Consider the following 108,741-nt stretch of genomic DNA (forward strand, 5'->3'; position numbering starts at 1 on the left):
AGACAATGGTGATCAGAATATCGATCGGCCATTCCAGTTCGGCGTATTCCTTGGAGCTGGTATAACCCAGCGGCAAGGTAATGGCTGCCAGCAAAATCACCAATTGCCAACCCCAGAACGTGAACGCCGCCAGTCGCGGCGCGAACAGTGTGGTCTGGCAGGTGCGTTGCACCGAGTAGTAAGAGCTGGCGAACAGCGCACAGCCGCCGAACGCGAAAATCACCGCATTGGTATGCAGTGGGCGCAGACGACCAAACGTGGTCCAGGGTAAGTTGAAGTTGAGTTCAGGCCAAACCAATTGCGCGGCAATGAAAACGCCGAGCCCCATGCCGACGATGCCCCATACCACCGTCATAATGGTGAATTGGCGGACCACCTTATAGTTGTAGGCGGTACTGTTAGTTGTAGTCATTTAGGTGTGTTCCCATCTTGCATGGTCCGGATCAGAGGTCCGAGTCATAGCACCGAGTTATAGGCAGACTGAGCAAAAGCGAGGCAAGCATGAGAGAAGGGCACAGTACCGGTATTGACGGGGATCAATGTGAACTACTGGCGCGAACTAATGGCTGGTTATGGGGTCTGGCTGATCAGAAGGTTTATGACACGTCGCCAACCCTGATCCTGGCCCATGGTGCAGGTGCACCCATGGACAGCGAATTCATGACCGATATGGCCGCACGCCTTGCCGTGCGGGGCATCAACGTCATGCGCTTCGAATTCCCCTACATGGCCCAACGACGCCTCGATGGCCGTAAACGTCCCCCCAATCCGCAAGCGCAATTGCTCGACTGTTGGCGGCAGGTCTATGCCCAGGTGCGACCACACGTCGCTGGGTGCCTGGCTGTCGGCGGAAAATCCATGGGCGGGCGGATGGCCAGTCTGGTGGCTGATGAACTGGGCGCGGATGCGCTGGTGTGCCTTGGGTACCCGTTTTATGCCGTGGGTAAACCGGAGAAGCCTCGGGTGGCGCACTTGGCAGCGTTGAAGACGCCGACGTTGATTGTGCAAGGGGAGAGGGATGCACTGGGGAATCGGGAGGTGGTAGAGGGGTATGAATTGTCCGATGCGATAACCCTTCATTGGCTGGCAACGGGTAATCATGACTTGAAGCCGTTGAAGTCGTCGGGTATTAGCGATGACGCCGCGTTGGATGGGGCCGCTAGTACGACGGTGGATTTTTTGATGAGGTAATCGTTTCTGCCATCGCGTTTAAAGTGTCAGGCCTGTCTCTACTCGAGACAGGCCTGACGTTTGAAACTTAGTTGTTAGATCAGCTTTTCATGCCGAAGCCATTGGCTGCATCCCCACCAAAGCCGACATCTTTGAGTGCCTCCTTTCGGCCATCTTCAGGATAGATCGCCCAACGTTTCGCGACGCCAGCGCCGTCCGTTGCCCAGGCGCGATGGTATCGACCCCCGCCTGTATAGGTTAACCCTGGATCACCACCGTAATTAGCGCGCAAAGCACCCCAATCGCCCAAAGAAGGAACATGGGCCCCACCATTGCTGATGGCTTTGGTGCTTTCCGTGTAGGTATTAAATGAGAACAACACGAAAGTCAGTACATTGGACGTCTTCACGCCATAGCTGACGCTTTGACCCCCGTCGTCAGTAACGGTGATCGTCGCATCGCCATTCCCGACTGAAACCACTCGGCCCGTTGCGTCGACCTCAGCAATCTTCGGCGCGCTGGATTCATAGCGGTAAGGCGCTACGCCTCCAGTCGCCGACCGCTGTGCAAATGCCCCGGCAGGAGGATGAGCCGGAGTGGCCGAGGTGCGCAGGTGTCGAGCGTTCAGCACAAGGTCCGAGGTGTCGACAATCAACGCTGGAAGCAATGCCTGCACGTTGAAGGTCGTGGCTGCGGAAACCACTGGGGCGGCGCCATTACGCGTTACCTCATACGTGACGCTGGCCGAACTCCCCGCGCTGCCTACAGCGACGGACGTGGGCACCGTAAAGTTGATCTCCCCCACAACACCCACGACCTGAGGTGCCGTTATGTGGGACGGGCCACCTGACCACTTTACGACAATGCTGTCTTTAACCGCCATGCCGGTATAACTCGGCACGGTGACCACGACCCCGGTTTCGGGGACGGTTTCGGGGGCGAGAGCATCATTGATCACCCCGAGCACTTTAGGTTTTTCGAGGTTGGACAGGCCAGCTGTAATGAGGAGTTCGAGTAGACCTGAGGGCTGATCTACTCCGCTCGCCCGCGTAACAATATAAGAGACTTGTACCGTACGGCCGACATTGACTGCGACCAACGCTCCGGAAAAAATTACAGACAACTCTTTGCCTGCTTGACTGGCGGAAATAGTTTTTTCTTTAAAATCACTGTTGACCGGACCTTGCCATGTAACCGAAACCACGTCGCCACGCTTCAGATTCGCGGTGGCGTCCACGATTACCGTTGCACCAACCGTGGTGTCAGCCGGGTCGAGCGTGCCATCTTCTTTGGCTTCCTTGACCTTTGGATTAGGGAGCGGAGTGACCACTGATAGCAATAGCTTGACCATCACGGGTTCGGAGTTCTTTGATTTATTACCAGCGCGATCTGTCACGGTGTAATAAACCCCAGCCTCGATATCGCCAAAGTTCTGCAAAAAATCACGAGTGAATAGGATTGTCACTTTTTTGAGGCCCATGTCGTCTTTGTCGACGGTAGCGGGTGGACCTTCAGTAGTTCCCCAATAGGTGCGGATGACATCACCCTCCTTCATGTCGCTGTAGCTTGCGATAGCAGCTTCCAACACATCTCCTAGCTCTTCCAGCTCAGTTGAAGTCAGTCCGTCCTGCGTGCTGGCAGGGAAAATCATGGCGGCGATGAGCGGGTTGCCGGGGGCGGTAAGGTCAATTTCAATGGGGATTTCTGGAGAGTTATTTGCTACTTGGCTGAGGGGGTTAAATACTCTATAGGCTAATTTATAATGGCCTTCAAAGAGTAACTCTGTAGGGAGTTCAAGTGTTAGTGTGTCGCCAGGGTTTTCGGAGTCAAGGATTTCTTTTTCGATACCAATAGGTACGCTATTCCATAGTAATTGATAAGTATACCGTGGGCGGGCGCCTGCCCATACCTCCAAGTTGACAATTACCGGAGAGGTAAGGACGTGAATTGGCAGAAGGCCGCCCGTCAGTGCGACGGGGATATATGGCGTTTTAAGAGCAGTGGTTTGTTTATTTTTTTCTTCTGAGAAGTTAGACATTTTTATACCTTTAATTAGGCTAGTTATTATTAGCAAGGCAAGCGGGAGTGCAGCTGATCTCCCGATCACCTTACTGTGATAATGGTCTGTTAGGTAATGCGGTTAGGCTACGGGAGTAGTCCCGCTTGATTGCCTAGATGGAGCAAGTGATCTCAATCGAATCAAGCATATTGATCGGTACTCTGGTGGGCCTGGAGTTTGCCGGACTTTGATTGCTACCAACGGCGGGTTCAACCCTGAAATAAGCTTCCCCAAATCCTGAGCACACAGTGCGTAAGACTCTATGTGGAATGGTGAACATATAGCCATTTGCGACGTCATAATCATCGAGTTCACGAGCACTGCTATAATCGGCCGCCGAAATGGGGTTGTTATTGTCGTCAAAACCTTTGAAGGTGAAAAAAAGTTTTTGATCGTTGTCTATGTTTACGTAAGGCGCAATGGTAACGTCGGCACCGTTCGGATTTTCATTAGGGCCTACCACGCCGACGGAATTAGTTTTAAACGTAGGACCGCTCAACCCATCGATCCCGCCCGGAAGCTCTTCTTTCGAGCGGACGATTACTATTTGTACCGGCGCTTTTGCCGGGTTAGGGTTGCTATTTCGAGTGACAGTGAAATACACGGGGATTTCCGCACCAGTACCTTGATCCTTCATTATTTCATTGGGGATGGGGAGGGTAAGGCTTTTGGCGGCAGTAATGTCTCCAGCTCTGATTTGATACCATTGCAATTTTTTTTGCTCACCCCAATACAGATTCAGATCGTCACTGATATTAAAGTTTGACGTCCAGGCGACGACAGCGCGACTATTTAGCTCATAGTCGGCCTCGTCGATAAAGTTATCCGTGACATTCGGGCTTTCAACGCTGGTGCCTTGAATCACCAGCGCATCTAGAGGTTCAGGAATCGGCAGGGTTAGAAAAACGTCGATGATATCAATGAGAGAGGTCCCGATCAGTTTACCTTGTCGGAATACTTCGTATTTGATATTCACTGTCCCAACGGGAATGACGTTGATCGTTTCATAAGGAACGAGAAGCGATAGCACAATAGTTTCGTTCTCGTCTCCCGGTGGCAGTGTTACCACCAGCATCGGATTGTTATCCCCCCAATACAGCTTGATATTATCGAGCCCGCTTGCCCCGGGAAAATGGGGGATATCAACCTTGATACCCACTTGTGCTTCGGCATTGTCAACCAGATCACCTACTGCAGGATCTATGATAGGCGCTGGAAAGTCTGTCGGCAGTTCCTCCAGTTGGAGGGTGATCAAAGTAATATCCGAGTCAATTGAGACGTTACCCGCACGGTCAGTCACAGTGTATTTGACAGCTTCCTCGTCGCTGCCAATTTGCTCCAAAAAATCACGGGTGAACGTAACTACTATTCTATTCAACCCCATGTCGTCCGCGTCTACAATTGCGCTCGGCCCCTGAAGACTACCCCAGAAGGTCTTGACTTCATCATGCTTCGCCATGCCAGTATAGCCAGCGATTTGAGCGTCCAGTTTGTCGCCCAATTGGGTGAGTTCAGCCGAGGTCAGACCATTTTGAACTTCGATCGGGAACTCCATAGTTGCTAGCTGCGGTGCCCCCGGCGCAGTTCGATCGATAACTACTTTGAAAACTTCAGAAAAATTATCAACTTGGCTGACTGGATTAAACGTCCTATAAGCTAAGTCATGGTTGCCATCTGTGAGTGCATTAACTGGGACTTCAAGCGTCAGTGTGTCACCTACTTGGTCTGTATCTGAAATTTCATTTTCAGATCCAAGAAGTTCACGATCCCAAGTTAACTGATACTTGTAACCCGGTCGAGCACCCGCCCAGACCTTAAAGTCTACAGTAACTGGACTGCTCAGGGTGCTAATGGGTAACAATCCTGGATTATCTACGTCATGGAATGCAACTGCTACATTGGGTGCGTCCAACTCAAGAAGGTTGTTGCTCGCCCGGTTACGACGAATAACGCCTGGTTGTTGAGGCTGCTTTTTCATGATGAATCTCCTTCGTATATAGGGTTGCGCCAATCTGTATGGGCGCAAATTAGTATTATTAAGTACGGAGGTGCTCTGCGTACTATTTAATAAGTTATGTCTGATGGTGCTTGACATGTTGGCATAAGATTCCCTATGTCCGGCTTCGACGTAATCGGTTTTTTTGAAAGATGTCAATACGAGGTGGTAAATAATTATTTTCGCCGGGCTCTCATTTGCATTGACCTTGTTTAGGCAACAATCAGTTAAATAAAAGTGCCGAAATAACACCTATTTTAATTGGGCAGTGATTCGGCTGTAAGTCGTTTACAGGGTCAATTTAGGAGATTTCCTACGCGTGGGAGAGACTTTGGCGGTGGAGGATAGATCTTAATGGCAGAGAATTACCGCTCTGATAGTTTTGGAGTGCAATATGTTAGATAGCAAAAAAAATCGAAACGCCGTATGTCATGTCTGCCTGAAAATTATTGTCGTATCGATGGGCGCTTTATCGGGGTTTCAGGTGCTTGCCGCGCAGGCAGGAACTGCCGAAATAATGCTCGATGAAAAAGCTATCGAAAAGGGACTGATTGATGGTGGGCAGGTAACAATTGACGGCTCTATTCCACCAGATTCATATACGGTGCAAAACCGAGGAACCCTTAACCTCGTCGATAACGCCGTGGCCAATGTCATCAGGGCTTTTGGTTCCACTGTCAATGTCAATTCCAGCACGGTGACTGCTGGTATCGACGTATCAGACAGTATCGTGAAAATCAACCAGTCGGTGGTTCGTAATGATAGCGGCGCTGGTTTGTTTCTTGTTGCTCGTCACGACGCTATAAATCCTGGCTCTTCAGCATTTGTCAGCGGCAGCGAAATTACAGGAGCCGGCAGAGGAGCGTCATTAGGGGCTTACAGCTCGCTGGTTATCGATGATGTTCGCGTGACAGGCTATAAGTCTGACGAGGATGGGGGGTTTGGTATTCGTGCGGGAAGCAGTAAGCTGACTGTTCAGGGTAACAGTCAAGTTCGTGGCGAACTGAATGGGCTTCGTATTATCGATGGTTCCGAAGGAGTAACTGGCACCGGATTTGATCAAGAAACTAAAGCGGTCGTCGATCATTCAATTATTGAAGGGTTGGCCGGTGCCGCAATCAGTGTAGGAACAATAACCGATATAAGTGCACTTGCCAGTATTACGATCCAAAACCATTCAACCCTCTTATCCGGTAACGGCAATCTGTTGGAAGTCGACGGAGGCAGCACCGTAAAATTCACCGTCGACAACAGCACCCTGACCGGCAATCTTGTTGCCGATGACACCAGCACGCTGAATGTCATCCTGCAAAACAATGCACACCTCACCGGTGATGTGATCAACGGCAATAATTTGTCGATCAATTCCGGTGCGCAGTGGCAGATGGTGGGTGATAACGCAGTCAAAACATTGAGCCTCAACGGCGGCGGGGTGAGCTTTGGTGCGGACGGGTTTCATACGTTGTCGCTGGGGCAGTTGTCCGGTAGCGGTGCATTTGCCATGAGCATCGATCTGGATGCTAGTGTCGGTGACTTATTGGAGGTCAATGGGCAGGCCAATGGCGACTTCACACTCAAGGTGAAAAACACAGGCGTTGAACCCGTGTCGCCCGATATTCAGCCATTGCAGGTGGTCCACACCGAAGGCGGTGATGCGCAATTCAACTTGCTGGGCAATCGGGTGGATTTGGGCGCCTATTCCTACGAACTGGAAAAACAGGGTAACGACTGGTTTATCGTCGGTGCGGGCAAAACCATCAGCCCCTCGACGCAGAGTGCGCTGGCGTTATTCAACGCTGCACCAAATATCTGGATGAGTGAATTGACCACCTTGCGTAGCCGCATGGGTGAAGTGCGTACCAGCGGCGAGGGTGGCGGCTGGATTCGGGCGTATGGCAATCGCTTCAACGCCACGACAGGTGCAGGTGTCGACTATGAGCAGAAGCAGAGCGGGATGTCGTTCGGTGCGGATGCGCCGGTTCCGGTGAGTAACGGTCAGTTGCTGATCGGTTTGCTCGGTGGCTACAGCAAGTCTGACCTGGACTTGAGTCGTGGTACGTCAGGCAATGTCGACAGCTACTACGTCGGCGCTTACGGTACCTGGCTGTTGGAGGAGGACTATTACGTTGATGGTGTGCTCAAGCTCAACAAATTCCACAACGAGTCTGAGGTGGCGATGAGCGACCAGACCAAAGCCAAGGGCGATTACACAAATACGGGTATCGGTGGGTCGGTGGAAGTCGGCAAGCACATCAAGCTGGCTGATGACTTTTTCTTTGAACCCTTTGCGCAGATGGCGGCCGTGGTGATTCATGGCGACCATTACACCCTGGACAATGGCCTGGAGGCGAAGAACAGCCGCACTCAGTCAGTTTTGGGCAAGGTTGGTACCTCGGTCGGTCGTAACATTGCGCTCAAGGACGGTGGTGTACTTCAGCCCTATGTGCGTGTCGCTGTTGCTCACGAGTTTGCGCGCAGCAACGAGGTGACGGTCAACGACACCCGTTTCAACAATGACCTGTTCGGGTCGCGTGCCGAGTTGGGTGCTGGGGTGGCGGTATCGCTGTCGAAGCGCCTGCAAGTGCATGCCGACTTCGACTACATGAAGGGCAATAATGTTGAGCAGCCGTGGGGGGCGAATGTGGGTGTGCGGTTTGCTTTTTGACGGGGTGAATCCAATCGCTTCGTGGTTCTGAAGCCCTATGTGTAAAAAAAACCGGTGATCGCTCACCGGTTTTTTTCTTCACACCACTATTACTGTGGCGGCGGCCGCCTCCGCTGTCTGCGTTTGACGGACCGTCCTCGGTTGCGTTGTTTTTCGCCGGATCTGTAACAGCTGTGTAGATTCACATGGAGAATTGCGGAGGTGCCAATCCGTTGTCCATCGCGATTGACGTCGTAACATACGTCGACTTTGCCCTGTGGGATAGCATCATAGACACTGTACGACACCCACCGCATACCCATGATTGGATCGTTGATGGTTTCTTCATTCAGCGTCTGGTTGGGGTAGATTTTGCTGCCCCAAAGCAGGTTGAATTCATCACCGGGTTTCAAGTGGGGACAACCCGGTATCAGTACCGTGATGCCGGCCCTCATCTGTGCCTCTGAGATCGACTGAGGATTGAACCCCTCTTCCAGAAAGGGTGGCCCCAGGTCGGCGGAAATCAGGACCGCAAGCACATCCGCTGGGCTATCTTCAGCCCGAAGTGCGTGGACGTAGTTAAAGGCCATTTCCCCGGTTGATGGGGGCTCCTGAGCGCCGCCCGAATGTTCAGCGGTCGGTTGAGAGCCCTGAGGCGCACCGGGCTTGCTGGGGCTGTCTCGCCGAGCCGGACGATGACCCTTCGTCTTGGGCTTTTTAGGGTTGAAGGGAGGAGAGCCAGGTGGCTTCTGATCATCCATATTCAATGCTCCTTAGAGTGCGGACGTAAACGTTGATAGTTCTGCAGCACTAGATTTATAAGCTGCAATGGTGATTTATTCCTGAAAAATTACATTGCTTTGTGTGACGAGGCTGCGGCGTGGCTAGAAGGTAGCACGGTTGTCACTGAGTTTTCTGCCATTGATTTCATAGTGTGAAAAATTGATGCGGCGTGTGAGTCGCTAGTTTTAATTTTATGCGTGTCGACGTAATAGAGTGTGCGTTAATTTGTCAAGAGGATGGTCCGTTCGGATAGTCAGTAAATCAATAGTGTGTAGGAGCTTGCCTACAAATTTTGGTTAATTCCTACGAGCATAAAGGAAGTTACTTGCTTCTGGAAAAAAGAAACCCTGATAGAACATCTATCAGGGTTTTTTGGGCTGAGCGACTAGGCGTTATTTTAGGGTTGCAACGTTAAGGTTACAGTTTTCGAGGTGATGGAAATATTGCCTGCGCGATCAGTGACAAAGTAACCAATTGTTACTTGATTGCTGTCCAGCCCTTGCAGAAATGGACGATAGAGTTGCATTTTTACAGGGGCAATCGTCAGGTTTTCTACCTGGACCGTGTGGGACGGTCCCTCAGTGCCATTGCACACTGTCTGGATGACATCGCCAGCTTGCATGCCAGCGTAACCAGGGACCGTACCGGTAAGGGTTTCGTCCAAGGTGACGTCCGGGAAGATCATGGGGGCGAGCAGGGTTGCGCCGGGTGGGGTGCGGTCGACTTGGATGTATGAGAGAGCAGAGTCGCCAGCTGTTTCGCCTGGAAAACCGATTGTTCTGTAGCCAACAGTGTATATCCCATCTTCCTTGAGATGCTTGTCTACGTGGATGAGTAAGTTGAGTTCAGTACCGACTTCCGGGGGCGGACTCGGAAAGCTTTCCATGCTGCCGACGAGTTCACCATTCAGTAATAGTTGATAGCTATCGCGCTGTTCTGCTCCCTGCCAAACATGGAAGCGAACGACGACATCACTTTCAAGATCCACAGTTTTAATAAGGCCGTCGATATCTGCGACGGGCACGACAGGCGCACTTAGTCCGTATTTACGTTCGTTGTTCATTTTTATAAACTCCTTGCGGCATGAGCGGGTATTACCCGCTACGCCGCTATTGATTGATTGTGTTGGGCAGAGACAGGAAATCCCACTGCGGGTGGTAATTAACTATTGGGTTCTCTACCTTCAAATCAACTAATAGAACTCCGTAAGAGCTGTCAACCCTCTTCGTAAGAAAACCTTGAAAAGGTTTGCGGAAAATAAATGAACTTGCTACGTTATTTCAGAAACATCCTACAGCGTGTTAAACCCCACCCAATAAAAAACCCCAACAAACAAAGCCTGTTGGGGTTCCTTATAACGCCATCAATTATTACCGATTAAATCGTTCCACCAGCGAGTACTGGGAGTGCGCGGTGCTGGTCAGCTCTTCACTCAGCACTGCCGAGCGGCGGGCTTCGTCGGAGGTTTTATCGGCCAGTTGGGCGATGGTGGCGATCTTGCGGCTGATTTCCTCGGCGACGGCGGTTTGCTCTTCGGTGGCGGCGGCGATTTGGGTGGTCATGTCCGTAATGTTGGCCACAGCGTCGCTGATACCGATCAGTGCTTTGTCGGCTTCCAGAACCCGAGCAACGCCTTCTTCGGCCTGACGGTGCCCGGCGTCCATGGTTTGCACGGCGTTGTTGGCGGTCTTTTGCAGTTTGGCGATCAGGCTGTGAATCTGCCCGGTGGATTCGGTGGTGCGTTGCGCCAGTTGACGAACTTCATCGGCGACCACTGCGAAACCTCGGCCCATTTCTCCGGCGCGTGCCGCTTCAATCGCGGCGTTTAGGGCCAGCAGATTGGTCTGGTCGGCGATGCCTTTAATGACATCGACCACGCTGCCGATTTCGTTGCTGTCTTTGGCCAGTTGCGTCACGGTCAGGCCGGTTTCGCCGACGGCGGTGGACAGGCGCTGAATCGCTTCGCGGGTTTCGCCTGCGATATCACGGCCGCGACGAGTCAGTTCGTTGGCTTGCTGGGTGGCATCGGCCGTGCGCTGCACGTGGTTGGCGACTTCTTGGGTGGTGGCGGCCATCTGGTTGACGGCGGTGGCCACTTGCTCGGTCTCGACGCGCTGACGCTCAAGCCCATCGGAGCTGGCGTGGGCGAGGGTGTCGGATTGTCGGGCCTGCTCGTTCAGGTGTTCGGCGGTGGCCTGCAAGCGGGTCAGGCAGGTTTTCAGGCGGGCTTGCTGGCTGAGGATCGACATTTCCAGACGCGCCTGCGGCCCACGGCTGTCGGTGTACATCTGGGCGATCAGTGGGTCGGAGGTGGTTTGTTCGGCCAATTGCAACAATCGCTTGGTACCACGCTGCTGCCAGCTCAAACCGAGTAGCCCTAGGGGGACTGACAACCCAGCGGCGAGGGCGAAGCCCCAATTGGAGTTGAGCCAGGCGCCAATCATGAAGCTTAATTGGCTCACCAGGATGAAGGGCACCCAGTCCTGCAGTACAGGTAACCATTTGTCCCGACGAGGAACCGCCGATTTTCCGTTATTGATACGTTTGTATAACGCTTCCGCACGACGGATCTGTTCGGCGGTAGGTTTGACCCGCACCGACTCATAACCCACGATCTGATTATTTTCATACATCGGCGTGACATAAGCGTTGACCCAGTAGTGGTCGCCGCTTTTGCAGCGGTTTTTGACGATCCCCATCCACGGCTGACCCTGCTTGAGGGTGGCCCACATGTGGCCGAAAACCGCGGAGGGCACGTCGGGGTGTCGGACGATATTGTGCGGTGCTCGAACCAGCTCCTCTGCGGAATAACCACTGATCTCAACGAAGGCCTCGTTGCAATAGGTGATCACGCCCTTGGCGTCGGTGGTGGAGATCAACCGCTGTTGCGCGGGAAACGTCCGTTCGCGTTGGGTGATGGGCTGGTTATTACGCATGAGCTTCGAGTCCGCTGGGCTTTAGCGAGTTATCGACCAAAGCGCTGATAAATTAAGCAGGTTTCTAAAATGACCGACGAGTCGTAGGGCCCTGACAGGCGCAGGCATTTGATCATGATAGTAATGTGCAATCAAATATCGGGTAGGTCTCTCACAGAAACACACAGGTTTCTGTGAGAGAGGGTTGAACGACGGACAGGCCTGATCCGCTAAGAAGCAATCAACTGCCGCAGCACGTAATGCAAAATCCCTCCTGCCTTGAAGTACTCAACCTCATTCAACGTATCGATCCGGCATAGCACCTCAAGGGTCTCGTGGCTGCCGTCGTTACGGGTGATGTTCAGCTTCAAACTCATCCCAGGCTGCAGTTCAGCGTTGGTCAGGCCGGTGATGTCGATTTTTTCGTTACCGGTCAGTTTCAGCGTTTTGCGGTTCTGACCACCCTTGAACTGCAGCGGCAATACGCCCATGCCCACCAGATTGGAGCGGTGAATTCGCTCGAAGCTTTCGGCTATCACGGCTTTGACCCCCAGCAGGTTGGTGCCCTTGGCCGCCCAGTCACGGCTTGAACCCGTGCCATATTCTTGCCCGGCGATCACCACCAGTGGCGTGCCGTCGGCTTGATAGCGCATGGCAGCATCGTAAATCGGCAGTTTTTCGCCGGTCGGCACATAGAGGGTGTTACCCCCTTCTTCGCCCCCGAGCATTTCGTTGCGGATGCGGATGTTGGCGAAGGTGCCGCGCATCATGACTTCATGGTTGCCGCGACGAGAACCGTAGGAGTTGTAGTCCCGTGGCTCTACGCCTTTTTCGCTCAGGTAGTGGCCTGCGGGGCTGTCGGCTTTGATATTGCCTGCGGGGGAGATGTGGTCGGTGGTCACCGAGTCGCCGAGTAGCGCCAGGATGCGTGCTCCCGATACATTTTCGACCACCGGCGGTGGGCCATCGATGCCGTCAAAAAAGGGCGGATGCTTGATGTAGGTAGAGTCATCCTGCCAGACATACGTCGCCGCCTGCGGTACTTCAATGGCTTGCCATTGCGCGTCACCGGCGAATACCCCGGCGTACTCCTTATGGAACATGGCGGTGTTGACGTTTTCCACCGCTGCGGCGATTTCCTTCTGGCTTGGCCAGATATCGCGCAAGTAAACCGGCTTGCCGTCCGAGCCTACGCCCAGTGGATCGCGGCTGATATCGATGCGTACACTGCCGGCCAAGGCGTAAGCCACGACCAGCGGCGGGGAGGCCAGCCAGTTGGTTTTTACCAGTGGATGGACGCGGCCTTCAAAGTTGCGGTTGCCAGACAGGACCGAAGCGACGGTCAGGTCAGACGTTTGAATGGCTTTTTCAATCGGTTCTTGCAGCGGCCCGGAGTTACCGATACAGGTGGTGCAGCCGTAACCGACCAGGTCAAAGCCAAGTTTATCGAGGTATTGGTTCAGGCCTGAGGCCTTGTAGTAATCGGTGACCACTTTCGAGCCGGGTGCCAGTGAGGTCTTGACCCACGGTTTGCAGGTCAGCCCCTTTTCTACCGCCTTTTTTGCCAACAGCCCGGCAGCCATCATCACGCTGGGGTTGGAGGTATTGGTGCAGGAGGTGATCGCGGCGATCACCACGGCGCCATTTTTTAACCGGTAGGTCTGGCCGTCGTGCTCGTAGTCTGCTTCGCCGATCAGGTCCGCGTTGCCCACGGCAACACCGCCGCCGCCCTCGCTTTCCAGGCGGCTTACCTCCTTGCCGGTGGGTTTGACCTGCAGGCCGAGAAAGTCGGTGAATGCTTGCGCGACATTCGGCAGCGCGACCCGGTCCTGTGGGCGTTTCGGCCCGGCGAGACTGGCTTCGACGCTGGCCATGTCCAACGCCAGGCTGTCGGTGAATATAGGTTCCTGACCAGGCAGGCGCCACAAGCCTTGTACTTTGCTGTAGGCCTCCACCAGTTTCACGGTCTCCGCCGGGCGCCCGGACAGGCGCAGGTAATCCAGCGTTACATCGTCTACGGGAAAGAAGCCACAGGTGGCGCCGTACTCCGGGGCCATGTTGGCAATGGTGGCGCGGTCAGCCAATGGCAGGTCAGCCAGGCCGTCGCCATAAAACTCGACGAATTTGCCGACCACGCCTTTTTTACGCAGCATTTGCGTGACGGTCAGCACCAAGTCAGTGGCGGTGATGCCTTCTTTGAGTTTGCCGATCAGTTTGAAGCCGATCACTTCAGGAATCAGCATCGACACCGGTTGGCCGAGCATCGCTGCCTCCGCCTCAATCCCACCGACGCCCCAGCCCAGTATGCCCAGACCGTTGATCATGGTGGTGTGGGAATCGGTTCCGACCAAGGTGTCCGGGAAGGCATACGTGCGGCCATCTTCGTCTTTGGTCCAAACCGTGCGCCCGAGGTATTCCAGGTTGACCTGGTGGCAGATCCCGGTGCCCGGCGGCACCACACTGAAGTTGTCGAATGCGTTCTGGCCCCAGCGTAGAAAGGCATAACGCTCGCCGTTGCGCTGCATTTCGATGTCGACGTTTTGGCCGAAAGCGCTGGCATCGCCGAATTTGTCGACCATGACCGAGTGGTCAATCACCAGGTCCACCGGGGACAGCGGGTTGATGCGCTGGGGATCGCCACCCGCCTTGGCGACGGCCGCGCGCATCGCGGCCAGATCGACGACTGCGGGCACACCGGTAAAGTCTTGCATCAGTACCCGGGCCGGGCGGTATTGAATCTCGCGATCCGAGCGTCGTTCGGTGAGCCAGGCGGCCACAGCCTTGAGGTCGGCGCCGGTGACGGTTTTGTTGTCTTCCCAGCGCAGCAGGTTTTCCAGCAATACCTTGAGCGACATCGGCAGTTTGCCCAGATCGCCGAGGGATTTAGCGGCTTCCGGCAGGCTGAAATAGTGATAGGTCTTAGTGTCGATTTCTAATGTTTTGAGGCTTTTCAGGCTATCGAGGGAGGGCATGAAATAACTCCTTGACGGGTCCGCACGGGACGGACCTTGGAATCGAACAGAGCCTTAAATTAACTCTGATGGGTAGTTCTGGCTAATGACATGCGTATTACTGGACCGTAGAGCGGAGCCAGTGGTTCCTGATTCCGTTATCATGCGCCGGTTTTAAGCGTTGGGGGCTGACCCCGAGCGCCGCGCAGTGGCTAAATGTTTTGCCGCTGCCCAGGAGAATTGAATGAACACCCTGTTTATGCACTGCCGGCCAGGCTTCGAAGGTGAAGTCTGTTCTGAGATCGCCGAGCACGCGGCCCGTTTGAATGTGGCGGGTTACGCCAAAGCCAAAACCAATGCTGCCTGTGCCGAGTTCGTCTGCACTGAAGAAGATGGCGCAGAGCGCTTGATGAAAGGGCAGCGCTTTGCTCAGTTGATCTTCCCTCGGCAATGGGCGCGTGGTGTTTTCCTCGACTTACCTGAGACCGACCGCATCAGCGTGATTCTGGCCCAGCTCGCGAGCTTCCCGACGTGCGGCAGTCTGTGGCTGGAAGTGGTCGATACCAACGATGGCAAAGAGTTGTCGAACTTCTGTCGCAAATTCGAAGCACCCTTGCGCAAGGCATTGGCCCAAGCCGGCAAGCTGGTGGAAGACGCGAACAAACCCCGTCTGCTGTTGACCTTTAAAAGCGGACGCGAAGTGTTTCTCGGCATGGCCGACGCGGATAACTCGGCGATGTGGCCCATGGGTATTCCACGCCTGAAGTTCCCCCGCGAGTCGCCTAGCCGTTCGACCTTGAAACTGGAAGAAGCCTGGCACCATTTCATCCCTCGCGATCAGTGGGATGAGCGCTTGTCGGGCGAGATGACCGCCGTCGATCTGGGCGCCGCACCGGGTGGCTGGACCTATCAATTGGTCAGGCGTGGCATGCTGGTGACGGCTATCGACAACGGTCCTATGGCCGAAAGTTTGATGGACACCGGGTTGGTTCAGCATTTGATGGCGGACGGATTTACCTTCAAACCGCGTCATCCGGTGGACTGGATGGTCTGCGATATCGTCGAAAAGCCTGCGCGCAATGCTGCGTTGCTGGAAACCTGGCTGGGCGAAGGCTTGTGTCGAGAGGCGGTGGTCAACTTGAAGCTGCCGATGAAGCAGCGTTATGCCGAAGTGCGTCGCTTGTTGCTGCGTATTGAAGAAGGCTTCGAGGCACGGGGCATCAGGGTCGAAATCGGCTGCAAGCAGCTGTACCACGACCGTGAAGAAGTGACGTGTCATCTGCGGCGTCTGGATGGCAAGCGGCGTTGAGCCAGTAGAACGGTGCTGACTTCTTCGCAGGCAAGCCTGCTCCCACAGGAATTTCACTGGACCTATGGGAGCAGGCTTCAACTTACCCACCGCTTTGAGCGACAATGCTCGCCTGTTTTTGGAGTGTCTTATGTCTGAATCCATCGATACCTTACCGGTCGACGCCATCCTCGATGCCAGCGGCCTTAATTGCCCGGAACCGGTGATGATGCTGCACCAGAAGGTTAGGGACCTGCAGGCGGGCGGTTTGCTTAAAGTCATCGCCACCGACCCCTCGACCCGTCGCGATATCCCCAAGTTCTGTGTGTTCCTCGGACATGAACTGGTCGAGCAGCAGGCGGACGGCGGTACTTACCTGTACTGGATTCGCAAAAAGCTGGATTGATGTGCAACCGCCTACAATCCCAATGTAGGAGCGGGCTTGCCCGCGATCCACTTGATTCGGTGTGCTAGACATACAGCTATCGCAGGCAAGCAAGCCTCTTATCAAACTGCTTTTTAATATTTTAAAAACAATGTGTTGGCGCTGTTTTTGATGTGTATATCCGGCATTTGGATGTGCTGGAACTACGGTTTCGCTCTTACAGCGAGGAACCTTTTTCAAACGTCGGGACGCCGAACCGCAAAAAGGTCCCGCCAAAACGCTTTGCCCCTCCATGCGGATCCTCGCTCCGGCGTTGCTCCGGGGTCGCCGCAAGGGGCCGTCCCTGGCCCCGTGCGGCTTACTCGGCATCCTTGCCTCGTTACCCCCTGCGCAACGCCTGCGCTCGGCCTCCTGGAAAAGGGGCGTTGCCGTAATTCGGCAGTCAATTCACTCAAAAACTAAAGGCAAATCAAGATCCCGGTGGGAGCGAATTTATTCGCGAAGGCGGCTTATCTGACACGCCATCAATCACGACACACAAATCGCAACCCAGTTTGCTGCGCGACAGCGCGGCGTCGAAGACGGGGCGGGGCCTCCTACAAAATCCGGTCGATTTTTAAGCTTTTGAACTGACCCGAATCCGCTTGCGTGCGCTGCCGGTCAGGCGGATCGAGAGCATCAGTGCTGCGCAGGTCAGCCCGACGATCAGCCCTTGCCACAGGCCGGCAGGGCCGCTGGCGGCACCGAGCAGGTCGGTCAGGCCCAAGGCATACCCCACCGGCAAGCCAATCCCCCAGTACGCGAACAAGGTCAGGATCATCGTTACGCGCGTGTCTTGATAACCGCGCAGGGCGCCGGCGGCGGTCACCTGGATCGCATCCGAAAACTGGAACAATGCAGCAAACACGATCAGCGACGCGGCCATCTTGATCACCACCGGGTCAGCGGTATAGATCGTCGCGATGTGCTCACGCAGTAGCATCATCACTGTGGCCGAAAAGCAGGCATAGACCAAGGCTGTTGCCATCCCGACTCCCGCTGTGAAGCGCGCCTCCCGGGGCTGGTTGCGCCCCAGTGCCTGGCCGACGCGCACGGTCACGGCCATGCCCAGCGAGAAGGGGATCATGAACACCAGCGAGCTGAAGTTCAGGGCGATTTGATGCCCGGCCACCACGTTGGAGCCGAGGCTGCCGATCAGCAGCGCAATCACCGCAAAGATGCTCGACTCAGCAAACACAGCGATGCCGATGGGCAGGCCGATATCGATCAGACGCTTGATTGCTGCCCATTGCGGCCACTCGAAACGGCTGAATACTTCGCAGGCTTTATAAGCCGCCGCGCGCCGCACCCAGCCCGTCATGCCCAGCAAAATGGCCCACATCACGATGGCCGTGGCCCAACCGCAACCGACACCGCCCAGGGCTGGCATACCGAAATGGCCGTAGATGAAGATGTAATTCAGCGGAATATTCAGCGCCAGACCGCACAAGCCGAGCACCATGCTTGGCCGGGTACGGCCCAGGCCGTCGCTGAGGCAGCGCAGCACGTAGAACAGTGCCGTGGCGGGCAGACCGCTGGCAATCCCGCGCAGGTATTGCATGCAGGGCTCGATCAATACCGGGTCGACTTTCATCAGGTGCAGCACAGGTTCGGCGTTCAACAAGATCGTTGACGCGACCAGACCGACCGCCAACGCCAGCCACAATGCCTGACGCACCAGTGCGCCGACTTCCGTGGTCTGGCCCGCGCCATGACGTTGTGCGACCTTGGGCGTGGTCGCCAGCAGGATCCCGGTCATTAACAGGTAAATCGGTACCCAGATCGAGTTGCCCAAGGCCACGGCCGCCAGATCCCGGGGACCGACACTGCCTGCCATCACGGCATCGACAAAGCCCATGGCGGTGTAGGCCAATTGTCCGATCATGATTGGTAGCGCCAATGCCAGCAGCGTGCGCAATTCCAGGCGTACTCTCGCCGGACGGGTCAAGGGGGGTGAAAGTGTTGTTGCAGAGTTCACAATAAATCCAAAAGCTGACGCAGAAAGCCGGCCATTCTACACTCTTGACACAAGAGTCAGGAATTGAAGTTGTGCAAGACGATGACTGGCCTAGTAAGGGGCCTAGCGCCTACACTGCCGCCGACTCCAGGAGCCTTATCATGCGAATTGTTGCCGACGAAAATATACCGCTGCTCGATGCCTTTTTTGCCCCGTACGGTGACATCCGTCGTGTGCCAGGACGCTCTCTCGACCGTGCCGCCGTGGCGGATGCCGATGTATTGCTGGTGCGCTCGGTGACCCAGGTTGATCGGGCGCTGCTTGAGGGCAGCCCGGTACGTTTCGTCGGGACGTGTACTATCGGTACCGATCACCTGGATCTGGATTACTTTCAGGAGGCCGGAATTCAATGGTCCAGCGCCCCCGGTTGCAACGCGCGCGGGGTAGTCGACTATGTGCTGGGCAGTTTGCTGACCTTGGCGGAGATCGAAGGCGTCGACCTGACTCGGCGGACCTATGGCGTGGTCGGTGCCGGTGAGGTAGGCGGGCGACTGGTCAAGGTGTTGCGCGGGCTGGGCTGGAATGTGCTGGTCTGCGATCCACCCCGTCAAGCGGCGGAGGGCGGCGACTTTGTCAGCCTTGAGCAGGTGCTTGAGCGCTGTGATGTCATCAGCCTGCACACGCCGCTGAGCAAGGCCGGTGATCAACCGACCTGGCATCTGTTCGATCACTCGCGTTTGCAGCAGCTCAAGCCCGGCAGTTGGTTGATCAACGCCAGTCGGGGTGCGGTCGTCGATAACGCTGCCTTACGTAAGGTGTTGCTTGAGCGCGAAGACCTGCAAGCGGTGCTTGATGTCTGGGAAGGCGAGCCGCAGGTGGATGTAGCGCTGGCTGATTTGTGTGTCCTGGCCACGCCGCACATCGCCGGTTATAGCCTTGATGGCAGGCAGCGCGGAACGGCGCAGATCTATCAGGCATTTTGCGCATACCTGGGGCAAACACCTCGGATCAACCTGGACGACCTGTTGCCAAAACCCTGGCTGGCGCAGGTCAGCCTGAATGCCAACAGCGATCCGGCCTGGGCGCTGGCCATGCTGTGCCGTGGGGTCTATGACCCGCGCCGCGACGACGCAGACTTTCGCCGCAGCCTGGTCGGCGATATGAACAGTCGGCGGCTGGCCTTTGATGCGTTACGCAAACACTACCCGGCTCGCCGCGAAATTGCAGGACTGGCCGTGAGTATCCTAGGTGAGTCGCTGCCATTGCAGCGGATCGTGACGGCGTTGGGTGCGGTGTTGGTGTAAACCACACTCCCTGTGGAAACACTTATCTTGTAGACAGAAAAAGCCCGGCATCAAGGCCGGGTTTAAAAATGCGGTGCAGCATCAATCTTGTTTTTCGGGTTTGACCCACTGTTTGTCGCATTCTTGACACGCGACCTGAACCATCTCTTCGGTGATCAGGATCTCGCGTCCATCTTTGTCAAGAATGGCGCCCCCGACAGGCAGGGTCGGGGTGGCTCGAACGACCGGTACGTGATTGGTGCTGTTTTGCAAGCTCATGGCCTGTCTCCTCATCAGGTTGTGTGCTTAAACGTAAACCCGCTTGATGACCGCGCTGTGACATTCCCTCAGCGCATTCAGGCGGCAGCCAACTCCACCAGAAAAACTCGAAAACTGCCAGTAGGGCGTTAGACTAAAACTGTCTAACACTTATCGAGAGACGTCATATCAGCACCGATCCAGGTGCATCGCAGGGGGTTCATTTCGCCCGAGGCAGCGTTATCCGGGGTTTCGTCTGGGCGAGAGGTGTAGGCTCTCTGGTTCAGGTCTTTTCGACAGGCGGATCACTTTCATGGTTTCAGTGTTTTCCAGTCGGCAACGCGATGCCATTCGTCTGGCCCTGCGTTTTATCGCGCCGTATCGCTGGCAGTCGTTGGGTGCTTTGCTGGCCTTGATCGTGACCGCAGGCATCACCTTGTCCATGGGCCAAGGCATTCGCCTGATGGTGGATCAAGGCTTCATGACCCAGTCGCCGCAGTTGCTCAACCGCTCGATCGAGTTTTTTCTGCTGCTGGTGGTAGGGCTCGCTATTGGCACCTTTGCCCGGTTTTACCTGGTGTCATGGATTGGTGAGCGAGTGGTGGCCGATATCCGCAAGCAGGTATTCAACCACCTGATCAACCTGCATCCGGGCTTTTACGAAAACAACCGTAGCTCGGAAATTCAGTCGCGGCTGACGGCCGACACCACGCTATTGCAGTCGGTGATCGGTTCGTCGTTATCGTTGTTCTTGCGCAACCTGCTGATGGTCATCGGCGGCATTGTCTTGTTGTTTTTTACCAACCCCAAGCTGACCAGCATCGTGGTCGTGGCCTTGCCGCTGGTGGTGGCGCCGATTCTGATTTTCGGCCGTCGTGTACGCAGCCTGTCGCGCTTGAGCCAAGACCGGATTGCCGATGTCGGCAGTTATGTCGCCGAGGCGTTGGGCCAGATCAAAACCGTGCAGGCCTACAACCATCAGCAGCAGGACAAACAACGCTTCGCGGTGACTGCCGAAGAGGCGTTCGACACCGCCCGCAAACGTATTTTGCAGCGTTCATGGCTGATTACCCTGGTCATCATTCTGGTATTAGGCGCCGTGGGGGTGATGCTGTGGGTGGGCGGCATGGACGTGATCGCAGGGCGTATTTCGGGTGGAGAACTGGCGGCGTTCGTCTTTTATAGCCTGATCGTCGGCAGCGCCTTTGGTACCCTGAGCGAAGTGATTGGCGAGTTACAGCGCGCGGCGGGCGCGGCTGAGCGGATTGCCGAACTGCTGCAGGCGCCCAGTGAAATTGAGCCCCCAGTCAGTGACCTGCTGCATCTGCCTGAGCGGGTCAGCGGGCGTCTGACCCTGGAAGACGTGAGTTTTGCGTACCCGTCACGCCTCGAGCGTAACGCCATTGATGGTTTTAGCTTGAGTATCGAGGCCGGCGAAACCCTGGCACTGGTCGGACCTTCCGGTGCGGGCAAGTCGACATTGTTCGATCTGTTGCTGCGTTTTTATGACCCGCAAAAGGGGCGCATTCTGGTCGAAGGGTTGCCCATTACCCAACTTGATCCGCTGGACCTGCGACGCTGTTTTGCCATGGTTTCGCAAACGCCCGCGCTATTTTTTGGCAGTGTTGAAGAGAACATCCGCTACGGCAATCCCGACGCAACCGTCGAGCAAGTGCAGGCAGCAGCACGGATTGCCCATGCCCATGAGTTCATTTTGCAGATGCCCGACGGTTATCAGACCCATCTGGGCGATGGCGGGCTTGGGCTGTCTGGCGGCCAGCGTCAACGTCTGGCCATTGCCCGAGCGTTATTGGTCGATGCACCGATTCTGCTGCTGGACGAGGCCACCAGTGCGCTGGACGCACAGAGCGAACACCTTATCCAACAGGCCCTGCCAAGCCTGATGAAAGGCCGCACGACGCTGGTTATTGCCCATCGTCTGGCCACGGTACAAAACGCCGACCGCATTGCGGTAATTGATCAGGGACGTTTGATTGCAGTGGGCACCCACCACCAACTGATCGCCAGCAACCCGCTGTATGCACGGCTGGCGGCGTTGCAGTTCAATACGAATCAGGAGGCGGTGGTTTGAAAGGTGGCGCGTAGCGTCACACGATTACCGCTGACTCAGCGGTACTCACACAGATAAGCGCTGTCTTCAATGACGTCCAGATGGAATTTGCTGTTGGCCGGCACGTTGAACTGGCTGCCGGACGTGAAGGTTTCCCAAACGTCGCTGTCTGGCAGTTTGACTTTCAAGGCGCCGGAGATGACGTGCATGATTTCGCGCTTGCTGGTACCGAACTCGTATTTACCCGCCGCCATGACGCCGATCGTGGCATCGCCTTCCGCTTGACGGAACGCAATCGATTTGACGGTGCCGTCGAAGTATTCGTTGACTTTAAACATGGGCGATTCCTCGAAAAAAATAAGGGCTACAAAAGGTCGCTCAGTATGCCGAACGTATAAAAGGCCGTCATCCGCTTTAAAAATTGCGTCACTCCGGAAGGCAATCAGTCAGGTTGGAAGAATCAGTGGCAGCAGTCGCGCAGTATTGCGCGCATCCACCAGCGCCCGGTGCTGCTGCCCGTTGAATTGCATGCCAGCCAGTTGCAACGCACTGTTCAAGCCCAGAGGGCGTTGCAGTTTTCGGGCCTCAATAAAACGTTGTTTGAGGTTGACGTGGGGCAGGGTGCTCAAGGCGCTGGTCAGTTGCTGCTGCTGCCATTCCTGTTCCAGTTGCCGGCGATCATATTCTCCCCAACTGGCCCACCCCCCCACGCGTGGGAGGTGGTGGCTGAGCCAGCGTTCGAACTGCGGCCAGACCGTGGTCAAGGGGGCTGCGTTGTCGATATTGACCTGACTGATGTGTGTCAGCTCCCGGCAAAAAGTGGTCAGCAGCGGCCGGCGCAAAGGCCGCACGAAACGCTCGAAGTGATCCAGCTCCCGGCCGTCTTGATTGACCAGGGTCACTCCAATCTCAATGATCTCCATCTCGGCCAACGGCCAGCCGCCGTCCTCTGTTGTGGCTTCCAGATCAATCACCAGCCAGTGCGGCATATCAAACTCCGATGAGACAGCGCTAAGGTGACTTGAGCGTAGACACAATCAGCCCGATACGTCCAATGGTACGAAACACCTGGCGGTATCTGAGCTGATTGCTCTGCGCTGCCCAGCGGTGATCAGCAGCTTGAGCCGCTACAAAACGAACGCCAGGTTTTTGCAGCGCAGGTTTGGATTTATTGCCGTGTGCGCCACCCAAGCGCTTGCTTGGTGCGTCGCACAAGCATAAATTGCGCGCGCTATATGCCCATTTCCAAGAGGAGTCTCACCGTGGACGAGCAAAAAGCCCTGAGGGTGATGCGCGACTTGGTGGACGGTGGCCAGATGACTGATCCCGAGAGTGCCCGCGGCAAACTGTTGCAGGTGGCTGCTCACCTGTTTCGCAACAAAGGCTACGAACGCACCACCGTGCGGGACTTGGCCAGCGCGGTGGGCATTCAGTCCGGAAGCATTTTTCATCACTTCAAAAGCAAGGACGAAATCCTGCGCTCAGTGATGGAAGAGACCCTCAGCTATAACACCGCGTTGATGGACGCGGCGCTCGCCGAAGCCGGCAGTGCGCGCGAGCGGGTGTTGGCACTTATTCGTTGTGAGCTGCAATCGATTATGGGGGGCCGCGGCGAGGCCATGGCGGTGCTGGTTTATGAGTGGCGGTCGCTGTCGGCAGAAGGGCAGGCTAAAGTGCTGGCCTTGCGCGACCTCTACGAGCAGCTCTGGTTGCGGGTGTTGGGAGAGGCGAAAGAGGCCGGCTATATCAAGGGCGATGTGTTCATCACGCGGCGCTTTCTGATGGGTGCCTTGTCGTGGACCACCACCTGGTTTAGCGCTCAGGGCAGCATGACGCTCGATCAGTTGGCAGATGAAGCGCTGATGATGGTGCTAAAAGAAGTTTGAAACCTGTCAATTAATGCGGGTTGGTATCACTTTGACATTGTCTAACAATCCGAAAGCGCATAGCTTGTCGGGAGTCAGTTACTTGAGGTGCGCTGTCTTGATGCTTTTGCTTTTGCGGGCGGCTTCCCGAATAGTGCTGTTGGCCGTCTGCACGTTGTGGGCCTGGCAGGCTAGCGCCGCGCAGTTGGTTCGTGTGGGCGCCGCGCACTTCCCGCCCTACACCATCCGCCCGGAAAACGGCGATGCCACCGGCTTGTTGCCGCAGTTGGTCATCGCCTTGAATGCGGCGCAAAGCGACTTTCAGTTTCTACTGGTGCCGACGTCCATACCGCGTCGCTTTCGTGATTTCCAGCAGGGCCGGATCGACATGGCCATCTTCGAAAACCCGGACTGGGGCTGGAAGGACATTGCGCATGTCAACGTTGATATGGGCCTGGAAGACGCTGAAATTTTCGTCGCCAAGCGCGTCGAAGGTCGCACTGAAACCTATTTCAACGACTTGCACGGCAAGCGCCTGGCGCTGTTCAGTGGTTATCACTACGCGTTTGCCCAATTCAATGCCGAGCCCAGGTTTCTGGCCGAACGCTACAACGCCACGCTGACCTATTCCCATGACGCCAACCTGCTGATGGTACTGCGTGGGCGAGTCGACATTGCGCTGGTGACGCGCTCGTACCTGAGCGATTTCATGGCACGTAATCCTGATGAGGCTCGTCAGTTGTTGGTGTCCGAGCGGGTCGATCAGGTTTATCGGCATTACGCCTTGCTGAGTCCACGGGCGGCCATCACGGGCAAGCAGTTCAGCCAGTTGTTGCAGCAGCTTCGCAATAACGGGCAGATGTTCACTATCTTCCAGCCGTTTCGAATTGCGGTCACGCCGCTGCAGACTCACCGCGCGGTGGCGGCAGATGGGGGGCGTTAGCCCAGGTGCCAGAGGGGCCAAAAGACTCTCTTCGCAGGCAAGCCAGCTCCGCCCTTCGGGCAGAATCGCAGCCCAGTTTGCTGTGCGACAGCGCAGCGTCGAAGACGCGGCGAGGCCTCCCGCAGGATGTGTGGCCAGCGCACATTTTGCGCTGACTGTTGATCGGGGAGCGCAGGTTCGTACACTGCGAAAAAAGTAGCTCGGATCAACGATTCTTCGCGTCTTTGGCATCCATCTCGGCGTTGCGTTCATGGACGCGCTTGAGCTGCTCATCGGTCAAATCAACCTTTGTAGCGGTGCTGCGCAGCATAAACAAACCGCCGACGATCGAGCCAATGGCAACGACCAGAATTAACCAGGCATACCAGGGCATAGGGCTCTCCTTGAAGTGATGTCACTTTGAGCAATCTAGATTGCCAGTGGTTCAATTCTAGGCGGCCTTAGCCCAGTTTGTTAGCGACGTGCTGATTATTAACAACTTATAACCCGATCAACATCGGATCTGCCGGTTGAAGGTTGCAGCTGCAATGCCAGCGGTGTCGGGGCAGGACGCTCGGGTGGGTGCGCGATCGGGATCAATTATCGATCACCGGGTCCCGAAAAGGGGTCGGTTCGGCTACAATATGCGCCGATTTCGACTTGCCCGAGAGCCTACTCATGTCCGCCTGCCAGACTCCTATCATCGTCGCCCTGGATTTCCCCACCCGTGACGCCGCATTGAAACTGGCCGATCAGTTGGACCCGAAGCTGTGCCGGGTCAAAGTCGGTAAAGAACTGTTTACCAGCTGTGCCTCGGACATCGTTGAAACCCTGCGTAACAAGGGCTTCGAGGTGTTTCTCGACCTTAAATTCCACGACATCCCCAACACCACGGCGATGGCGGTGAAGGCCGCGGCAGAAATGGGCGTGTGGATGGTCAACGTCCATTGCTCCGGTGGCTTGCGCATGATGGCGGCCTGCCGTGAAGTGCTCGACCAGCGCAGCGGGCCAAAACCGTTGCTGATTGGTGTCACCGTGCTGACCAGCATGGAGCGTGAGGACCTGGCGGCGATCGGCCTGGATGTTGAACCATTGGTGCAGGTGCTGCGTCTGGCCGCTTTAGCGGAAAAAGCGGGTATGGACGGTCTGGTGTGCTCGGCACTCGAAGCCCATGCCTTGAAAACCGCCCATCCGTCCCTGCAACTGGTCACGCCCGGCATTCGTCCGGCAGGCAGCGCCCAGGATGACCAACGTCGCATCCTGACCCCGCGTCAGGCGCTGGACGCCGGCTCTGACTACCTGGTCATCGGCCGTCCCATCAGCCAGGCCGCCGACCCGGCAAAAGCGCTGGCAGCGGTCGTGGCTGAGTTGGCATAATCCCGCAGGATTGTGAGGACTCTGTGGGAGCGAATTCATTCGCGAAGGCTTAGGTTCAGGCACCGACGATCTTGAATCACACCTTCAATACCAATTTCCCGAAGTTCTCACCCTTGAACAGTTTCATCAGGGTTTCGGGGAAGGTTTCCAGACCCTCGACGATGTCTTCCTTGCTTTTGAGTTGGCCTGAAGCCAGCCAGCCGGCCATCTCCTTACCGGCTGCAGCGAAGTGTGGGGCGTAGTCCATGACCACGAACCCTTCCATGCGTGCACGGTTTACCAGTAGCGACAGGTAGTTGCTCGGGCCTTTCACCGCCTCCTTGTTGTTGTACTGGCTGATGGCGCCGCAGATGATCACCCGGGCTTTGGGCGCCAGGCGGGAAAGAACCGCGTCGAGGATATCGCCACCGACGTTGTCGAAATACACATCGACGCCTTTTGGGCATTCACGTTTGAGGCCGGCGTGGACGTCCTCATTCTTGTAGTCGATGGCGCCATCGAAGCCCAGTTCATCGATCAGCGACTGGCATTTTTCTTTGCCTCCGGCGATGCCAATCACGCGGCAGCCTTTGATTTTGGCGATCTGCCCTGCAACGCTGCCCACCGCACCCGCCGCCCCGGAAATCACTACGGTTTCACCTGCTTTGGGCGCGCCGACGTTCAGCAGGGCGAAATAAGCGGTCATGCCGGTCATGCCCAGTGCTGACAAATAACGTGGCAGCGGTGCCAGTTTTGGATCGACTGTGTAGAAACCCTTGGGCTCACCCAGAAAATAGTCCTGCACACCCAGCGCACCCTGCACGTAATCGCCGACGGAAAATTTCGGGTCCTGTGACGCAACCACTTTGCCCACGCCCAACGCACGCATCACCTCGCCCAGATTCACGGGCGCAATGTAGGACTTGCCTTCGTTCATCCAGCCGCGCATCGCCGGGTCCAGTGACAGGTATTCATTCTTGACCAAGACCTGACCGGCCGCCACTACGCCGACAGGCACGTGCTGAAAGATGAAGTCGTCGCGACTCGCTGCGCCAGAAGGGCGTTTGGCGAGCAGGAATTGGCGGTTGGTCAGGACAGTCATGGCAGGCACTCTTTTAGACAGGAAGGAGAGAGAACACGCCTACGTGATAGTCGTTGGCCGTCGTTCCGGCAAGAGGTGTCCGTCTGGCGAATGCAGGCCGATCCAGCCGAGTGATGACTTACTGGCTGTTTAATCACTCTGATGCATAAGTCCATAACCGGGCTTCTTATAGTGCTGACGCGCCCCGGCAGGCTCTGGCTAGACTGCTTCACTACTCAACCGTCTGAGGACAACGACATGAGCATGACTTTTTCCGGCCAAGTGGCTTTGGTCACGGGCGCTGCTGCAGGTATTGGTCGCGCAACCGCATTGGCCTTCGCTGGGGAGGGCCTGAAAGTGGTGGTGGCGGATCTGGACAGCGACGGGGGTGAAGGCACTGTCGAATTGATTCGGGCTGCGGGCGGCGATGCTGTATTTGTGCGCTGCAACGTCACCCAGGAAACTGAAGTGCGCCAGTTGATGGAGCAGGCAGTGAGTACCTATGGTCGCGTCGACTACGCCTTCAACAATGCCGGCATCGAGATCGAAAAGGGCCGTTTGGCCGAGGGCAGTGAAGCCGAGTTCGATGCGATCATGGGCGTCAACGTCAAAGGCGTCTGGTTGTGCATGAAGTATCAATTGCCGCTGATGCTTGCCCAGGGCGGCGGTGCCATCGTCAACACGGCATCAGTGGCGGGCCTTGGCGCTGCTCCGAAGATGAGTATTTACAGCGCATCGAAGCATGCCGTGATCGGCTTGACCAAATCCGCGGCGATCGAATATGCAAAAAAGAAAATTCGCGTCAACGCCGTCTGCCCGGCAGTGATCGACACCGACATGTATCGCCGCGCCTATGAAGCCGATCCGAAGAAGGCCGAATTCGTTGCCGTCATGCACCCGGTCGGCCGTGTCGGCACCGTCGAAGAAATCGCCAGTGCCGTGCTTTATCTGTGCAGCGATGGCGCCAGCTTCACTACCGGCCACGCGCTGGCGGTGGACGGCGGGGTGACCGCGATTTAAGGCCCGCCAGCGCCCGCAGCACGTGCTTACCCTGCACACACCGATCGGCTAAGCTCGCCTCCTGTAGCGGCGATGTGTCAGGAGTGTGTCGATGGAGTTCATGTGGTTTGCCTATCCACTGGTCAGTGCCTTGGTGTTGATTGTTATCGACCTGACCCTTTGGCAGTGGGTTGATCCTCGGCATGTGCGCTGGAAGATGGTGGTGCGACTCGGCCTGTTTTTGTTGTTCAGCATGGCGTTGCTGGATGCCGGGCTGAGTCCTCTGTTCCCGGTGCCGGACGCGGTACTGCCGCCGCGCCACACGTTGGCGACCATGCTGGCTATTGCCTGGTGGTTGTACGGCGCCCGAACTTTGACCGTATTGGCAGTGGTGGTGCTGGAGCCGCGGATCGGTGGCAAGGGGCATTTGCTGCAAGACCTGATGGGCGCGGTCATCTTTCTGGTTGCGGTCGTCGCGGCTGCCGCCTACATCCTTGATCTTCCGGTCAAAGGCTTGCTGGCGACGTCGGGCGCGGTGGCGATCATCCTCGGTCTGGCAGTGCAGAGCACCCTGGGCGACGTATTTTCAGGGATCGTGCTCAACGCGACCAAACCCTTTCGCGTCGATGACTGGATTCGCGTCGACGACATAGAAGGCAAGGTGATCGAGATTGATTGGCGCTCAACCCATTTGCTGACGTCCGAAGGCAGCATGGCGGTGATTCCCAACGCGATGGCGGCCAAGACCCGGATCGTCAATTTCAGCCGCCCCGATCATTTTCATTCCGTGACCCTGACCGTCGAGTTGCCGGTGCGCTTGCGCCCCAGCCTGGTGCTGGATTCGTTGGAAAAAGCCTTGCAGGGCTGCCGTGAGCTGCTGGTAAAACCCAAAGCCGGGGCCGTGGTCAAGGCGTCCGGTTTGCGCTCCGTGGAGTATGAAATCACCGGTTACGTCAAATCCAGGGATCGTCGCAGCGCGGTGAGTAACCAGCTCTATGATTTGATCTATCGCCAGTTGGCGGCGTCCGAAACCTTGCGACAGGACCAGGTCAAGCCTGCGACGCGGCAGTCGGCAGTGCTCAATACCGTGGGTGCGTTGCGCATGCTCGGCGATGAGGACCGTGCCGAACTCGAGCGCCATATGCACGTGGGGTCGTTCCCTGTCGGTGCGGTGATTCTTGCTCAGGGCGTCGTTCCCGATGCGCTGCTGATCATTGAGTCGGGGGTGGTGACGGCTGCCGTTGAACGGCCCGATGGCTGGTTCGAGGTCGGGCGTATGGGGCCGGGTGAACTGATAGGCGAAACCGGCATTGTCGATCAGTCGGTCAGCCTGGCGCGGTTCAGCGCGATGACCGACTGCATGGTCTATCGCATCGAAACCAAAGACCTCGAGCCCTGGCTTAACGAGCATGGCGAGTTGCGCGGCGCACTGGCAGGGTTGGCGCGCTTCCGTGCGCAGGCCCGGGCGACAATGATTCAGCTCAAACCGGTGGATGTCGGCCAGAACGGTTTCCTGCAATGGTTTCGCAAAAGTGTGACTCGATTCCAGCCCGGTAACAAGCGCGGGCCGACTGACAAACTCAGTTGAGTCGCCACAGCACAAACGTTTTCACGATGGGTGGGGACGACACCGAGTGCCTGGTGTCGCCTGCACCCTTGATTGGTCTTTAGCTGACCGCGGCCGAGGCTGTATCGCGAGAGACATACCGTTCCAGTTCGGAGATCCCGGTTGGCAGGTCCAGAGAAGCGCCGGCATGGCGCATGCTCGATCCCAGGGCGTGCAAGGTCCTGAACAGGTTGTGTACGCGACTTTGCTCACCCATCTGACCGATACGCACAATATTGAGGCCGAACGAACCGGAGATTTCGACACGGTGTACGGCTGTCATATGGCTTCTGACCAGGTCAGCGGAAACGCCCTTGGGAACATTGATGCCGATCACCGAGTTGAGGCGCACTTCTTCCGGGACCAGGAGTTCCAGGCCCATGGCTTCCATCCCTCTTTGCAGCGCTTTGGAACACAGCTCATGTCGGTGGAATCGACGCGGCAGGGTTTCTTCGCACACCAGGTGCAACGCTTCATGCAGCGCGAGAATGCCAGAGACCGGTGCGGTGTAGTGATAAGAACGCTGGTTCCAGAACTTGTCGGCCAACAGTGCGTCCAGGCACCAGTGGGCGATAGGCTGTTTACGCGCCTCGATTCGCGCCCATGCGTAATCGGAAAAAGCTAGAAGCGAAACACCTGGGATTGACGACAAGCCTTTTTGTCCGCCAGTGATGACCGCGTCGACTTGCCACTCATCCATGTCGAACGGCATGGTGCTCAAGGTGCAAACCGCATCGACAATCACTGCGCAGTCGTAGGAATGCGCCAGCCGCGAAATCGTTTCCAGATGGCGGTTATAAACGGTATTCGACGTCTCGCCCTGAACAATGGTCAGCGTCCGGAAATCGCCTTGCTTCAAATACTGCTCAACCACATCAGGGTCGGCCGCCTGATTGTCCGGGACCTCCATGATGGTGACTGCACCCCCGACACGCGACGCCATCTCGGCCATACGACGACTGAAGTAACCGTTGCAGATCGACAGGACCTTGCTGTCTGGGGTCACCAGGTTACAGATCGCCATTTCCATCGCCGCTGAACCGGGTCCGGCGACACCCAATACGTGCTTGGACGCCGTCTGAAAGACATAGGCGCCCATCTCCTTGACCTGGTCGATAACCTGATTCATCACATCGCCCAGGTGATTGATGACGATGGAGTTCGCATAGGCGACTTTGTGTGGCAGCGGCACGGGGCCCGCGCCCATCATCAGCAACGGTTCCTGAGGCAAAATTTGATCGAGCGCGATGATGGAAGCCGGAATTTTAATGTTCATGAACGTTCTTTATTGATCGATGAAATAGGGGCGCTACCTAAGCAACCGAGCGCTGTGTCAGACGCTGCCGAGCATACCTCAACGAGGGCCGTCAGTTCATGCCTAGGGCTCTGGGTGACAAGGAACAGCGCTTCGATTTGTGGTTAACTGGTTTATCCAAATCAGGGGGCAGTGGGTCACAATGGATTTTTATCACACTCAAGCACACAGCGGTTTATCGACACTGCACCCGGAGCGGCTTCGAGTCGGGGATGCGGTTGCGCTGGTATCGCCTGCCGGGCCGGTGGCTCAGGCGCGCGTCGAGGCAGCCGTCAAGGTCCTGACCGATTGGGGCCTGCGGCCACGCGTCTATCCCCATGCGCTGGATAAATACTCGTTCTACGCGGGCAGCGATGAGCAGCGTGCTGCGGACCTGAATGACGCGTTGGCCGATCCTGAGATTCGTGCAGTGATCTGCAATCGGGGTGGTTACGGTGTGCAACGCATCATTGAACACCTGGATTTCGAGGCGGTAAGGCGCGATCCCAAGCTGGTGCTGGGCTTTTCTGATATTACCGCCTTGCTTGCGGCGCTCTGGCGCAATGTGCGGGTGGCCAGCATCCATGGTCCGGTGGCCGCGCAGCTTGAGCGGGGTGGCCTGACGAATAGCAGCGTAAAACACACGTTGATGAGTGTCGAACCGGTGCTGATCAGGGCCGATCCTGCAGAGGCCACGGTGAGCGTGCGCAGCAACGGTGTTGCTCAAGGGATTCTGCTGGGCGGTAACCTGAGCATGCTCAGTACTTCCATTGGCACGTCGTTCATGCCTGACTTGAACGGCGCGATTCTGCTGATCGAGGATGTGGCCGAATCGGCGTACCGAGTTGATCGAATGCTCACGCATCTGCGCAATTGCGGCATCCTGCAGCGTCTGGCCGGGGTGGCGGTGGGGCAGTTCAGTGAACCTGCGGGCACTGTCGGGCAGATCAGCCTGGCGGACGTGCTCAACGAGCGTCTGGGTGACCTCGGGATTCCGCTGCTGGGTGGATTGTCCATCGGCCACGGAGATCCGAATATTGCAGTGCCCCTAGGCACTCAGGCCACCCTAGACGCAGATACGGGTACCTTGCTGGTTGAGCCGGCCTGCCGTTAAAAAGGCAGTGTGTGAGGTCGATGATCGTTGCCATTGGGTGAGTGCCTTGCCAAAAGGTGGCGATCAGTCGATAACATTCAGTTGCCAGCCGACACTTAGCATCCTAAAAACGACTTGCACGTAGCTTTTTGCCATTATTCAGGCGCCAAAGGGTTGTGCCGGATCGGGTCCATTGCGAATCTGCATAACTCTAGAATGGCTTAATGAATGGCCTGAACACCTTTTGGTATTCGAACGGGGATTGAGCGCTATGATTTCGGCCGTGCAAGCACGTTTTGCCAACCTCGGGATGGCGAAAAAACTGGGGGTCGGTTTCACCCTCGTATTGCTGCTGACTGCATTGGTCGCTGCGATCGGCGTTTGGTCACTGCAGAGCATCAGCCTGCGCTTCAATGACCTCAAGCAAATGTCGACCCTCAATAGCGGCCTGCTCAAAGTGCGTTTGCAAGAGCAGGATTATGCCCTGCACAGCGACCCGAAAGTGGTCGAGGATTTGCACGCTGGCGTCGACGCCTTGCAAGCGCTGGCTGAGCAGCTCAAGGGTCAGTCGGCCGCCAACCAGACCATGATGAGCCAGGTGCAGAGTGCGCTCACGGCTTACCGCAAATCCTTCGATCAATTTGTCGAGATCAGCCAGAGTAAGGACCTTTCGCTGGAAATGGCCAGTTGGTCGGTGTCCAGCGTTGCCAATAACCTCGACGTCCTGCAGGCCGGTTTGGCCGATGATGGCGCTTACGCCCTGAAAGACTCCCAAGGCCAGCAGGGTGCTGAGTTCATTACGCAAGCCAATCAGGTCAGCCAGGTTTCGCGGTTGATGTTGCAAGCGATGGACGAAGCACGGGTACGTTTGGACCAAAGCCGCAAACAAGGCACGGGCGAGACGCCCAAAGAAGGCAAGATCGAACAGGCTGATCAGGCCCTGGCGTTGGCCGAGCAGCTCAAAGGCGTGGTCAAAGACTCTGGTTACCTGACCGTGCTGGGAGAAGTCAGCACCCATATTGGCAACTTCACCGACAAACTCGCCGAGTACACCGGCCTGCTCGCTAACGAAGCGCAGGTCTACCAGCAGCTTGCCGACAACGCCAAGCAGGTGGTTCAGCGGGTCAATGAGGCTTATAGCGCCGAAGATCAGGCGATGCAGGCGGAGCTCAAAGCCAGCGCGTTGCTCATTATTGGCTCTTCAGTACTGGCGTTATTTGTCGGTTTTATCGCCTCATGGGTCATTACACGTCTGATTGTGGCACCGCTGCGTAGCGTGATCCGCATCGCGCAGCAGATTGCTTCCGGTGATTTGAGCGCCACGGTGGAGGTCAAACGGCGCGATGAAATCGGCCAATTGATGCTGGCCATGCAGCAGATGGGTGCGGATCTGAGCAGTATTGTCAGCGGTCTGCAGGCGGGTATCGAGCAATTGGCGACGTCGGCCCATTCGCTGTCGTCTGTCACCGAGCAGACCAACCTGGAGGTCAGCACCCAAAGGGAAGAAACCGAGCAAGTTGCCACAGCCATGAACCAGATGACGGCAACCGTGCATGACGTGGCACGCAACGCTGAAGAGGCTGCTCAGGCTGCACAGACTGCCGATGACAAGGTCGAGAGCGGTCAGAAGGTCGTCCGCCAGAGCATGCAGCGAATCGAAGAACTCGCCAGTTCAGCGAACTCCGCCAGCCATAGCATCGAGAACCTCAGCGCTGAGATCCAGAACATCGGCAAAGTGTTGGGTGTGATCAAAAGCGTCGCCGAGCAAACCAACCTGCTGGCGCTCAATGCCGCCATCGAGGCCGCGCGGGCCGGGGACCAGGGCCGTGGTTTTGCGGTGGTCGCTGATGAGGTGCGCGCCCTGGCCAAACGGACTCAGCAATCAACCGAAGAAATCGAGCGGTTGGTAGGCACCCTGCAAAGCGGGGCACAGTCGTCCGTGGCGCAGATCAAGAGCAGCGGTGAACTGGTGAAAATGGCCGTCAGCGACGCGCTGCAAACCGAAAGCGCCTTGGGCAGCATCGCTGCAGCAGTGTCCTTGATCCAGCAAATGAACCAGCAGATCGCCGCCGCTGCCGAGCAGCAAAGCTCAGTCGCTGAAGAGATCAATCGCAGCGTCACCAGCATCCGCGCCAGCGCCGATCAATCAGCCCTTGCGATGCAGGGGAATGCAGCGTCGAGTATCGAACTGGCGCAGTTGGGGGCTGAACTTAAAGGGATGGTCGGGCACTTCCGGCTTTAAATAGGGGCGCCTGGTCTGTCGCATTCGCGAATAAATTCGCTCCCACAAATTGGGAGCGAATTTATTCGCGAATGGCTTGATGCGGTCTATCTGACCCGCCGCATCAACCTTTGCGACTATTCAAGATCATCAACGTCAGCACCCCAGCCACAATCCCCCAGAACGCCGAGCCAATTGAGAACAGTGTCAGGCCTGAAGCAGTGACCATAAAGGTGATCAGTGCGGCCTCACGCTCCTTGGGTTCGTTCATGGCGACGGTCAGGCCATTCATGATCGAGCCAAACAGGGCCAGCGCGGCAATCGATAACACCAATTCTTTAGGCAAGGCCGCAAACAACGCCGCCACGGTCGCGCCAAAGACGCCAGCGATGCCATAAAAAACCCCGCACCAGACCGCAGCGGTGTAGCGTTTGTCACGGTCTTCGTGGGCATGCGGGCCAGTGCAGATGGCTGCGCTGATCGCGGCCAGGTTGATGCCGTGCGAGCCAAACGGCGCCAGTAGCAACGATGCAATGCCGGTGGCCGAGATCAGCGGCGAGGCTGGTACGGTGTAGCCATCGGCGCGTAGAACGGCGATGCCGGGCATGTTCTGCGAGGTCATTGCCACCACGAACAGCGGGATACCAATGCTGATGGTCGCCGCCAGCGAGAATGACGGTGTGGTCCACACCGGTGTCGCCACTTCCAGCGCAAAACCGCTGAAATCAAGAAGTCCCAGTAAACCCGATATCACCGTGCCGGCAATCAGCGCGGCGAGGACCGCGTAGCGCGGTGACACGCGTTTGATCAGCAGATAACAGAAGAACATGCTCAGTACCAGGCTGGTGCGATGTTGCGCGGCGACGAAAATTTCGCTGCCGATCTTGAACAAAATCCCCGCCAACAACGCCGCTGCCAGTGAGGCCGGTATGCGCTTGACCAGCCGCTCGAAACTGCCGGTAACGCCGCACAGAGTGACCAGCACGGCGCACGTGATGAAGGCACCGATGGCTTCGCCATACGACACGCCACCCAGGCTGGTGACTAATAGCGCGGCACCGGGCGTCGACCAGGCGACAGTGATGGGCGTGCGATAGCGCAGGGACAGTCCAATGCTGCAAACCGCCATACCGATGAACAGGGCCCAGATCCATGATGAAATCTGCGCACTGGTCAAGCCAGCGGCTTGCCCGGCCTGGAACATCAGGACCAATGAACTGGTGCAGCCGGTCATCATCGCGATGAAGCCCGCAACCACGGCAGAAGGGGAGCTGTCGGCCAATGGTCGCAGGCGGGTAGGGGTGATGGCGTCGGTCATGCGGGCTTTCCTTAACGGCGTCCGGTCGAGCCCTAAGCCTAAACGCAGTTGTTACCCGGTGTTGCGATACAGCAATCATCACAATTAGCCGTACAGTCCTGTCAAGCAAGTTTGACGTGTCCGGGCCTGGCGTCGTAGTTTCGTCTTGTAGGTAACGTCAGCCGGTGAAGCGGTGTGGGCAGTTCTTGGGTATGCAGTGGGGGGAGAAGTGCGATGTACACGGTTTATGGCGACTATAACTCGGGCAATTGCTACAAGATCAAGCTGATGCTCAGTTTGTTGGGTCTCGAGTACCAGTGGGTGGCAGTGGACATCCTTAATGGCGAAACCCAGACACCCGAGTTTTTGGCAAAGAATCCCAACGGCAAGATCCCGGTGTTGGAGCTTGAAGACGGCACCTGTCTGTGGGAGTCCAATGCGATCCTCAACTTCCTGGCCGACGGCAGCCAATACCTGCCCAGCGAACCGCGTCTGCGTACGCAGGTACTGCAGTGGCAGTTCTTCGAACAATACAGCCATGAACCCTGCATCGCGGTGGCCCGCTTCATCCAGTTTTACCTCGGGCTGCCGGAAGAGCGCATGGCGGAATACCGCTCTATGCATAAGGCAGGTTACCGGGCGCTCGCTGTCATGGAACAGCAACTCAAGCGCACGCCGTTTCTGGTAGGAGAAACCTTCTCCATCGCCGATATCGCACTTTACGCCTACACCCACGTCGCCCACCAAGGCGGCTTCGACCTTGCCCCGTACCCGGCGATCCAGCAATGGTTGGGGCGAGTGCTGGAACAACCGGGCTATATCGGAATGCTGGATTAATCCCACCCTGCGCGCACAAAAGCCGGTCGCTAACGAACGACCGGTTTTTTATGCCTGAAGTTTTCCGTGACGATATAAGCCTTTGTTCGTGCATCGACGTTGTTTTAGTCTGCGCGCCTGCTTGGCCTAGGCTGAATGTTATCTCTGGAGCAAGGAGTATCCACCATGCGTTATTTGATAAAGGTCGCAATGGCGATGGGTCTTGGGTGGGCGAGTGTGCAGGTTGCGTTGGCTGACGACTGCGATGCGGATCAGGCGGCCATGAATGCGTGTGCAGGCAATGACTTGTCCAGGCTTGATGCTGACCTGAACACGCAATATCAGGCGCAAATGACTTACTTGAAAGCGCCATCGCAAAAGCTGGCGCTCAAGGATGCGCAGCGCAAGTGGTTGGTGTTTCGTGATGCCGATTGTTTGTATCAGGTGGGTAAACCAGAGGATTCTGGCTCAATCTGGCCGCTGCTTCATTCCCAGTGCCTGGCTGCACATACCCAGCTGCGCGTGGAACAGTTGAAAGCCTACGTGGCCTGTCGGGCTGAAGGTTGCCCTGAGTGATCCTTCGCAGGTTAGCCTGCGAAGGAACCTGCGCGGTGCGTCTGGAGCCCCGATTTCAGGCCGCCGCGAAACGCTGCTGCAAATAGTCGATGATGACCTTGGATTCGTACATCCATACGGTCTTGCCGCTTTCTTCAATACGCAGACAAGGTACTTTGATCTTGCCGCCTTCGGTGAGCAGGGTCTGGCGATCGAGTTCGTTGTTTTTCGCGTCACGCAAGGCCACGGGAACGTTCAGGCGGCGCAAGGTGCGACGAGTCTTTACGCAGAACGGGCAGGCGTTGAACTGATACAAGGTCAGGTCCTGGGCCGAAAGAGCGACAGCAGCCTGGGCGGCAGGCGTGCGCTTTTTCTTGCTTGGGCGGGTCAGGAAATCAATGAAGATGATGAGTTGGCCCAGGCCAACCCTTAATGCTTTGATGAACACAGTGAAACCTCGCGATAGGGGATTAAACGGGCGTGAGGTTGCTCAGGCGCAACAGACAAAAATCTGCACGGCGCCTGAACAGCGGATCACTTGATCAAACTGAGAAACTCGCTGCGGGTCGCCGCGTTTTCACGGAACTCACCGAGCATCACCGAGGTGATCATCGACGAGTTCTGTTTCTCGACACCGCGCATCATCATGCACATGTGCTGGGCTTCGATGACGACTGCGACACCGAGCGCACCGGTCACTTGCTGAATCGCATCGGCGATCTGGCGGCTGAGGTTTTCCTGGATTTGCAGGCGGCGCGCGTACATGTCGACGATCCGTGCGACTTTCGACAGGCCGAGCACTTTACCGTTAGGGATATAAGCGACATGAGCCTTGCCGATAAATGGCAACAAATGGTGTTCGCACAACGAGTACAACTCGATGTCCTTGACCATGACCATTTCACTGTTGTCGGAGCTGAAGAGGGCGCCGTTGGTGACTTCTTCGAGATTTTGTTCATAGCCACGACATAGGTACTGCATGGCTTTGGCTGCACGTTTTGGCGTATCAAGCAGGCCTTCGCGGGACACGTCCTCGCCGAGTTGACCCAGTATCGCGGTGTAGTTCTGTTCCAGTGTCACAGAGGCTTATTCCATAAGGGTTTCAGAGTAGTACCGTCTCTGACCGTACCAAATGTGTACCAATCAGGCTTGTTTCGAGCTTTCCGAGTGCACGCCAGTCAGTGCTGGCGTTTATCCATCGGGCGTACGTGGATAGTAACATTTGCACGCTAGGGTCGAGCTGATTGGCGATGAACGCAGGATCCGTGCCTGCCATGAGGTACATGGTAGCGTAGGTGTGACGGCAGTTGTACTGTCGGCTCGATCCGAGCTTGCGCTTCACCTGTGCTGCCTGGACGAGACATACGGAGCTGCGAAGTTTTTAGTCGTAGGGAGTACAGAGGGGAATTTTAGGTAGCAACGCGTTGTTTGACTTTGGCACACCTCAGTAATGCGGGGAGGTCAGGCCGTGACGTAACCAGAATGTGCCGAGATCAGCGGGCACTCTCTTTTTTTTCCTGCTCATCGGAGTCAAAAAGGGTGGTGATCAAACGCTTGATATCGTGCTGAACCACCTCTGGCAAACTCTCCAGCTCGGTCAATACCTTGGCGTCCAACGCATTGATACTGTCGGCCGCCCTGACTTTCTTGACGCCGGTCACTACGAACAGTATGTCTACGCCGGCGGTTGCGACCAAAGACAGATAGGTCGCATTCGGAAAGCGTTTGCCCCTTTCGTACAAACCTTGTGCATTCGCTTCGATCCCACCAACAGCACCTAGGTCTGCCTGGGAAAGGCCCAGTCGTTTCCTCTCTTCTCTTAGTCGCAAGCCCATATCATTCATATGATCTCCCTCTTAAGCCGACGCATAGATCACTTAAGAGGGTAGCGCAAATCTCGGTGATGTACGCATTAGCTCATTTTTCAATAGTGGGGTTGTTTTCTTGGCGGGGACAGCAAATTTTGTGCGGTCTCTACCCTGATTTTACTGAGTGGCATGATTCGAATTCATGGGCTATTTGTATAGTTCGGCGCGGGGCCGGAGTGAGGAGAGAATCATGCATTTGGTTGTGGGGAGACCTTATCCCATGGACTACATCCATCCAAACGGAGAGCAAGCAAAGATCGATTTCATCTGGGGTGATCCAAAAAGCATGGCGCCTATCGGAATTACTATCTGGCTCGATGCTGGCAGTGAGAGGGTCAAGCTTGGCGAGGACATGGGCGAATGGAACACCTTTGACGAGGCACGGCGGCACGGCATAGCCCTGGCAACCAAATGGCTTGGCCGCCTGCATTGATTGCCGAGGAGGAAACGGCTTCTTTTCGCCCGGGTGCAATGTGTGGCTGCACTCACCTCGTATAAACGGGCGTGTCGATGTCAGCGGAGGGGACGAGTGGCAGATTTGGTAGTAGCCTCCACGTCATTACCCATAGGAGCCTTAAATGAAAATACGAATCAAGTCTGTTAGCCATAACCCTGACCTGGAACCTGAGATTTTCTCGGTTCTCCTGCTTCTTGATCCCGATGATGGCTACGAAGGGATCTTCATTGGGGAGACAACGGTGACCATCCCTTTTGACCGCGATCTAACATTTTCACAGATCGAGCAGAAGGCTATAGCGGAAGCCAAAAGGGTTATTTGAAATCAGCCCTGCGTGCATCAGCCATTATGAATGCGCTCGTTTCGCCCCCCTGATTATTCACGTGGCAAGCGAGCTCAACAGGTGAGAGAGGGTTAGACAGCCATACCCCTATAAGCCGCAGCGTGGCCGGCCGCAATGGTTGACCGGTCGTTAGAATACGCAACGAGGGCCAGTTGTCCGCCTATTAACGGGGCATATACGGTGGAGGTGGAGGTGGAGGTGGTGGCGGTGGTAAGTACATCTGTTGGCTGTGCCAATACATTTGGCCTGCGATGGGGACGTTGTTTCCTTTGGCGTACATGCACTGCTCGTAACTGATGTCATAACGCCTTTGTGCACCGTAACCGGCATACCCGGATTCATTCGCACCCACAGCGCTTCCTACGATCAAACCGGTGCCAGCTCCGACGGCTGTGCCTTCGCGACCCCCTAGTGCGGCACCGGCTGCGGCACCGATCACGGTCCCGACTACGCCACTTTCAACAGCGTTGTTGTTTGCCTGTTGGGCCGCACCACTGTTCAGATTGCTCGCGTATTGTCGGCACAGTGCATCGTCGGTTCTGAATTGTTCAAAGCTTTTACCGCTGCCCGGCATGACGGCAACGCTGGGTCCCGTCGGCGCCGAGGCGCAAGCGACCAGTATAAAGCTCGCAAAGAAAAGGAAATGTCTCAACACCCGTAACATCGCAGTGGCTCCTGTTCGACCAAGCCAACGTCGACCAACGTCATGCCAGGACGCTGGACGATGTCCCTGAAATCAGTTGCACGGTCAGCGTGTGGGGCCGGGCGGGGTTGCCGGAACGATGCGCCACGGTTCAGGGCACTGAGGTACATAGGGGTAGTAGCCCTTGGCTGAATTGCAGTAATACCAATTGGGCGCTGACTGAGCGCTGGGTGGGGCGCCCGCCTGCACCGCCGCCGGAGGCGATTGGATCACCACCGTGGACGGGCTGTCAGGGTAGTAATAAATAGGAGGATATTCGTAGACTGGGTAAGCAGGATAATAGTACGGCCCGCCGATGCGCGCCGCCTCCCAGCCTAGGCCCAAACCAAGACCTACGCCCCACCATGCCGGACCACCAAAACGCCAGCCACCGCCACCTCCATGGCCACCTCCGTGTGGCGCGGCGGCGGCGGATAGTGAAAGACTCGTGCCGATCAGGATCGCACTAATAAGAACGCAACGCTTTATCGAGTCGATGTTCATGATGTCTGCCAAAGAGAGTAATTAATACGGCTGTTCGCTTGCTGGGTCTTGGTTTTCTCCCATTTTGGGCCTCGACATGTGCATGTGTGTGCTCCAGCCAGCGTGACCGGAGGTTCTATGGTGCATCCCGCTCCAGAATAGGTCGAATATGGTTTTTTGATCGGTGCTTAAGGTGTCATAGAAAGTTTTGGTACGAACTTGAGCCGCTTCAAGGCGAGCCAAATGCGCCTGCATCCACTCGGTTTGTGCGCGCAAACGCTCTATGCCATGTGCCATTCTTTCCGGCGTTGTTTCGTCAGTCCGCGCTTTCGGCGTGCTTCCCTTTTCGTCACGTCCGAGTTTGTCTTTTTCCAGTTGCTGATTGGCATCCGCTATCACGCCAGTGGACCATGTCTCCCACGCGGGCATCTGCTCCGGGGTCAGATTCAGTTTGCCCTTGAGATGATCCAGAATCCGCTGTGTATGGTTGACCCAGTCGAAATTTGAACTGTGTTCAGCCATACCACCTGAGGGTGGCACTTCTGGGTTAGCAAAGACGCTGGCTGACGGCAACAGTAGAACGCTTGCAGCGATCAGCATGCATTGGCCGATCAGGCGTGTTTTTTTCATCTTCAGCTCCTGTCAACGTCATGAATTTCATGTTGAGCATAGGAGTCGTTTTCGGGGAAAATTTGATCTACATCAGAAAATAGACAGACAGATGGGCGAGCTGACAGACGGGTGGTGCGGACCTGAAAAATGCAAGCGCCCGGCGATCACCGTGGCAGTTCTCTGCGTTTTTTTTTGCATTTTGAATGCCAAGGTTTATGCTCGGCTTTCGCCAGAAAGGACTCGTCAAATGATTCAAGTCGGTGATCGCTTATAAAGAAGAGCGACTCGCATCAGGACTCAGCCAGCCTCAATTAGCAGCAGTTGGTCTCGTTAAACCAAACGCCCAGAGCCACTACGAATGTGGCAAGCGGATGCCAAAATCCGACTACTTGATAGAAATAGGCAAGATCGGGATCGATTTGCTTTACGTCGTTACAGGCAGGAGATATCAGTCAACGCTCGACGGCTTGACGACGGTCGAGCGGCAAATTATTCAGCTTTACAGATTATTGAGTGTTGCTGATCAAGAGATCGTTATCCGGATCGCGTCAAATCTGAAGCGGAGTATGTTCGCTGAAAAGACTGATCCCGATGACCCCTCCCAAAAAACGTATGCAATCACCGCTGACGTCGTTGGACGTTCATGTTGACGTTTCCCATTATCACGGTGGTGAGCATTTCGCTTGGTCATGGCAGCAGTTCGGATGCGCGATGAATGGAGTACAGGCGTGCTTGAGTGTCACCGACTTTCAACTCCGTCACCTTGGTCCAGTTGTCAGGTATGGAAGAGAAATCATCCGGCGGCTCGCTGTTACTGATCAACCACACTCGAGCTGAGCCCGCAGGCAATGCGTCAAGGCTGTCGAGGTAAATCTTGTCGGCATGCTGGTCGACCAGCGTGCCGAAGCCGTAATTGTTTGGGCGTCCCGAAGTGCCATTGGCCAGTTTCGGTGTGTAGAGCAGCGGCTCAGACCCGGTCCTGTTGTAATAGACATAACTGAAATACCAGAACAAGTCGCTGACAACGATACGATCATTGGCGGCATAGTGCTGATTGACATAGCTGACCAGCGTGTCGAACTGTTTGTCATCCACGCTGTAGTCGTTATTCAAGCCGACCAGCTCTACGCCTATGACGCCCACCAGCATGGCGATGGCCACATAGCGGAAATGGCGCTCAAGTTTGTCGATTGCAATGGCCAGAACCATCGGCAAACCCAGGGCAGAGAACATCAGATAGCGTTCGACCAGCAGTGGCGCTGCAAATGAGACCAGAAAAATAATGACCAGAGGAAGAAAGGTATAGGTCACTAATAAAACATGAAATTTATAGGGGGCTCGGTCACGTAGGGCAACCGTCCCGGCGACCAGCGCTATCGCTAGAGGGAGTGCGGCATAGAGCGGCCAGGCAAGGTTTAAACCATCCGTCAGGATCAAATACTGCCAGATAGCCGAGGGCAGAGAATAAAGCGTAACGGGTGGTACCCAGCCAACGTCGCCCCCTACCTTGAGCTGGTCAAGGTGCTGCAACTGGTCGATCAGGCTAGGAATCCACGGGGCATACAACAACACAATGAGGGCGTTGGCGATCCACCATGCGGGGCGCGTGATGAGGCGGTGCCGTTCATTCCGTATAACAAGCAGATAGAACCAGTGCGACAGTACACAAAGGCTCGTGAAGTAGTGGGTATAGAAGCTTGCCGCCATTAATAGAACATAGATGACGAGGTACCGGTGACGGTCTGGGTTTTTTACCCAATAGACAAGCGCGATGGTTGCGCCAATCAGCCATAACCCCATGAGGGAGTACATTCGTACTTCCTGGCTGTAACGCACTGCAATGGGCAGCAAGGCCAGCAAGACCCCCGCCAGGACCGCCGCTCGACGTGTTGCGGTCAAGTGAACCAGCCACATTCCTAGGGCCACCGTAATAATGCCCGGCAGCACGCTCATTGCCCGGATCGAGAATATACCGTTCCCGAATACCCCCATCCAGACATGCAAGAGGAGGTAGTAAAGAGGTGGGTGTACATCGTGGGCACTGTGAAACCAGATGAGCGCCGGTGAGTACTGGCTCATTAGCAAGCTGGAGCCTTCGTCGCACCAAATCGCTGTTGTGGTTGAGCCATAGAAGCGCACCAGCGCCGCCAGCATCACGATTGGCAAAAGCCAATACTGACGGGCCCATAGGGCAATACGGTGAATCTTCAGTGTGGGGATACGCTCGAGAGCCTCGCCAACTTCATGATTTTGTTGAAAATTCATGCCCCACTCCGCTCCGTGCCATCAAGATGGTGGTTGCCAAGATCCCAACTACAAGTGTTTGAATTATACATCTGCTGCCTTGAATTGCCCGGAGGGCGAGCCTCGCGTGGTGGTATGGGGTGTTGCCAGTTACGTCGTACTGCTGAAACCGATAAATTGAGGGAACTGTCGGCCAAGGCAGGTGGAGCCAACGAGACCCTCGATGGGGCACATAATAGCGTACGAGTGCAGGCAGGTGTATGGCTGCGGACCTTCAAGCAGGCACGTGGTGGGGAATGCATGGGGTTCAGGGCCGCAAATACAGGTCTTTACCTAACCTTTACAATTGTCGGTTGGCGATTTGCATGCGGCTGATGTCTGAAGTATTAGGTAACAAACACCTGTCGTGAAGAGAGTGAATATGATGGTAAGTCGAATAGTGAAAATGGCGATTGTGGTTGCGGTATTGTCGTCCATGTCAGGCTGTTTCTTTGGACCTTGGCATGATGGTCGTGGGCATGATCATCGCTACTATCAGGGTGATCGGCGCTGATCGGATCCGATTCAGTCAGGCTTTGATGCGTGAGGAGCCTGACTGGCCCGAAATTATTGAAGGCGGCGACTCAAGGGGTTACTCGTCGCGGCCTTCCATCATTGTTCGTTTGAGTATGACGTAGACGGCGCCCGCTCCACCGTGTTTAGCCAGGCATGAAGTGAAGCCAAGCACTTGCGAATGCTGGCGCAGCCATGTGTTGACATGGCTCTTTATCATTGGGCGTTTACCGTCCAGGCGCACCGACTTGCCATGAGTCACGCGCACGCAACGAATTTCCAGCTTGGTCGCTTCGGCCAAAAACTCCCAAAGCGTTTCCCGCGCCACTTCCACGCTCATGCCATGCAGGTCCAGGCCGCCCTCGAAGCTGATCTGCCCGAGTTTAAGCTTACGCATCTGACCTTCCTGAACACCATCGCGGGCCCAGCTCAGCACGTCCTCCGGGCCGACGTCGATCACGAATTGGTCGGACAGGCCATCGACGGTCACAGAGTCAGTGCGCAGCGTTGCGGCCTGGCGCAGTTTAGCCAGATGCTTGCGGTCGGCTTTGGGTTTACCAATGTCGGCGTGATCGTGTTTGATCGGCTTTACGCCGCGGATCTCGTTTTTAAACAGGGAAAAATCGTCGTCTTGCATCTAAGCCTCCGCGCAGGAAGGCTAGTTTACCCGCGTCACGCCTTGCTCGGCGTGACTAAAACGTTACCTCTGTGCCCCATTGCGCTTTCAGGGCGCGCAAGGAAGAGGATTTGCGAGCCTCAGTCGTGCTTTTTCATCAGGTGCGGTGCCAGATTCAGTGCGCTGGGCTGACGTAGGCGACGACGGCAGCGGCGCCACATCGAAACACCGGCATACAGCAGGAACAACCCGATCACGATCACCAGACTCGCACCGCCCGGGCTGGCATTGAGTTCGCCCAGTGCCGGCGGGTGACCGATCAGACTGGCAATACCGGCCATCACCAGTAGAGCGCCGAATGTGGCTAACAGTGCAGCAAATGCAGCGCCGAAGCGCATCCGCCAGTTGCTTGGGCCTTTTGGACGTAAGCGGCGAGCATCAAAACCATCGGATTTCTTCATTCCGATTTCCTCTCAGGGTATCGGCGCTCTGACCAGTATATGACCTGGTGGTTCCCGTTTTGAGGGGGATCAAAGGCTATGGGCGTGATTAATAGATGGGCGGTTACGTAACGTTCGTCACCTTGGCAGGGGCAACAGGGATGTTTTTTCAGGAACTGCCGAAGCGGTAAGGGCGGGTCAGTTCCCGAAGGATCAAGCCTTTTTCAGATCAAATCCTTGGTTAATGCAAGCGTGGCGAAATTGTCGGCCATGATTGCCATCTCGGTCTGGTGAACCACTTGGGCGCTGATCACGCCCCGCTTGCTGGGCAGGTCGCGGGTTGCACAGGCGTCTTCCACCAAGGTACAGCGATAGCCATAGTCTTTGGCTGCGCGGACAGTGGTGCTGATGCTTGAGTGGCTCATGAAACCGCACACGATCAGGTCCAGGGAGCCCAAGCGTTGCAATAGGTCGTCCAGGCCGGTGCCGTTGAAGGCATTTGGCAGGCGCTTCTCGATGATCGGCTCTTCGCCTTGGGGCAGGAGCTCTGGGAGAAACTCGCCGCGTTCACCCTGTGGATCGAACAGCCCGCCCACGGTGCCGAGATGGCGCACATGAACAATAGGTCGATTCGCTGCTCGGGCAGCATCCACCAGTTTGCAGATATTGGCCACGGCCTCATCAATGCCGGTCAGCGCCAACGGACCACTGACGTACTCCTTCTGCGCATCGATAATGATCAGGCTGGCGTTGCTCAGATTGGCCGGTGCGTAACCACGGCCGCTGAGTTGAAACATCGTTTTTGGGTCTGACATCTGGGGCTCCGTTGTGTGGGGCTTTTGTCACATTGTCCTCTGGCTGAGCGGTTATGTGAATGGCAACGATTGCAAGCGGCGTCGTTACAGGGCTGCAAGCCATCGGACCGTTCGCGATTTATGTCGTTTTGCCTGCAAAGTGACTGTGAAACCGCCGCAGGCGGCCTGTCATTGTGGGCGCAATCAATCGTCTTTCGGACATCGTTTGTTCAGGCCATGACTGATAGAATCGTCGGTCGTTTTTTCAAGGAGCAAGCCCCGTGATCACTTCCCGCCTGCGCACCCTGCGCGACCATATCCGTTGGGCCGTCAGCCGTTTTCACGGGGAAGATCTGTTTTTTGGCCACGGCACCGACAATGCCTGGGACGAAGCCCGCCAGTTGGTGCTGGGTGCGGTGCATCTGCCTTGGGAAATTGCCGACAGTTATCTGGATTGCCGCCTGGAAGACGACGAGCTGGTCAATCTGCAACGCTTGCTCAAACGCCGCATCGACGAGCGCATCCCAACCGCTTACCTGCTGGGCGAGGCGTGGTTCTGTAGCCTGTCGTTCATCGTAGACGAAAGGGTGCTGATCCCTCGCTCACCGATTGGCGAACTGATCGAAAAACGTTTCGAGCCCTGGCTGGCAGCAGACCCTGCACGAATTCTCGACCTGTGCACGGGCTCCGGTTGTATCGGTATTGCCTGTGCGTTTGAGTTCCCCAACGCTGAAGTGGTGTTGGCCGACCTTTCTTTTGAAGCGCTGGAAGTGGCCAATCAAAACATCGAGCGCCATGGTGTGGATGAGCGCGTCTATACCGTGCAGGGTGATGGTTTCGATGGCCTGCCGGGGCAGCGATTCGACCTGATCGTCTCCAACCCGCCTTATGTCGATGCAGAAGATTTCGCCGACATGCCGGATGAATATCAACATGAGCCAGAACTGGCGCTGGCCTGCGGCGATGACGGCCTCAACCTGGTGCGGCGCATGCTCAGTCAGGCAGCGGAGCATTTGACCGAGAAGGGCTTGCTGATCATCGAAGTTGGCAATAGCCAGGTTCACGTTGAGGCGCTGTACCCGGAAGTCGACTTCGCCTGGCTGGAGTTTGAACGTGGCGGTCATGGCGTATTCATGCTGACGGCCGAGCAATGCCGCCAACATCAAGCGTTGTTCGCTTCGCGGGTTTGATCGTAATGAGGGGTGCCTGATACAACGCCTTCGAGCAAGTGAGAACCCCGGTGAGTTTAGATTTCCCGGGGTTCCCGTGCTGGGCTGACCATCTCATTAACGCTTGCCCCTCCATACGGATCCTCGCTTAGGCGTTGCTCCGGGGGGGGGGCGCAAGGGGCCATCCCTCGCCCCTCGCCCCTTGCGGCTTACTCGGCGTCCTTGCCTCGTTACCCACTGCGCAACGCCTGCGCTCGGCCTCCTGAAAACGGGGCCTTGCCGTAATTCGGCAGTCAATTCACACAAAACCCCAAAGGCAAATCAAAGTCCCTGTAAGAGCAACCGGGACGCCCAGTCTTGTTCGTTAAGGCGGTTTATCTGATGCGTAATTGCATCTCACTTGACCACCTAATTGCATCGCCACTGACCAGTTGTTTGCAGTTGATGGGTGTCAGTGGGTGCCACTTAGGGGGAGTGCGTCAGCCAAGCACTGAAGGACTGCAACCGACCCATAGCTGACATTGAAAGCAAGCGCAAAATGGCCGATTGCTGTCTCTCGCCAAGGAGCAGCTATCGCTCCATCAAAACAATGATCTCTTGGCCCTATAGCTTGGTCCTGACAAAGACCGACTGCCAAGCCGACTCAATACGTGACGGGGTTAATAGTCATTTTTTTCCTATCTTCTCTCGCCTCGGGTTTCCCCAAGTATCCTGGCGGCATCTCGTGCCGGCGGTAAGCCAAATACCCGTGCGTAATCGCGGCTGAACTGGGTAGCGCTTTCATAGCCGACCTCAAAGGCCGCGTTAGTAACACTTTTGGCGTTGGCCACCAGCAACGTACGAGCCTGAAGTAGTCGAACCCTTTTTTGATATTGCAACGGGCTAAGCGCGGTGACGGCTTTGAAGTGACGGTGAAAGGCTGACACGCTCATCGCAGCGCGTTGTGCCAGTGTCTCCACCCTGATGGACTCGGCAAACTCCTGGCGAATGTACTGAATGGCCAGGCTGACCCGAGCCATGGCGCTATCGGGTGCCGCGATGTCTCGCAGCATCCAGCCGTGTGGGCCTTGTAAAACACGGTACAAAATCTCCCGTTCGTATACAGGCGCCAGGGCCGCAATTTCTTCAGGCCGGGTCATCAATCGAAGCATGCGCACCCAGGCATCCATCAAGTCGGGCGTCACGGCGGCTACCGAAAAGCCTGCATCCTTGTCGTATTGGCCGATGGGCTTTGGCAGGTCGGACAGTAGAGTCGCCAGGATCGTCGGGTCGAGTGTCAGGCTGACCGCCAAGTAAGGCTCACCGGAAGAGGCAGGGTGTACTTGACCGACCGCAGGCAACTCGATGGACATGACGAAATAAGTCGCCGGGTCATAGCGAAGCGTGCGGTCGCCGATGGTCATTGATTTACTGCCTTGCAGGATCAGGTTGATCATCGGGTCGTAAACGGCCGCCAGCAGATGTTCAGGGATTTCGCCCTGGACCATGGCTACACGTGGGATGCCCGTCTCCGTGCGGCGGTTTTCAGCACGGGAAGCCAGCGAGCGAAGTTCATTCAGTCGGTTTGTCATGGGAAACATCTGAACCCAGGCTGATACGCCCAGGCAAGCAAAAAGCAGAAACAGGCAGGATTCGAGTAGGAACGGCTGTGCTCGTTGCGAAGGCGATGGTTACTGTGGTGACTCATCTCAGTGACATTGGAGCAGCACATGAGCGTTATCGTCATCACCGGTGGCAGCCGGGGCATCGGCGCCAGCACGGCCGAACATTGTGCTCGACGCGGCATGGGGGTCATCCTCACCTACAAAAGCCATGCTGATTCAGCAAACGCTGTTGCCCAGCGTATCCAGACATCGGGCGGCAAGGCCGTGGCGCTTGAACTGGACGTTGTTGATGTGAGCAGCTTCGAGCACTTCCGAGAAACGGTGGTGCTCGCCTTACAGACAACCTGGGGTGTGGCAACGCTCGGCGGTCTGGTGAACAACGCGGGCCATGGCTTGTTCCATCCCCTAGAATCGGTCACCGAGGCGCAGTTTGACGGCTTGTTGAACGTTCACCTCAAAGGCCCGTTTTTCCTGACTCAAGCCTTGCTGCCGCTGATGGAAGAGGGCGCCAGCATCGTCAACCTGACCAGCGCCACGACCCGAGTGGCCACGGCAGGCGTCGCGCCTTATGCGGCTTTCAAGGGCGGACTCGACGTGTTGACTCGTTACATGGCCAAGGAGTTCGGCCCTCGGCGCATCCGTGCCAACTCCGTCTCGCCGGGGGCGATCCGCACGGAACTCGGTGGCGGCTTGAATGACGAATTCGAAGCTTTACTCGCATCGCAAACCGCCCTTGGCCGGGTGGGCGAGCCAGAGGACGTAGCTCGCGTTATCGCCATGCTGCTGTCCGAAGAAGGAAGCTGGATCAATGCCCAGACTATCGAAGTCGCGGGCGGGTATTTCATCTAAATCTGCATCTGAAAAGCGAGGCAATCGCAATGCTTGATCATATTTTTATCTCGGTAAGCGACGTTGATCGTTCCATCCGTTTCTACACGGCGACACTGACCCCGCTTGGTATTACCGGCAGGCTTGATTACGACGGCAAGGACGGTCCGCCAGGCCACCCGGACCTCAAGGGCTTCGGTGCCAATGGGCGGGTCTTTTTCTGGTTGCGCGAGGGTGTTGTGGAGGGGCGGGCGGTTCATGTTGGCTTCGTGGCGAACAGCAAGGCCGAGGTCAACGCAGCTTACGCGGCGGCTATGGAGAATGGCGCTGTAGACAACGGTACACCTGGCGCACGTCTGTATTACGACCCGAATTATTACGCCGCCAATGTCCTTGACCCGGACGGTTACAGCCTCGAATTCGTCTACAAAAACTGGCAGCACGCCCAATGAATCAATTAATGATCTACGGGGCGACCGGCTATACCGGTCGCATGGCTGCCGAGCATGCCAAAGCGCTGGGGCTGGACATTGTGATCTCTGGCCGCAATGGAGAAAGGCTGGAGTCACTCGCTGCGCAACTGGGCGTGCCTTATCGAGTGTTCGCCCCTGATGCCCAAGCAGCCGAATCCCTGCACGGCATCGGCGCGCTGCTGAATTTCGCAGGGCCTTTTGCTCAGACGGCGGACGCCTTGATGCAGGCCTGTATTAAGGCCGGGGTCGACTATCTGGACATAACGGCCGAGATCAATGTCTATCGGCTGGCAGAACGGCTTGGCGCTCAGGCTACCGAGGCGGGTGTCATGCTGCTGCCCGGAGTCGGCTGGGACGTGGTGCCGACAGACTGCCTGGCGATGCATGTCGCTCGACGTGTGCAGGATCCGCAGGCCCTGAAGGTGGCGTTACAGGTCGCAGGCTCCATGTCACGGGGATCAGCGTTGAGTGTCAGCGAGATCATTGGCACGGGCCTTTTGGCACGAGTGGACGGACTGCTGGTCGCCACCCCGGATACGAAGCCGCAGCACTTCGATTTTGGCGACGGCCCGGCACTGTGCGCGCCACTGTCTTTCGGTGACCTGGTCACCGGCTGGCACTCCACCGGTATTCCCAACATTTCCATGTTCGTGCACATCACCGGCGATGCCTTTCCTGAAGGCGATCTCTCACAACTTCCCGATGGCCCAAGTGCGGAGCAGCGTGAAGCCCGCCGCGCCCGAGCCGTGGCTGAAGTCATTGGCGCTGACGGCACAAGTGCGCGCTCAGTGATCGAGACCCTCAACGGCTACACCTACACACCGTTGGCCGCAGTGGAGGCTGCACGCCGGGTGCTGGGCGGTGAGAGACGACCAGGCTTTGAAACGCCTGCGCGGGTGTTTGGCATCGGATTCGCAGAGACGATTGCAGGGACGACAATCACAGATTTTTAGGGCGCGACAACACCTCTGCCACCAAGGGCGCGGTCGATACGTTGACGTTCGCCTGTAGGGCTCCAGGTTTCAGATAATGACGCAAGCCCCGGTCGCAGCAGATTCACACACCACCTCATACCGCACTTTCACTCCTTCTCCAGTCCCTGCTTGATGGAGCGCGGTAGCTGCCATTGGTGTGGGTGTTCGCTCCGTCATACGCCCAATTTGGTTGATGCGCTGCCAATTTCCCTAAATAATGCGGAGGACAGCTTTTGGCCGATTCTTGCCTGTCATGAGGGGCAGAAAGCGACCCAAAGCTGACGGTGGCGACAGGCAGACATCGGCCACTGCCAGACTGCGCATGGCGAATCGCACCACGGATCATCAGCACATGAAGCTGGTCGAGCGCACCGCCGGATCCGGACAAGCCTCTACATCAACGCAGCCAATGCAACGTCAAGTGGCGCCAGGCCCGTGACCAATACATCAACCCTTTGCGGATCGTCTCGGGTGGTATCGGTCCCGATGGCTTAGGGCCTGGGGCTTGCGTCCATTTCTGAGGCCCGCGCCAGTGCTTGCGTGTCGACATATTCTCGAATGTTCGTCAGCTTGCCATTCCGAACAGTGATGGCGAAGACAAAATAGTCCTCAAACGTCCTATTCGTGGCTTTGACTTTCCCCGTAGCGAAGCCGACCACCAGAACCCGGTCTCCCTGCGCTACGAACTCGGGGGGCTCTGGGGATGAAATCTCCATCTCTCCTGAAGCCTTCTGAAGCAAGTCTGCCAATCCCGCGTGCCCGCGGTGCGTGCCGGCCAGCGGCCAGCCCTCTCCCGGAATGATCCACTCGATATTTTCGGCAGACAACGCCAGCAGACCTTGCCTATCGCCGCCACCCATTGCTGCAAAAAAGTCCTTCACAATCTGGATATTCTCTTGAATGCTCATAAAGACCTCTCCATTGCTCTTACATCAGATCGCGTAGTGTCGCTAATTCAGCCGAGACCGACGCCAAGTTGTTGCTGCATTACGGAGGCCTCGTTGTAGCAATGAAAGGATATGATCTTCCCATTCTCGAGGTGAAAGACATCGCAAGACGGGACATCTATCGCCTTGCCCGTGGGAGCTAGAGTCCCAGAAGCAAGAGCCAGATCACCTTTGTGCGTTCCCCGAATCGCGAGCTCGACAACGACGACGTTTCCCGCGACGTAGAGGTTAAACAACTCACGGTGGACATCGGGGAACGCACTTACCAGACCAGCGATAGACTCACCAATGGCCTTCCCGCGGAACTTCATGCCGGAAGCCATATCCCACATGTATCCTTCCTCAGAGAACATGGAGACAAACTTCTCGATATCCGTTCCTTGCCCCTCTGCGGCGGCGCAGAGTTCTCTAATTATTCTTTCATTATTAAACATCGTCGCTCCTTATCTTCATTATTAAGCACTTAACAAATCGTATATGTTTTGGACCTGCCGGCGAGGACGTGATGTCGGCGTCGCCCTCGCTTCAGTCAAACTGTGGCTGCCCTTTGTCCACGAGGCAGGATCGCATCAAAATTTGCGATCACGATTCTTCAGTCGAACTTGACCAAGTCCTTAAAGATCAGTTGACCCCAGCTATTTCCGCGCGCTTGCACAAGCAGTCCACCTTCCGAAAGCCCGCCAAGTTTGATCGGCGAGAAACCGAGATTTTCCGCAAGCGCACCAATCTCCGCTGCGGCGCCGTCATCATCGCTCGACAGGAACACGACTCTCCTGCCACCCTGCACGGCCGGATCTTGACCAAGGACGGCCGCGCCCAAATGATTGAAGCCCCTAACCAGTCTTGCACCAGTGAAGGCCTGCGCGACGACCTTGGAAGAAGGCTGTCCTCCCAGTTCCTCAGGGGAAACGCCGTAGGCATTGGTCACATCGATGATGGTCTTTCCCTTCCAGGTCGGCAACGCCTTCGCGACATCCGGGTGTGACTCGAAACGGACAGCCAAAAAGACGATGTCCGCCTTGACGGCTTCCGCCAGTTTTTTGGGAATGATCGTGGGTCCGATCGCGGCCGCGGCGGATGCAAAGCTTTCCGGGTCGCGCGTGGTTGCAACGGATACTTCGATGCCGTTGCGGGCAAACGCCTTGGCCAGGGCCTGGCCAATATTGCCGAAGCCGATAATTGCGTAGCTCATATATTTTCCTTCAGTTTACCGAGCCCTACGACGCTCCGACTAATCGAATGGAGCGCCGTAGGGCGTAGCGTCAGAGTTGCGCTAGGCCGCCGTCGACGGCGACCTCGCTGGCGGTCATGAAGCTGCTGTCCGACGACGCTAGAAAGGCGGCCACGGCCCCGATCTCCGCCGGATCGGCCATGCGCTGAAGCGGAGTCATCGCGGCGTAGGCCTTCTGGCCCTCCTCGCCCAGCGCTTCCTTCGCGAGCTCGGTCGCCGTCGCCCCGGGCGACAGCACGTTTACCCGGATGCCGGTGCCCTTCAGGTCCTCCGCCCAGGTCCGCGCGAGGTTGCGCACTGCCGCCTTGCTCGCACTGTAGGCGCTCATTCCCGGGGCGCCCGTGGTGCCGGCGCTCGACCCGGTTAGGATGATGGAACCGCCCTGGCCCATCAGCGGCAGCGCCTTCTGGACCGTGAAGATCGTACCCTTCACGTTGGTGTCGAAGGTTTCGTCAATGTGCTCGGCGGTGATCTTGCCGAGCGCAAGCCGGCTTCCCGCCCCGGCATTGGCGAAGACGATGTCGAGGGTTCCGCGCTCGGCCTTCACCGCCGCGTAGAGTCGGTCGAGGTCGGCCTCATCGGAAACCGAGCCCTTTACCGCGCGGGCATTGGGCCCGAGGTCGGCCACGGCGGCGTCGAGCGCTTCCTGCCGGCGGCCGAAGATGAAGACGAAGGCGCCCTCCTCGATGAAGCGTTTTGCTGCGGCACGGCCGATGCCGGTAGCGCCACCGGTAATGACAGCGGTCTTTCCATTCAGTCTGGTCATGTCGTGCATCCTTCGTTGGAGTTGTACGAAAGCAGGGAGCTGCTTGCTTGAGGACAACTATGGAGTTCTGATAACCTAAGGGCAAGTATGCACCTTTAGGTAAGTATCAAAAAATGACGACGACTTCTGAAATCTGCGGCACAGGCTGCGGGCTCAACGCCACGCTGCGCATTATCTCGGGCAAGTGGAAACCGCTGGTCCTGTTTTTCCTGCGCAACGGCCCGAAGCGCTACGGCGAACTCAAACGCTTGGTCCAAGGCGTCAGCGACAAGGTGCTGATCCAGCAATTGAAGGATCTGGAGGCCGATCACGTGCTGGCGCGGACCGACTACAAGGAGGTGCCGCCGCGCGTGGACTACGCGCTGACCCCGCTCGGTCGCAGCTTGGCTGACGCGATCATCCCGCTGTGCGCCTGGGGAACCGAGAACGCGGCGGAAATGGCAAGCATCTTCGCCAAGCGCGACGCTTTGCCCTAGCAGGATGCTGAAGAACCTCTGAGTCGGACAACCCTGCGCATTCGTGGGAGGGACTGTCAGGATGCGCGGTTTGGGTGCTCTGGCCCATGTTTGTTTTTAGACGATAGTCGAAGGTCCGCTTCTGGCCGATTACTGCCTGTCGCGACCGGCTGAATACGTCAGACTGGTGGTGATGCTGACGACATGGCCGCTGCCTTGTTTTTCCATCTCGGCGATGGCGAGTTGGGTGATGTAGAAGAAACCATTCAGGTTCACCGACAGCACAGCAGCGTAGTCTTCGTGGGTAGGCTTTGGATCTTGACGCAGGACCGGCTAACGGGTGTCCCCCATTTCCTCATTTCGCGCCGAACAGCATCGTCCAATAGACGCCGTTGTCGCTACGCGAGTTCGCGGCATAGGCCGCGCCAACCTGGGTAAACATCGGGTTCATCAGATTGGCGCAATGCCCAGGGCTGGTCAGCCAGCCTTCCATAGCCTTGCCCGGCGAACGCTGCCCGGCGGCGATGTTCTCTCCGATCTGCCGGCCACCGTAGCCGGCGGCCTTCGCTCGGTCCCACGGCATATCACCGTTGGGGTCCTGGTGCGCGAAGTAATTGTCGTTGGCCATCGCCCGGCTGTGCCCCTGCGCCGCTGTCCCCAGGGCGGCATTCCAGGTCAGCGGCGGTGCAGCGGCGAAGCGCTGACGACCACACAGGCGCGGTTTCGCCCGTGCCGCGTTGACTTGTGCCAGCAACGTCTTGCCCGCCGCTCGCGGGTCGTCCAGATGCCCATCGAGCAAGGGCCGCGCCAGCACCACCTGCCATTCACTCTCGTCGCGATGCACGCCAATATCGGCGAACTGGGTATCGAGCAGGGCCCCACAGTAGCGGCTCTGGAGCATGTCAAAGGCCTCCTCGGCATCTTCAGCTCCGACCAGACGGATAGTCCGCACAGACACCGCCTGATAGCCGGAATCCTTCAACGTCTCCCGCGTAACGCCTCCATAGCCGATCTGCAAGGCCAGGTTCGACTTCAGAGCCAGCGGCGTCAAGGCCTGGACCGTGCGCCCCGCGCAGCGCTGCGGTTGGGCGCGGTAGTCGTTGATGTCCTCCACCAGTTGCCTTTCCCCGCCAGCATGGGCGGGACTGGCGAACAGGGGGAGCAAAGGAATAAGGCAGAGCGAGAAAACGCAGGAGGAGCGAACGGTCTGGCGCATGAGGCGGGCAGCTCTGATGGGATGACGACGGTAATGGCGATAGTGGGCTGAGGAATGACCGCAGAGCGTTTCGCTGTATTGGCTCGCAAATGGATTCCGAGGCTGGGCTAAGACTGTGGGCCTCAACACAAGTTTCACGAGCAAAGGGGGGAATTTATTGTTGGAGTCGTGCGTCCGCTCCTGGCCGCTCTCTGCCAGTCGTCACTACCGCGCCTGCTGGTCAAGTCGAATGCAAACGGTTGGTCAGCACGAATGCAATTGACGGGTCAGTGGCAATGCAAATGGATGGTCAAGTCCATGCAATTACGCAATCTGACGCACCACCACCGATAACAACACACAAATCGCAACCTGGGTTTCTGCGCGACAGCGCGGCTATCGAAGACGCGGCGGGGCCTCCTAACGCAAGGGAAACCTAACGGTGCGTAGCAATCCAGATCAGTAGCCCGGCCTGGAATACCGCGAACGCTACCAGGCAGGCGATGGTAAAGCGCAAACCGCTGTCTTCGCGTTTGAACCGGGTGACTGTTTCGTCCTGCTTGCGCAGTTTGACATCTTGCTCCTGCAGGTTTTGTTCTGCTTGCTGGAGCATATTGGCGGCGTCGAGAATCTCCACCATCTGGACCTTTTCGCTGTTCCAGGTGTTTAGCAGTTCGGCAACCTGCACGTGTTTGACGGTGCCTTTCATGTGCTGAGCGTCGGCGTACTCAATCTCGAAACCCAGAGTGGTCAGGAACTGATCGCGACGCAGGCGGGTGTCTTCGTTAAGGGCATCTTTACTGGCGAGTACACGCTCGTCGATCTCATAGTGCGACCATCTCTTCTGCGCCCAGTGAATGCCTTGGGCCATCAAAAAACGACCGATACCACGATTCCATGGTTCGATTTGTAGTCCTGCCTCGGGGCTGAATCGGACCCGATGAGTGCTGTGATCGACCCATACGTCGAGGTGGTTCTGCTCTTTGCGCACCTGCTGGGCAGGCAACTGGATGTTCATACGCAGCAAGCTGTGTTCTTTATCGTTGCGTTCGGCGCGGCCGAACTGCACGAAGCGCAGTGGGCGGCCGCCGGTGAACCGGTCGGTCTGTAGTGGCGCCAGACGGAGCATTTGAAAATGCTCCGGTCGAACCTCCGCCCACGGCAAGCTCGCAGGATCCGGCGCAACGGCTTCGGCTTCAACTTCAGCGTCGGGTGTGGCTTGAGTGTCGGTCATATCAGAGATCCTGTGGCCCAGGCACCAAGCAGCAAACTCAGTACCAGCCATCTGCTATCGGCCGTTTTTTTCAGGACTGAAGGCCATTGGCCGGTTTGTGCCTGCAAACGTCTGTTACGCGGCAGGCAATGCGTTAATAAAGCGCAAGATACGCGTTGAAAGCTCGCTGGCGAGTGGCAGTTGTGGGTTTTTGTAGGACGCGAGTTGACTCTGGATGTCATTAGGTACGATACGCAAGACGTGGTTCATGCCGTCGATCAGTGCCAGTTCCGCGTCGGGTTTGGCCGCCTGGAGTCGCTGGGCATCGCCAATGCCCACCTGAATGTCGTTGCGGCCCTGAATAATCAAGGCCGGGACGTGCAATTTGCCGAAGGCGGCGGCCGGGTCCTGGCGGAACAGCGAAATCAGGTACGGCTGCACGCTCGGGCGGAAAACCACCTGCAGAGCAGGTGGCACGTTGTCATCGGTGTGGCCGGCCTTAAGCGAGTCGATCAGCTGTTCGGTTCGTCGCAGCAAGGGCGGGGGCAATCGGGATTGCAGTTGTTCGCGCAATACTTGGTCGACCGGGCGTCCGGTGCCCGCGACGGAAATCACTGCCGCGGCCCCCGCTTGCTCTGCTGCAAGGGCGGCAACCAAGGCACCTTCGCTATGCCCCAGCAGAATCAATTGTCCCAGGCGTGGGTCGGTCTTGAGCATTTTCCCCCAGGCCGCCGCGTCGGCGACGTAGGCTTCGATACTCAGGTTGCGCTCATCGGGCGTGGCTGCCTTGCTCGCGGCCACGCCCCGTTTGTCGTAGCGCACGCTGGCGATATTGTGCTTGGCGAGGACATTCGCCAGCAGCTTCATGTTGTCGTTACGACCGCCGTCGGGGTTGTTGCCGTCGCGGTCAGTGGGGCCGGAGCCAGCGATGATCAGTACCACGGGCACCGGGACGTCGGATCGGGGTAGCAACAGCGTGCCAAACAGCTCGCCGGTTCCGGTGTCGAGGCTGATGGGGCGTTGCAATATGCTCGGTGTGGCGGCTTGGGCAAGGCCGGTAATCAGGGGCAGGATTACAGCAATAGCTCGAAGTAAAACTGTGACTCGCAACATCGGTAGGCCATCATCTGTTCAAGTGCCGATTGGACGCGTCAACGCGGATAAGGTTCGGCAATACGCTTGAAGGATGAACTACTCAGGCAGCCTGCGTATACTGGCGCGCTTGCGGTTTTGATTGATAAATAGATCGTTTGATTGTTTTGGCTTAATTTCGCGGAGCGTCCTGCATGTCCGGCAATACCTACGGCAAGCTGTTCACTGTTACCACGGCCGGCGAAAGCCACGGCCCGGCACTGGTCGCTATTGTTGACGGCTGCCCGCCAGGGCTTGAACTGTCGCTGGAAGACTTGCAGCTCGACCTGGATCGCCGCAAGCCCGGCACGAGCCGCCACACCACTCAGCGCCAGGAGGCCGATGAAGTCGAGATCCTCTCCGGTGTGTTCGAAGGCAAGACCACGGGTTGTCCCATCGGTCTGTTGATTCGCAATACTGATCAGAAGTCCAAGGATTACTCGGCGATTCAAGACCTGTTTCGCCCCGCGCATGCCGACTACACCTATCACCACAAGTACGGCCAGCGCGATTACCGCGGCGGTGGTCGCAGCTCGGCCCGTGAAACGGCCATGCGCGTGGCGGCGGGCGCCATCGCCAAGAAATACCTGGCCAGCCAGGGCATTCAAATTCGCGGTTACATGAGCCAGTTGGGCCCGATTGAAATCCCGTTCAAGACCTGGGAGTCGGTGGACCAGAACGCATTTTTCTGCCCGGACCCGGACAAAGTGCCAGAGCTTGAGGCATACATGGATCAGCTGCGCCGGGATCAAGATTCGGTCGGTGCCAAAATCACCGTGGTTGCCGAAGGCGTCAAGCCGGGGTTGGGCGAGCCGATTTTCGATCGCCTGGATGCCGAGCTGGCGCACGCGCTGATGAGTATCAATGCGGTCAAAGGCGTTGAGATTGGCGCCGGTTTCGCCAGTGTTGCCCAGCGCGGTACTGAGCATCGCGACGAGATGACGCCGCAGGGTTTCCTGTCGAACAATGCCGGTGGCATTTTGGGTGGGATTTCATCGGGGCAGCCGATTGTCGCCCATCTGGCGCTCAAGCCGACCTCAAGCATTACCACGCCTGGACGTTCCATCGATGTCCATGGCACCCCGGTCGACGTCATTACCAAAGGTCGTCACGACCCCTGCGTCGGCATCCGCGCCACGCCCATCGCTGAAGCCATGATGGCGATCGTGTTGATGGATCATTTCCTGCGCAATCGCGGGCAGAACGCCGATGTATGCGTGTCGACTCCCGTACTGGGCCAACTGTAATGCCCGATGACGGTGATGCAGTCACGGCGTTTTAGCCGTGGCTTCACTTCCCCAAGGGCAGGTCCCTTACTGGCGATTGTCCAGTTTCTATCTGTTCTACTTCGCTTTGCTGGGTTCGACGGCGCCGTTTCTGGCGCTGTACTTCGATCATCTGGGGTTTTCCAGCGCACGCATCGGTGAGTTGGTAGCCATTCCTATGCTGATGCGCTGCGTCGCCCCCAATATTTGGGGCTGGCTGGGGGATTACACCGGGCGCCGTCTGGCGATTGTGCGCTTTGGGGCGATCTGTACGCTGCTGACGTTCTCCCTGATCCTGTTCGACAAGAGCTACGCCTGGCTGGCAATGGTCATGGCGTTGCACGCGTTCTTCTGGCACGCCGTCTTGCCGCAGTTCGAAGTGATCACCTTGGCCCATCTGCGGGGGCAGACCGCTCGCTACAGCCAGGTCCGGCTGTGGGGCTCCATCGGCTTCATCCTCACGGTGGTGGCGCTGGGTCGGCTGTTCGAGGGGTTCAGCCTGGACGTATACCCGCAGGCGCTGCTGTTGATCATGGCCGGTATCGTCGCCAGCAGTTGGTGGGTGCCCAATGCGCAACCTGCGCCGTCGATACACACGCTGGCCGGTGGCGGTTTTCTTAAACAGCTCACCCGTCCTGGTGTCCTGGCTTTTTACGCCAGCGTTGCATTGATGCAGTTGAGCCACGGCCCTTATTACACCTTCCTGACCCTGCATCTGGAGCATTTGGGCTACAGTCGCGGTTTCATCGGTCTACTCTGGGCGTTGGGGGTCGTGGCCGAAGTGCTGATGTTTTTGTCGATGAGCCGGATTCTGATGCGGTTTTCCCTGCGCCATGTGCTGCTGGCGAGTTTTTTGTTGGCCGCGCTGCGTTGGTTGTTGCTGGGCAATTTCGCCGAACATTTGCCCGTGCTGGTCTTCGCCCAGATCCTGCATGCCGCGACGTTCGGCAGTTTTCACGCAGCGGCCATCCATTTTGTTCAGCGTAGTTTCGGCCCTGAGCAACAAGGCCAGGGCCAGGCGCTGTATGCCGCATTGGCCGGAACGGGCGGTGCCTTGGGTGCGTTGTATTCTGGTTATAGCTGGAATGTACTGGGGCCGAACTGGACCTTCAGTATTGCCAGTCTTGCGGCACTCGCCGCCGCCGTCATGATTGCGACACGAATGAAAGAGGACAGGGCATGACCCGCGAACAGCTCGCTCAGGAAATCATCGACGCCGGACGCTTTTTATATGGCCGTGGATGGTCGCCAGCCACCAGCAGTAATTATTCGACACGGTTGTCGGCGACCACCGCGTTACTGACGGTGTCAGGCAAGCATAAAGGTCAGTTGGGCCAAGATGACGTGCTGGTCACCGACCTGTCCGGCAACAGCCTGGAACCGGGTAAAAAGCCATCGGCCGAGACCTTGCTGCACACTCAGTTGTACCGCTGTAAACCGCAAGTAGGTGCGGTGCTGCACACCCATTCAGTCAATGCGACCGTGTTGTCGCGCCTGACGGCGGGTGATCAGGTGGTGTTCGAAGATTATGAACTGCAGAAAGCATTTGCTGGCGTGGTGACCCATGAATCGAAGGTCGTTGTGCCGATTTTCGAGAATGACCAGGACATTGCCCGATTGGCAGCAAAGGTCCAGCCTTGGCTCGATACCCATCCTGATTGCGCCGGGTACCTAATTCGTGGCCATGGTCTGTACACCTGGGGCGCGAGAATGAGCGACGCACTGCGTCAGATCGAAGCGTTTGAATTTTTGTTCGAGTGCGAGCTCAAGGCTCGCTCTTTACTGAACCGTTAAGGAATTGCCGTCATGAGCAGCCTGTCCGTTTATCACGTTTCCACTCCCGATTTGCCAAACAAAGTGTTGACCCACCTGGACGACATCGTTTCAACCCTGGCCGAGCATGGCGTCGGCTTCGACCGCTGGCAAGCGACGGCACCCATCACGCCGGGCGCGTCCCAGGAAGAAGTGATTGCGGCTTATCAGGTACAGATCGATAAATTGATGACCGAACGCGGGTACATCACGGTGGACGTGATCAGCCTCGACCGCGACCATCCGAAGAAAGCCGAGTTGCGCGCCAAGTTTCTTGATGAGCACCAGCATGGCGAAGACGAAGTACGGTTTTTCGTGGCCGGACGTGGCTTGTTCACGCTGCACATCGACGATTACGTGTATGCCGTACTGTGCGAGAAGAATGACCTGATCACGGTTCCAGCTGGCACCCGTCATTGGTTCGACATGGGTGAACACCCGCATTTCGTGGCGATCAGGTTGTTCAATAACCCTGACGGCTGGGTGGCGAAGTTTACTGGCGAAGAGATTGCCAGCTATTTCCCAAGGCTTGAAGACTAAAACGACACGGAGTTTGCATGTCCATCAAAGCAGTCCTTACCGACATCGAAGGCACCACCAGCGCGGTGAGTTTCGTGTTCGAGGTGTTGTTCCCTTACGCAGCAGAGCACTTGCCGGACTTTGTTCGCCAAGAGGCCACGCAACCTGCGGTGGCCCTGCAGTTGCAAGCAGTGCGCGACGAGATCGCCGAGCCCCAGGCCAACATTGAGCGTGTAATCGAAATTTTGCTGGAATGGATTGCTGAAGACCGCAAGGCAACGCCGCTCAAGGCGCTGCAAGGCATGGTCTGGGAGCAGGGCTATCGAGCCGGCCAGTTGAAGGGTCATGTCTACCCGGACGCGGTCGAGGCGCTCAAGCGCTGGCATCAGGAAGGTTATGAGCTGTATGTCTATTCGTCGGGCTCGATTCAGGCGCAGCAGCTGATTTTTGGCTGCTCCGAAGCAGGTGACCTGTCGCCGCTGTTCAGCGGCTATTTCGACACGACGTCCGGGCCCAAGCGTGAGCCGCAATCGTATCGCAGCATTGCGGCAGCAATAGGTCGCCCTGCGGAGGAGATCCTGTTCCTGTCCGATATCGTCGAAGAACTCGACGCTGCCCAGCAAGCAGGCATGCCCACCTGTGGGTTGGTGCGCAAGGGCGGCGAGTTGATCGGACACGCCAATGTCGCTAGTTTTGCGGTGATTGACCTGTCGGCTTTCTAGAAAGGTTTGCCTTCCGCCTGGAGGGGCTTCTTTATCATCCCTTTAACTGCAATCGCCCTTGATAGAGGGTGATTGCGGTCGATTATGCGTCATGATTTTTATTATGATCGTGCGAAGTATCTGTAGGGTTTTTCTTGTTGTTTTGTGGGAAGTGGCTTGTTGATAAGTAAGTAAACCCTGTTTGTAATTTCTTTTATTTTTAAATGCCTTTTACTGTGCAACTCTTTGTCTGTCGATTCCTGAATGCTTTATGTCGGGGGTAAAGGGAGATAGCCATGGGAAGTGCAGTATCAGTCAACGCCGATTTGACCCAGCTCATTCAACAGATGGTGGTCAGCATTACAGAACTCAATGGCGACAAGGCTATCGAAAATGCCTTGGGTTGGTTAAGGTGCCAATGCTGTTGTGATCGTGCCATGCTTTATCAGTTCAAAGGGACAGTATTGCTGACCTGTATCACTTCTAATGTGGACAGTGTCTGGAGCGACCTCTACCGTCATGGGCGATTGATGATGGACGATCCGGTCATCCGCAGTTATCGCGAGCACTTGGGTTTCATGGACTGGGACAATGCGTTCGAACGTCATCCACCGACGCCGACCTACAAAGAGGTGGTTCAGGATTATCGATTGATGCCCGGTGCCTCCTACGGCTATTCCAATGAGGCCAGTGTTCAGCAAGGTGTTGTCACCGTGTGTTCACTCAACGCGATGAACCGTGCGCTCAACGATAGAGACAAGTACCTGTTGAGCAGCCTTGTCCCCATTCTGCATATGGCCGGCAAAGGCCGAAAACTGCACGCCAGGGCGCTCACCGAAAAAGAACTGGAAGTGCTCAAGTGGGCTCGTGCAGGCAAGACAGCATGGGAAATTAGCGTTATCCGTGCTATTTCCGAAGCCACGGTGAAGTACCACTTCAAGAGTATTTATTCAAAGTTAGGTGTTTCCAATCGAGCGCAGGCGGTGGGGGAGGCGCTTTGCCAAGGCATTATTAAATGACTCGGCCCAAGGGCGTCGCGACCACGCCCGGCATCAGCATGTCGATGTGATAACCCTGTCGACCATCCCCCACAGCGACGTGCAGGCCTTCGATGCCTTCGTTGAGTTGGGAGTTGATGCGGTAGTCGATTTTGTCGGCAATGCTGGCGTTGACCCCGAATGCACACTCGGTCAAATGCAGCCCCCGGGGGCCGGTGGCTTCGGTCAGCAGCGCGCAGTAGTCTCGAGCACCCAAGGTAAACGATCGGACCTGGCTGTCTTCGATGATCGCCGTGGCGCCGTGGGCAGCAACCTCATGGGACAGGCTGGCCAACGATTTGACCAGCCGGGGTTTTATGGCCGGATCATGGTAGCCGCGGGCGCAGAGGATGCCCGCGACGTTGAATTCACCGTCAAGAGTAAAGGTGCGCGGTTCATCCGGGTTCATGTGGGTGTAGTGGACTTCCAGCAACTCAGCCAGCGGGAATATATAAGCGCCTTGCGCCGCTTCAATGTCCTCCTCAATCATCGCGTAAGGCGCGACATCGTGGCGTATGTGCAACGTACCGTGGGTGTTGTTCCCGGTAAGGCGCAATGCGTGATGGTCGTCGAGCAGTGACAGCAGTTGCTCCTGTTTGCGCATGGCCAGGCGATAGTCGCTGGAGCAGATCAGGTCGAGGGTGTAGATCCCGCTTTTCAGTGTCGGGTCGAATGCGTGAGCCTGGGTATACAGCGTGCGTCCGGATGTGCAGTGGGCCGCAAGGTGTTGCAGCGACTCCGTGGCTTGCCTACTGAAAGTAATGCACACACTGTTGGCTGGCAGGCTGCTCAGTGAGTTGATCAATAGGGCGTTGATTGACTGCGCCTGTGCGTGAGCAATGAGTTCTTTGGAGTCGGTTAATAAACTGATATCGCTTGAACCAAAAAAACGTTCGAGGTGTTTTAGAGTATTCATTATTATTGACTCGGTAGTTAAAGGCATGCCGTGACGCTAGTGTCATGGCATGCCTGACTGCGTTAAACAGGTGGAGGCGTTACCACTTGGTCAGTGGGTAAAAACCAAAGGTGTTCTGTTGTGTAGGTTTTACGCGATTCAGCGTTTGCTTATTCATGGGGTTGGCCTCTCTATTTTTCGACCCGACGGTATGCCTGGCAGAAGAACGTTATGGCAAACTCGGCACGAATAAAACTATCCGGTCGGGCAGGTGCGGATAGCCCAGGAAGGGTATTAACTGATGCGGTGGGTAGTTGTGGGTGTGCAGATGTAAAAAGGCCGTAGACGCTGATGTTCGCCTACGGCCTTTTTTTGCCGCGTATGTCGCCTGAATTGATTTAGCGTGTGTAGTAGGTCGGCAAATTAAAGCGATGCTGACTTTGCAGCATGGAGATCGCGGGTAGCTCACTGGCTTGTGCGGCGAGGTCTCGGCGAATCGCGCTAATCACCCAGTCCAGTTGCACGGCAGTGTGCAGTTGGGCGTAGGACACTGAACGACGGATCTGTTTGCCTTCTTTATTGCACAAGGTCAGCAATACACCACCATCTGGACGGGCTTGGGTAGTGACTTCGAACTCGGAAAATACGGATGCGAATTTTTCTTGGATAAAAGTCATGTCTAACGGCTCCATTGCTCATGGGATAACAAGCGTGGAGTAACGGCTGCAGTGTTTGTGCCAGTACTGTTATTTAAACAATACCTATCTAAATCAATGGTTTACAAAATAATGACATTTTTTAAATCGTGCAAAATGCATGAAAGGCCATGGGGCATCCTGCATTTTGCGGGGAAGCTGGGGGCATAGCAGCCTGGCAGAGGATCGAGTGATCAGCGGGTTTAGGGGCCGTACTGAAGGTAGGACAGCGATGGCGTGGATACATTCCATCCGCCGCATGAATAGATCGCTCGCAGCACAGGAACAAGTGCAACGCTCTCCCATTTGGGCGATACAAAACGTTTCAAATTCATCGTGTACAGCCTTTGAACGGCTGACGTACTTTCTGTGCAGCAGCGCAGGGGCTGCCCCCGCAATCATCGCGCCTAAAACAAAAAACAGAATCACGCGGTTACGAAGGAGCAACCATGAGTCATCGCGACATGATCACGTGGGCCATGATGGCCCGTAAGCTTCCTTCTATCGCCAGGGCGCTGCCACGGGTGATCAAAGGAATGAAAATGTCCCGCGTTACCAAGGCAGATCAGCCGTGCGGGTTGGGCTGGACCTTTGAGCACGCAGTGTTGCGCAACCCCCAGGGCCCGGCGTTGCTTTACAAGGACTGTGTGTTCACTTACGAGCACGTCAATCAGTGGGCCAATCGCATCGCCCATCACTTGATCGGTCAAGGTCTCAGCAAGGGGGATGTGGTCGGGATCTTCATTGAGAACCGTCCCGAACTGCTGGTGCATGTATTGGCTGTAGCGAAAATCGGCGGCGTGTGCGCGATGCTCAATACCTCGCAAACTCAGGGGGTGTTGGTGCATAGCCTGAATCTGGTGAAACCGGTGGCGATTATCATCGGCGAGGAGTTGGTCGCGGTTTACGATGCGGTACGCGCCGAGGTCGCCATTGACGCGGGCCAAACGTTCTTCGTTGCCGATCAGGACACCAGCAAGGATGCCGGGCAGGCCCCGGAGGGCTATGTCAATCTGGTGCGGGTCAGCGCTGAAGCGTCCCCGGTAAACCCGATGACCACGCAGTACATCTATGCCAATGACGCGTGCTTTTATATCTATACCTCCGGCACCACCGGTTTACCCAAAGCCGGGATTTTCAAGCACGGTCGCTGGATGAAAACCTACGGTGGTTTTGGCATGATCGCGTTGGATATGCGACCTGACGACATTGTTTATTGCACCTTGCCGCTGTACCACGCCACCGGCCTGAATGTGTGCTGGGGCTCTGCGGTGTGCGGTGCGTCGGGGTTTGCGATTCGGCGCAAGTTCAGTGCGAGTCAATTCTGGAGCGATACGCGCACGTTCAAGGCGACCACCATTGGTTATGTCGGCGAGCTGTGCCGCTACCTGATGGATCAACCGGAGCAGGACGGTGACGCCGACAATCCAGTGCGCAAGATGATCGGCAATGGTTTGCGTCCCGGGGTCTGGGCCGAGTTCAAAAAACGCTTCGCTGTCGACCATGTCTGCGAGCTGTATGCGGCCAGCGATGGCAATATCGGCTTCACCAATGTCCTCAATTTCGACAACACCGTCGGCTTTTCCCTTCAAGCCTGGTCATTGGTGGAATACGACCATGACAGCGGTGCGCCGGTCCGTAATGCGGATGGCTTCATGCGGAGGATCGGGAAGGGCAATCAAGGGTTGTTGCTGGCGAAGATTGATGACAAAGCGCCGCTCGATGGTTACACCGACCCTGAAAAAAATCAGAAAGTGATCCTCTGCGACGTATTCGAAAAAGGTGACCGGTACTTCAATACGGGAGATTTGTTGCGCGATATCGGTTTTGGTCATGTGCAATTTGTCGACCGGCTGGGCGATACGTATCGCTGGAAGGGCGAAAACGTATCGACCACTGAAGTCGAGAACATCATGCTCCAGCACCCAAAAATCTCTGAAGCTGTGGCTTATGGCGTCGAGATCAGGAACACCAATGGTCGCGCCGGCATGGCAGCGATTACCCCGGCCGAGTCGTTGGCAACACTGGATTTCAAAGAGCTGCTGCAGTTTGCGAAAAATCAGATGCCGTCCTACGCAGTGCCGGTATTCCTGCGAGTGAAGGTCAAGATGGAAACCACCGGAACCTTCAAGTACCAGAAGACTCGACTTAAGGACGAGGCATTCGATCCCGACAAAACCGGGGAGGATCCGGTTTACGCCTGGTTACCAGGCTCAGACACTTATGTGCCCGTCACGGCCGATGTGCTGCTGGATATCCATGCTGGCAAGTTTCGTTATTGAGTTTGGCTATCACCCACATACCTTGACCCTGGGCGGGTAGCTCTGGAGACTGCCAGGCAGCCCGTTCATTCCAACTGCCTGCGGCGTTCAAGGAGTACACCATGTCAGATCATTCAACACCGGCTAACGATGCCAAGCAAATGACCGATGACGAGTCGTTGGAGTTTGCCGAGCAGGTATTTGATGTCGCACGCAAGGGCGATGCGCTGATGCTCGGCCGATTACTGGAAAAAGGCCTGCCCCCCAATTTGCGCAATCACAAGGGCGACACGTTGTTGATGCTGGCCAGCTACCACGGTCATCAGGACAGTGTTCGCGTGCTATTGGAGTTCAAGGCCGACCCTGAAATTCGTAACGACAACGGTCAGAGCCCGATTGCCGGTGCTGCGTTCAAGGGCGACCTGCCAGTGGTCAAGCTGCTGGTGGAAAGTGGTGCCGAAGTGGAAGGCGCCTCTGCGGACGGGCGTACCGCACTCATGATGGCCGCCATGTTCAACCGCACTGAAATAGTCGATTACCTGCTGTCCAAAGGCGCCAACCCTCACGCGCAAGACGCCAACGGCGTCACCCCATTGGCCGCTGCGCAAACCATGGGCGCTGCGGACACCTCAGAGCAATTGAGCAAGCTAAACGGCCGATCATCTCCGCGTGTCCCGTGATCGCGCTGGGGGCGGTTGCGCAGAGTTAGCGTCAATCAAGGCCGTACCAATAGAGGCCTGATGGATTTCCAGCTATCCTTCGCGCCTTATTTTCGCGCCCCCTATCGCCAATTGTCAGGACAACCCATGAAAAACCAACTCATAGAATTAATCAGCAAAATCAGTTCGGGTTGTATGGGCGAGGAAGAAATCGCGCACATCGCCGCTGATGCCGCCCAAGCCTATGCCGATCCCCAGGCGTTTCTCGCGGCCAATCCGGACATCAACTACGACGACAGCTTCCCCATCCCGCTGGGCGAATGGGTGGTGGTTGGCAGCTTGCCGGAGACCGTGTTGTTTCAGGCCGACAGCTACGTGGACCTGTTCGCACAGATCGTTGAATCCTTCGGTCAGGACGTGACCTTCAACATCAAACCCAAGCAATTGGCCAAGACCGAAGCATTGACCGCTCTCAACCGGATTCAGATTCAACTGAGCAGCATGAACCGGGAGAAGGGCGGTTATGTACTGATGAACCTCAGTCAGCCATTGGACGATGAGCTGCAATCGGTGCTGGTCTATGGTCAGGATCAGGATCGGGTGATCGAGTTGGCGGCGGCGGTGGGCATCACGGCAACGCCTTCACTGGAAGCGCTGCGCATTGCGTTGCATGTTTGATCCGGGCAAGGCCTTCGGTGCCTTGGGGCGCGAAAATAAGGTGCTGGCGAAATGGAACCCTCCCTGCGTGTAACTATCCTAAGCAGGGATGCATTCATTTAGGAGCAACACCATGGGTTCCACGTTTAATGGTCTGGTCGGGCTGATCATCCTTGCCCTGGATATCTGGGCAATCATCAACGTATTGAAAAGCAGCGCCGAAACCGGGATGAAGATCCTGTGGGTATTGCTGATTGTGCTGCTGCCGGTTCTGGGTTTAATTATCTGGGCGATTGCCGGGCCGCGTGGAAACGTGCGCTTCTGACCTGTTTCACCTGAGGCTGATCGTATAAGCCAAGCGCTTGATTGCTGACCGCAGTCAGGCGCTTTTTATATTCCGCCTGTCAACGAGCCTGGCGAGCGGACCAATAGAGGTTCGACCTGTCATCGTCTGCGACGTAGAATGCCGGCCTTTCTTAGGGGCGACGCTTTTTCTAAAGCAGCTCGCTGTCCGTTGCCACCAGTATTCACCGGGGACTTACCCATGAGCGATTATCAAGAAACGTTGTATGAAGGCTACGGCCAGCGCTTCCGCATGGAAAAACTGCTGCATGAAGTGCGCACCGAGCATCAACATCTGGTGATCTTCGAGAACCCGCGCATGGGCCGGGTCATGGCGCTTGACGGCGTTATCCAGACCACTGAAGCCGATGAGTTCATCTACCATGAGATGCTCACTCACGTACCGATCCTCGCCCACGGCGCCGCCAAGCGTGTACTGATTATTGGTGGCGGCGATGGCGGCATGTTGCGCGAAGTTGCCAAGCATCGCAGCATCGAACACATCACCATGGTCGAAATCGATGGCACCGTGGTCGAGATGTGCAAGCAATTTTTGCCGAATCACTCCAAAGGTGCCTTCGACGATTCGCGACTGAATCTGGTGATCGACGATGGCATGCGTTTCGTGGCCACCACCGAAGAAAAATTCGACATCATCATTTCCGACTCCACCGACCCGATCGGCCCGGGCGAAGTGCTGTTCTCCGAAAATTTCTATGAGGCCTGCCGTCGCTGCCTGAACGACGGCGGCATCCTGGTCACACAGAACGGCACGCCCTTCATGCAGTTGACCGAAGTGCAGACCACTGCCGGCCGCTTGCGCGGCCTGTTCCCGGACTGGCACTTCTACCAGGCCGCGATCCCGACTTACATCGGTGGCGCCATGACCTTCGCTTGGGGCGCGACCAATACGGACTACCGCAAACTGCCTTTGGAGACTCTGCGTCAGCGCTTCGCCGGCAGCGGTATTGTTACGCGCTATTACAACCCTGAAATCCATATCGGCGCATTTGCATTGCCGCAGTATGTTTTGCAGGCGGTCAATAAGCCAAGTAACGACTGATTTGTGATGTGGAAAGTCGCCATCATTGGCGGCTTTTTGTTACGTGGACATAACGATTTAGATCGTTGTGTGCAAACTCCCTGACACAGCGCCTTACATTTAAGGGGCTGCGCGAGACGAAATTTTCACAGCCCATTCCAGAAAATCATGCCCGGATATTTCGCCCTGTGGCGGCTGCGACCCTTGCTCTAGAGCAGGGGCCGACTTTTTTCAGATGCGTCGTCGTTAACGATTTGGCGCGGATCATTGGTAAACTCCACACGATCATGAATAAATTGCGCGCCGCGCCGACCTCGCCGTCTAGAACAGTGTAGGTCGCACATGCATTTGAACTTCATTCAACTTGAATCCAACGGACCCTAGAACGCCATGGCCACACCGGACGCCCTGAGTCATCAGCACGCCTCGTCGCGCTTGCTGCAACCCACCGTCAAATCGCATCTGGCTTACACGCTGCTGAGCGGCTTGGTCTTGATGGTGATGTACACCCTGCTGCGAGTCGCGCTGCTGGTCTATAACCGTGAAATGATGGGTAGCATTCCGGCGTCGGCCTTTTTCGAGGCGATGGTCAATGGCCTGCGTTTCGACTTGCGCCTGACGGTCTACCTGCTCACTCCTCTGTTGCTGGCGCTGTTCAGTGCCCGAGTAATGGCTGCGCGTGGGCTATTCCGGTTTTGGTTGACGATTGTCGCCAGTATCACGCTGTTCCTCGGCCTGATGGAGCTGGACTTTTACCGCGAGTTCCACCAGCGTTTGAACGGGTTGGTGTTCCAGTACGTCAAGGAAGACCCGAAAACCGTGCTGAGCATGCTCTGGCACGGCTTCCCGGTGGGGCGCTATTTGCTGGCCTGGGCGGCAGTTACCTGGACCCTGAGTTTGCTCTTCAAGGGTGCTGACCGTCTGACCCGCACGCGACGCAGGCTTAGTGTCAGCTCGAGCAGCAACCGTTCGGTCGCGCCGTGGTACCTGCGCATCGGCATGTTCGTGGTCTGCCTGATGATTGCTGTCGTCGCCGTTCGTGGCACTCTGCGTCAGGGCCCACCATTGCGTTGGGGCGATGCTTACACCACTGACTCGAACTTCACCAACCAGTTGGGCCTCAATGGCACCTTATCGTTGATCTCTGCTGCCGAAGCCCTCACGTCCGACCAGCGCGCCAATATCTGGAAGCCCACGCTGCCGGAACCGTTGGCGCAACAAACCGTGCGCAACATGTTGCTGACCGCCAGTGACAAGCTGGTTGATGCCGACACCGCTGCCGTGCGCCGCGATTCCTTCCCGCCTGTGGAGAAAACGCTGCCTATCCGCAACGTGGTGGTGATCTTGATGGAGAGCTTTGCTGGCCATTCGGTGGGCGCTTTGGGCAGCGATGCCAACATTACGCCGTACTTCGACAAGCTGTCCAAGGAAGGCCTGTTGTTCGATCGCTTCTTCTCCAACGGCACGCATACCCACCAGGGCATGTTCGCCACCATGGCCTGTTTCCCAAACCTGCCAGGTTTTGAATACCTGATGCAAACCCCGGAGGGCAGCCACAAATTGTCCGGCCTGCCGCAGTTGCTAAGCTCCCGCAAATACGATGATGTCTACGTCTACAACGGCGATTTTGCGTGGGACAACCAGTCAGGCTTCTTCAGCAACCAGGGCATGACCAACTTCATTGGCCGTAATGACTTCGTCAATCCCGTGTTCTCCGATCCAACGTGGGGTGTGTCCGACCAGGATATGTTCGACAGAGGCGCTCAGGAGCTGAAAGCGCGCGAAGGTGGCAAGCCTTTCTATGCATTGTTGCAAAGCCTGTCCAACCACACGCCGTACGCGCTGCCGGCAGACCTGCCGGTCGAGCCGGTCACCGGGCATGGCACGCTGGATGAGCATTTGACCGCCATGCGTTATGCCGACTGGGCGTTGGGGCAGTTCTTCGAGAAGGCGCGCAAAGAGCCCTATTTCAAGGAAACCCTGTTCATCGTCGTCGGGGATCATGGTTTCGGCAATGATCAGCAAATTACAGAAATGGACCTTGGGCGCTTTAACGTACCCATGCTGATGATCGGCCCTGGCGTCCAGGAAAAATTCGGTCAGCGCAGCAATATCGTCGGCACCCAGATCGATATCGTACCGACCATCATGGGGCGTCTGGGCGGCGAGTCGCGTAACCAATGCTGGGGCCGTGACTTGCTGAACCTGCCTGAAGGCGACAAGGGTTTTGGCGTGATCAAGCCATCGGGGGGAGAGCTGACCGTCGCGTTGGTGACCGGTGATCGCATCCTGGTCGAGCCCAATGAGATGGAGCCTCGCGTGTACCAATATAAGCTGGGCGCCAAGCCCCATGCAGAGCTGATGCCCAATCAGCCCGATTTGCCACAACTGAGGCAGAAACTGGAAAGTTTCCTGCAAACCGCAACCAAAAGCCTGATGGACAATGCCGCAGGCGTGGCCGACAGCAAGATGCATTAATCTGGAAACGTGCCAAAAAGAGGCTCTTATCAGCCTCTTTTTTTTGTTCGTTCGGTAGCGAAAAGCAGTGGAACGAATGCTGGATTTTCAGGGTCCAGATTATGTGAGCCGCTTTCTTCGGCTTCGCTGAGGAGACATAGATGAAACAGTGGACCATTACTTATCTTGATAAAGACGGCGTCCGACAAAGCCTTGAGTTTGCACGCGAACAACGTCCTGATTTGGAGTCTGCGGCAGACTATCTGCGCGAGGTTTTGTATCCGGTGGTCGATAAACTGGATCTGAACGATCTTGACGGTCGGGCTCCCGAGCCCACGGTAAAATCCCTGAAGGCACTGCACAGCGTGCAGATTATCTCTGTCACCGAAGCCCCTTGAATCAAACTTTTGGCTATTGCCTGTTCTGCCATTTGGCACAGGCGGTCGATAGGGTTACTCTGCAAATGAGGCCAGTGCAGGGTTGCTCTGGTCTCTTCTATGTCGATGCCCGGTCTACCTGATAGATCTGGCCTTGTCAGCTACATGCTTGACTCTCTGGCGGCGGAGTATCCGTCGCCGAGCGACCACCCATTGGTGCGTTGCGTTGGGAGTGTTGAAACTCTATCTATCGTTGCATAGGAGGACGTTTCATGAGCACAGCCTATCAAGAGGACATCAGCAGTAACGTACTGCGCCGCATGAAAGAGGGCGGTTTTGATTTCGCACGTATCCATCCCATCGAGTTTTATGCCGTTTTCCCGGATGAGGAGCGGGCGCGGCAGGCTGCAGGGCAGTTTCGCGGAGAATCCTTGAACGCGCAGGTCAGCGTCCGTGATGACGGGGCATGGCATCTGCAGTTGAGTAAAGTGATGTACGCCACCTATGGCGGTATCGATGATTTCGAGCAAGATTTTCAAACGGTGATCACACCGCTGGACGGCGAGGTCGAGGGGTGGGGCGTGACTCAGGAAATCAAACGTTTTAATTAACGCCTGAGGGTGTTCCCGTTGTAATCCCCTTACCGGCTGACCTTTTGTCAGCCGGTTTTAGTTTGTGGATTCTAGCCGCTACATGGACTATCGGGTGTGTTGTGGAACTAAATTCACCTGTGAAATCAACTCTGGGTATGCTGGTAATAGATACTGATGTTGAAGGACGCTTCGCAATGAAGCGTAGGAGAACTAGTTGGGGCGGTTACTGCACAGGAATGGTGCGGCAGCGGTAGCGGATTTATCCAACTATTTGATATTTAAGCGTTTATGCCGATGGCACGGGCCTTGCGAAGGCCTTTGATGTCCGTGGTGACAAGGAGTACGGCATGATTCGCACCTTTTATGATGAGATGTACGATGCTGGCGGGCTGGTCCGTCCGCATTATCGGGAATTTGCCCGCTGGCTGGGTGAGACGCCGCCGGAGCTTTTGGCTCAGCGCAGGCGTGAAGCCGATCTTTTGTTTCATCGTGCCGGGATCACGTTCACGCTGTATGGGGACGACCAAGGCACCGAGCGGCTGATTCCGTTCGATACGATCCCGCGCAGTATTCCAGCCAGTGAATGGCGGATTGTCGAGCGTGGCTGTATTCAGCGGGTCAAGGCGTTGAACATGTTTCTCGCCGACCTGTATCACGATCAACGGATTATCAAGGCCGGGATCGTCCCTGCTGAACAGGTGCTGGCCAACGAGCAATATCAGCTGGCTATGCAGGGCCTGAATCTGCACCGTGATATTTATTCGCATATTTCCGGTGTCGACCTGGTGCGTGATGGCGACGGCACGTATTACGTGCTTGAAGACAACCTGCGCACGCCCAGCGGCGTCAGCTACATGCTCGAAGATCGCAAGATGATGATGCGCCTGTTCCCGGAGCTGTTTGCCGCTCAGCGCATCGCGCCTATCGATCATTACCCCAACATGCTTCTCGATACCTTGAAAAGCTCAAGCCCCATCGATAACCCGAGCGTGGTGGTCCTAACCCCTGGCCGCTTCAACAGTGCCTTTTTCGAACACGCCTTTCTGGCGCGGGAGATGGGTGTCGAGCTGGTGGAAGGGGCTGATCTGTTCGTGCGTGACGATAGGGTCTTCATGCGCACCACTGACGGGCCTAAAGCCGTTGATGTGATCTACCGTCGCCTGGATGATGCGTTTCTCGATCCACTGGCGTTTAACCCCGACTCGATGCTTGGCGTGCCTGGCCTACTCTCGGCCTATCGTTCTGGCAATGTAGTGCTGGCCAATGCCATTGGGACCGGCGTAGCGGATGACAAGTCGATCTATCCCTATGTGACGGACATGATCCGTTTCTATCTGGATGAAGAGCCAATTCTGCAAAACGTGCCGACCTGGCAGTGCCGGAAACCGGAAGAGCTGTCCCACGTGTTGGCGCATCTGCCGGAACTGGTGGTCAAGGAAACACAGGGGTCCGGGGGGTACGGCATGTTGGTCGGCCCGGCCGCTTCGGCAGCGGAAATCGAATCGTTCCGCGCTCGGCTCAAAGCCAAGCCCCACGCGTATATCGCACAACCCACTTTATGCCTGTCGACCTGTCCGACCTTTGTCGAGAACGGCATCGCCCCGCGGCATATCGACTTGCGTCCGTTTGTACTGTCTGGCCGTGAAACCCGGGTAGTGCCCGGCGGGCTTACCCGAGTAGCCCTGCGCGAAGGCTCCCTGGTGGTGAACTCGTCCCAGGGTGGTGGAACCAAGGACACTTGGGTGGTTGAGGATTAAGGATGCCTGCCAATGTTAAGTAGAACTGCCTCGGATTTATATTGGATGTCGCGTTATCTGGAGCGAGCGGAAAACCTCGCGCGGATGCTCGACGTCAGTTATTCGCTGTCACTGATGCCCCAGGACGGGCACAGCGACGGCCTGGATGAAATGGCCATGCCGTTGTTGATCACCGGCACGCTGGACGATTACCTGGAGCGGCACGGCCAGTTGCATGCCGAACGCTTGCTGCATTTCTTTGCGCTGGATGCGACCAATCCGACGAGCATCTATAGCTGCCTGGGCTCCGCTCGCGCCAGCGCCCATGCGGTGCGCGGAAGGATCACGGCGGACATGTGGGAAAACATCAACGCCACGTGGCTTGAGATACGCGGTATCGCCGAGCAGGGCTTGAGTCGCTACGGCATCAGTCGTTTTTGTGAGTGGGTCAAGGAGCGTTCGCACCTGTTTCGGGGCGCTACCTACGGCACCATCATGCGTCACGATGCTTTCCGCTTTATCCGTTTGGGGACGTTCATCGAGCGCGCCGACAACACCTTGCGCATGCTCGATGCCCGTTACGAGATGCTCGAAGTGCTCGGGAAAAATACCGAAGCGGTCTCCGACAGTTCGGCGTACGGCTACTACCAGTGGAGCGCCTTACTGCGCGCCTTGTCGTCGTTCGAGGCTTACACCGAGCTGTATCGGGATGCGCCAGGCGCGCGTCAGGTCGCTGAATTGCTGTTGTTACGCGCCGACATCCCACGCTCGTTACGTGCTTGTCTGGAAGAAACCGGTCAGATTCTCGCCAGCCTGCCCGGCACTAATGGCCGTCCGGCACAGCGCTTGGCCGCTGAACTCGACGCACGTCTGCGCTATACCAGCATTGATGAAATTCTGGGTGAAGGCCTGCATGAATGGCTGAATGAATTCATTCCGTTAGTAGCCCAATTGGGTAACGCTATCCACACTTCATACCTGGAGGCTGTATGAGACTCTCAATTAGCCACGAGACCACTTATCACTACGAAGATCAGGTCCGCGCGAGCATCCAGTATTTGCGTCTGACGCCTCATGACAGCGAACGCCAGCAGGTGCTCAGTTGGCAGCTAACCCTGCCACGCCCGGTGCGTGCGCAGATCGATCCGTTCGGCAATATCCTGCACGTATTGACGCTAGATGAGCCTCACGAAGCGATCATCATCGGTGCCCGTGGCCAGGTTGAAATCGACGAGAAACGTGAGGCTGAGCATGAAAGCCAGTCAGCGCTACCGTTTCTGCGTTTCACCCGTCTGACCGAAGCGGATGAGGCCATACGCGCTTTTGCGCTGAAACAGTGTCACGCGCGTAAAGACCGCAGTGCCTTGATCGACTTGATGCTCGGTTTGAATCAGTACATGACTTACCGTCCGGGTTCGACAGAAGTCGATACCAGTGCTGCTGAAGCGTTTGCTGGCCGTGCAGGCGTGTGCCAGGACCACACCCATGCGTTCCTGGCCTGTGCCCGTAGCCTGGGAGTGCCAGCGCGTTATGTGTCAGGTTATCTCTACAGCGAAAACAGCGAGCATCTGGCCAGTCATGCCTGGGCAGAAGCCTGGATCGATGACGCCTGGTACAGCTTCGATGTGACTAATCAACTGTCCCGGCCTGAGCGTCACCTCAAGCTGGCGGTGGGTCTGGATTACCTCGACGCCTGCCCGGTACGTGGCATGCGCCGTGGCGGTGGCTGCGAGCAGATGCACGCCAAAGTGTCGGTCGCGCCGATTCGCGCGGTGCAGGTTCAGTCGCAGTAAGTTCGCAGTGCATCAATTTCTTCGCAGCGGGACGCGTAGTTGCAAGCGTGCTCCCACAGGGTTTTGATCTGCCGTTGGGATTGGGAGTGAATTGAGTATCGAATTACGGCAAGGCCCCTTTTCCAGAACGCCGGAGCGAGGATCCGCATGGAGGGGCAAGCGTTTTGGGGTACCTTTTTGCGGTTCGGCGTCCCGACGTCTGAAAAAGGTTCCTCGCTGTAAGAGCGAAACCGTAATTCCAACACACCCAAATGCCGGATATACACATCAAAATCAGCGCCAACATATTGTTTTTAAAGAATTAAAAATCAGTTTGATAGGAGGCCTCGCCGCGTCTCCGACGCCGCGCTGTCGCGCAGCAAACTGGTAGGAGCTGCCGAAGGCTGCGATAAGGTCGACACGACCTTCAGCAATCCAGAGTTTACGACTGCCACGCAGCCGATCGCAGCCTTCGGCAGCTCCTACGAATCTGTGTCTGGCTGAAAATATAATGACATTTATGCTTTATTTTTCAATAATTTACAGTTTGATAGGAGCAGGCTTGCCTGCGAAGAGGCCCTGACAGGCCGCGATAACCTTCTGCTATTGCGTCGCCGCTCTGCGCCGCGCCATATGCCTGAGATACCCAATCAGTTGATCCAGCTCACCATCGGACAGCATGGCTGTCGAGATGGCGGGCATTTTTGCCTGTGGCCATTGGCGCAGGCTTTGCGGGTCACGAATGTAGCGTTTGAGGTAATCGCCGGCAAAATATTCGGTGGGGCTGTGAGGCTGATTCAGGTCCGGCCCTAGCTGTGAATCGCCAGCGCCGTTCAACCGGTGGCAGGCCAGACAGTTTTTCTGAAACAGCGCAAAACCTTGGTTGACCAGATCATTGGTCGCCAGTTTTGGGTCGGGAAGCATCGCCGGAAAACGTTCCGCCACGGACGCCAATACCCGTACTTGACTGACCGCGTAGGGCCATTGTTCGGGGCTGATATTGCCGGCTTCCGGTTCGGTCCATACCAGATAAAAAGGACCGGCGCTGTGTTGGTCTTTACCGAGTGGCGGCCAAGGGTTGGATGGGTCTTCGATGGCCAGCCAAGCGCGTGTGCCAGTGTTCTCAAGCAGGGGGCCGGCTGGCATCTCCGCCGCAAATCCATCCGTGGCCACGGCCTGGAGATGATCCTTGGCACTCACGCCCTCAAGCAGCACCTCCATAGGCACTGCGCGATAAGTCATGGCGCGCTTGTAGGAAACATCCTCGGCTATTTGAATCTGCTGCGCCTGAGGATGCTTAAGCAACTGCTCGGTGTCCCAAGTATGAACCCCGTCGGGTAGTTCGACAGTCAATTGCGCGGCGTGAACAACTCCCATGTGGCTGGCCGCAAAACAGCAAACCAACGGTATGAATGCCAACCACTGACGCATAAGCACACCTCCATCAACTAAGGCTGGAAGATTGGCACAGATGCGCTTTACTTGACCGCGTATCGAACACCTTGCTTTGGCGTGGCAACGACACGATCAACCGAACAGACGGGTCATGTTCGGCACAATCAATAAAAGGGTGGTGGCGAACACAATAAGTCCCGCCTGACGAACTTTCGAATGTTTAAACATGGCTGATTGCCTTTTGTTGTTATTCCTGAGCTACTAAAGCCCACCGATTTCGTAGTGCATGAACCCGGCAGCTGGCAAAGGTGATACGACCGAACAGGTGTCCCGGCAAACCCGGCAACTCAGACGACTGCTGTATTTTTTTCGTCTGCCTGTTACACCGTTAACCTTAGGGCCCGCGTCACGCTTGGCCTAGATCTATTTCGTATCAGCTAACAACAAAAACTGATTAAAAAGGTATGAAGCCTATCGCCATCCTCCTAGTACAGCCTCTGCTAGACGCTTGGCGCGCTTGAGATTTGGGTTCTGTTAGTCAGCTACCGTTCGTCTGAGCGTGACAGTCAAGGCTAATGAGCGCTCCGGTCATTGAATCAGGTCAGGTGACGTTTAAGGTGTCGGTACAGGAATTCACTTTCCACCGCGTTCCGAGGATGTCATGACTGAAGCGTTGATTTTCGATGCGGTACGCACGCCCCGTGGCCGAGGCAAGCCTGATGGCGCGCTGTACAGCGTAAAGCCGGTAAATCTGATGGCTGGGTTGCTGGGTGCCTTGCAGCAGCGCAACCAGTTGGATACCCGTCAAGTCGATGACATTGTTCTGGGGTGCGTGACGCCAGTGGGCGATCAAGGCGCGGATATCGCCAAAACCGCGGCACTGGTCGCCGATTGGGACGTCAGCGTTGCCGGGGTGCAGATCAACCGGTTTTGCGCGTCGGGCCTGGAAGCGGTCAACCTTGGCGCGATGAAAATTCGTTCCGGTTTTGAAGACCTCGTGGTGGTGGGCGGGGTCGAGTCGATGTCACGCGTACCGATGGGCAGCGACGGCGGTGCCTGGGCGCTGGACCCACAAACCAACATGCACTGCCATTTCACCCCGCAAGGGATCGGTGCCGACTTGATTGCGACGATGGAAGGCTTCAGTCGTAGCGACGTCGATGCCTACGCCTTGCACTCCCAGCAAAAGGCCGCTCGTGCCCGCGCCGAAGGTTCGTTCAACAAGTCCCTGGTGCCGGTAAGAGACCAAAACGGCACGCTGTTGCTTGATCACGATGAGTTCATTCGCGCCGACTCGACCCTGGAAGGGTTGGGCAAGCTCAAACCGAGCTTCGAAATGATCGGCCAGATGGGATTCGATGCCACCGCGCTCCGGGTCTACAGCCATGTTGAGCGCATCAACCATGTTCATACCCCCGGCAATAGCTCTGGGATTGTTGATGGCGCAGCAGCGATGCTCATCGGTTCTGCGGCCAAGGGCTTGGCCCTAGGTCTGCGCCCTCGGGCACGTATTGTCGCGACGGCAGTGACCAGTGCCGACCCGACCATCATGCTCACCGGTCCCGCGCCGGCTACTCGCAAGGCCTTGGGCCGGGCCGGGTTAAAGGTCGAGGATATCGACCTGTTCGAAGTCAACGAAGCGTTCGCCTCGGTGGTGCTCAAGTTCATCAAGGACATGGGCATCAGTGCCGACAAGGTCAACGTCAATGGCGGTTCCATCGCCATGGGTCACCCGCTGGGAGCAACGGGGTGCGCGATCCTCGGCACCTTGCTCGATGAGCTGGAGGCTCGCCAACTGCGCTATGGCCTGGCGACACTCTGTGTCGGCGGCGGCATGGGCATTGCCACCATCATCGAACGCTATTAAGCCTGTCTCACGACTCCACCAGGATTTCTCTATGACCTCCGCCATGACTGACGCCATCCATTATGAGAAGGGTCAGGACCAGATTGTCGTCCTGACCATCGACATGCCCGGCCAGACAGCTAACACCATGAACGCAACATACCGCGATGCCATGGCTGGCATTGTGATCCGACTGAAGGCCGAGAAAGATACGATTGCCGGGATAATCGTCACCTCGGCGAAAAAAACCTTTTTCGCCGGTGGCGACCTCAACGAACTGATCCAGGTCGACAAGGCCCGCGCTCAGTGGTTCTACGCGATGGTTCTGAACCTGAAGGCGCAGTTACGCACGCTCGAAACCTTGGGAAAACCGTTCGTGGCCGCCATTAATGGCGCCGCGTTGGGCGGCGGTTGGGAGATTTGCCTGGCTTGCCATCATCGCATTGCCCTGGACAACAGCAGTATTCAGATCGGTCTGCCGGAAGTCACCCTCGGCCTCTTGCCGGGGGGCGGCGGGGTCGTGCGGATGGTGCGTATGCTCGGCCTGGAAAAAGCGCTGCCCTATTTACTTGAGGGTAAAAAGGTCAATCCGCAACAGGCGCTTCAAGCTGGCTTGATCGACCAGATCGCCAGCGACCGCGACGACATGCTTGCCAAGGCCCGCGCGTGGATCATCGCCAACCCGACCGCTAAACAACCTTGGGATGTGGCCGGGTATCAGATTCCCGGTGGCACGCCATCACACCCGAAAGTCGCGCAAATGCTCGCCATTGCGCCATCGATCCTGCAAAACCGTACCCAGGGGTGTTTTCCTGCGCCTGAAAAAATTCTCTGCGCAGCCGTGGAAGGCGCACAGGTGGATTTCGATACGGCGGAGATCATCGAAACGCGCTATTTCACCGAGCTCACCACCGGCCAGGTCGCTAAAAACATGATCGGTACCCTCTGGTTTCAGCTCAATGAAATCAATGCCGGTGGATCACGCCCCAAAGGTATTCCGGTTTACCAGACGAAAAAGGTCGGTGTGCTCGGCGCGGGCATGATGGGTGCCGGCATTGCGTATGTGAGCGCGTCGGCGGGCATCGATGTGGTGCTCAAAGACGTCAGTCAGGCGGCGGCCGAGGAGGGCAAAAGCCATTCGGCTAAATTGCTGGACAAGAAGGTCTCCAGCGGTCGAATGACTGCCGAGCAGCGGGATGCGATTCTGGCGCGGATCCTGCCCACCGAGCAGGATGCCGACCTGCACGGCTGCGACCTGATCATCGAAGCTGTGTTCGAAGACCGTGTACTCAAGGGCACTGTCACGGCGGCGGCGGAGCGGGTTGCCTTGCGTGACGCCGTCATCGCGTCCAACACCTCGACCTTGCCCATCGGCGGCCTGGCGAAGGCAATTGCGCATCAGGAGCGGTTTATCGGCCTGCATTTCTTCAGTCCGGTGGACAAGATGCAATTGGTGGAGATCATCAAAGGCGCCCACACCAGCAATGAAACCCTGGCTCGAGGCTTCGATTTCGTCCTGCAAATCAAGAAAACCCCCATCGTGGTCAACGACAGTCGGGGCTTCTTCACCTCACGGGTGTTCGGTACCTTTACCGGTGAAGGCATTGCCATGCTGGGCGAGGGCGTATCGGCGGCCATGATCGAAACTGAAGCGCGCAAGGCCGGCATGCCCATCGGGCCGCTGGCGGTATCCGATGAAGTGTCTCTGAGCCTGATGAGCCACATTCGCCAACAAACACGCGAGGACCTTGAGGCTGAGGGCAAACCTGTACAGCAGCACCCTTCGTTCGCGGTGGTCGACCTGCTGCTCAATGAGTACAAGCGCCCAGGCAAGGCCGCTGGCGGTGGATTTTATGATTACCCGCAAGGCGCACCCAAGCATTTGTGGCCAGAACTGAAATCGCGCTTCGAAAAAGCCGATGGGCAGATTGCCGCACAGGATATACGTGATCGCTTGCTGTTCATTCAGGCCATCGAAACCGTGCGCTGCCTGGAGGAGGGCGTGCTGTTGTCCACCGCCGACGCCAATATCGGGTCGATCTTCGGCATCGGGTTTGCCGCCTGGAGCGGTGGCGCGCTGCAATTTATCAATCAGTACGGGCTTAATGATTTCATCGCCCGTGCGCAGTACCTGACCGAGCAGTACGGCGAGCGCTTTGAGCCACCGGCGCTACTGCTGGACAAGGCGGCCAAGGACCAAGCGTTTTAAGGTGAGGCTAAAAGGGGGGGAGAGATTAGCGCCAGGGTGCTTGCCTTGAGGTGGTCATTCAAGGCAGGCTTTGCCGGTGCGCTATTGCCTTTACCGTGTCAGGTACTTTTTTATGTCGTTACGCATCTGCATTCTGGAAACCGATATCCTGCGTCCAGAGTTGGTCGATCAATATCAGGGTTATGGGCAGATGTTTGAGCGGTTGTTTTCGCGTCAGCCGATTCCGGCAGAGTTTAGCGTCTACAACGTGATGCAAGGTGTTTACCCGGCTGATGATGAGCGTTTCGACGCGTATCTGATCACAGGCAGCAAAGCCGATTCATTCGGCAGCGATCCGTGGATTCAAACCCTGAAAACGTACCTGCTGCTACGGTTCGAGCAGGGCGACAAGCTGCTCGGGATCTGCTTCGGTCATCAATTGCTGGCGCTGCTGCTCGGCGGCAAAAGCGAACGCGCCCATCAGGGTTGGGGGGTCGGTACGCACCGTTACACATTGGCCCCGGCGACACCCTGGATGAGCCCGGCCATCGACGAGCTGACGTTGCTTATCAGCCACCAGGATCAGGTCACAGCGCTCCCGGAAAACGCTACCGTGATCGCCTTCAGCGATTTCTGCCCGTTCGCCGCGTTTCATATCAATGATCAAGTGTTGTGCTTTCAGGGGCATCCAGAGTTCATCCATGACTATTCCCGCGCCTTGCTGGAAATCCGTCAGCAGTGTCTGGGCGAGCAGATTTACAACAGCGGCATTGCCAGCCTGGAACACGATCACCAGGGCACTACAGTGGCCGAATGGATGATGCGGTTTGTCGCGCATAAATCTGAAACGCCGCTGATCTGAGCGTAAACCGTTACGCGCTTTTGCAGCCTTCGCAGGCGTGCCTGCGAAGGTCATAGAGAACGCGCTACAACCATCCCGAACGTTTGAAGCTGGCATACAAGCCCACGCAACCTACCGAGATAAACCCGAGCACAGTGAAATAGCCATAATGCCAATTCAGTTCAGGCATGTTCTGGAAGTTCATCCCGTAGATCCCTGCCACCGCCGTTGGAAACGCCAAAATCGCCGCCCAGGCCGCGAATTTGCGCTGCACGATGCTTTGCCGCGAGGACTCCAGCAACAGACCGATTTCGATGGTTTGGCTAGCAATGTCGCGCAGGTTGGCCAAATCTTCCATTTGCCGGGTGACGTGAATTTCCACGTCGCGAAAATACGGGCGCATGTTCTTGTCGATGAACGGGAAGCTTAGTTTTTGCAGTTCTTCTCCGATCTCCACCATGGGCGCCACGTACCTGCGTAACCGCAGCAGGTCGCGGCGCAGACTGTGAATGCGCTGAATATCGACTACGTCCAACACGCCACCCAGCACGCCGCGTTCAAGTTCGTCGAGTTCGCTGTGAATGGACTCGGTAACGGGTTGATAACACTCGGTGACGAAGTCGAGGAGTGCGTACAGCACGAAATCTTCACCGTGCTCGAGCAGCAACGGCCGCGCTTCGCAGCGCTGGCGCACCAGCCCGTACGACTTCGAGTGGCCATTACGGGCAGTGATGATATAGCCCTTGCCGGCGAAGATATGCGTCTCGATGAATTCGAGTTTGCCGTTCTCGCGGACCGGTGAATACGTGACGATGAACAGTGCATCGCCAAAGGTTTCGAGCTTAGGTCGGCTGTGTGTCTCAAGCGCATCTTCGATGGCCAGTTCATGCAAGTTGAACTGACGTTGCAGATTGGCCAACTCCTCCGCATTGGGCTGTTCCAGACCAATCCAGACGAAGTGTCCGGGCTTCGCAGCCCATGCGGCACCCTCGTCGAGGGTAATGTTGGTGACTTTTTTTCCGGCGCTGTAAACCGCGGCAGCAACGACTCGGCCCATAGTAGTATCGCTTCTTCTTTTTGGGGTGGCAGTGGCATGTAGCGCTTAGCTTAACGTGGTCTGCCTGATCAGAGTCAGCAATGTCGTGAGAGTTCGCGCGCAATAAAAAACCCGAATCAACGGGCTTGGAGGCGAGCGGCGTGAATCGTTATTCGGCCAGTAATTGTTTGTCCATGGCGGCGATACAGGTTTGCATCTGCTCGCGACAGTGGGCCATCAGCATCGGCATGTCGTCCTGGCTCAAGCCCTTAGTGGGGATGGCGGGTAATGAGCGGATCATCACCCCGGTGTCGCGCCAGCGATTGAGGTGCATGTGTTTGATGTAGCTGCTGACGCACACCGGCACGATGGGCACCCCGGCCGCAATGGCCATCTGGAACGCGCCTTTTTTGAACGGCAGCAGGTCTTCGCCGAGGTTGCGTGTGCCCTCCGGGAAGACCCAGATCGAGGTGTTTTTGTGCTGCAAAGTGTCTGTGGTGGCTAGCATGGATTGCCGCGCTTTGTGCGCGTTGCCGCGATCGATCAGGACATTGCCTGCCAACCAAAACAACTGACCGAACAACGGCACCCATTTCAGGCTTTTCTTACCGATACAGACGGTGCGTGGGGGCACCACGTTGCCGAGGACGAACAAATCGTAGTTTGACTGATGATTGGCAATGATCACGCACGGTTGCGACTGCTTGAATAACGAACCCATTTGCGCGTTCAGACGAAAACGCAAAATACACATCGCAGGCCAGGCGTAGAGCCGCGCGCACAAACGGCTGTTATCCGGATTAAACGGACGGCACAGCCCCAGCAACACGCCCAGTACACCCGCAGTAATAAAGTGCAGACCCATCAACAATATGCGAAACACCAGAAGCATCAACCGGCCCGCCAGGACAAAAGGTGGCGCAGTGTACGGAGGCGCACTGAGGACGGCAATTGCCGAGGGGGGCGGTTTACTGGCGATTATTTAAGGAGATATTTCTTACGCAGGGACAGGCGTGCGCTAGAGCAGTCGTTTGAAAAAGCCTGGTAAAGGGTCAGGCTTTCCAATCGACTAAAGATCAAATCACTGAGTGTTGCTGATCCAGCACGATGGACTGATCGAGTAATTCCAGCAGCGCCTTGCGCACTTTCAGCTTGGTGTTCTTGTGCGCGACCATGTTGATCTTCTTCAATTGCAGGGCCGCCGTGCGCGCGGCGCTTTGCAGCTCTTCGGCGCTGACTACTTTGTCCAGGAAGCCTGCATCCAGAGCGCCTTTTGGACTGAACATCTCAGCGTTGATCACCGAGCGATGGAAGGCCGATTTACTCAGGCGATCGCGCGCCAATTCAATCCCGGCATGGTGCATGGTCATACCGATCTGTACTTCGTTCAAACCGATGCTGAACGGACCGTCCACACCAATCCGGTAATCCACCGACAAGAGCAAAAAAGCGCCTTTGGCCACGGCGTGCCCAGGGCAGGCAACCACCACCGGGAATGGATGCGCCAACAGCCGCCGCGCGAGGGTCGAGCCGGCCGTGACCAGGCTGATTGCATTTTCAGGGCCGGACGTCATCACCTTGAGGTCATAACCGCCCGAAAGAATCCCCGGTTGCCCGGTAATAATCACCACCGCGCGATCCTGTTCGGCCTGATCCAGCGCGGAATTGAACGCTGCGATCACCTCCGGGGAAATAGCATTGACCTTGCCATTGCTCAAGGTCAGGGTGGCGATACCGTCTTCCAGGTGATATGAGATCAGCTCACTCATGACGCGATTCCTTGTGTTGAAGTGGGGCAGACGTTACCCACCCGCGACGCCAAGGTAAAGCGCTATGAATGACTGGTGAGTCAGGGTTTGAGCGGGTGTCAACTCCGAATCATGGGGTAAAACGCGCTGCCGCAAAGGTAAACCTTGCACGTGCGGCGACGCGTTTTTTACCTGTTCATTTCCTGAACGCTCATCACTCTTCGATATCGTTCAGCTCGCAGTATTCCGCCCAGTTCATGCCGAGTGTCTCGGCGACTTGTTTATGGGCTTCAAGGCGCATTGTCTTAAGTTGTTCGGGCGACTCGGCAACCAATTGCAATGCCAGCTCCCAAGGCTCAATACCTTGAGATTCCGCCTCGTCCTCGAAGGCCCAGTGGGTCTGCTGCTTTTGTTCCTCTGGGCTCAGATTCTCGATCTCTTCCTGCAAGAAAGAGTTGCTAGCGAGAAATTTCGCCAGCGCAACTTCGTTCCACTCTAGTGCGTTCATGCTTCGTCTCCTTCTGCAGATTAACGTCGAGCTACGTGACAACCGGGGCTAGATTACACCGGAAACGAGTCACGGTCAGGCGAACCCTTCTCATGGCTCTTTTTAATATGCTATTTGCATATTTGGTTAGAATTAAAATGAATTTTGTTAATGTTATTGCGAGTGATATGGTTTTAACCAGTCGCTGGAAGCTTGAAAAAAGTTATTAAAACGGTACTTCGGGTGAAAGCTGCCTTTCTATCACTACCTTTGTAAGGGATACACGCATGGCTGCGTTCAATCATCTGACCCGCCGTCATCTATTGGGTCTGGCCAGCGTTGCTCTGGTGAGCCCGTTGCTGCTGTCATTGCCGCGCTCAAGCTGGGCCGGCGATGAGCACATGGACCACATGGCCGACCCGGGCACCGAGCCTGCGGGCACGGGTAATTTCATCCGCCTGGCAGAGCCCCGCGCTCTGAAACTGGCAGTCAACCTCAATGCAGTGTGCCTGGCACCCATTGTCATCGCCCATGGGGAGGGCTTCTTCAAGAAGCACAATCTCGACGTGGAGCTGGTCAACTTTGGTAATTCCACCGAAGTGCTGCTCGAAGCGATTGCCACGGGCAAGGCCGATGCCGGGGTGGGCATGGCGCTGCGCTGGCTCAAGGCATTGGAGCAGGGCTTCGACGTCAAACTCACCGCCGGTACTCATGGCGGTTGCCTGCGTCTGTTGCGCGCGGTGGATAGCAATGTGCGGACACTCGAAGACCTCAAAGGCAAAGCCATCGGCGTCACCGACATGGCCAGCCCGGACCGCAATTTCTTTTCCATCCTGCTGAAGAAGCACGGCATCGATCCGGTGCGCGATGTGGACTGGCGCTTTTACCCTGCGGACCTGTTGGGCACCGCACTGGAGCGAGGCGAAGTGCAGGCGGTCAGCGGCAGCGATCCGTTCATGTACCGGATGATCAAGTCCGGCAAGGCTCAGGAACTGTCCACCAATCTGGTCGAGGAGTACGCCAACCTCAGTTGCTGCGTGGTCGGTGTCACCGGTAAATTGGTGCGCGAAGATAAGCGGGTGGCTGCAGCGCTGACCCAGGCGATTCTTGAAGCTCACGACTATTCGGTAAAACATCCGGAGGCCGTGGCGAAAGGGTTCCAGGCCTATGCGCTGAATACCTCTGCCGAAGAAGTTGAAGGGATCCTGCACGATCACACCCATGGGCATCACGCTGTCGGTGTGGCACTGACCAAGGAAATCACGACCTACGTGACCGATTTGCAGACGGTGGAAGTGATTCGTCAGAGCACCAACGCGGCTGAGTTTGCCAAGGAGATCACCGCCGATGTCTTCAGTTGAGGTTTCCACGCTCGCCGCCATACCCGCCTCGAGCCCAGGTGTCAGTGTGTGGTGGCAGGGCGCTGTGGCCGTGGTGGTCTGGATCGCGGTCGCGTTGCTGATCAGCCATATGCCCAATGCCACGCGCAACTGGCCGATGACCCAAGGCCTGGCCAATGTGTGCCTGGCTGTGGCCGCAGCGATTGTGCTGCTGGGCATTCTCGGCCACTGGTCGACGAACGTCGCCGGGCGCACCCGGCCAGCGGGTGCCTGGCTGATTGCCTTGCCGATTCTGCTGGGTATCTGGGAACTGCTCACCGCCAAGCTGGGTGTGTTGCCGGTTCCGTTCTTTGCGCCGCCCCAAGCCTTGCTGGATGTGTACGTCGAAGACTGGCCTCGACTGGCAGACAGCCTGCTGCATTCAGCGCTGTTGCTTGGTACCGGGGTGGCGCTTGGCGCGGCGACAGGTTTTATCGCCGGTGTCGCCATCGGCTGGTCTAGCAGCATCGGTTACTGGTTGCATCCGGTGCTGCGCATCCTCGGTCCGGTGCCGTCCACCGCTTTGTTGCCATTGTGTTTCTTTCTGTTCCCCACCAGTTGGAGCGCCAGCGTATTTTTGATCGCGCTGGCGACCTGGTTTCCGGTCACCGTCCTGACGTGGTCTGGCGTTGCCAGCGTGGACAAAGCTTACTACGACGTGGCGCGCACCTTGGGCGCCAAGCAGGGTTTCCTTATTTTCAAGGTGGCAATACCCGCTGCGCTGCCCCATGTATTCGTCGGTCTGTTCATGGGACTTGGTGCATCGTTTTCAACGCTGGTGGTGGCAGAGATGATGGGCGTCAAATCCGGTATTGGCTGGTATTTGCAGTGGGCTCAAGGCTGGGCGGCCTACGCCAATATGTACGCGGCACTGTTGATCATGGCGCTGGTCTGTTCGGGCCTGATCTCCGCGCTGTTCCTGATCCGTGATCACCTTTTGGCCTGGCAAAAGGGAGCCATGAAATGGTAGCGCTGGCACACTCTTCGACAACACCTGCCTCTGCAGGGCTGGCACTGCGTATCGACAATCTTAGCCACGGCTTCATCTTGGACGGACAGCGTTTGCCCGTCCTGGAACACGTCTCCCTTGAGGTTGCGCCTGGTGAGTTTGTGGCCTTGCTGGGGCCTTCAGGCTGTGGAAAATCGACACTGTTGCGTCTGGTGGCGGGGCTGGAACCTACTGACTCCGGAACGCTGCTGGCAGATGGCGTGGCCATTACCGGCCCCGACCCGAGCCGCGTTGTGGTGTTTCAGGACCCGACCCTTTATCCCTGGCGGCGTGTGTGGGACAACGTTGCGCTTGGGCTTGAAGCGCAGGGCCTTCTGAAAACCCATTCTGGAAAAATCGACGCTGCACTGGAAAAAGTCGGTCTCAGTCAGTTCTCTCGGGCCTATCCGCGCCAGTTGTCAGGTGGCATGGCGCAGCGCGTGGCTCTGGCGCGGGCGTTGGTCAATGAGCCGCGTCTGCTGATTCTTGATGAGCCTTTGGGCAAGCTGGACTCGCTGACCCGCATCACCCTGCAAAAGGAGTTGATCGACCTGTGGCAGCGCCAAGGCTATACCGCGTTGCTGGTGACCCACGATGTCGAAGAAGCCTTGCTGCTGGCCAACCGCGTCATCGTCTTCAGCGACCGGCCAGCGAGCATTGTGGCGCAGCTGACCATTGAGCGGCCTTATCCGCGTCATCGCGACGACCCGTATCTGGTGGATTTGCGCCGGGAAATCATGGGTCTTCTGGGGCTGGGCGAAAGCTGGTGATCAACCGTTATGTTCATGCATAAGCGGCAAGTGGGTTTCACGGGATCTGGGGGCGCTTTCATCTGGGGTAAATATTTCTAAATATTTCAAATGGTGTGCCGATACGTAGTACACATCTCTTTGAAAGGTTGGAACGTGATGGTCTCTATCAGCAGTGTAACTATTAACAATGCGACAGCCGCTACCAGCTTGGCTAAAACCTCGTCTACTACAACGGACACAAGCAGCGCTGCAGCGACAGCTTCTGGAAGTACAACTGCCAAAGCTACCACCAAGGCGGGCGGCACCGGTGGAAGCAGTAGCAGCACAAGCAGTAGCAGCACTGCGTCGGACACGGTAAAGCAACTGCAAAAGCAGATTGCCCAGCTGCAAAAACAACTGCAAGCCCAGATGCAGGCGGTCGCAGCGGCACAGAAAAAAAACGAGTCATCGGAAGCCAAGGCGGCTGCTGTGACTCAGGCACAGTCTCAGGTGGCGTCTACCAACAGCCAGTTGGCGACAGCTACCAGCGCCTTGATCCTGGCTTTGAAGAATGAAAGCGGCAGTACCTCGGGTTCGTTGGTCAATACCCACGCGTGATGTTCTCCCCGCAATAGACTCCAATGCCAAGGGCGCTCCAGGCCCTGTGGCAGCGGAGTGGCGTTTTCCGCCGCGCTCGCTGCTGTTGGCTTCGACGCAAGGGCATTACTGCATGCGGTTTTCCCTAGTCTAGTCCTATACCGTCTTCAGATCAGTCAATGGCTTCATAGGGCAGGCCCACATCGTTATCCGCAATGGTCTGGCGCCCTGCGGTCGAACCCATGAGGTAGTCGAGTTCGGCACTCCATCAGCCGCGCAGGCAGATTTGTGAGTATTTCTCCAGTGGGTCGGTACGGCCCTCGCCATAGACCTTGAGCAAAAATCGATACAAAGTACTCACATCGCTGGCCACCAGGCTCAGACCTTTGGCGCCTGTGGGCGGGACGATATGGGCCGCATCGCCGAGCAGGAACAGACGGCCGTATTGTTACGTGACCGTGTCCGAGAGCTCCTGCCCATCGAGCACTATGTAGCCTGGCTGGGGATCAGTGCCGCGCACCTGATGTCCAGTGTCGACGACTCTCGGGGTATTCGAGCATCTGTACAGCGAGTCCATGACCCGGGTGGTACGCAACGGCCATCCGCTGTTGGTCGATCCGCTTGCGCGTAAACGCCTGGAAGACTATCTGCGGGTGCTGCCATTGGCGGGGATGACGATTCGTAAATTCGCCGACAGTCTGTTCGTACAGGATTATCGAGAAGGCCGTTATCCATAATTATTTAGCTATGGAGAGCGCGAATTTTTTAAAATCAGATTGAACTTTATCTAGAGAGACTGGGCCATAGGTTTGTACCCAGGCGGCGCTTACCTATGGCGTCACCCACAAAAGCAAGAAAAGCGACATGTCTGATGTAGACAGCAGCCGATTTGTCATTTGGGCCGCGAGGCGCGCGCGCCCCCAAGTCCTGACGCTGGATTACGGCACTTGCGTACCGATGGGGTGGTATTTTTCTCCTGCCCGCGAAAGTGCATCTTACGTATTTGGAGATAAATTCAATTCATTTGAGTGTTCGGCTATGTATTCACAATTTCTGCGAATGATAAGATTGAGCATAAATTATGCTGATTTGAACCTACTTGAGTGATTGTTAAACATGCAGGAAACACGGACCGCTGAAGAAGCCAAAGCTTGGCTGGAACAACAAGGCAAATCTGTTCAGGCGTTTGCTCGGGAGAACAGCGTAGATCCTGCCACGACCTATCAAGTGCTGGCAGGGCGCAAGAAAGGTCTACGTGGAGAAGCGCATAAAGTCGCGGTTTTGCTGGGCATGAAAATAGGCATCATCCCTTCGCCCATCCAGAACATACCTTTTCCGGCAGTTTCAGACTCAACAGGTAACCTTTAAGTTCCATTTTTCGCCATGCCAGCTAACCAAACCAGGGTCTTGCGCACACGTACAACCCTCGATCATGGCGCGCAGTTCGTCCTCACAATTGCGTTTGCGTATCGACGACGCATTCCTTCGGTAAGGTGCTCAAAATCTCCGCCAGCTCACGCCATGGATACTGGTTGTCCGTGCTCTTTACCGTACATGTAGAAAAATGCGGGAACGCTGCCGCGCTTTCACTGGCTTTCTGGCCTTCCCCACACAGTGTACAACGCACGAAAACCCCCACCTGATGCCAGCGTCGGCCATAGTCCAAAATCTGCTTGTCCAGATCTTGCAGGCTGTCATTTTTAGGGTCGGTCGTCACAACGCCACCGCGATCTGATGACGCGCGGGATAACTTGAGCATATGACGCTCCTTCATTTAAATCAGGAAGGGCGCTGCGTTAAACCACCCTGTTACGTCACGGTAGACCCGCCACCAAGTGTGAGGTTGATATAAGTCAGTAAAGCCTGTTGAGGCGAGCGTGTCTGTATGGGGTGTCCTTCTCTAACGGGTAGTCAGCGCCAGGGTTAGGGGCTCGGTGACACGCTTGTCGATGGGGCTGCTATGGCTGTATGTGTGCATACTCCTAGAGAGACCCGAACCGAGAGATCCCCCTCAATGACCCGACCTGCCAGCGGCAAGCGCCAGCGACTCCATCCGGATGTGCTCAAGCTCGGATTGGTCAGTTTTCTCACCGACCTCAGCTCCGAAATGATTTTTTCAGTCTTTGCGATCTTCTTCACCACCGTGGCGGGCGCGTCCAGTGCTCTGCTGGGATTGATCGAGGGCCTCGCAGATTTTTCAGCCTCGTCGCTTAACTACTTAGCTGGCTGGCTGTCGGATCGCAGCGGCCGACGAAAATGTTTCACTTCTGCCGGTTATTGCTTGTCCACGCTGGCCAAGTTCATCTTGTTGACGTCGTCATCCCTTGTTGGTTTAAGCTTTTTTCGCGTCATTGAGCGGCTGGGTAAGGGCTTTCGCGGTCCGCCGCGCGATGCCTGGCTGTCATCCATCGCGGTGAAGGACACGCGAGGCTACGCGTTCGGCGTGCACAAGGCTCTCGATAAATCAGGTGCCGTGCTTGGGCCGATCGTCGCCTATGCTCTGCTGTCGTGGCAGGGGGAGTCGGCGAACACGTACAGGATGCTATTTCTAGTAGCCATGGTGCCCGCAATCATCAGTGTGGTAGTGCTTGCGCGCATTCCAGACCACCCCGTCGCTGCCCATGAGCGCGAAAGCGTGCTCCAGAATTGGCATTTGCTCAGCTCCGGTTTTAAGCGTTTTTTGTTACCCGCAGGTGTGTTTGCACTGGCCTATTTCAGCCTCGGGTTCATTTTGCTCAAGGCGCATTCGGTTGGTTTCAGTGTGACTGAAATCGTGCTGCTCTATGCCTTGTTCAATGCCCTCTGCGTGGTGACTGCTCCCCTGATAGGCCGGCTGGGCGACAGGGTGGGGCGCCGCCTGATTATTATGTTGGGGTATGCGCTCTATGCGGTTATCAACCTGTGGCTGGCACTGGCCAATAGTCGTTGGGAGATAGTGGCGGTGCTTGCCATCTACGGGCTGTTTTATGCAATTGACGAATCGCAGAGCAAGGCTTTTATCGCCGACCTCGAACCTGAGCGGCGCGCTACTGCAGTGGGAATTTACAATTTTGTAACCGGTGTGTTGTATCTGCCAGCCTCTCTAATGGCGGGGGCCTTCTGGACGATTACACCGAGCCTGGCGTTTGCCGTGGCTACAGCACTTTCTTTAGCTGCCATGATAACTTTTGCTGTGGTACGACCCGCTGCCACCGCAAAAATGACGAGAACTTGAGCTGGATCAATACAACCAACCTCTGCGGCGTCTATCGATAGGTGAGAGGTCTATGTTGGCTAAACACATTGATGGGAGATCTGAAATGCGCAAGGTTCTTGTTGCTTTTGATGGCTCGGAAGATTCGATACATGCTCTGCAGTACGTCATTGATTCTGCCCGCGAGAGTACGCGGCCCTTGGAGGTTCATGTTCTCAATGTCCAGCACGACCCGGTCATCTACGGGGACTTCACGACGGCCAACATGATTGAGGACATCAACGATAGCCTTCGGGCTAAGGCCAGGAGTGTGCTTGAAGAGGCAGTGGCTTTGCTGCAGGCGGCCGGCATCGCCCTTGAAACTCATGTGGCGCTCGGCAATGTGGCGGAGCAAGTCAATGAGGCGGTTAAACAACTGAATTGCGATACCGTGGTAATGGGCACTCGTGGCCTGGGTACTTTCAGCGGGTTGCTGCTGGGCTCGGTTGCGAACCGGGTCATTCATGAAGTATCGGTGCCGGTCATACTGGTGAAGTAGCCGAAACAGGCGGCAGGAATCATGACTGCGATGAAAGCGCTTTCTCTCTCCACCGTATACCAGTTGCTTGAGCCGGGCCCCGTTGTCCTGCTGACGACCTCCAGCGGGGGGTGTAGCAACGTCATGACCCTGTCGTGGCACATGATGGTCGAGTTCGCGCCTCCATTGGTTGCTTGCGTTGTAAGCAGCGCTGATTACAGCTTCACGGCGTTACGTGCGACCAAGGAATGCGTGATCGCCATCCCCGCGCTGGAGCTTGCACCCAAGGTGGTTGAGGTCGGCAATTGCTCTGGGCGCAATGTCGACAAATTCGCGAGGTTCGGACTCACGCCGGTGCCGGCCCGCGAAGTGGCGGCGCCTCTGATCGCGGAGTGTTTCGCCAACCTTGAATGCAGGGTGGTGGATACGCGCCTCGTGAACAAATTCAATCTGTTTGTGCTTGAGGTGCTGAGGGCTTGGACCGATCCAGCGCAGAAGGCTCCCAGGACCCTCCATCATCACGGCTATGGCAAGTTTGTGGTCGACGGTGAAACGATTATGTTGGAATCGAAAATGCCGTAGTTTCAGTGGGATTCCAATGGGCCTTCATCAAGGCGTTTTTTCAGGCGATACGCCGGGGCAGGATTGTCTGACCTCGCAATACTCAGCCCAGTCCATACCCGCCATCTCCGCAACTTCCTTGTGAACTTCCAGCCTTTGCGCTTCGAATTCCTCCGGGGATACCGCCGTCAATTGCAGCGTTAGCTCCCAGGCAAAGAGGCCCAAGCGCTCAGCCTCGGCTTCAAATGCCTGATGCAGTCGCTCATCGCGGTATTGTTTCATGGACACGCGGGCCGCTTGCGCCTCAAGCGGATTCAGGTTGTCGAGGTCGTAACGAAGGGCTGGGTGCGCGTCGAGAAATTTATCCAATGCTATCTGGTGTGGCTGTTCAGCTTGGGTCATGCGCATTCCTTCAGTGAGTGGGTGCTTACTTGACGATCAGTCTCATGCTTTTTCAGCGCCTTACGTGTGCCCCATCCCAAAGTGGGTACCTCATTAAGGATAGTTCCCTAGCCGTCTGCTCGTCATAACGTCGCTGTCACGGTGAGCTGATCCATTGATTCAGCCGGCCCCTCAATCTGATTGAACAACCTGAAGGAGGAGTGTTGACCTTGGGCTTATCAGTCTCGATGCGAGCCGAGCTCGAGTAGTAAACTCTGTTGCTTGCAAGGCGAAGCTCTGCACATATCAGGTATGCGATTTATTGTTAGTCGTGTGGATGCATTATGCCGCTACGTGATGAGTATGTGCTGATGGCGGGCTTTAGTGGCTTGTGTTCAGTCGACAGGACACCGGGGGAGGGGCGGCGCCTAAAACGGTTCAGCCCGGGCTGAAATTCGTCGTCTTTTTTGCCCTGAAAATGCCCTAAATAAACAGGCAGAAACGAAAAAGCCCCGACTTTCACAGGGAAAGTCAGGGCTTTAGCGTGTTTCTAATATGGCGGTGAGGGAGGGATTCGAACCCTTTTACTCGTACCTGTATGCCGCTGCACGCCGCTAAACACTGACGCTAGATTTAACTGTGCGGCGCATAGCGGTATGCGTAGGCGTGCATTTGGTCCTAAAACGGTCCTAGGCTTACCCAATGATGATTGGCGCGTCGGCGCGGAACCCCATCATCTGCGAAACCAGCCCGGCGAGGCTTTTGGTGTCGCTCGGAATCCATCGGCCGTAATGCTTCTTCACCATTGTGGTGTCGGTATGGCCTAGTTGTCGAGCAACCCATTCGACGGGCACGTAACTCGACAGCGCCTGGCTGGCAAATGTGTGACGGCATTGGTTCGGCCCTCGGTGCCGGACACCGACCTTTTTCAGGTGATCGGCAAACCACCTGCCAACACTTGAGGCATGCCACGGCATATGGCTTTGCCCGTTGCGAAACACAAACGTCACGTTCTCGCGCTTGATGGTGATGTTGTCGCGCTGCACGACATCGATCGCTGTCGACGCCAACTGACTGGTGATTGGGTGCTGGCGGCGTAAGTATTCAATCGCAGGATCGATAAGCTCAACCCGCCTCGCGCGACTTTTCTCCTTCGGAACTTTGTATTCCGTGTTCACCCGGGCCCGACGAACCATAATCGTGCCCGCCTCCAAATCGACATCCTCCCAGGCCAATGCAATAAGCTCTGACACTGATAGCCCAGCCCAGCAGTCGAACAGAATCATGTTGATGTCCTGCTGCCGAGTAAGTTTGATTTCGCTCAGCTTCTCGATCTCGTCCCGGGTGAATGGGTCGGCACTATCCTCGTCTGAGTCGCGCTCGATATTCTTGATGCGATCCAGTGGGTTCGACTTGATCACGCCGTCGGAAAAAGCATCGCCCCAGACACCGCGCACCACGGTAAAAATATCGTTTACCGTTTTTGGTGCCAGGCCTTTTTTCAGTAGCTGCACCTGGAACAGTTCGAAGTCGCTTTTGTTGATCTCGGCGATGCGCTGCTTGCCGAACTTCTCGGTAACGTGGTTTGCCTTGTACTGATAATTCTTGCTGGTGCTGGACGCCTTCTTGGCTAGCTGAACTTCCATCCAGCGCGCAACCCCTTCTGCGACGGTGCGTTTTGAGTCGCCCCCGGATCGCCCAGATAGCGCAATCGCCTTGGATGATTCGGGGAAGTGGGCGATGTAATCAAATCGCCCCTCCTTGATCTCGGCCAGGATGGTCCGGCGCTTGTTGTCGGCATAAGCAATCGCCGCCTTGTTGATTTTTATAAGCCCGGTCAGCGGCTCCTTGCACCGTTGTCCGTTTAGGTAGAACGAGATTCGAAGCATGTTGCCCTGTATCTCGACACCTGACGGCAACTGGTCTTTCATGGCTTCCCTTCCATCCAGGTTTCGATTGCGTTGCGACTGTAAACGACACGATTGGCCGGATCTTTGCGCCACTGCTTGCCCTCCAGCCATAGACCGCCAGAGCGATACTTGCGCGCCGCCTCGGTGCTTATGCCAAAGATAGGCATAAGCAGTTCCTGACGGAACCATGCGCCAGGGTGCGTTTGATACTCGATTTTCTGTGCAGTCGCCATAGTGATGTCCTCGAAAGATTGATTGCTGCAGATCGGAAACGTACTGCTCCATGCCGCGCGTGGCGGCAGAAGGTGGGAATTGGATTAGCGTTTCGAGCGGCTAATGATGTCGCCTGACGTTGTCTTGACGCTGCCAGCCACGACCCCGCACTCAACGTCACCAGAAATCGTGCCGACGTCGCCCTGTACGTCTCCGCAACGTACGTCTCCGCTGACTGTCTTTACTTTCCCGGCGCTGCCGGTAACTTGAATATCGCCTGCAGTCGTTTCAACTGATTCGACGCTTCCATTCACGACGACGCTGATCGGGCCAGTCAGCGTTCCGCTCTGCGTTACCCCATCGATTACGACCTTATCTCCGCTGATGCTGATGTTGCGCCCGGTAAAAGTGCGCCCGTCGATAGTGACGCTTGAGCCGCCAGTGGTAATTTTCATGCGTGTAATTCCTCGCCCGCCATTCACCGGCAGGCTGGTTGAGTTGTAAAGTTTGGGTTTACAGCTGATTAAATTCGGCGGGTGCTGCTACGGGTAGCCCTTGCTGATGCGCTTGGCGATGCCTTGAAGCGATTCGGCCATGTACCACATGGCGTTGTTGTCGCGGCGCGACACAACAAGGGACCGTGTGACGTTACGACCCATCAGGATTGCGATAACCAGGCGGATCAGAGCGGCTTCGACCTTGCGCCGGATGAAGCCTTTGCGAGGGATCATCGCCGCATCCACGTGCAGATTAGCCAGGCCATGTAGGTGAGGGCGATCATGGGGTCACCCCTGAGGCTTCTGGAATATCCTCGAACTTGTAAGTCTTGATTACGCGCTCTTCGACGCCGGAGACCTTGATGAATTTGGCCTCTTCAACCCAGGGGTAGGCGCCTGGCTCGCCGTGCTTGCCGCCGCCGCTCATTTCACAAAAGGCGAGAGCGCGACCATCGGGCAGGATGAAGGCCTTCACATCGACCTCGTAGCTGCGCTCCCAACTGTAGTGGCACCAAGACGGAACTCCAGGGGCGTCCACTGCGCTGTAACGCACCTCGTTCACCGCGTCATCGTGCGAGCTCTCATCGTAAAGCTGATCTAGATCCTCGCCGGACATGGACGCCAAATCTTCAAGCGTAACGAGGCCATTTGGCGCATCGCGCAGGCTATCGTACTTGTAGCTGAAGGCATCGATTCCGTGATGCATCACCAGCAGCTTGGCCATCTGGCTTGCAGTGAGCGTGCCCAGTGAGTGGTGGATGTTTGCATCGAGCATAGGGGTTCCTTACCGCTGTAGCGGCTGACTTTGAATTGGGGGAGGGGTTACTTGATGTTGAGGCGGGTTACTTCGTCGATGCAGTGATTGAATCCATTATCAAATGCAACTCCTACATCGGAGTCATGCTTGTCGAGTGCTCTTCGCTCTGGCAGCACCACCGCAACCGGCGCGGGCTGCTCGGCTGGATGGCGGTAGAGCGGCCCAAGTTTGGCAATATCGTCGATAGCTTCGTTATAGGCATCCATATATTCCATGTTCGCCATACGCAAAGCAGACTTGTTCCAGTCCTTCGGATACTTCTTGGCCGGTAACGCCACCGGCTCGCCCTGCCCACCCTTAAGCTGCTCTATCTCATCCTTCGCAGCCTGGAATCCCGCCGCTGAATATACGGCCTCGCTTTCAAGTCTGGTTATGGTGGCTTGCAGTTCGGCGAGTTCGGGCGGCTCGCCTCTCGCAGCTACCGCAAACGGTTCATCCATCCACTTAGGTCGCTGCCGCTCAACGACAGGGGCGGCGCTCAATACTGGCGCAGGATCTACTCCCTCAGCCTCCCAGTCGATAGGGTTTAAGTGCCAGGCACACCGATTTCCGAGCATTCCCCAAACAGTTTCGTATTCTGGCCAGTCGGACTCGACTACCACGCATTCAACCGTCGGGATACCTTCGCCATGAATGCAGTCTTTCAAGAACCCAAGTTGGCCCTCTGTTAGCTGGCTGTACTTAATAACGGCGTAACGAACTTCACGCTTGAATTCAATTTTACTGCTCATTCGCTTGCTCCCGATTCGGTGGGCTTGGTCAGGTCATTAATCGACTTGATGACGTTCAGAATGTGCTGAGACTGAGTTTCCATAGTCTGGTCTGACTTGTTTTGCTGGCAGGTCGAATCGGAATCAGCTTGCTGCCAGTAAAATTGTCCAAGGGAGAAAGACCGGCGCAAAGCACTTTCCACCATTGCAACTATTTCAGCATTGCAGACCGCATTCCGCTGCTCGGCGATGGTCAGGCTTTCCTCAAGATCTTCAGCCTTCAGGTAAAGATTGCTAATCAGTAGCTGAACGTCGGCGACCGATTTCGCGTAAATCTCCTCGCCCATGCCATCAAAGCCGGGCAACACATCCATCAGAATGTTGGTGACGCTCAGTTCCCGCAGCGCGGCCTCGCGGGCCAGTGCGGCATTTAGAACAGAGGTTCTGTGGTCAGTATCCAAAACCATGTCGTCATCCTGATAAACAATGACTGCATATGCATCGCCAGTTTCTGTCGTGCTCGAACACTGATGGCATAGCGATCCCACTCCAGACTCGCAAGCCATACTTTCCGCTTTTTCTGCGGCATCTTCCGGAGAGGTAGCCTCCACCACGAACGACGCGCTCGCATCAATCAGAACGATGCATTCGTACTTTTCCATAACGCCTTCTGGCGATGTAACTGGCTCATCACTCATAAATATCTCCAAGGCAAAGTGGGGTAGGGGGGGGGTTAGGATTCGAGTTGCCGCTGAATCCTCATGCCGAGCCATCGAACGACGGGGACGGCTTTACTGTTGCCAATAGCCTTGTAACGAGGACCGTCCGGGCATTCGCTGGCGGGTTTGTTTCGCCAGGGGATTCGCGTGTAATTGTCGGGAAAGCCTTGGAGTCGCTCGCATTCGGTGGGCGTGAGTCGGCGAACCGAACTGGCCGCAGAAACAACATTGGGGCCCAGGGCGGAATCAGTGTTGTCGACCTGCTTGCCATAGTTGCTGGTAACGGTCTGGGCGACATCACGGCAGAACAGTGCATTTTCCTGCCCGCTATTCCTGCCCAAGGCAAAGGCGAGCGAACTGCTAACGCCAGGGTCTTGCGTGCCGTGTACGACGAGCAGTCCAGCTTCGGCGTCTTGATTGGTTGCGCTGCCTGCCGCTTTGCCGTTGGCGTTAAGCGTTCCAGCGATCAAATGCCCAGCTTGAGCCTGATTGTCGTCAGCGCCGCAAGTCCCGACACCGCAGGCAGTCAGCGCCGCTACCGGCTGTACAAAGAACGTTTCGCTATCGAAGTCGAGCCGAGCATCCTTTGCAGTCAGCGTGCCGGATCGCTCGATTGAACTGCCGTTACCAGAGCCGAACGCCGGTATACCGCCAAACATACTGACCGCCGGGCCGTCTTCGCCCTCGCAATTCATGCAGCCGTAAGCGCCAAGCTCTTCGCCAAAGACGTTTCCGCATCCGCACTGGAGCGCAGGGCCGAAAGGAGCTGTTCCGGTAACGTCCGACCCCTCGCCTCGGCGCGGCGCAGAATCCCGGCGCACGCCTTCTCGCTCAAAAAGTACCTCGACGGGATCGAATCCTCTTCGAGCACTTGCGACAACGAACACACGACGGCGTCGTTGGGCCAAGCCGAAATATTGGGCGTCCAAGATCCGCCATGCGATTGTTCTTTTGGGTCCATACACACAACCAGCGTCTGCCCATCTTTTCCCTGAAGGCTGCAGTTCGCAGCCTTCCCCAGCAAGCGCACCAAGAAAGCATCCGAAGGCGTTGCCTTTATCGGAAAGGACGCCGGGGACGTTTTCCCAAACGACAATGGTTTCATCATCGCCGCGGGCGATTCGAACATGGTCAACTGCATCTGCAAGCTCCACATATTTGATGGTTAGGGCGCCGCGAGGATCAAGCATCCCTTGGCGCATGCCGGCCACGCTGAATGCCTGGCATGGCGTCCCGCCGACCAGTACATCTGGCGCTTCGATCTTTCCAGTCAGCACCAGGGCGGCAAGCTTCGTCATATCTCCGTGGTTCGGAGTGCTCGGGTAATGATGCGCAAGAACCGCTGAAGGGAAGGGCTCAATCTCAGCGAACCAGACAGGTCTCATGCCTAGCGGATGCCAGGCAGCGGTTGCGGCTTCAATGCCGCTGCAAATGCTTCCGTAGGTGATCACGGGATTTCCTATAAGGGTCAGGCGGCCTGTTCGGATTTATTCGGCACCCAGTCGGCGAACCCGACCTTTGGTGCTTTCGTCTTCGGGTTGATGATTGGCTTACCCTGGGCGTCGGTCAGAACGCTCTTTGACCTGATCCGCATATCGCGGCACTGGATTGTTTTGCGAGCCAGCTCGATGAACTGCTCGGCGTACTGTGGCGCGTCAAAGAGTGGCGACAGCTGGCGAGCCGTACCCCCCCCCCCATTATTTGGTCGGCCTTTTTCTCGACCAGGGCCAGCCACTCAGCCAGAGGGATTTGCTCGACACTACCTGGTGCCTGAAGATTCTTGCGGGTGCCTTTTGTGCGTTTTTTTTGACTCGGCCAGGGCGACGGCGCGAGTCATGCCAAACACTGCGAATGTGCTCATATTGATTTCCAGTCAGGCGCCGCCCTCCAATGACTGGATGCGACAAAAATAGGGGGGGGGGTTATTGCGTCATGTGCTGCGGAAGGTCGTCAGGATTCTTGCGCAGCTCTTCGAGGCTTTCTTGCGTAAAAGCGTGTGACACCTTTTGCGTTATCTCGAAAGGTGTCGTTATGCACTTGAGCATCTCTGCTTGCTCGTCGAAGTCTGCGGCCAGCAAGTTGCGCATCAGGTTCTGGTAAATCTCCTGCTGATTATTGAAGCCATGTGCTTTCATCAGGCGCTTGATTTCAGCCTTGAATCCACCAGCTACTTCAACTTGAATTTTCTCCACCTCGTTGGCCGCATCCTCTGCCGCCTTCTTGGCTCGCTTTTTCTGCTGCTTCAGCGCCTCTGCTGATGGTGCTTCTACTGCCATTTCAACCTCCTACCCATTCCAGCGAGTGCGATACAGCACGATGTCGCGGGCCGTTGATATGCCGCAGCTGAATATTCGCGCCAGCCGGGCGTAGCTGAATTTCTCGGCTTCGTACCTCTTGCGCATTTCCTTGACCTGCTCACTGGTGAGCTTTGCTGCATGGTGAGAGATTCCGCACCGGTGGTGCGTGTGGTTTCTGGTTATCGACACGCGCTAACTCCTCTATCCCACTGGCCGGTATTGCCAGCCATGTCTGTCGTTTGCGTTGCCGGACCTTTGTGTTTAGGCGCTTCAACGCTGTTTCCCGATTTCCGAAAGTAACACTCGGTACTTCGCGGAGATCTGCTCAACTTGAGGCGTCGTCAGCTTTATGCCGAGCTCGCGCAGCTTATTGCGCACCTGAATGGGCGTCCGGCGAATCACGCCAAGGTCGGTCGATAGCGCTGCATGGTCCCGAATGAGGTCCGCGTAAGTCGCTTCTAGGCGTTCGAATTCTCGGCGCGCATCCTTTCGGCGGGTGATCGCGGTATTCCACATGCTCGGCCCTATCTGCTTGGTTTCGCCTTGGACGCATGGCTTTATCGATCCACCAGAAAGAAGGAAGGCCGCTTTCGCGACCTCCAGTTGTGATTGGCGCTGAGCGCCTTCTTGGATAAGTGGGTCCATGTCAGGCAGCTCGCGCAAAAGTCAGGCGCTTATGGATTTCACGAACGCGCTCAACGTCACCCGCGCAGTACTTGGCAACATCATCAATACGGCCGGATTTCACAAACTCCCAAACCTTGCTGCCGTCGATCTCATCATCGATCTCGCTACCCTTTGTTGCGATACCGAACACCTTACAGAGCTTGTCCAGGCTTACCGTGCCACGCGCCCCGGCCCAGGCCGTCATGGTGTCGAACACTTCCGAGCCCCATGGCTTGGCATCAAACGGGATGCAGGCTGGCGGGCGAATGCCCAGCATCACGGCGCGCTGGAAGATGAAGCGAAGGTCGAAGTTCAGGACGTTGTGCCCAATGAACACCGGCTTACCGGCTTGGCGAGTACCGCCCGCCAGTTCCCGTCCGCCAGCCTCATCGATTGCGCTGAACAGGCCAAAAAGGATTTCGCGCTCGCTGCTAGGCCAGTCTTTGCCGTAGAAGGTGATTGGGGCTTCGTCGCCGATAGCGATAGACGCAACGACGATATGCCCGAATGCGCCGTCGAAGCTGGTTTTCAGCCATGCCTCGTCGACCAGCGCCGGCTTTTCGTTCATCTCCCAGGCAGCAATCGTTTCCGGCTTCTTGTAGTTGCCCGGCGCGCTAATGCGCTCGGCAAGAATCTCCTTGATGCCTAGCGCTTGTCCGGGAATGGTTTCAATGTCCAGGTAGATGTTCATGCTTTGCTCCAAAAGAAAGGGCGCTCAATAGCGCCCATGGGGAGTAGTGGTCGGTTATCAATCGAACGGGATGTTGTCCCAGTCGGCCGGTGGCGCTGAGTCGTCATTTCCGCCCGTGTAGCTGCCGCCCGTGCTCGCTACCTGGCCCTTCGGCCGACGATCAACGACCGGCTTCTTCATGACTTGTTGAACCATTTTTTCCAGCTTTGCGGGCTGAGGATTACGGGTATCGAGGATTTCGGAGGCGGTCTTTTCTGACTCGGCGCTGAATGGAGCAAAGATGGTCGGGCGCTCAAGCCCGGTAGTGCTGTTTTTTTCGATCTCCATTTGAAGTAGAAGACCAATTGGTTTACCTACCAACTCAGGAAAGCTTGGGACGCTCAATTTGATGCGCTGACCTGCATCCTTGTCCCACTTCTCGATCTCCATCGGACGCGGTGCGGCAACTGTACGAAGCTGCATGCATGCCATGATGGCGTTCAGCGTTGCGTGCCCGCCATCGTTCTTGGTTCCATGCTGGTATGACAGATTCAGATAGAACTGCGCCTCAGCGCCCTCGCGAGTCTTGTAGGTGAAGCCGATACCGGTAGATCCTGTTTCGGACTTCTCCATGTACTCGGCCCGAGTGAAGGCGCCGATGTACTTGCCGGCCTCGTCGATGAATGCAGATTTGTTGTCGGCTGAGCGTGCGGCGTTTGCGTCGAGATTGAACATTGAGCAGGTTCCTTATGCGGCGATAGGGGTTTGAATTTCGTAGTAGGCGCAGATCACTGAATCAACTGCGGCCAGGTCGTTATCGATCATGTCGTCGAACATTCCCATCGGGGCCTTGGTCGTGTCAGATCCGTTATTGCGTGTTGCGAAGTAGTTCTTCCCATCCTGAACTACGGCGCGCAGCACGATGGTTACCATGCCTTCCAGCGTGATTTTGTCGTCAAGCATCTTTCCGACGGTCTTCATCTTGATTTGCCCGGTCTCGCTTTCCTCGGTATGACTGAGGATGTAGACCCGAACATCGTCCGGCAGCTTTAGAAGGGCATCGAACACATCCCAGGTGTGCCGGCCGATGTCGTTGAACTTGTCGTAGCCCTTTTCCTGGCTTCGGCGCATGAACTCGTTGGCAAGTACGTACTGGTAATCGTCGATCACGATTACCTTGCGCTTAGTGTTCTGTGATGCGTGGATGATCCTGGCGTGGTCATCGGTAACCAGCGGCTTCCAGGTATTGGAGCCAGGGAAGGGGAGCGGCTTCTTAATGACCTGAATCAGCGCCACCTCTGCCGGTTTAAAGTTGCGCAGCGACGTTGATTTGCCGCTGCCTGACTTGCCGAGAATCAATGAAAGTGTCGACATGGCTACCTCGTTACTGCGGTTGGTTATCCCATTGCCGCTCAATCCGGGCGGCCTCGGCTTCGTACTCTTTGCGCTGATCGCCATCGAACTGTTCGGGCGAGAATGCGCCGACCTTCATCCAGTCAAGCTGGGCGGCCAGTTGCGGCGATGCGTTCATGGATGCCTCAATAAGCGATGGTGACGCCGGGGATAACGCGGGTGGCGATCAGGATTACGGCTTGCTTTGCTGCACCCTCGGTCATGCCGCCAGCAACAAATGCGTCTAGAGCTGCGCGATTGATCTTTGCCTTGTGCGCCTTATCTGCCTCGCGAGCATCCTGCTGGCGAATGATTTCGTCAGCGGCGGCGTTTTGCTGCTTGATTAGATCGAGCCGCGCTTGCTCGACTGCCTGAGCCTGGCGCTGAATGGCTGCCAGTCGATCTTGCTCGGCGCGCTCAGTGGTTTCTGCATGACGGCGCTCATCGTCAGCTTTCTGCTGGGCTGCACGCTGCTCGGCGGCCAACTGATCAGCCTTGGCCTGCGCTGCCTGACGCTCAGCCTGTTCGGCTTGCAGCTTCAGTTGCAGGGCCTGATTGGCAGCGACCGCTTCAGCATCGCGAGCCTTCTGATCAGCATCACGCTGAGCTTGTGCGGCCTGATCTATCAGCGCCTGCTCACGCTTGGCGGCAGCGTCACGTTCGGCCTGTGCTACCTCAGTGGCCTCACGCCGGGCCTTCTCTACAGCGGCGCGGGCAATCTCTGCATCGCGCTCTTGCTGGTCCCGAATAGCCTGCTCGGAGTTGAACTTGGCGATTGCAGCCAGTTCCGCTTCGTGCTTGGTTCGCGCTGCTAGTGCCAGCCGGAGCTTCGTGACGACCGCATCCTTTGTACGCGCTGCATCTGCCTCGAATTCTTCCCACAACTTACTGATCACGACCGCCTCTGCCGCTTCAAGCAGAAGGGTCAGCGCCTCTGCGGAGCGATCATCTAGATTGGCAGATAGCACGCTGATGGTATCGATAGCATCGTTGTGGTCATCGATACGCTTGTCTTCGGCAGCCTGCCAATCATCCAGCGGCTTGCGGACCTCATCTCTGAGCGCATCCATTTCAGCGCCGAACACTCTAAGTTCCGCCTCGATTGGTGTTGTCATCTCTTTGAGGCGCTTGAGGTAGGCTCGACCAGCTTTGTCGACTGCTGTTTTGGATCGGGCAACCTCGGCAGCCAAATGCGCGATGCGCTTACGACCTTTAAGGGTAGAAAGTTCAGGCGCCTCATCTACGATGGACTGGCGCGCTATTTCTACATAACGATGCAAGCTGTTGTGGCCGTAAATCGCGGGCGCGTTATCTGCGCTGATGTCATCGATGGTGATGACTTGCTGTGTCGCGGACATAAGGGCTCCATGCCGCGATGAGCGCAGCCTTGAAATTTAGTTATTGGGTGATCAGAGTTCGGCTTAGTCAGGCGGAAATGGCTAGTACTGCAGAGTAATACGGCGGCGCGTTGGGCCGTATGCCATTTCCCAGCGCTGTGTCCGACGCTGATGCTCAGTTGCATCTATCCCCGGATATACCTCTTCGCCGCATCGCGGGCAGTTGGCCTGATTGTCGCAAATGGCCGTCTCGCAGCAACGGGTGAATATTGTGCTATTGGTCGGCGAGCAGAGAAATACGCTTTTCATCCCGCCACCTCGCAAGACCAGCGCCCATTCTCTCGGCTAGGCTGCTTGATCCACTTCACATCGGCCAAATACAAGAAGCCCCGATTTCTCAGGGCTTCGGCGATTCCTTCAAATGTTCCAGCAATGATGCTCATCCGTACCTCCGCATTTTTTCCAGCAAGGCCATCGTGTTGCGGGACTGGATAAACATCAGGCACTGGCCGTAGCGCTTATGCTCCAGGCAGTCGATGGCGCCGAGGGCGTAGGCCATCTCTACCGCCATGGACGTTTCTGAGTGCAGGCTGATGTCATCGCCGCTCGCAATCAACTTGTCGATCCGCGAGTCGATCATGCCCACTGCTGTGTCGTGCCGGCTCATGGTTGAGCTCCTATTGGTGGGCAGATCGTTTCCATCTGCGCTATCGCTGATTTGATTCGGGCAGATCGGCCTTCCAGCGCCTGCTCTGCATTTCGTTTGCATAAGGCAGCCCACTCGGCATCGCCACTCTCGTCCATATCGCTGCCGCCAGAGCTAGGCGAGTACCGCCACCATTCAACCCAGCCTGTATGCATTGCATGGTTCATGACTGCCTCCTGAGGCGGTTATTCTGTGGGTGTTAGTCAGTGCAGGAGCGGCGCTGGCCGCAGGAGTGACGACCCTTGCAGGCGGCCGGCGAATAGCAAAAAGAAGGGCAGACGCCAAACTTCGGATCGACGTACTTGTTGATGCGGGGATTTGCCGGGTAAGGGATGACATCGCAGGTGAGTGTTGGAGTACCGCGATCAGCTTCGCCAATTACCTTCGCCTCTTCTTCGGACGGAGCCTCGACACATCCAGCGGGCTTGCCTTGAAACGTGAGCCAGAACGTTTGCATAACTCTCTCCATTCACTGATTACCAAATCCATTCGTCCAGCCCTCAGCCGCTCGCTGTCTGCCGTTGGGCGCAAGGGGAGGACTGGCGTAATGGATTCGAAAAAAAAAGGGGGGGGGGTGCAAGCGCCGGAGCTGCCCGGATGCATCTGGACTGACCACTGTTCAGTTGAGTAGTGGTCCCGGATTCGCTTGCGGTGGTGCGGGGCGATGCAGATGTCCGGTGCTGATCTCCGGGTTGAGAGTCATGCCGCGGTCAGCGTCTTTCGACTACCGCAATATCAGTTATTACGAGCCGGTACCGCGAGGGCATAAAATAGTACTTAGCCGGTCAGCGCTCACTCTCGGAACTGTTAGTTTTTAAACCTGCCCGTCAGCCCAGGCCTTCATCTGCATCGGAGGTAGTCTTCAGTGCTGTGGCCAGGCCCGCCTTTCGGTCCAAGGCGCTGCACGGGCTAATTACCCTGTGCTCTTCCTTTGTTCCCGAACCCCGCCGCATGTGTCGGCCAATCGGCCCGCGGGGCATTACCTTACAGCTCGACGCCCTTAGACCCTTTCGGGACTGAAGACCACCTCCGATACAGCCTGCCGAAACAGGTGATCGGCACTCTTGCCCATAGGGCGGTTATGCGGTGGCTTTGAGGATGGCGGCGCGAGCATCGAACATCGCGTAGTAAAGGCGATGATAAATTGCGCAGCTTGGGTCTTCGTGATCATCACCGCCACGCTCTTCAATGCCGTCGATACAGCCGCTATAGTTGCTGGCTATCTGCTCACAGTCTTGAGCAACAGCTGCAAGCTTTGTCATTCCTTTCAGCAGTTCGTCACGCTCAGACGTAAGCGCCTTGATTTTGTCCTTTGCCGCAAGGTGAGCCATGTACAGCGCGCCCTGTTCCTTGCGGGTCATGCTCATCGAAACAGTTACTTCACTCATATCCCTTACCCCTCTATTCGTGAATGGCTGCCGGGTGAGCGGCGATGATGGTTAGTCGTAAAGGTCGTAGCTGAATTCATCTTCGTAGCAGTCGACAACGATTTTTGCTTTGCCGAAATACAAGGCTGCAATCATCTTTTCCCACTTGCTACGCATGGTGAAATTCTTGCCGATGTTTTCACCGTCGAGCTTGGCGGCATAAACCCGGCCGACTTGCCGACCCTTCTCATCCTTGTCTGCGCCGCGCTTGTCGAAAGTGATGTGGATGGCGTTTTCCAGGCTGAACTCGCTGCGTTCGCTGCTGCATCCATAGCCGGAACTTGATTCTTCCTTTGGTGTTTTATCGAAGTAGATATGCAGTCCGCCATATTCAGACTCTTGCAGGCGGATATCTGGGCACCGCCACTGATTTTCCACGGCATCCTCTTTATGCTCATCAACAAAGCTTTGGAGTAGGTCGCTGAGCTGGATTACTGCGGGCATCTGCTCGCCTTCCAGCACCTCGGCAATCGCCTCGCTGGCACGGCGCACCATATCGGCCTCGACACCGCTGTTTTCCCACTTGTCACGCAAGGCGCTGGCGATCAGCGCGTTGTATTTGGTCAGCTCAAACACTTCGCTGATGTTTGCGGGCAGCGCGGCTTTCACAGCCTCTTTCACTGCCTCGCCCAGCCCGTTGTATTTTCCGAAAGCGTCCTTGATCACCTCAGTGAACATCTTGTCGACGTGC

At 56.4% G+C, this 108,741-nt stretch carries 111 protein-coding genes and 4 pseudogenes (2 of these 115 only partly in view); 53 read left to right on the forward strand and 62 right to left on the reverse strand.

What is annotated here, in order from left to right:
• A protein-coding gene (gene ccoN, locus AC1ME2_RS23230) for a cytochrome-c oxidase, cbb3-type subunit I (RefSeq protein ID WP_480437109.1) crosses the window boundary here: on the reverse strand, nucleotides 1-412 show its beginning. Its footprint begins 1,013 nt before the window's first position; only the first 412 of its 1,425 coding nucleotides appear in the window; its start codon is at nucleotides 410-412; the stop codon falls past the left edge of the window.
• Between the two features lie 89 nt (nucleotides 413-501).
• On the opposite strand from ccoN, the gene AC1ME2_RS23235 reads away from it, so the two are divergent.
• Nucleotides 502-1,191 carry an alpha/beta family hydrolase gene (locus tag AC1ME2_RS23235; protein WP_480437110.1) on the forward strand — a complete coding sequence of 230 codons (690 nt, stop codon included), beginning with the start codon at nucleotides 502-504 and terminating at the stop codon, nucleotides 1,189-1,191.
• A gap of 79 nt (nucleotides 1,192-1,270) precedes the next feature.
• Here AC1ME2_RS23235 and AC1ME2_RS23240 read toward each other — a convergent pair whose 3' ends face one another.
• Nucleotides 1,271-3,208 (reverse strand): Ig-like domain-containing protein, encoded by a 1,938-nt coding sequence (locus AC1ME2_RS23240; protein WP_480437111.1) that lies wholly within the window; start codon nucleotides 3,206-3,208, stop codon nucleotides 1,271-1,273.
• A gap of 133 nt (nucleotides 3,209-3,341) precedes the next feature.
• Entirely contained in the window at nucleotides 3,342-5,207 is a 1,866-nt protein-coding gene (locus AC1ME2_RS23245) for a hypothetical protein (RefSeq protein WP_480437114.1), read from the reverse strand.
• A 412-nt stretch (nucleotides 5,208-5,619) separates the two neighbouring features.
• Between AC1ME2_RS23245 and AC1ME2_RS23250 the strand changes: the two genes are divergently transcribed.
• Complete coding sequence (locus AC1ME2_RS23250) at nucleotides 5,620-7,890, forward strand: autotransporter outer membrane beta-barrel domain-containing protein (protein WP_480442298.1); 2,271 nt, start codon at nucleotides 5,620-5,622, stop codon at nucleotides 7,888-7,890.
• Between the two features lie 89 nt (nucleotides 7,891-7,979).
• Here the strand turns inward: AC1ME2_RS23250 and AC1ME2_RS23255 are convergent, their stop codons facing one another.
• The 4 genes from AC1ME2_RS23255 to acnA all read right to left on the reverse strand — a co-directional run bounded on the left by AC1ME2_RS23255 (nucleotide 7,980) and on the right by acnA (nucleotide 14,539).
• Nucleotides 7,980-8,630 (reverse strand): hypothetical protein, encoded by a 651-nt coding sequence (locus AC1ME2_RS23255; protein WP_480437115.1) that lies wholly within the window; start codon nucleotides 8,628-8,630, stop codon nucleotides 7,980-7,982.
• Between the two features lie 419 nt (nucleotides 8,631-9,049).
• Nucleotides 9,050-9,715 (reverse strand): hypothetical protein, encoded by a 666-nt coding sequence (locus AC1ME2_RS23260; protein WP_480437118.1) that lies wholly within the window; start codon nucleotides 9,713-9,715, stop codon nucleotides 9,050-9,052.
• 307 nt (nucleotides 9,716-10,022) lie between these two features.
• On the reverse strand, nucleotides 10,023-11,588 hold the full coding sequence (locus AC1ME2_RS23265) for a methyl-accepting chemotaxis protein (RefSeq protein WP_480437120.1): 1,566 nt from the start codon (nucleotides 11,586-11,588) through the stop codon (nucleotides 10,023-10,025).
• A 209-nt stretch (nucleotides 11,589-11,797) separates the two neighbouring features.
• Complete coding sequence (gene acnA, locus AC1ME2_RS23270) at nucleotides 11,798-14,539, reverse strand: aconitate hydratase AcnA (RefSeq protein WP_480437122.1); 2,742 nt, start codon at nucleotides 14,537-14,539, stop codon at nucleotides 11,798-11,800.
• Between the two features lie 223 nt (nucleotides 14,540-14,762).
• Between acnA and rlmM the strand changes: the two genes are divergently transcribed.
• Entirely contained in the window at nucleotides 14,763-15,827 is a 1,065-nt protein-coding gene (gene rlmM / locus AC1ME2_RS23275; protein ID WP_480437125.1) for a 23S rRNA (cytidine(2498)-2'-O)-methyltransferase RlmM, read from the forward strand.
• Between the two features lie 130 nt (nucleotides 15,828-15,957).
• Complete coding sequence (gene tusA / locus AC1ME2_RS23280) at nucleotides 15,958-16,212, forward strand: sulfurtransferase TusA (RefSeq protein WP_480437127.1); 255 nt, start codon at nucleotides 15,958-15,960, stop codon at nucleotides 16,210-16,212.
• 595 nt (nucleotides 16,213-16,807) lie between these two features.
• Here the strand turns inward: tusA and AC1ME2_RS23285 are convergent.
• Nucleotides 16,808-18,208, reverse strand: coding sequence for an MATE family efflux transporter (locus AC1ME2_RS23285; RefSeq protein ID WP_480437129.1), 1,401 nt, complete (start codon nucleotides 18,206-18,208; stop codon nucleotides 16,808-16,810).
• Nucleotides 18,209-18,348: 140 nt separating this feature from the next.
• Between AC1ME2_RS23285 and pdxB the strand changes: the two genes are divergently transcribed.
• On the forward strand, nucleotides 18,349-19,491 hold the full coding sequence (gene pdxB, locus AC1ME2_RS23290) for a 4-phosphoerythronate dehydrogenase PdxB (RefSeq protein WP_480437131.1): 1,143 nt from the start codon (nucleotides 18,349-18,351) through the stop codon (nucleotides 19,489-19,491).
• An 81-nt stretch (nucleotides 19,492-19,572) separates the two neighbouring features.
• On the opposite strand, the gene AC1ME2_RS23295 is transcribed toward pdxB, so the two are convergent.
• The gene (locus tag AC1ME2_RS23295) at nucleotides 19,573-19,749 is read right to left on the reverse strand and encodes a PA1571 family protein (RefSeq protein ID WP_480437133.1); all 177 of its coding nucleotides are present in this window, start codon (nucleotides 19,747-19,749) and stop codon (nucleotides 19,573-19,575) included.
• A gap of 292 nt (nucleotides 19,750-20,041) precedes the next feature.
• Here AC1ME2_RS23295 and AC1ME2_RS23300 point away from each other — a divergent pair, with 292 nt between their 5' ends.
• A complete protein-coding gene (locus AC1ME2_RS23300) occupies nucleotides 20,042-21,820 on the forward strand; it encodes an ABC transporter transmembrane domain-containing protein (protein ID WP_480437135.1) in 1,779 nt (592 codons plus the stop codon).
• A 35-nt stretch (nucleotides 21,821-21,855) separates the two neighbouring features.
• On the opposite strand, the gene ppnP is transcribed toward AC1ME2_RS23300, so the two are convergent.
• Nucleotides 21,856-22,137, reverse strand: coding sequence for a pyrimidine/purine nucleoside phosphorylase (gene ppnP, locus AC1ME2_RS23305; RefSeq protein ID WP_480437137.1), 282 nt, complete (start codon nucleotides 22,135-22,137; stop codon nucleotides 21,856-21,858).
• Nucleotides 22,138-22,245: 108 nt separating this feature from the next.
• A complete protein-coding gene (locus AC1ME2_RS23310; protein ID WP_480437138.1) occupies nucleotides 22,246-22,788 on the reverse strand; it encodes a 3'-5' exonuclease in 543 nt (180 codons plus the stop codon).
• A 273-nt stretch (nucleotides 22,789-23,061) separates the two neighbouring features.
• Between AC1ME2_RS23310 and AC1ME2_RS23315 the strand changes: the two genes are divergently transcribed.
• Together AC1ME2_RS23315 and AC1ME2_RS23320 are read left to right on the forward strand one after the other, a co-directional pair.
• Entirely contained in the window at nucleotides 23,062-23,685 is a 624-nt protein-coding gene (locus tag AC1ME2_RS23315) for a TetR/AcrR family transcriptional regulator (RefSeq protein WP_480437139.1), read from the forward strand.
• A gap of 100 nt (nucleotides 23,686-23,785) precedes the next feature.
• The gene (locus AC1ME2_RS23320) at nucleotides 23,786-24,607 is read left to right on the forward strand and encodes a substrate-binding periplasmic protein (protein WP_480442300.1); all 822 of its coding nucleotides are present in this window, start codon (nucleotides 23,786-23,788) and stop codon (nucleotides 24,605-24,607) included.
• Between the two features lie 205 nt (nucleotides 24,608-24,812).
• Here the strand turns inward: AC1ME2_RS23320 and AC1ME2_RS23325 are convergent, their stop codons facing one another.
• A complete protein-coding gene (locus tag AC1ME2_RS23325; protein ID WP_480437142.1) occupies nucleotides 24,813-24,980 on the reverse strand; it encodes a DUF2897 family protein in 168 nt (55 codons plus the stop codon).
• 284 nt (nucleotides 24,981-25,264) lie between these two features.
• Here AC1ME2_RS23325 and pyrF point away from each other — a divergent pair, with 284 nt between their 5' ends.
• Entirely contained in the window at nucleotides 25,265-25,963 is a 699-nt protein-coding gene (pyrF, locus tag AC1ME2_RS23330) for an orotidine-5'-phosphate decarboxylase (protein WP_480437143.1), read from the forward strand.
• Nucleotides 25,964-26,039: 76 nt separating this feature from the next.
• On the opposite strand, the gene AC1ME2_RS23335 is transcribed toward pyrF, so the two are convergent.
• Entirely contained in the window at nucleotides 26,040-27,044 is a 1,005-nt protein-coding gene (locus AC1ME2_RS23335; protein ID WP_480437144.1) for an NADP-dependent oxidoreductase, read from the reverse strand.
• A 237-nt stretch (nucleotides 27,045-27,281) separates the two neighbouring features.
• On the opposite strand from AC1ME2_RS23335, the gene AC1ME2_RS23340 reads away from it, so the two are divergent.
• Together AC1ME2_RS23340 and AC1ME2_RS23345 are read left to right on the forward strand one after the other, a co-directional pair.
• Nucleotides 27,282-28,043, forward strand: a complete 762-nt coding sequence (locus AC1ME2_RS23340; RefSeq protein ID WP_480437145.1) for an SDR family oxidoreductase — start codon at nucleotides 27,282-27,284, stop codon at nucleotides 28,041-28,043.
• 91 nt (nucleotides 28,044-28,134) lie between these two features.
• Nucleotides 28,135-29,610 carry a mechanosensitive ion channel domain-containing protein gene (locus AC1ME2_RS23345; protein ID WP_480437147.1) on the forward strand — a complete coding sequence of 492 codons (1,476 nt, stop codon included), beginning with the start codon at nucleotides 28,135-28,137 and terminating at the stop codon, nucleotides 29,608-29,610.
• Nucleotides 29,611-29,689: 79 nt separating this feature from the next.
• Here the strand turns inward: AC1ME2_RS23345 and AC1ME2_RS23350 are convergent, their stop codons facing one another.
• Nucleotides 29,690-30,904 (reverse strand): pyridoxal-phosphate-dependent aminotransferase family protein, encoded by a 1,215-nt coding sequence (locus tag AC1ME2_RS23350; protein WP_480437150.1) that lies wholly within the window; start codon nucleotides 30,902-30,904, stop codon nucleotides 29,690-29,692.
• A gap of 181 nt (nucleotides 30,905-31,085) precedes the next feature.
• Here AC1ME2_RS23350 and AC1ME2_RS23355 point away from each other — a divergent pair, with 181 nt between their 5' ends.
• From AC1ME2_RS23355 to AC1ME2_RS23365, 3 genes and pseudogenes are all read left to right on the forward strand, one after another.
• Nucleotides 31,086-32,036 carry a S66 peptidase family protein gene (locus tag AC1ME2_RS23355; protein WP_480437151.1) on the forward strand — a complete coding sequence of 317 codons (951 nt, stop codon included), beginning with the start codon at nucleotides 31,086-31,088 and terminating at the stop codon, nucleotides 32,034-32,036.
• 1,135 nt (nucleotides 32,037-33,171) lie between these two features.
• A pseudogene (locus AC1ME2_RS23360) lies at nucleotides 33,172-33,396 on the forward strand (HAMP domain-containing protein); the annotation flags it as partial.
• Nucleotides 33,394-34,257 (forward strand): methyl-accepting chemotaxis protein, encoded by an 864-nt coding sequence (locus AC1ME2_RS23365; protein ID WP_480442302.1) that lies wholly within the window; start codon nucleotides 33,394-33,396, stop codon nucleotides 34,255-34,257. The pseudogene AC1ME2_RS23360 and the gene AC1ME2_RS23365, both read left to right, overlap by 3 nt.
• Before the next feature lie 103 nt (nucleotides 34,258-34,360).
• Here the strand turns inward: AC1ME2_RS23365 and AC1ME2_RS23370 are convergent, their stop codons facing one another.
• Nucleotides 34,361-35,554 (reverse strand): benzoate/H(+) symporter BenE family transporter, encoded by a 1,194-nt coding sequence (locus tag AC1ME2_RS23370; protein WP_480437153.1) that lies wholly within the window; start codon nucleotides 35,552-35,554, stop codon nucleotides 34,361-34,363.
• Nucleotides 35,555-35,767: 213 nt separating this feature from the next.
• Between AC1ME2_RS23370 and AC1ME2_RS23375 the strand changes: the two genes are divergently transcribed.
• Both AC1ME2_RS23375 and AC1ME2_RS23380 read left to right on the forward strand, forming a co-directional pair.
• Complete coding sequence (locus AC1ME2_RS23375; RefSeq protein ID WP_480437155.1) at nucleotides 35,768-36,370, forward strand: glutathione S-transferase family protein; 603 nt, start codon at nucleotides 35,768-35,770, stop codon at nucleotides 36,368-36,370.
• 189 nt (nucleotides 36,371-36,559) lie between these two features.
• Nucleotides 36,560-36,925: a lysozyme inhibitor LprI family protein gene (locus AC1ME2_RS23380; protein WP_480442304.1), complete on the forward strand. Its 366-nt coding sequence runs from the start codon at nucleotides 36,560-36,562 to the stop codon at nucleotides 36,923-36,925.
• Nucleotides 36,926-36,980: 55 nt separating this feature from the next.
• Here AC1ME2_RS23380 and AC1ME2_RS23385 read toward each other — a convergent pair whose 3' ends face one another.
• From AC1ME2_RS23385 to AC1ME2_RS23395, 3 genes are all read right to left on the reverse strand, one after another.
• On the reverse strand, nucleotides 36,981-37,352 hold the full coding sequence (locus tag AC1ME2_RS23385) for a glutathione S-transferase N-terminal domain-containing protein (protein ID WP_480437158.1): 372 nt from the start codon (nucleotides 37,350-37,352) through the stop codon (nucleotides 36,981-36,983).
• A gap of 86 nt (nucleotides 37,353-37,438) precedes the next feature.
• On the reverse strand, nucleotides 37,439-37,984 hold the full coding sequence (gene folE / locus AC1ME2_RS23390) for a GTP cyclohydrolase I FolE (protein WP_480437160.1): 546 nt from the start codon (nucleotides 37,982-37,984) through the stop codon (nucleotides 37,439-37,441).
• 413 nt (nucleotides 37,985-38,397) lie between these two features.
• The gene (locus tag AC1ME2_RS23395) at nucleotides 38,398-38,748 is read right to left on the reverse strand and encodes a helix-turn-helix domain-containing protein (protein ID WP_480437162.1); all 351 of its coding nucleotides are present in this window, start codon (nucleotides 38,746-38,748) and stop codon (nucleotides 38,398-38,400) included.
• A gap of 214 nt (nucleotides 38,749-38,962) precedes the next feature.
• On the opposite strand from AC1ME2_RS23395, the gene AC1ME2_RS23400 reads away from it, so the two are divergent.
• Together AC1ME2_RS23400 and AC1ME2_RS23405 are read left to right on the forward strand one after the other, a co-directional pair.
• Nucleotides 38,963-39,205: a hypothetical protein gene (locus AC1ME2_RS23400; protein ID WP_480437164.1), complete on the forward strand. Its 243-nt coding sequence runs from the start codon at nucleotides 38,963-38,965 to the stop codon at nucleotides 39,203-39,205.
• A 145-nt stretch (nucleotides 39,206-39,350) separates the two neighbouring features.
• The gene (locus AC1ME2_RS23405; protein WP_480437166.1) at nucleotides 39,351-39,551 is read left to right on the forward strand and encodes a hypothetical protein; all 201 of its coding nucleotides are present in this window, start codon (nucleotides 39,351-39,353) and stop codon (nucleotides 39,549-39,551) included.
• Nucleotides 39,552-39,735: 184 nt separating this feature from the next.
• On the opposite strand, the gene AC1ME2_RS23410 is transcribed toward AC1ME2_RS23405, so the two are convergent.
• Both AC1ME2_RS23410 and AC1ME2_RS23415 read right to left on the reverse strand, forming a co-directional pair.
• Complete coding sequence (locus AC1ME2_RS23410) at nucleotides 39,736-40,236, reverse strand: YMGG-like glycine zipper-containing protein (protein ID WP_480437169.1); 501 nt, start codon at nucleotides 40,234-40,236, stop codon at nucleotides 39,736-39,738.
• Nucleotides 40,237-40,779: 543 nt separating this feature from the next.
• On the reverse strand, nucleotides 40,780-41,367 hold the full coding sequence (locus AC1ME2_RS23415; RefSeq protein WP_480437171.1) for a Spy/CpxP family protein refolding chaperone: 588 nt from the start codon (nucleotides 41,365-41,367) through the stop codon (nucleotides 40,780-40,782).
• Between the two features lie 242 nt (nucleotides 41,368-41,609).
• Here AC1ME2_RS23415 and AC1ME2_RS23420 point away from each other — a divergent pair, with 242 nt between their 5' ends.
• The gene (locus tag AC1ME2_RS23420) at nucleotides 41,610-41,999 is read left to right on the forward strand and encodes a helix-turn-helix domain-containing protein (protein WP_480437173.1); all 390 of its coding nucleotides are present in this window, start codon (nucleotides 41,610-41,612) and stop codon (nucleotides 41,997-41,999) included.
• Nucleotides 42,000-42,036: 37 nt separating this feature from the next.
• On the opposite strand, the gene AC1ME2_RS23425 is transcribed toward AC1ME2_RS23420, so the two are convergent.
• The 4 genes from AC1ME2_RS23425 to AC1ME2_RS23440 form a co-directional block, all read right to left on the reverse strand.
• Nucleotides 42,037-43,614: a glycosyltransferase family 39 protein gene (locus tag AC1ME2_RS23425; RefSeq protein WP_480437176.1), complete on the reverse strand. Its 1,578-nt coding sequence runs from the start codon at nucleotides 43,612-43,614 to the stop codon at nucleotides 42,037-42,039.
• A 610-nt stretch (nucleotides 43,615-44,224) separates the two neighbouring features.
• Nucleotides 44,225-44,782 (reverse strand): Smr/MutS family protein, encoded by a 558-nt coding sequence (locus AC1ME2_RS23430; RefSeq protein ID WP_480437178.1) that lies wholly within the window; start codon nucleotides 44,780-44,782, stop codon nucleotides 44,225-44,227.
• A 119-nt stretch (nucleotides 44,783-44,901) separates the two neighbouring features.
• A complete protein-coding gene (locus AC1ME2_RS23435) occupies nucleotides 44,902-45,222 on the reverse strand; it encodes a hypothetical protein (RefSeq protein WP_480437180.1) in 321 nt (106 codons plus the stop codon).
• 203 nt (nucleotides 45,223-45,425) lie between these two features.
• On the reverse strand, nucleotides 45,426-46,016 hold the full coding sequence (locus AC1ME2_RS23440; protein ID WP_480437182.1) for a cysteine hydrolase family protein: 591 nt from the start codon (nucleotides 46,014-46,016) through the stop codon (nucleotides 45,426-45,428).
• A 260-nt stretch (nucleotides 46,017-46,276) separates the two neighbouring features.
• Here AC1ME2_RS23440 and prmB point away from each other — a divergent pair, with 260 nt between their 5' ends.
• Nucleotides 46,277-47,185 (forward strand): 50S ribosomal protein L3 N(5)-glutamine methyltransferase, encoded by a 909-nt coding sequence (prmB, locus tag AC1ME2_RS23445; protein WP_480437184.1) that lies wholly within the window; start codon nucleotides 46,277-46,279, stop codon nucleotides 47,183-47,185.
• A gap of 656 nt (nucleotides 47,186-47,841) precedes the next feature.
• On the opposite strand, the gene AC1ME2_RS23450 is transcribed toward prmB, so the two are convergent.
• Nucleotides 47,842-48,735 carry an AraC family transcriptional regulator gene (locus tag AC1ME2_RS23450; protein ID WP_480437186.1) on the reverse strand — a complete coding sequence of 298 codons (894 nt, stop codon included), beginning with the start codon at nucleotides 48,733-48,735 and terminating at the stop codon, nucleotides 47,842-47,844.
• 138 nt (nucleotides 48,736-48,873) lie between these two features.
• Here AC1ME2_RS23450 and AC1ME2_RS23455 point away from each other — a divergent pair, with 138 nt between their 5' ends.
• Genes AC1ME2_RS23455 through AC1ME2_RS23465 form a run of 3 tightly spaced genes read left to right on the forward strand, consistent with a single transcriptional unit; the run spans nucleotide 48,874 to nucleotide 51,022 of the window.
• Nucleotides 48,874-49,617 carry an SDR family NAD(P)-dependent oxidoreductase gene (locus tag AC1ME2_RS23455; protein ID WP_480437188.1) on the forward strand — a complete coding sequence of 248 codons (744 nt, stop codon included), beginning with the start codon at nucleotides 48,874-48,876 and terminating at the stop codon, nucleotides 49,615-49,617.
• Between the two features lie 29 nt (nucleotides 49,618-49,646).
• Nucleotides 49,647-50,048 carry a VOC family protein gene (locus AC1ME2_RS23460; RefSeq protein WP_480437190.1) on the forward strand — a complete coding sequence of 134 codons (402 nt, stop codon included), beginning with the start codon at nucleotides 49,647-49,649 and terminating at the stop codon, nucleotides 50,046-50,048.
• Entirely contained in the window at nucleotides 50,045-51,022 is a 978-nt protein-coding gene (locus AC1ME2_RS23465; RefSeq protein WP_480437192.1) for a saccharopine dehydrogenase family protein, read from the forward strand. The genes AC1ME2_RS23460 and AC1ME2_RS23465 overlap by 4 nt, the downstream gene beginning before the upstream one ends.
• Before the next feature lie 512 nt (nucleotides 51,023-51,534).
• On the opposite strand, the gene AC1ME2_RS23470 is transcribed toward AC1ME2_RS23465, so the two are convergent.
• The 4 genes from AC1ME2_RS23470 to AC1ME2_RS23485 all read right to left on the reverse strand — a co-directional run bounded on the left by AC1ME2_RS23470 (nucleotide 51,535) and on the right by AC1ME2_RS23485 (nucleotide 53,987).
• Nucleotides 51,535-51,951 (reverse strand): nuclear transport factor 2 family protein, encoded by a 417-nt coding sequence (locus AC1ME2_RS23470; protein WP_480437195.1) that lies wholly within the window; start codon nucleotides 51,949-51,951, stop codon nucleotides 51,535-51,537.
• A gap of 47 nt (nucleotides 51,952-51,998) precedes the next feature.
• Complete coding sequence (locus tag AC1ME2_RS23475; protein ID WP_480437198.1) at nucleotides 51,999-52,424, reverse strand: nuclear transport factor 2 family protein; 426 nt, start codon at nucleotides 52,422-52,424, stop codon at nucleotides 51,999-52,001.
• A 158-nt stretch (nucleotides 52,425-52,582) separates the two neighbouring features.
• Nucleotides 52,583-53,182 (reverse strand): NADPH-dependent F420 reductase, encoded by a 600-nt coding sequence (locus AC1ME2_RS23480; protein ID WP_480437201.1) that lies wholly within the window; start codon nucleotides 53,180-53,182, stop codon nucleotides 52,583-52,585.
• A gap of 70 nt (nucleotides 53,183-53,252) precedes the next feature.
• Nucleotides 53,253-53,987 carry an SDR family NAD(P)-dependent oxidoreductase gene (locus AC1ME2_RS23485; protein WP_480437203.1) on the reverse strand — a complete coding sequence of 245 codons (735 nt, stop codon included), beginning with the start codon at nucleotides 53,985-53,987 and terminating at the stop codon, nucleotides 53,253-53,255.
• A 113-nt stretch (nucleotides 53,988-54,100) separates the two neighbouring features.
• On the opposite strand from AC1ME2_RS23485, the gene AC1ME2_RS23490 reads away from it, so the two are divergent.
• Entirely contained in the window at nucleotides 54,101-54,463 is a 363-nt protein-coding gene (locus AC1ME2_RS23490; RefSeq protein ID WP_480437205.1) for a winged helix-turn-helix transcriptional regulator, read from the forward strand.
• 159 nt (nucleotides 54,464-54,622) lie between these two features.
• Here AC1ME2_RS23490 and AC1ME2_RS23495 read toward each other — a convergent pair.
• From AC1ME2_RS23495 to AC1ME2_RS23510, 4 genes and pseudogenes are all read right to left on the reverse strand, one after another.
• Nucleotides 54,623-54,748 (reverse strand): annotated as a pseudogene (locus AC1ME2_RS23495) (SDR family NAD(P)-dependent oxidoreductase); the annotation flags it as partial.
• A gap of 49 nt (nucleotides 54,749-54,797) precedes the next feature.
• Nucleotides 54,798-55,658, reverse strand: coding sequence for a CAP domain-containing protein (locus AC1ME2_RS23500; protein WP_480442306.1), 861 nt, complete (start codon nucleotides 55,656-55,658; stop codon nucleotides 54,798-54,800).
• A 415-nt stretch (nucleotides 55,659-56,073) separates the two neighbouring features.
• Complete coding sequence (locus tag AC1ME2_RS23505) at nucleotides 56,074-56,871, reverse strand: hypothetical protein (protein ID WP_480437209.1); 798 nt, start codon at nucleotides 56,869-56,871, stop codon at nucleotides 56,074-56,076.
• Nucleotides 56,872-56,985: 114 nt separating this feature from the next.
• Nucleotides 56,986-57,963 carry an alpha/beta hydrolase gene (locus tag AC1ME2_RS23510; protein WP_480437211.1) on the reverse strand — a complete coding sequence of 326 codons (978 nt, stop codon included), beginning with the start codon at nucleotides 57,961-57,963 and terminating at the stop codon, nucleotides 56,986-56,988.
• Between the two features lie 173 nt (nucleotides 57,964-58,136).
• Between AC1ME2_RS23510 and aroC the strand changes: the two genes are divergently transcribed.
• The 6 genes from aroC to AC1ME2_RS23540 all read left to right on the forward strand — a co-directional run bounded on the left by aroC (nucleotide 58,137) and on the right by AC1ME2_RS23540 (nucleotide 63,297).
• Nucleotides 58,137-59,228, forward strand: coding sequence for a chorismate synthase (gene aroC, locus AC1ME2_RS23515; protein WP_480437213.1), 1,092 nt, complete (start codon nucleotides 58,137-58,139; stop codon nucleotides 59,226-59,228).
• Nucleotides 59,229-59,265: 37 nt separating this feature from the next.
• Entirely contained in the window at nucleotides 59,266-60,429 is a 1,164-nt protein-coding gene (locus AC1ME2_RS23520; RefSeq protein WP_480437216.1) for an MFS transporter, read from the forward strand.
• Nucleotides 60,426-61,040, forward strand: a complete 615-nt coding sequence (locus AC1ME2_RS23525; protein ID WP_480437218.1) for a methylthioribulose 1-phosphate dehydratase — start codon at nucleotides 60,426-60,428, stop codon at nucleotides 61,038-61,040. Before AC1ME2_RS23520 ends, AC1ME2_RS23525 begins: the two co-directional genes overlap by 4 nt.
• Before the next feature lie 12 nt (nucleotides 61,041-61,052).
• A complete protein-coding gene (locus AC1ME2_RS23530) occupies nucleotides 61,053-61,598 on the forward strand; it encodes a 1,2-dihydroxy-3-keto-5-methylthiopentene dioxygenase (protein ID WP_480437221.1) in 546 nt (181 codons plus the stop codon).
• 17 nt (nucleotides 61,599-61,615) lie between these two features.
• On the forward strand, nucleotides 61,616-62,299 hold the full coding sequence (gene mtnC / locus AC1ME2_RS23535; RefSeq protein WP_480437223.1) for an acireductone synthase: 684 nt from the start codon (nucleotides 61,616-61,618) through the stop codon (nucleotides 62,297-62,299).
• Nucleotides 62,300-62,574: 275 nt separating this feature from the next.
• Complete coding sequence (locus AC1ME2_RS23540) at nucleotides 62,575-63,297, forward strand: helix-turn-helix domain-containing protein (protein WP_480437226.1); 723 nt, start codon at nucleotides 62,575-62,577, stop codon at nucleotides 63,295-63,297.
• Here AC1ME2_RS23540 and AC1ME2_RS23545 read toward each other — a convergent pair.
• Both AC1ME2_RS23545 and AC1ME2_RS23550 read right to left on the reverse strand, forming a co-directional pair.
• Nucleotides 63,290-64,231: a CgnE/CgnB domain-containing protein gene (locus AC1ME2_RS23545; protein ID WP_480437228.1), complete on the reverse strand. Its 942-nt coding sequence runs from the start codon at nucleotides 64,229-64,231 to the stop codon at nucleotides 63,290-63,292. The genes AC1ME2_RS23540 and AC1ME2_RS23545 overlap by 8 nt on opposite strands.
• A gap of 377 nt (nucleotides 64,232-64,608) precedes the next feature.
• A complete protein-coding gene (locus tag AC1ME2_RS23550) occupies nucleotides 64,609-64,887 on the reverse strand; it encodes a DUF3509 domain-containing protein (RefSeq protein WP_480437231.1) in 279 nt (92 codons plus the stop codon).
• Nucleotides 64,888-65,354: 467 nt separating this feature from the next.
• On the opposite strand from AC1ME2_RS23550, the gene AC1ME2_RS23555 reads away from it, so the two are divergent.
• From AC1ME2_RS23555 to AC1ME2_RS23605, 11 genes are all read left to right on the forward strand, one after another.
• Nucleotides 65,355-67,187 (forward strand): long-chain-acyl-CoA synthetase, encoded by a 1,833-nt coding sequence (locus tag AC1ME2_RS23555; RefSeq protein WP_480437233.1) that lies wholly within the window; start codon nucleotides 65,355-65,357, stop codon nucleotides 67,185-67,187.
• 101 nt (nucleotides 67,188-67,288) lie between these two features.
• On the forward strand, nucleotides 67,289-67,846 hold the full coding sequence (locus AC1ME2_RS23560; protein WP_480437236.1) for an ankyrin repeat domain-containing protein: 558 nt from the start codon (nucleotides 67,289-67,291) through the stop codon (nucleotides 67,844-67,846).
• A gap of 126 nt (nucleotides 67,847-67,972) precedes the next feature.
• Entirely contained in the window at nucleotides 67,973-68,503 is a 531-nt protein-coding gene (locus AC1ME2_RS23565) for a hypothetical protein (protein ID WP_480437238.1), read from the forward strand.
• Between the two features lie 112 nt (nucleotides 68,504-68,615).
• Nucleotides 68,616-68,807 carry a PLDc N-terminal domain-containing protein gene (locus tag AC1ME2_RS23570; protein ID WP_480437240.1) on the forward strand — a complete coding sequence of 64 codons (192 nt, stop codon included), beginning with the start codon at nucleotides 68,616-68,618 and terminating at the stop codon, nucleotides 68,805-68,807.
• 219 nt (nucleotides 68,808-69,026) lie between these two features.
• Nucleotides 69,027-69,887, forward strand: coding sequence for a polyamine aminopropyltransferase (gene speE, locus AC1ME2_RS23575; RefSeq protein WP_480437242.1), 861 nt, complete (start codon nucleotides 69,027-69,029; stop codon nucleotides 69,885-69,887).
• 369 nt (nucleotides 69,888-70,256) lie between these two features.
• Complete coding sequence (locus AC1ME2_RS23580) at nucleotides 70,257-72,344, forward strand: LTA synthase family protein (protein ID WP_480437245.1); 2,088 nt, start codon at nucleotides 70,257-70,259, stop codon at nucleotides 72,342-72,344.
• Between the two features lie 140 nt (nucleotides 72,345-72,484).
• Nucleotides 72,485-72,721 (forward strand): hypothetical protein, encoded by a 237-nt coding sequence (locus AC1ME2_RS23585; protein ID WP_480437247.1) that lies wholly within the window; start codon nucleotides 72,485-72,487, stop codon nucleotides 72,719-72,721.
• Between the two features lie 251 nt (nucleotides 72,722-72,972).
• On the forward strand, nucleotides 72,973-73,311 hold the full coding sequence (locus AC1ME2_RS23590; protein WP_219060602.1) for a ribonuclease E inhibitor RraB: 339 nt from the start codon (nucleotides 72,973-72,975) through the stop codon (nucleotides 73,309-73,311).
• A 329-nt stretch (nucleotides 73,312-73,640) separates the two neighbouring features.
• Complete coding sequence (locus AC1ME2_RS23595) at nucleotides 73,641-75,050, forward strand: circularly permuted type 2 ATP-grasp protein (protein ID WP_480437249.1); 1,410 nt, start codon at nucleotides 73,641-73,643, stop codon at nucleotides 75,048-75,050.
• A 12-nt stretch (nucleotides 75,051-75,062) separates the two neighbouring features.
• Nucleotides 75,063-76,022 (forward strand): alpha-E domain-containing protein, encoded by a 960-nt coding sequence (locus tag AC1ME2_RS23600; RefSeq protein WP_480437251.1) that lies wholly within the window; start codon nucleotides 75,063-75,065, stop codon nucleotides 76,020-76,022.
• On the forward strand, nucleotides 76,019-76,822 hold the full coding sequence (locus AC1ME2_RS23605) for a transglutaminase family protein (RefSeq protein WP_480437253.1): 804 nt from the start codon (nucleotides 76,019-76,021) through the stop codon (nucleotides 76,820-76,822). The genes AC1ME2_RS23600 and AC1ME2_RS23605 overlap by 4 nt, the downstream gene beginning before the upstream one ends.
• Nucleotides 76,823-77,404: 582 nt before the next feature.
• Here the strand turns inward: AC1ME2_RS23605 and AC1ME2_RS23610 are convergent.
• Nucleotides 77,405-78,178, reverse strand: a complete 774-nt coding sequence (locus tag AC1ME2_RS23610; protein ID WP_480442308.1) for a cytochrome c — start codon at nucleotides 78,176-78,178, stop codon at nucleotides 77,405-77,407.
• Between the two features lie 679 nt (nucleotides 78,179-78,857).
• On the opposite strand from AC1ME2_RS23610, the gene AC1ME2_RS23615 reads away from it, so the two are divergent.
• The 3 genes from AC1ME2_RS23615 to AC1ME2_RS23625 all read left to right on the forward strand — a co-directional run bounded on the left by AC1ME2_RS23615 (nucleotide 78,858) and on the right by AC1ME2_RS23625 (nucleotide 83,092).
• On the forward strand, nucleotides 78,858-80,063 hold the full coding sequence (locus tag AC1ME2_RS23615) for an acetyl-CoA C-acetyltransferase (protein WP_480437255.1): 1,206 nt from the start codon (nucleotides 78,858-78,860) through the stop codon (nucleotides 80,061-80,063).
• Between the two features lie 43 nt (nucleotides 80,064-80,106).
• Complete coding sequence (locus AC1ME2_RS23620) at nucleotides 80,107-82,251, forward strand: 3-hydroxyacyl-CoA dehydrogenase NAD-binding domain-containing protein (RefSeq protein WP_480442310.1); 2,145 nt, start codon at nucleotides 80,107-80,109, stop codon at nucleotides 82,249-82,251.
• Nucleotides 82,252-82,363: 112 nt separating this feature from the next.
• Nucleotides 82,364-83,092 carry an amidotransferase gene (locus tag AC1ME2_RS23625; protein WP_480437257.1) on the forward strand — a complete coding sequence of 243 codons (729 nt, stop codon included), beginning with the start codon at nucleotides 82,364-82,366 and terminating at the stop codon, nucleotides 83,090-83,092.
• Nucleotides 83,093-83,156: 64 nt separating this feature from the next.
• On the opposite strand, the gene AC1ME2_RS23630 is transcribed toward AC1ME2_RS23625, so the two are convergent.
• The 4 genes from AC1ME2_RS23630 to AC1ME2_RS23645 form a co-directional block, all read right to left on the reverse strand.
• Entirely contained in the window at nucleotides 83,157-84,128 is a 972-nt protein-coding gene (locus AC1ME2_RS23630) for a magnesium and cobalt transport protein CorA (protein WP_480437260.1), read from the reverse strand.
• Nucleotides 84,129-84,276: 148 nt separating this feature from the next.
• Nucleotides 84,277-84,999, reverse strand: a complete 723-nt coding sequence (locus AC1ME2_RS23635) for a 1-acylglycerol-3-phosphate O-acyltransferase (protein ID WP_480437263.1) — start codon at nucleotides 84,997-84,999, stop codon at nucleotides 84,277-84,279.
• Nucleotides 85,000-85,183: 184 nt separating this feature from the next.
• Complete coding sequence (locus AC1ME2_RS23640; RefSeq protein ID WP_480437265.1) at nucleotides 85,184-85,876, reverse strand: crotonase/enoyl-CoA hydratase family protein; 693 nt, start codon at nucleotides 85,874-85,876, stop codon at nucleotides 85,184-85,186.
• Nucleotides 85,877-86,069: 193 nt separating this feature from the next.
• A complete protein-coding gene (locus AC1ME2_RS23645; protein WP_480437267.1) occupies nucleotides 86,070-86,363 on the reverse strand; it encodes a DUF6388 family protein in 294 nt (97 codons plus the stop codon).
• A 266-nt stretch (nucleotides 86,364-86,629) separates the two neighbouring features.
• Between AC1ME2_RS23645 and AC1ME2_RS23650 the strand changes: the two genes are divergently transcribed.
• The 4 genes from AC1ME2_RS23650 to AC1ME2_RS23665 all read left to right on the forward strand — a co-directional run bounded on the left by AC1ME2_RS23650 (nucleotide 86,630) and on the right by AC1ME2_RS23665 (nucleotide 90,058).
• Complete coding sequence (locus AC1ME2_RS23650) at nucleotides 86,630-87,703, forward strand: ABC transporter substrate-binding protein (protein WP_480437270.1); 1,074 nt, start codon at nucleotides 86,630-86,632, stop codon at nucleotides 87,701-87,703.
• Nucleotides 87,690-88,691: an ABC transporter permease gene (locus AC1ME2_RS23655; RefSeq protein WP_480437272.1), complete on the forward strand. Its 1,002-nt coding sequence runs from the start codon at nucleotides 87,690-87,692 to the stop codon at nucleotides 88,689-88,691. The genes AC1ME2_RS23650 and AC1ME2_RS23655 overlap by 14 nt, the downstream gene beginning before the upstream one ends.
• Complete coding sequence (locus AC1ME2_RS23660; protein ID WP_480437274.1) at nucleotides 88,685-89,479, forward strand: ABC transporter ATP-binding protein; 795 nt, start codon at nucleotides 88,685-88,687, stop codon at nucleotides 89,477-89,479. The genes AC1ME2_RS23655 and AC1ME2_RS23660 overlap by 7 nt, the downstream gene beginning before the upstream one ends.
• Nucleotides 89,480-89,617: 138 nt before the next feature.
• A complete protein-coding gene (locus tag AC1ME2_RS23665; RefSeq protein ID WP_480437276.1) occupies nucleotides 89,618-90,058 on the forward strand; it encodes a hypothetical protein in 441 nt (146 codons plus the stop codon).
• A 151-nt stretch (nucleotides 90,059-90,209) separates the two neighbouring features.
• Here the strand turns inward: AC1ME2_RS23665 and AC1ME2_RS23670 are convergent.
• Nucleotides 90,210-90,485 (reverse strand): annotated as a pseudogene (locus AC1ME2_RS23670) (FAD-dependent monooxygenase); the annotation flags it as partial.
• 103 nt (nucleotides 90,486-90,588) lie between these two features.
• Between AC1ME2_RS23670 and AC1ME2_RS23675 the strand changes: the two are divergent.
• Together AC1ME2_RS23675 and AC1ME2_RS23680 are read left to right on the forward strand one after the other, a co-directional pair.
• Nucleotides 90,589-90,747 (forward strand): annotated as a pseudogene (locus tag AC1ME2_RS23675) (pca operon transcription factor PcaQ); the annotation flags it as partial.
• 406 nt (nucleotides 90,748-91,153) lie between these two features.
• Nucleotides 91,154-91,405 carry a DNA-binding protein gene (locus AC1ME2_RS23680; RefSeq protein ID WP_480437279.1) on the forward strand — a complete coding sequence of 84 codons (252 nt, stop codon included), beginning with the start codon at nucleotides 91,154-91,156 and terminating at the stop codon, nucleotides 91,403-91,405.
• Nucleotides 91,406-91,487: 82 nt separating this feature from the next.
• Here the strand turns inward: AC1ME2_RS23680 and AC1ME2_RS23685 are convergent, their stop codons facing one another.
• Nucleotides 91,488-91,796 carry a hypothetical protein gene (locus AC1ME2_RS23685; RefSeq protein WP_480437282.1) on the reverse strand — a complete coding sequence of 103 codons (309 nt, stop codon included), beginning with the start codon at nucleotides 91,794-91,796 and terminating at the stop codon, nucleotides 91,488-91,490.
• A gap of 255 nt (nucleotides 91,797-92,051) precedes the next feature.
• On the opposite strand from AC1ME2_RS23685, the gene AC1ME2_RS23690 reads away from it, so the two are divergent.
• The 3 genes from AC1ME2_RS23690 (at nucleotide 92,052) to AC1ME2_RS23700 (ending at nucleotide 94,329) form a co-directional block, all read left to right on the forward strand.
• A complete protein-coding gene (locus AC1ME2_RS23690) occupies nucleotides 92,052-93,251 on the forward strand; it encodes an MFS transporter (protein ID WP_480437285.1) in 1,200 nt (399 codons plus the stop codon).
• A gap of 85 nt (nucleotides 93,252-93,336) precedes the next feature.
• On the forward strand, nucleotides 93,337-93,768 hold the full coding sequence (locus tag AC1ME2_RS23695) for a universal stress protein (protein WP_480437287.1): 432 nt from the start codon (nucleotides 93,337-93,339) through the stop codon (nucleotides 93,766-93,768).
• Between the two features lie 21 nt (nucleotides 93,769-93,789).
• Nucleotides 93,790-94,329 (forward strand): flavin reductase family protein, encoded by a 540-nt coding sequence (locus AC1ME2_RS23700; protein WP_480437289.1) that lies wholly within the window; start codon nucleotides 93,790-93,792, stop codon nucleotides 94,327-94,329.
• A gap of 27 nt (nucleotides 94,330-94,356) precedes the next feature.
• On the opposite strand, the gene AC1ME2_RS23705 is transcribed toward AC1ME2_RS23700, so the two are convergent.
• From AC1ME2_RS23705 to AC1ME2_RS23800, 20 genes are all read right to left on the reverse strand, one after another.
• Entirely contained in the window at nucleotides 94,357-94,710 is a 354-nt protein-coding gene (locus AC1ME2_RS23705) for a DUF6388 family protein (protein WP_480437292.1), read from the reverse strand.
• A gap of 674 nt (nucleotides 94,711-95,384) precedes the next feature.
• A complete protein-coding gene (locus tag AC1ME2_RS23710; RefSeq protein WP_480437295.1) occupies nucleotides 95,385-96,620 on the reverse strand; it encodes an Arm DNA-binding domain-containing protein in 1,236 nt (411 codons plus the stop codon).
• A complete protein-coding gene (locus tag AC1ME2_RS23715; RefSeq protein WP_480437299.1) occupies nucleotides 96,617-96,832 on the reverse strand; it encodes a DNA-binding protein in 216 nt (71 codons plus the stop codon). Before AC1ME2_RS23715 ends, AC1ME2_RS23710 begins: the two co-directional genes overlap by 4 nt.
• Before the next feature lie 84 nt (nucleotides 96,833-96,916).
• Nucleotides 96,917-97,267 carry a hypothetical protein gene (locus AC1ME2_RS23720; RefSeq protein WP_480437302.1) on the reverse strand — a complete coding sequence of 117 codons (351 nt, stop codon included), beginning with the start codon at nucleotides 97,265-97,267 and terminating at the stop codon, nucleotides 96,917-96,919.
• Nucleotides 97,268-97,354: 87 nt separating this feature from the next.
• On the reverse strand, nucleotides 97,355-97,543 hold the full coding sequence (locus AC1ME2_RS23725) for a hypothetical protein (protein ID WP_480437304.1): 189 nt from the start codon (nucleotides 97,541-97,543) through the stop codon (nucleotides 97,355-97,357).
• Between the two features lie 46 nt (nucleotides 97,544-97,589).
• Nucleotides 97,590-98,084, reverse strand: a complete 495-nt coding sequence (locus AC1ME2_RS23730) for a hypothetical protein (RefSeq protein WP_480437306.1) — start codon at nucleotides 98,082-98,084, stop codon at nucleotides 97,590-97,592.
• Between the two features lie 47 nt (nucleotides 98,085-98,131).
• Complete coding sequence (locus AC1ME2_RS23735; RefSeq protein WP_480437308.1) at nucleotides 98,132-98,857, reverse strand: hypothetical protein; 726 nt, start codon at nucleotides 98,855-98,857, stop codon at nucleotides 98,132-98,134.
• On the reverse strand, nucleotides 98,854-99,534 hold the full coding sequence (locus tag AC1ME2_RS23740; RefSeq protein ID WP_480437310.1) for a hypothetical protein: 681 nt from the start codon (nucleotides 99,532-99,534) through the stop codon (nucleotides 98,854-98,856). The genes AC1ME2_RS23735 and AC1ME2_RS23740 overlap by 4 nt, the downstream gene beginning before the upstream one ends.
• A 35-nt stretch (nucleotides 99,535-99,569) precedes the next feature.
• A complete protein-coding gene (locus tag AC1ME2_RS23745) occupies nucleotides 99,570-101,006 on the reverse strand; it encodes a DNA cytosine methyltransferase (RefSeq protein WP_480437312.1) in 1,437 nt (478 codons plus the stop codon).
• A gap of 471 nt (nucleotides 101,007-101,477) precedes the next feature.
• The gene (locus AC1ME2_RS23750; protein ID WP_480437315.1) at nucleotides 101,478-101,831 is read right to left on the reverse strand and encodes a hypothetical protein; all 354 of its coding nucleotides are present in this window, start codon (nucleotides 101,829-101,831) and stop codon (nucleotides 101,478-101,480) included.
• Between the two features lie 291 nt (nucleotides 101,832-102,122).
• Complete coding sequence (locus AC1ME2_RS23755; protein ID WP_480437317.1) at nucleotides 102,123-102,497, reverse strand: hypothetical protein; 375 nt, start codon at nucleotides 102,495-102,497, stop codon at nucleotides 102,123-102,125.
• Nucleotide 102,498: 1 nt separating this feature from the next.
• Nucleotides 102,499-103,209, reverse strand: a complete 711-nt coding sequence (locus tag AC1ME2_RS23760) for a 3'-5' exonuclease family protein (protein WP_480437320.1) — start codon at nucleotides 103,207-103,209, stop codon at nucleotides 102,499-102,501.
• Between the two features lie 57 nt (nucleotides 103,210-103,266).
• Nucleotides 103,267-103,923, reverse strand: coding sequence for a hypothetical protein (locus AC1ME2_RS23765; protein WP_480437323.1), 657 nt, complete (start codon nucleotides 103,921-103,923; stop codon nucleotides 103,267-103,269).
• A gap of 12 nt (nucleotides 103,924-103,935) precedes the next feature.
• On the reverse strand, nucleotides 103,936-104,562 hold the full coding sequence (locus AC1ME2_RS23770) for a DEAD/DEAH box helicase family protein (protein WP_480437326.1): 627 nt from the start codon (nucleotides 104,560-104,562) through the stop codon (nucleotides 103,936-103,938).
• Between the two features lie 10 nt (nucleotides 104,563-104,572).
• Nucleotides 104,573-104,719 carry a hypothetical protein gene (locus tag AC1ME2_RS23775; protein WP_480437328.1) on the reverse strand — a complete coding sequence of 49 codons (147 nt, stop codon included), beginning with the start codon at nucleotides 104,717-104,719 and terminating at the stop codon, nucleotides 104,573-104,575.
• Between the two features lie 7 nt (nucleotides 104,720-104,726).
• Entirely contained in the window at nucleotides 104,727-105,938 is a 1,212-nt protein-coding gene (locus tag AC1ME2_RS23780; protein ID WP_480437330.1) for a hypothetical protein, read from the reverse strand.
• Nucleotides 105,939-106,356: 418 nt separating this feature from the next.
• Entirely contained in the window at nucleotides 106,357-106,584 is a 228-nt protein-coding gene (locus AC1ME2_RS23785; RefSeq protein ID WP_447107342.1) for a hypothetical protein, read from the reverse strand.
• A gap of 238 nt (nucleotides 106,585-106,822) precedes the next feature.
• On the reverse strand, nucleotides 106,823-107,080 hold the full coding sequence (locus tag AC1ME2_RS23790) for a hypothetical protein (protein ID WP_480437333.1): 258 nt from the start codon (nucleotides 107,078-107,080) through the stop codon (nucleotides 106,823-106,825).
• Between the two features lie 622 nt (nucleotides 107,081-107,702).
• Complete coding sequence (locus AC1ME2_RS23795; RefSeq protein ID WP_480437335.1) at nucleotides 107,703-108,011, reverse strand: hypothetical protein; 309 nt, start codon at nucleotides 108,009-108,011, stop codon at nucleotides 107,703-107,705.
• Between the two features lie 51 nt (nucleotides 108,012-108,062).
• A protein-coding gene (locus AC1ME2_RS23800; protein ID WP_480437337.1) for a hypothetical protein crosses the window boundary here: on the reverse strand, nucleotides 108,063-108,741 show its 3' portion. 86 nt of this gene lie beyond the right edge of the window; 679 of the gene's 765 nt are visible here — the last part of the coding sequence; its start codon lies off the right edge, out of view; its stop codon occupies nucleotides 108,063-108,065.

The organism is Pseudomonas sp. ASL9 (assembly GCF_056680335.1).

What these genes read in the sequence shown, in the direction of transcription:
- AC1ME2_RS23690 (WP_480437285.1), top strand. Translation starts at nt 92,052, where the DNA reads ATGACCCGACCTGCCAGCGGCAAGCGCCAGCGACTCCATCCGGATGTG.
- AC1ME2_RS23410 (WP_480437169.1), bottom strand. Translation starts at nt 40,236, where the DNA reads ATGTTACGGGTGTTGAGACATTTCCTTTTCTTTGCGAGCTTTATACTG.
- AC1ME2_RS23265 (WP_480437120.1), bottom strand. Translation starts at nt 11,588, where the DNA reads ATGCGTAATAACCAGCCCATCACCCAACGCGAACGGACGTTTCCCGCG.
- AC1ME2_RS23560 (WP_480437236.1), top strand. Translation starts at nt 67,289, where the DNA reads ATGTCAGATCATTCAACACCGGCTAACGATGCCAAGCAAATGACCGAT.
- AC1ME2_RS23775 (WP_480437328.1), bottom strand. Translation starts at nt 104,719, where the DNA reads ATGAACGCATCGCCGCAACTGGCCGCCCAGCTTGACTGGATGAAGGTC.
- AC1ME2_RS23795 (WP_480437335.1), bottom strand. Translation starts at nt 108,011, where the DNA reads ATGAGTGAAGTAACTGTTTCGATGAGCATGACCCGCAAGGAACAGGGC.
- AC1ME2_RS23505 (WP_480437209.1), bottom strand. Translation starts at nt 56,871, where the DNA reads ATGACCGACACTCAAGCCACACCCGACGCTGAAGTTGAAGCCGAAGCC.
- AC1ME2_RS23310 (WP_480437138.1), bottom strand. Translation starts at nt 22,788, where the DNA reads ATGCCGCACTGGCTGGTGATTGATCTGGAAGCCACAACAGAGGACGGC.
- AC1ME2_RS23320 (WP_480442300.1), top strand. Translation starts at nt 23,786, where the DNA reads ATGCTTTTGCTTTTGCGGGCGGCTTCCCGAATAGTGCTGTTGGCCGTC.
- AC1ME2_RS23790 (WP_480437333.1), bottom strand. Translation starts at nt 107,080, where the DNA reads ATGCAAACGTTCTGGCTCACGTTTCAAGGCAAGCCCGCTGGATGTGTC.
- AC1ME2_RS23465 (WP_480437192.1), top strand. Translation starts at nt 50,045, where the DNA reads ATGAATCAATTAATGATCTACGGGGCGACCGGCTATACCGGTCGCATG.
- AC1ME2_RS23335 (WP_480437144.1), bottom strand. Translation starts at nt 27,044, where the DNA reads ATGACTGTCCTGACCAACCGCCAATTCCTGCTCGCCAAACGCCCTTCT.
- AC1ME2_RS23625 (WP_480437257.1), top strand. Translation starts at nt 82,364, where the DNA reads ATGTCGTTACGCATCTGCATTCTGGAAACCGATATCCTGCGTCCAGAG.
- AC1ME2_RS23595 (WP_480437249.1), top strand. Translation starts at nt 73,641, where the DNA reads ATGATTCGCACCTTTTATGATGAGATGTACGATGCTGGCGGGCTGGTC.
- AC1ME2_RS23590 (WP_219060602.1), top strand. Translation starts at nt 72,973, where the DNA reads ATGAGCACAGCCTATCAAGAGGACATCAGCAGTAACGTACTGCGCCGC.
- AC1ME2_RS23255 (WP_480437115.1), bottom strand. Translation starts at nt 8,630, where the DNA reads ATGGATGATCAGAAGCCACCTGGCTCTCCTCCCTTCAACCCTAAAAAG.
- AC1ME2_RS23720 (WP_480437302.1), bottom strand. Translation starts at nt 97,267, where the DNA reads ATGAAAATTACCACTGGCGGCTCAAGCGTCACTATCGACGGGCGCACT.
- AC1ME2_RS23470 (WP_480437195.1), bottom strand. Translation starts at nt 51,951, where the DNA reads ATGAGCATTCAAGAGAATATCCAGATTGTGAAGGACTTTTTTGCAGCA.
- acnA (WP_480437122.1), bottom strand. Translation starts at nt 14,539, where the DNA reads ATGCCCTCCCTCGATAGCCTGAAAAGCCTCAAAACATTAGAAATCGAC.
- AC1ME2_RS23630 (WP_480437260.1), bottom strand. Translation starts at nt 84,128, where the DNA reads ATGGGCCGAGTCGTTGCTGCCGCGGTTTACAGCGCCGGAAAAAAAGTC.
- AC1ME2_RS23500 (WP_480442306.1), bottom strand. Translation starts at nt 55,658, where the DNA reads ATGCGCCAGACCGTTCGCTCCTCCTGCGTTTTCTCGCTCTGCCTTATT.
- AC1ME2_RS23665 (WP_480437276.1), top strand. Translation starts at nt 89,618, where the DNA reads ATGGTCTCTATCAGCAGTGTAACTATTAACAATGCGACAGCCGCTACC.
- AC1ME2_RS23510 (WP_480437211.1), bottom strand. Translation starts at nt 57,963, where the DNA reads ATGTTGCGAGTCACAGTTTTACTTCGAGCTATTGCTGTAATCCTGCCC.
- AC1ME2_RS23555 (WP_480437233.1), top strand. Translation starts at nt 65,355, where the DNA reads ATGAGTCATCGCGACATGATCACGTGGGCCATGATGGCCCGTAAGCTT.
- AC1ME2_RS23415 (WP_480437171.1), bottom strand. Translation starts at nt 41,367, where the DNA reads ATGAAAAAAACACGCCTGATCGGCCAATGCATGCTGATCGCTGCAAGC.
- AC1ME2_RS23760 (WP_480437320.1), bottom strand. Translation starts at nt 103,209, where the DNA reads ATGAACATCTACCTGGACATTGAAACCATTCCCGGACAAGCGCTAGGC.
- AC1ME2_RS23610 (WP_480442308.1), bottom strand. Translation starts at nt 78,178, where the DNA reads ATGGGAGTTGTTCACGCCGCGCAATTGACTGTCGAACTACCCGACGGG.
- AC1ME2_RS23585 (WP_480437247.1), top strand. Translation starts at nt 72,485, where the DNA reads ATGAAACAGTGGACCATTACTTATCTTGATAAAGACGGCGTCCGACAA.
- AC1ME2_RS23380 (WP_480442304.1), top strand. Translation starts at nt 36,560, where the DNA reads ATGGCGATGGGTCTTGGGTGGGCGAGTGTGCAGGTTGCGTTGGCTGAC.
- AC1ME2_RS23490 (WP_480437205.1), top strand. Translation starts at nt 54,101, where the DNA reads ATGACGACGACTTCTGAAATCTGCGGCACAGGCTGCGGGCTCAACGCC.
- AC1ME2_RS23600 (WP_480437251.1), top strand. Translation starts at nt 75,063, where the DNA reads ATGTTAAGTAGAACTGCCTCGGATTTATATTGGATGTCGCGTTATCTG.
- aroC (WP_480437213.1), top strand. Translation starts at nt 58,137, where the DNA reads ATGTCCGGCAATACCTACGGCAAGCTGTTCACTGTTACCACGGCCGGC.
- AC1ME2_RS23425 (WP_480437176.1), bottom strand. Translation starts at nt 43,614, where the DNA reads ATGAATTTTCAACAAAATCATGAAGTTGGCGAGGCTCTCGAGCGTATC.
- AC1ME2_RS23430 (WP_480437178.1), bottom strand. Translation starts at nt 44,782, where the DNA reads ATGCAAGACGACGATTTTTCCCTGTTTAAAAACGAGATCCGCGGCGTA.
- AC1ME2_RS23635 (WP_480437263.1), bottom strand. Translation starts at nt 84,999, where the DNA reads ATGCTTCTGGTGTTTCGCATATTGTTGATGGGTCTGCACTTTATTACT.
- AC1ME2_RS23460 (WP_480437190.1), top strand. Translation starts at nt 49,647, where the DNA reads ATGCTTGATCATATTTTTATCTCGGTAAGCGACGTTGATCGTTCCATC.
- AC1ME2_RS23435 (WP_480437180.1), bottom strand. Translation starts at nt 45,222, where the DNA reads ATGAAGAAATCCGATGGTTTTGATGCTCGCCGCTTACGTCCAAAAGGC.
- AC1ME2_RS23235 (WP_480437110.1), top strand. Translation starts at nt 502, where the DNA reads ATGAGAGAAGGGCACAGTACCGGTATTGACGGGGATCAATGTGAACTA.
- AC1ME2_RS23645 (WP_480437267.1), bottom strand. Translation starts at nt 86,363, where the DNA reads ATGAACGCACTAGAGTGGAACGAAGTTGCGCTGGCGAAATTTCTCGCT.
- AC1ME2_RS23770 (WP_480437326.1), bottom strand. Translation starts at nt 104,562, where the DNA reads ATGTCGACACTTTCATTGATTCTCGGCAAGTCAGGCAGCGGCAAATCA.
- AC1ME2_RS23400 (WP_480437164.1), top strand. Translation starts at nt 38,963, where the DNA reads ATGCATTTGGTTGTGGGGAGACCTTATCCCATGGACTACATCCATCCA.
- AC1ME2_RS23455 (WP_480437188.1), top strand. Translation starts at nt 48,874, where the DNA reads ATGAGCGTTATCGTCATCACCGGTGGCAGCCGGGGCATCGGCGCCAGC.
- AC1ME2_RS23260 (WP_480437118.1), bottom strand. Translation starts at nt 9,715, where the DNA reads ATGAACAACGAACGTAAATACGGACTAAGTGCGCCTGTCGTGCCCGTC.
- AC1ME2_RS23325 (WP_480437142.1), bottom strand. Translation starts at nt 24,980, where the DNA reads ATGCCCTGGTATGCCTGGTTAATTCTGGTCGTTGCCATTGGCTCGATC.
- AC1ME2_RS23245 (WP_480437114.1), bottom strand. Translation starts at nt 5,207, where the DNA reads ATGAAAAAGCAGCCTCAACAACCAGGCGTTATTCGTCGTAACCGGGCG.
- AC1ME2_RS23485 (WP_480437203.1), bottom strand. Translation starts at nt 53,987, where the DNA reads ATGACCAGACTGAATGGAAAGACCGCTGTCATTACCGGTGGCGCTACC.
- AC1ME2_RS23620 (WP_480442310.1), top strand. Translation starts at nt 80,107, where the DNA reads ATGACTGACGCCATCCATTATGAGAAGGGTCAGGACCAGATTGTCGTC.
- tusA (WP_480437127.1), top strand. Translation starts at nt 15,958, where the DNA reads ATGTCTGAATCCATCGATACCTTACCGGTCGACGCCATCCTCGATGCC.
- rlmM (WP_480437125.1), top strand. Translation starts at nt 14,763, where the DNA reads ATGAACACCCTGTTTATGCACTGCCGGCCAGGCTTCGAAGGTGAAGTC.
- AC1ME2_RS23440 (WP_480437182.1), bottom strand. Translation starts at nt 46,016, where the DNA reads ATGTCAGACCCAAAAACGATGTTTCAACTCAGCGGCCGTGGTTACGCA.
- AC1ME2_RS23580 (WP_480437245.1), top strand. Translation starts at nt 70,257, where the DNA reads ATGGCCACACCGGACGCCCTGAGTCATCAGCACGCCTCGTCGCGCTTG.
- AC1ME2_RS23700 (WP_480437289.1), top strand. Translation starts at nt 93,790, where the DNA reads ATGACTGCGATGAAAGCGCTTTCTCTCTCCACCGTATACCAGTTGCTT.
- AC1ME2_RS23715 (WP_480437299.1), bottom strand. Translation starts at nt 96,832, where the DNA reads ATGGCGACTGCACAGAAAATCGAGTATCAAACGCACCCTGGCGCATGG.
- AC1ME2_RS23365 (WP_480442302.1), top strand. Translation starts at nt 33,394, where the DNA reads ATGGGTGCGGATCTGAGCAGTATTGTCAGCGGTCTGCAGGCGGGTATC.
- AC1ME2_RS23295 (WP_480437133.1), bottom strand. Translation starts at nt 19,749, where the DNA reads ATGAGCTTGCAAAACAGCACCAATCACGTACCGGTCGTTCGAGCCACC.
- AC1ME2_RS23545 (WP_480437228.1), bottom strand. Translation starts at nt 64,231, where the DNA reads ATGAATACTCTAAAACACCTCGAACGTTTTTTTGGTTCAAGCGATATC.
- AC1ME2_RS23565 (WP_480437238.1), top strand. Translation starts at nt 67,973, where the DNA reads ATGAAAAACCAACTCATAGAATTAATCAGCAAAATCAGTTCGGGTTGT.
- ppnP (WP_480437137.1), bottom strand. Translation starts at nt 22,137, where the DNA reads ATGTTTAAAGTCAACGAATACTTCGACGGCACCGTCAAATCGATTGCG.
- AC1ME2_RS23725 (WP_480437304.1), bottom strand. Translation starts at nt 97,543, where the DNA reads ATGATCCCTCGCAAAGGCTTCATCCGGCGCAAGGTCGAAGCCGCTCTG.
- AC1ME2_RS23355 (WP_480437151.1), top strand. Translation starts at nt 31,086, where the DNA reads ATGGATTTTTATCACACTCAAGCACACAGCGGTTTATCGACACTGCAC.
- AC1ME2_RS23450 (WP_480437186.1), bottom strand. Translation starts at nt 48,735, where the DNA reads ATGACAAACCGACTGAATGAACTTCGCTCGCTGGCTTCCCGTGCTGAA.
- AC1ME2_RS23550 (WP_480437231.1), bottom strand. Translation starts at nt 64,887, where the DNA reads ATGACTTTTATCCAAGAAAAATTCGCATCCGTATTTTCCGAGTTCGAA.
- AC1ME2_RS23405 (WP_480437166.1), top strand. Translation starts at nt 39,351, where the DNA reads ATGAAAATACGAATCAAGTCTGTTAGCCATAACCCTGACCTGGAACCT.
- AC1ME2_RS23780 (WP_480437330.1), bottom strand. Translation starts at nt 105,938, where the DNA reads ATGTCCGCGACACAGCAAGTCATCACCATCGATGACATCAGCGCAGAT.
- AC1ME2_RS23650 (WP_480437270.1), top strand. Translation starts at nt 86,630, where the DNA reads ATGGCTGCGTTCAATCATCTGACCCGCCGTCATCTATTGGGTCTGGCC.
- AC1ME2_RS23345 (WP_480437147.1), top strand. Translation starts at nt 28,135, where the DNA reads ATGGAGTTCATGTGGTTTGCCTATCCACTGGTCAGTGCCTTGGTGTTG.
- AC1ME2_RS23740 (WP_480437310.1), bottom strand. Translation starts at nt 99,534, where the DNA reads ATGAGTGATGAGCCAGTTACATCGCCAGAAGGCGTTATGGAAAAGTAC.
- AC1ME2_RS23750 (WP_480437315.1), bottom strand. Translation starts at nt 101,831, where the DNA reads ATGGCAGTAGAAGCACCATCAGCAGAGGCGCTGAAGCAGCAGAAAAAG.
- AC1ME2_RS23785 (WP_447107342.1), bottom strand. Translation starts at nt 106,584, where the DNA reads ATGAGCCGGCACGACACAGCAGTGGGCATGATCGACTCGCGGATCGAC.
- AC1ME2_RS23570 (WP_480437240.1), top strand. Translation starts at nt 68,616, where the DNA reads ATGGGTTCCACGTTTAATGGTCTGGTCGGGCTGATCATCCTTGCCCTG.
- AC1ME2_RS23250 (WP_480442298.1), top strand. Translation starts at nt 5,620, where the DNA reads ATGTTAGATAGCAAAAAAAATCGAAACGCCGTATGTCATGTCTGCCTG.
- AC1ME2_RS23375 (WP_480437155.1), top strand. Translation starts at nt 35,768, where the DNA reads ATGTACACGGTTTATGGCGACTATAACTCGGGCAATTGCTACAAGATC.
- AC1ME2_RS23340 (WP_480437145.1), top strand. Translation starts at nt 27,282, where the DNA reads ATGAGCATGACTTTTTCCGGCCAAGTGGCTTTGGTCACGGGCGCTGCT.
- speE (WP_480437242.1), top strand. Translation starts at nt 69,027, where the DNA reads ATGAGCGATTATCAAGAAACGTTGTATGAAGGCTACGGCCAGCGCTTC.
- AC1ME2_RS23755 (WP_480437317.1), bottom strand. Translation starts at nt 102,497, where the DNA reads ATGGACCCACTTATCCAAGAAGGCGCTCAGCGCCAATCACAACTGGAG.
- AC1ME2_RS23480 (WP_480437201.1), bottom strand. Translation starts at nt 53,182, where the DNA reads ATGAGCTACGCAATTATCGGCTTCGGCAATATTGGCCAGGCCCTGGCC.
- AC1ME2_RS23370 (WP_480437153.1), bottom strand. Translation starts at nt 35,554, where the DNA reads ATGACCGACGCCATCACCCCTACCCGCCTGCGACCATTGGCCGACAGC.
- AC1ME2_RS23655 (WP_480437272.1), top strand. Translation starts at nt 87,690, where the DNA reads ATGTCTTCAGTTGAGGTTTCCACGCTCGCCGCCATACCCGCCTCGAGC.
- AC1ME2_RS23660 (WP_480437274.1), top strand. Translation starts at nt 88,685, where the DNA reads ATGGTAGCGCTGGCACACTCTTCGACAACACCTGCCTCTGCAGGGCTG.
- AC1ME2_RS23395 (WP_480437162.1), bottom strand. Translation starts at nt 38,748, where the DNA reads ATGAATGATATGGGCTTGCGACTAAGAGAAGAGAGGAAACGACTGGGC.
- mtnC (WP_480437223.1), top strand. Translation starts at nt 61,616, where the DNA reads ATGTCCATCAAAGCAGTCCTTACCGACATCGAAGGCACCACCAGCGCG.
- AC1ME2_RS23640 (WP_480437265.1), bottom strand. Translation starts at nt 85,876, where the DNA reads ATGAGTGAGCTGATCTCATATCACCTGGAAGACGGTATCGCCACCCTG.
- AC1ME2_RS23735 (WP_480437308.1), bottom strand. Translation starts at nt 98,857, where the DNA reads ATGAGCAGTAAAATTGAATTCAAGCGTGAAGTTCGTTACGCCGTTATT.
- AC1ME2_RS23605 (WP_480437253.1), top strand. Translation starts at nt 76,019, where the DNA reads ATGAGACTCTCAATTAGCCACGAGACCACTTATCACTACGAAGATCAG.
- AC1ME2_RS23240 (WP_480437111.1), bottom strand. Translation starts at nt 3,208, where the DNA reads ATGTCTAACTTCTCAGAAGAAAAAAATAAACAAACCACTGCTCTTAAA.
- AC1ME2_RS23540 (WP_480437226.1), top strand. Translation starts at nt 62,575, where the DNA reads ATGGGAAGTGCAGTATCAGTCAACGCCGATTTGACCCAGCTCATTCAA.
- AC1ME2_RS23475 (WP_480437198.1), bottom strand. Translation starts at nt 52,424, where the DNA reads ATGTTTAATAATGAAAGAATAATTAGAGAACTCTGCGCCGCCGCAGAG.
- pyrF (WP_480437143.1), top strand. Translation starts at nt 25,265, where the DNA reads ATGTCCGCCTGCCAGACTCCTATCATCGTCGCCCTGGATTTCCCCACC.
- AC1ME2_RS23695 (WP_480437287.1), top strand. Translation starts at nt 93,337, where the DNA reads ATGCGCAAGGTTCTTGTTGCTTTTGATGGCTCGGAAGATTCGATACAT.
- AC1ME2_RS23350 (WP_480437150.1), bottom strand. Translation starts at nt 30,904, where the DNA reads ATGAACATTAAAATTCCGGCTTCCATCATCGCGCTCGATCAAATTTTG.
- AC1ME2_RS23615 (WP_480437255.1), top strand. Translation starts at nt 78,858, where the DNA reads ATGACTGAAGCGTTGATTTTCGATGCGGTACGCACGCCCCGTGGCCGA.
- AC1ME2_RS23730 (WP_480437306.1), bottom strand. Translation starts at nt 98,084, where the DNA reads ATGCTCGATGCAAACATCCACCACTCACTGGGCACGCTCACTGCAAGC.
- AC1ME2_RS23705 (WP_480437292.1), bottom strand. Translation starts at nt 94,710, where the DNA reads ATGACCCAAGCTGAACAGCCACACCAGATAGCATTGGATAAATTTCTC.
- AC1ME2_RS23525 (WP_480437218.1), top strand. Translation starts at nt 60,426, where the DNA reads ATGACCCGCGAACAGCTCGCTCAGGAAATCATCGACGCCGGACGCTTT.
- AC1ME2_RS23300 (WP_480437135.1), top strand. Translation starts at nt 20,042, where the DNA reads ATGGTTTCAGTGTTTTCCAGTCGGCAACGCGATGCCATTCGTCTGGCC.
- AC1ME2_RS23685 (WP_480437282.1), bottom strand. Translation starts at nt 91,796, where the DNA reads ATGCTCAAGTTATCCCGCGCGTCATCAGATCGCGGTGGCGTTGTGACG.
- AC1ME2_RS23680 (WP_480437279.1), top strand. Translation starts at nt 91,154, where the DNA reads ATGCAGGAAACACGGACCGCTGAAGAAGCCAAAGCTTGGCTGGAACAA.
- AC1ME2_RS23765 (WP_480437323.1), bottom strand. Translation starts at nt 103,923, where the DNA reads ATGTTCAATCTCGACGCAAACGCCGCACGCTCAGCCGACAACAAATCT.
- pdxB (WP_480437131.1), top strand. Translation starts at nt 18,349, where the DNA reads ATGCGAATTGTTGCCGACGAAAATATACCGCTGCTCGATGCCTTTTTT.
- AC1ME2_RS23710 (WP_480437295.1), bottom strand. Translation starts at nt 96,620, where the DNA reads ATGAAAGACCAGTTGCCGTCAGGTGTCGAGATACAGGGCAACATGCTT.
- AC1ME2_RS23530 (WP_480437221.1), top strand. Translation starts at nt 61,053, where the DNA reads ATGAGCAGCCTGTCCGTTTATCACGTTTCCACTCCCGATTTGCCAAAC.